Below are 114714 nucleotides of genomic sequence, written 5' to 3'. Positions count from 1 at the left end.
GCAAGGGTTGTGATAAGGGGTAGGATTGCCGATCGACTCTGGAACCCACGCAAGCATGACCAATGTCTGTATGAACCGCATAGGCGAAATCAATCGGTGTGGCGCCTGCTGGTAACTCAACAATACGCCCTTTTGGGGTAAATACATAAATTTCATTGGGAAAGAGATCAAACTTGACGCTTTCGATAAATTCAACGGAACTGCCGGTGCTTTGCTGTAACTCCAGCAAATTTTTCATCCAACGCTGCGCCCGTACTTGTGCCATGGTCCCTACACCACTGGGCTGTTTATAGGTCCAGTGCGCCGCCACGCCCATCTCGGCCATCTGTTCCATATCCTCTGTTCGTATCTGTATCTCTGCTGGTAAACCATGCGGGCCCATCATGGAGGTGTGCAGAGATTGATAGCCATTGGCCTTAGGGATCGCGATATAGTCTTTAAAACGACCAGCACGTGGCTTATAGAGGGCGTGCACTTGACCCAATACCCGATAACAGGTCTCTACTTCTTGGACAATCACCCGAAAAGCGTAGATATCCATGATAGAGTGAAAACGCTGCTCCTTTTGTTTCATTTTTTGGTAAATGGAAAAGAGATGTTTTTCACGCCCACTGACTCGGGCCTCGATACCTGCTGCTTGAAGGCACGTTTCAATCTCAGTCAAAATCTTACAGATGATCGCTTTGCGGTTGCCATGAGCCGCTTTAACAACACTTTTTAAAACCCGATAACGGTTGGGGAAAAACGCTTCAAAACCCAGTTCTTCCAATTCAATTTTTAAATGGTGGATCCCTAAACGATGCGCTAAGGGACTATAGATCTCCAACGTTTCACAAGCGATACGGCGTCGCTTGCTGGCACGTAACCCCTCTAAGGTGCGCATATTATGCAGCCGATCGGCCAATTTAATTAAGATCACGCGAATATCTTGCACCATCGCCATGATCATTTTGCAAAAATTTTCGGCTTTAGCCTCTTGCCGATTACGAAATTTTAATTTATCAAGCTTAGAGACCCCTTCAACTAACTGAGCAACCGTGCTACCAAATTGCTGCTCTACCCTTTGAAAGGTGGTTGCGGTATCTTCAATCACATCATGCAGTACAGCCGCTATGATCGTTTCTTGATCAAGGCGCATTTCAGCTAGAATAGTGGCGACTGCCAGTGGATGCGTCACATAAGGCTCCCCACTAGAGCGGTACTGGCCTTGATGTGCGTGTTGGGCAAACAGGTAAGCCTGTTTGATGACCGCTAGCTGCTCTGTCGGCAAGTAACTCTGAATGGCTGCTCGCAGTTTTTCAAATGACCCTACGTTCACACAGTATCCTTGTCCGATCTGCTTTTCGACCGACCGACCAACGCCATCCTCTTGGGTCATCAATCCGATCACCCGTTAACTTAAGGACGCCTGGTGATCATAAGTGATGGCACCGACAGTACTCAATCCCCCTGATCGCTGCGCTTGCCGCTCATATTCATCCAAAATAGCCGGGGTAATCAGCCGATTTTCTACTTCGTACAGTGCAATGACTGTGCATTTATGATTGGCTGCTGGAACTAAAGGTTCTCGACCATCCACCTGAAGCTGACGAGCACGGCGTGCTGCAATCAGTACCAAGTCAAAACGATTCCCAATTTTTTCAATAGCCTTTTCTACCGTTACTCGTGCCATTTAAAGCCCTCTTTGCTGGTCTATCACTGTAATCAAGTCAAACCCCAACGAGTGCTCTACACCCTCGCGGCCTGAGGTGATATTCAATCAGGATGATACTTAAATTAGCTTCCCGTCGCTAACAATTTACTCAGCAGTAATTGACAACGCGACTGCTGTTGACGATATTGCAAATGGGTGGCGTAGATAACTGCCTTGAGATCGGCCAAGGCTTGTTGAAAATCATCGTTAATAATTAAATAATCATACTCGTGACAGTGAGACATCTCACTGACGGCTGTGATCATCCGTCTAGCAACAACTCCCTCACTATCTTGTGCCCGTTGACGTAGTCGCTGTTCCAAAGCTTGACGTGACGGCGGCAAAATGAAAATCGTACAGATCTCCGCTATTTTTTCCCGCACTTGACGGGCCCCCTGCCAATCAATATCTAGAAACAGATCGCACCCCTGGGCCAAGATTGATTCAACGCTCTTTCGCGAAGTCCCGTAATCATGGTCAAATACCTTGGCATGCTCTATAAATTCACCCTGCGCGACCAGGGTGGTGAAGGTGCTGGCGTCTATAAAATGGTAGTGCTCGCCATCAATTTCTCCTGGTCGTTTGGCTCGGGTAGTATGCGAAATGGATCGCTGGCATTGACTCAGCGGCTCACTGTGTAAATAAGCGTCAATTAAACTGGATTTACCAGCCCCGCTAGGGGCTGAGATAACATACAGGGTTCCTGGTATCATGGTTATCCTTCATCACTGCTATTCGATATTTTGGATCTGCTCACGCATCTGCTCAATGAGCAATTTCATCTCTACCGTGGCTAGTGTCACTGCCGATAGTGTGGCTTTTGCGCCTAAGGTATTAGCCTCACGACCCAACTCTTGCATCATAAAATCCAGCCGACGGCCAACGGCACCAGGCTGCTGCAGGATAGCTCTGGTCTCCAGTACATGCAGCGCTAATCGCTCTAACTCTTCGGCAACATCCAGGCGTTGTATCAGCACCAGTAACGCGGAGGCTAAATGCTCCGGATCCGGCAGCAACTCCAACGGCAGTGAAGCTTGTAGTAGCTTATCCCGCAGCTTTTGGCGTTGCAGTTCTACCAGGTCCGGCAGTCGCTGTTGAATGTGATCAATCTGTTGCTCAAGAGCGGTTAAGCGTTGCTCCAGCAACGATTGTAATGCACAGCCCTCACCAGTGCGGACTGCCACTAGCTGCTGTAAGGCTTGATCATAGGCTGCCATCAAGCGCTGTTCATCCTTGATAGCGGCTCTGTCCACGATGATCACCCCTGGCCAACGTAGAACCTCTAGCAGATTGAGCGTGCCGGTTGCACTCTTGGAGTTAACCCACTGGGCCGCTTCCAACAGCTGCTGTACCAGCGGTTGATTGAGCTGCAGTGGCGCTTCAGCCGCTGGAGTCTCTAGCAAACGCAAGGTGCACTCTACTTTACCTCGGGTAATCATGGTAGCCAGCCTCTGGCGAATTAACGGCTCTAGGGCTCGCAACTCCTCTGGTAAGCGACAGCTGAACTCAAGATAGCGGTGGTTAACCGACCGCAATTCCCAAGTGGCTACGCCGGTTGGGTCAGTCACAGTATGGCATGCAAATGCGGTCATACTGCGCAACATGGAGAACCTTTTAGCGTGCTGAAACCATCCTTCATCATCGATACCTGTTGGTTGACTGTGGTTGCCTACTGAGAATCACTGGGCGCGGTGCTACCAATAGCATAGACGCTTATAGGCTAAAGCAGTATCCTTTCCGGAGCGTGTGACCCCTTACAGAGCGTGCGCGATACCGTTTACCGGTAAACGCTGCTCAATCAGCACACACTGTGCCCTAGGCCCTTCACTCGTGACGCTACCCGACAGGCCAAAGGCTCGGTCTGCGCTACAAGGGGCTGGTAACACCCATTTCTTTGGGAATTGCATAGGGATTGAGGCCAAAAAAACGCGTTTGCAGGCTGAACTTGATGCTATTATCCTCCGAAACCGGATCAGCTGAGCCAAGACGATCATGAAAAGCTACCAAGAACAATTAATCGAACGAGCAATCCAACGACAGGTGTTAGTTTTTGGCCAATTCACCCTAAAATCAGGACGCCAAAGTCCCTATTTTTTTAATAGCGGGCTATTTGATAGTGGTGCTGATTTAGCCTTATTAGGCCACTGCTACGCCACAGCGTTGATAGAATCGGGAATCGCCTTCGACCAACTATTTGGATCGGCTTATAAGGGGATTCCGTTGGTGAGTGCTACTGCCATCGCCTTGCAGCAGCAGTATCAACGTAGCGTTCCTTACAGTTTTAACCGTAAAGAGCCCAAAGATCATGGTGAAAAAGGCCAATTGGTAGGCCGGCCATTGGCTGGACAGGTGGTGTTCATCGATGATGTCATCTCAGCAGGTACTGCGGTCCATGAAGCCATGCCGCTGATTTCGGCAGAGGGTGCCACCGTATCAGCGATTATCATCGCCTTCGATCGCCAGGAGCGCGGGAGCGGCACGCAATCCGCACTACAGGAGATTGCAGAGCGGTATGGCTGTCCAGTGCTGTCGATTATTACCTTAACCGATCTGACCGATTATTTAGTGACCCAGCCTGCCTTGGCGCACAACTTGCCACTCATACACGACTATCAACAGCGTTATGGCGCGCCCCTGCTACCCTGCTGAGTCGCTATTTTTCAGAAGATGACTTGCAATGATAAGGTCTAGAACCAATAATAGCTTGATTGGTGCCCCTATTAGCGTGTACTGAATATTAATTGATGAAAAAAAAATGGGTTGTTTTTAGCAGTGTATTACTCACAGCCGCTTTAGCAGCCGTAGTGCTGTCAAAGGGTTGGAGTGCTGCTTTTCCCCTGGAGATCGCCAGGGTTTCAAGCTCATCCGACCGAACCCAAGAGCGGTTAGGGGCTCCCACAAACTCAGAGGAACCATCGCCCTCAAACCAGCCCTCACTGCCGAAAAACAGTTTTAAAGCGGGCAAGCACTATGAAATCCTACCAGTAGCCGCCACGCCTAAACCGCAAATCATAGAATTTTTCTCTTTCTATTGCGTTCAATGCTACCGTTTACAGCATGAATACCATTTATCGGAAGCGCTAGCGAGTAGCTTACCACCCGATGGACAACTTAAACAGTATCATATTTCGGCATTAGGACCGCTGGCTAAAGCGCTGACTCGCGCTTGGGCGGTGGCCATCACCCTGGGTGTTGAAAAAAAAATGAATCTTATTCTGTTTGAGGGGATCCAAAAACATAGGACCTTGAAGACGCCAGAGGATATTCGGCAGGCCTTTATCGATGCGGGTATCACCGCCACTGCCTATGATAACGCGTTGAATAGCTTCCTGGTGAACTCGCTGATCACGCAACAAGAGCAGGCGATCCAAGCAGCGAAAATTTGGGGGGTCCCGGCGCTACTGGTCAATAAAAAGTATCGGATTCATCCGGAGAATGTCTCGGCACGCAGCAGCTTTCCAGAGTTTATACGCCAATACCTGCAGCTCGTTAAACAGCTATTGGCTACGGTTGAATAGAGACTATCTAATAAAATAGCTCGCGGCTTTTTAACGGACGAGCTCCTAAATAGGGTTTGAACGCCAATCGCGAAAAAATTTTAGCGGCTCTTAAGGTGGCCGCATCAGACAATTGCCCGGCTGCTAATGCCCGGAGCTGCTGACCACTAAAGGAGTCCTGGCTTGCCACCGCAGCGGTCACAAAACCGTATTCTGCTTGATAACGATAATGAACCTGGTCTTGTACCAAAGTACCCGTAGCTGCACAGCGTTGGAAATCTACCCCGTAGCCCAGGGCCTGTAATAAAGCAAACTCAAAACAGCGTAAGATCGGTTCGTATTGACCGTCACTCGCGGCTAGTTGACAGAGTGTCTGGAGATACTGGCCAAATAGCGCCTCATAGGAGACGTCAGGGACTAACAAGCGACAGAGCAGCTCATTGATATAGAGGGCACTGTAAAGTGCCCGTCCGGTTAATGGCAAGCTTAATGAGAGCGCTTCCGCTTGCCGTAGCGTCTGCAATGTGCCCCCAGTACCACGCCATTGGATCTGCAAGGGGGTGAAAACCTGTAGACACCCCTGTAAAGTTGATCGCCGGCGCCGTGCCCCAAGCGCCACTAGCCTAATGCGGCCCTGCTGCTCGGTAAACAGATCTAATAGCAAGCTGGTTTCACGATAGGGTAAGCGATGCAGTACCAACGCCCGCTGCCTACTCTCCATAGCGGCTACTCTTCACGATATCCTAAGTTCGTTAAAGACCGTACATCATTGGCCCAACCAGATTTAACTTTCACCCAGAGTTCTAAACATATTTTATCGCCTAGTAACGTTTCAATCGCTTGCCGTGCCGCACAGCCAATGACTTTGAGTTGTTGGCCCTGGAAGCCGATCACTATTTTCTTCTGCCCAGCACGATCAACCCAAATCAACCCATTGATGTGATAGCCGCCTCCGGGACGTTGACGAAACGCTTCAATCTCTACGGTAGTAGCATAAGGGAGCTCATCACCTAAAAAACGGATCAGTTTCTCGCGGATGATTTCAGCCACCAAAAAACGCTGCGAGCGATCGGTGATATGATCGGCCGGAAAATGATGGGGGCCCATGGGCAAGTGAGACCGCACTAACCTAGCAATGGTATCCACCTGCTCTCCCTGCTCTGCTGAAATCGGGACCACGGTGAGGAAAGTATGCAGACGACTCAAGCGGCTAATGGTGTCCAAAAGCAGCGTTTTATGGGAGAGCAAATCAATCTTATTAATCACTAAGATCACTGGCACCGTGAGTTGTTTTAGCTGTGCCAGTACCTGATCATCATCAGGCGTCCACCGGGTCCCCTCCACCATCATGATGATCAGATCGACCCCGTGCATTGCACGGCTAGCAGTACGGTTCATCCAGCGATTCAATGCCTGGGTCTCAGCAGTATGCACTCCCGGCGTATCAATATAGATCGCTTGGTGAGCCCCTTCGGTCTGGATCCCCAGAATACGATGACGGGTCGTTTGAGGCTTACGTGAGGTAATGGTAATCTTTTGACCTACTAGGCGATTGAGCAGTGTGGACTTGCCAACATTGGGACGTCCGACAATCGCTACAAAGCCACAATAACTGACAATAGAATCACTCATAAGGCTTGTAACGCCTGCAAGGCAAGCCCTGCAGCCATCTGCTCAGCACGGCGACGGCTAGATCCCTGACCGACGGTAGGCGCTGCTAGCAGCGCCACTTGGCAATGAATGGTAAAGTGTTGTTGATGGGCTGCTCCCTCGATCTGAACCAGCTGATAGTGCGGCAACGGCTGCTGCTGTCCCTGCACTAGCTCTTGCAGTCGCGTTTTAGCGTCTTTCTGCTGCTCGCTAGGAACAATGTTCTCTAAGCGCTGTTGATACCGCTGGAGAATCAGTTGACGCACTGCGGCGATCCCACCATCTAGGTAGACAGCGCCAATCAGTGCCTCCAGGGTATCCGCTAAAATTGACTGGCGAGACTGGCCACCGCTTTTCACTTCACCTGGACCTAGACGCAGGTAATCCCCTAAGCCGAATTCATGGGCTAATAGTGCCAACGTCTGCCCACGCACCAATGTAGAGCGCATCCGGCTCAGATCTCCTTCGTTCGCCTTGGGAAAACGCTCGTACAGCAGTTCGGTGATGATAAAACTTAAAATGGCGTCGCCCAGAAACTCTAGGCGCTCATTATGTTGATCAGTGGCGCTGCAATGGGTTAGCGCTTGTAGCAATAACTTAGGGTGTTGAAACTTGTAGCCTAATTTATGCTGTAATTCAACAAGCCTTTGGCTCATGCTGCACTCTCTCTAGTGAATCGCTCCAAGGCGCTGCCAACGGATCCCAGTGGGCCACCCCCCTGGCTGTTTTTCAAAACTCATCCAGATCGCCACTGCCTGGCCTACTAAGTGGTTCTGCGAAACAAAGCCCCAAAAACGGCTATCCCGGCTGTTATCCCGATTATCCCCCAGGGTAAAATAGTGCCCTGGCGGCACCACCCATTCCGACAACGGTTCACCCGGTTGTTGGTAGTAGAAACTGAGATCGGTGGGCTGATCGCTAATCAAAATTTGATGGTTGACTGGGCCCAAACGCTCAACTAAAGTCGTTAATCCCTCTCCAGTGGCGTGGCTTAAATCAGAAGAGAGCGTTTGGTAGTCCACAGTGAGGGGTTGATCAACGGCAGCAGTGGCGTGGGCCGGCTGAATAAACAGCCGTTTCCCCCGGTAGATCACCCGATCACCCGGTAGACCAACAATCCGCTTAATAAAATAAATCGACGGATCCTCTGGATACTTAAACACTGCAACGTCCCCTCGCTGTGGCGCTCCGGTGGCTAGCAGCTGCTTTTGAAAAATCGGCTCTCTCAGACCATATGAAAACTTTTTAACGACAATAAAGTCACCCACCAACAGGGTTGGCATCATAGAACCTGAAGGGATCTGATAGGCTTCATAGAGAAACGAGCGCACCACAAAGACCAGCAGAATCATGGGAAAAAAGTCCCCGATCCAGGCCACCCAGGCAGGAAACCGACGTGACGTCGCTAACGCTGGGGAACTACCCGCCGCCGTGGGGGTTCGAGTAGACTGCGCGCCCACCGTGCGGGCCAGTAGCCAAAAAATTCCTGTCAATAGGGTCGCCAGGGTTAACCCCAAGGCAAAATAGTTAGCCATCGCCACCGTCACGCTTTCCCCACCTGTAGAATCGCTAAAAAAGCCTCTTGTGGGACATCAACGTTCCCGACTGCCTTCATACGTTTTTTACCCTCTTTTTGTTTCTGCAACAGCTTCTTCTTGCGACTGATATCGCCGCCATAACATTTTGCTAATACGTTTTTACGCAGCTGCCTAATGGTAGAACGGGCAATCACCTGATTCCCGATGGTAGCTTGGATAGCGATGTCAAACTGCTGTCGAGGAATCAACTCCTGCAGCTTTTCTACGAGTACTCGGCCGCGTGCCTGTGCGTTATCACGATGCGTGATCAGTGCCAAAGCATCCACGCGTTCGCCATTGATCAGGATATCCAAGCGTACCATATTGGCCGGTTGAAACTGTTTGAAACTGTAGTCCAGCGAGGCATAGCCACGGGAGACCGATTTGAGGCGATCGAAAAAATCTAAGACTACCTCGGCTAGTGGAATCGCATAAGTTAATGCTACCTGCTGACCATGGTAGACCAGATTGGTCTGCACCCCGCGTTTTTCCACACAGAGGGTCATCACACTGCCCAGATAGCTTTGAGGCAGTAGCATCTGGCACTCAGCAATAGGTTCCCGAATCTCTGCAATAGCATTCACCGCTGGCAGTTTTGCTGGACTATCAATGTGCAATAGTGCCTGTGTCGTGGTCAACACTTGATAGACCACCGTCGGCGCGGTAGTAATTAAATCTAGGTGATATTCCCGAGTCAAGCGCTCCTGCACAATCTCCATATGCAGTAACCCTAAAAAGCCGCAGCGAAAGCCGAATCCTAGAGCTGTTGAGCTCTCTGGTTCATAAAATAAAGAGGCATCATTAAGGCTTAATTTTCCCAAAGCATCGCGAAAAGCCTCATAATCTTCTGAGCTTATCGGGAACAGTCCCGCATAAACCTGCGGTTTAACCCGTTTAAATCCGGCTAAAGGCTGATCCGCCGGTTGATGCACTAAGGTCAAAGTACCGCCAACGGGGGCGCCAAGGATATCTTTCAGGCCACAGGCGACCCAACCGACCTCACCACACTGCAGCTGCTCCTGGTCTAGCCGTTTGGGGGTAAAGAGTCCCAATCGCTCCACCGTATGGCGTTGACCACTACTCATGACAATGATTTTATCACGTTTTCTTAACATGCCATTTTTAATGCACACCAGCGAAACGACACCCAAATAGTTATCAAACCAGGAGTCAATGATCAGCGCCTGTAACGGCGCTTCAGGATCGCCAGCTGGCGGGGGGATCTGCTGAATCAATTGCTCCAATACGGCTTGAATGCCCATACCCGATTTCGCTGAACAGCGGACTGCCTCCGTCGCCTCAATGCCGATAATATCTTCAATCTCCTGCGCCACCCGATCGGGATCGGCTGCCGGGAGATCAATTTTATTGAGGACCGGTAAGACCACCAAATTCATATCTAGGGCGGTATAGCAATTTGCCAGTGTTTGCGCCTCGACCCCTTGTGCCGCATCGACCACCAATAGTGCGCCTTCACAGGCCGCTAAGGAGCGCGAAACCTCGTAGGAGAAATCGACATGCCCCGGGGTATCGATGAAATTCAGCTGATAGGTTTGACCACTCAGTGCTTGATAGTGGAGCGTCACGCTCTGTGCTTTGATGGTGATGCCGCGCTCGCGCTCGATATCCATCGAATCGAGCACCTGGGCGCCCATTTCACGCTCAGATAGACCGCCACACCAGCGGATAAATTGGTCAGACAGGGTCGATTTGCCATGATCAATATGGGCAATAATGGAAAAATTTCGGATAAATTTCATGGAAATCGCATTGTTTTACCGCAGCCTACTACATGTCTGAGCCACTCACTGAGTGTCGATTCTACGGGAATTGAGCTCTGTTCGCTATCTCTTCTACTGTACAACCGGCGCTAGTCGGAGCGTAGCTCAGCCTAGTATCCCCTCGACAATAGACTAAATCTGCGATGGCTAGCGATCGATGACAATATGACCGATCACCGGCTGGACCCAGCCGGTGATGATGGCGCGCACCCCGAGCCAACTACTGCCTGCAACGATAAACGCTCCACTCACCACCCATCCCTCGCTCATGCCTAGCTGCTCTAATAGCAGCGCCCCTAATAACAACCCAACAACAGGAGATAAATAGACTAACAGCGCCAGACGCAGTATTTCAGTGCTCTGGATCCCTAATTCCAGTGGTTGACCCACCTGCAGGGAGAGGGTCCTGGGTAACGGCAGTGACCACTGCGCCAAAGGCAGGGTAAAATCTCTCTCCATCGTGCGGCTGGCACAGCAGCCCGTGGGCTTGGCAGGACAGCCGCTACAGCCAAGGAGATGCAGGCGCCGCACAGTGGCCATCCCCTGATCACAGCGTACGACTTCAATCCGGGCGGTCATCATGGTGTGTTGACTACCACTTGTTGTGCCATCCGGCGCGCGCTGCTTAAAGGGATCTCACCCACGACCGTGATTTCTCGCCCCAAGCGTACTTCGCTATAAACACTGTAATGCCGTTCTTGAAACGCCAATGGCTCTGATGGCATTTCAGATGCTGTCGCATGAACATAAAGTGCAACCGTCGCTAAACCATCGCTATAGAGCTGTGAGTCCACAGGTTCCGCAAAGCTTGGCAATGGACGCTGGCCACTCCATATCACTTCAAAACCAGGCGGTAACCAGCCCGGCTGCCAAGCCGTGATGGGGCTCTGTTGCGGGGTGGTGACTACTGGTAGCGATGAGCGATGATTGATTACAGCTCGTTGTAATGCCTGAGGGATAGAGGCCCTTTGAGAGAGCGCTACCACCCGAAATTGCTCCGCCTGTTGACCGCTTGGCGCTAGCAAGTCGGCACGTAACAGCAATTTGGACTGGCGATCTAACCACACAAGATAACCATAACGGTGGGTATCTTGTGGAATCAGGCGTATCACCTGGCAATCACGATCAGCCATACGGTCTGTGGACAGCAGGCTAAAATCATAATAGGCACGCAATCGTTTAAAGTCTGCTTGCATCACCCGGGGCAACACCTCCCCAATCGTATGCGCTTGACTACTCAAGGGAGCCTTCGCCTGCCGAAAATAACTGACAGTATTACCCTGCAATCGCAGCTCAGTAGGTGGGCCCTCTAAGATCAATAACTGGTGTCGGTTAATGACCGCATGGCGGTAACGCCAAGTCTCAAAGCTAGCCTGGTACGGTCGTAAGAAGATCAGCTCATAGTCACTCGATCGACTCGCCACGACCATCTGCTGTAACCACTGCTGGGCTGAAGCCGTCGGAGCAGCCTGAGCCGACGTCAGGTGAAGAGCGTGCGATAATAACAGCAACAGCTGGAGTAAACGGTAGCAAACGCTCACTGCCTTGATCCTAGGGATTAGCGCTGGCTAGATTCCTTAACGGCTTGGTTAGCCTCAAGGGGCTGCTGTCGGAGCCTAGCATAGTCCTTCATCTTACTGTTCAGCAGTTGCTGACGCAGTGCTTGCCGCTGCTGCTGTCTAGTGCGTGAATAACCCACCGACAAGGTCTCACCACCTAAGGGTAAGGGGTAAAGAGAGACCTGGTGGCGACTCGCTGTTGCCGAAGCGCCTTGATAACAGTGGGCACCATAGAGTAACAACAAGGCAACCCCTGCAGCCAGGCTAATGTCCCCTAGCTGGTTCATTGACGCAGCCCAGGCTGTCCACCAGCGCTTTCCAGTGGTGCGGTCAGCAGCCAGAGGCGCTCTGTTATAGAGCTTCTGCCTATCATTCTGCAAGGCATGAGCTACCCGAGCTGCAAAATCAACCGGCAGATCCTGAGAGAGGTTGCCTTGTAACGTATCGCGAATCAGATGATAACGTTGCCACTGTTGTTGCAAGCTGCGATCACGCAGTAGCTGATCGCAGAGCGTGTCATCAATCACCTGACCATCGGCGCACTCACCATCCATCAGAACCGATAATCTCTCTTGTTTTTGCATGCTTATCCCTACCTTCATCACTCACGATGAACTATGATGGCCTCTCACAGCAGCGGCCGAATCTTTTTATCAATAGCCTCACGCGCTCGAAAAATCCTGGAACGAACCGTACCAATTGGACAATCCATAATGACTGCTATTTCATCGTAACTCAACCCATCCATCTCCCTTAAAGTGATGGCCAGTTTCAGGTCCTCTGAAAGCGAGTCGATAGTCTGCACAATGATCTTCCCTAACTCCTCTGACAGCAATAACTGCTCAGGGTTCGCATTATCTTGCAGTCTAGCGAAACTTTCTTCATGATCGGTGACATCTAGTAAAGCATCATTCGCTGGACGGCGCCCTTGAGCAGCCCAGTGATTTTTAGCCGTATTAATAGCAATACGGTATAACCAGGTATAAAAGGTGCTATCTGCCCGGAAACTGGGCAGTGCCCGATAAGCCTTGATAAAAGTCTCTTGTGCGATATCAGCGACCTCACTGTGCGCCACATAACGGGACAGTAGCGTGGCTAGTTTATGCTGATAGCGGATCACCAACCAATTAAATGCCTGCTGGTCACCTTGCTGAGCACGGGCTACCAAAACCTGATCGGTGATTGGCTCACTCATCCACTGCGCTCTTGATGACACAACTGATACAACACAATGCTTGACTCAATAATGATAGGCCCCTATCGCCAGACCAGGGATGAGTGAATGAAATCGCCTTCAAAAAACGTAAAGCGCTGCAAATTTGACGATTTACTCTTCAGCGTTAATCTCATAGCATAACCTAATGCGACAACTACCTGAATATTTTTGCGATGTATTCATCGTTGGCAGCGGCGCGGCTGGCCTCTCCCTAGCGCTACGCCTAGCCTCACATTGCCAAGTGCTACTCGTGAGTCAAGGGCCGATCAGCCAAGGCGCCACCTATTACGCGCAAGGGGGTATCGCCACGGTATTCGATGAAACTGATACGCTAGAAGCACACTGCCAAGACACCGTCACCGCTGGGGCTGGTCTCTGTGATCCATTGGTGGTCCCATTTGTTGTTCACAATGCCCGCCACTGCATCAACTGGCTGATAGCGCAAGGGATGAGGTTTGATCAGGATAGAGAGGCTGCCTCTCAGGGCTTTCATCTGACGCGTGAGGGGGGACACAGTCACCGCCGTATTCTGCACGTGGCAGATACTACGGGCCAGCATCTGTCTGAAACCTTAATCACTCAAGCCCGCCAGCACCGATCGTTGCGCCTGCTAGAATCGTGCAGCGTGGTTGATCTGCTAACAACCCAGCCCTTAGATCTCATCCAGTCACCCCGGATCATTGGCGCGATGATCTGGCAGCCATCACAACAAAAACTCACCCGGGTCTCTGCCAAAGTCGTCGTCCTAGCAACCGGTGGGGCTTCAAGCCTCTACTGGCACAATACCAACGCTGATAGGGCTGCTGGAGAGGGCATTGCGCTCGCGTGGCGGGCTGGTTGTCGGGTAGCTAACTTGGAGTTTAATCAATTTCACCCTACCACGCTGTACCATCCTCAAGCGCCAAATTTATTATTAACCGAGGCGTTACGTGGGGAAGGGGCCGTGCTCTGCCGCCCGGATGGCAGTCGCTTTATGCCGGCTGTGGATGCGCGAGCTGAATTAGCACCGCGCGATATCGTAGCACGTGCCATGCAGCAGGAGATGGAACGTTTGTCCGTCCCCTGCCTCTATTTAGATATTCGCCACCAACCAGCAGCGTTGATTCTGCAGCACTTCCCCGCGCTCTACCGACAACTGCGCACGTTGGATCTAGACTTAACGCAACAACCCATCCCGGTCGTTCCAGCGGCCCATTACACCTGTGGTGGTGTGGTCGTCGACCAGCACGGTCGCAGCGACGTTACAGGTCTCTATGCGATTGGTGAAGTGAGTTATACGGGCCTCCATGGTGCTAATCGTCTGGCCTCCAATGCGCTGTTAGAGTGTTTGGTTTATGCCTGGTCCGCTGCAGAAGCTATCTTACAACAACTCCCCCAGTTAACCTGGACTAAACCAGTACCCCTGGAAACAGGCGTAGTGATTGCTGCAAGCACCCACACCTCAGCGATCCTCACTCAGGAACAGCAGCTACGCACTGTCATGTGGCAACAGGTGGGCTTAGTCCGTACGACCACTGGACTTACCCAAGCATTAGCACAGATCGACGCCCTGCAAACGGCCCTCGATCAGGAGTACCAGCACCCTCCGTTTCCTGAGCAGGTACTGGCACTGCGCAATAAACTACAAGTCGCTCAGTTGATAGTTCGCTGCGCGCTAGAACGTCGCGAAAGCCGTGGCGGGCACTACCTCCAAGACTATCCAGAACCGCTGCCACAATCAACCCCAACCATACTCTCCCCACAGATATTCAGCGAGAATTGATGACAAGCCCAATCTTCGATTAGCCGTTGAGGGGATGTTTTATCGAATGCGTGTAGGGTGCCCTTGGCGGGATTTGCCGAAGCCATTTGGCAAATGGAGCTCCCGCTACAAAAAATTTAATGACTGGTCGATGACTGGCAAGTGGTTAAGGGTTTTTAAAGCAGTAGTCCGAGACCCTGATATTGACAAATCCACTGACTACCACCATGACAACCTGCTGGCTATACCCATCTTCACAGTGGGCTTTCGGAAGAGAAGTGATCTAAATCACAGTTCATACGCTTGAAGGCCGGAAGCAGCTGCTTCTATTATCATTTATTGCTGTATAATGGCAGGTTTTAAACCCCTTAAGAAATAGGCACTGCAGTCACCGAACATCACCCCATCATTGACGACTGCTGTTCGCCCGTTTTTATAAAAATACGTCGTTCTCCTACGCCCTTACTCCGATCAACCCAATAACCGCAACCCAAGCCACTAGACTCTCCGCAATAGCTGGGATAGCCGCAGCAGGATTAACCACAAAGATGACCATTGAAGCAAACACGCCAGCACCCCTTGAGGAGAAGAACAGCCCGTTAGCCTGGAGTCAGTTTGATACCCACTGGACCTTGACGCTCTTTGGAACTGCTGTGGGTGCAGGGATCCTGTTTCTTCCCATTAATGCCGGTTTAGGGGGTTTTTGGCCACTGGTGTTGCTGACACTGCTGGTAGCCCCCATGACCTATCTATCCCACTTGGGTTTATGTCGTTTTATGCTAGCATCAACCAAGCCCGGCAGCACGATGACTGAGGTGGTCACAGAGCACTTTGGAGCTCAAGCGGGAAAGCTCATCACCCTACTCTATTTCTTGGCCATCTACCCGATCTTACTGATTTATGGCGTTGGCGTGACCAATACGCTAGATAGCTTTATCCAACATCAGCTGGGGGTAGTAGCCCCACCGCGTGCTTTATTAGCCTTGATGGCCATTAGCCTATTAATCCTGATGATGCAGATCAGTGAAGCCTGGATCTTAAAAATAACCACTTGGTTAGTCTACCCCCTGGTCATGATTCTAGCCGCACTGTCGTGCTATCTAATCCCCTATTGGCGTACTGAACTGCTCTATCAAATCCCCACGCTAGCTCATTTTAGCTCAACCGTGTGGCTTACCATGCCTTTATTAGTGTTTGCTTTCAACCACTCCCCAGCTATTTCCTATTTCGCTTCGGCACAGCAGCGCCGCTACGGCCAGCAGGCGGACTATCGGGCGCGGCAGATTTTAAAACGCACTGCGATCATTTTACTGCTGTTTGTGATGTTTTTTGTTTTTAGCACCGTGCTCACCTTAACGCCTGAGTCTCTTAAGTTGGCCAAACAGCAAAATCTCTCGATTCTGTCCTTTTTAGCCAACCAGCACAACGCGCCCGTCCTCTCCTACCTAGGCCCCATTGTTGCGTTGCTGGCGATCGTAAGCTCCTTCTTTGGGCACTATCAAGGTGCTCGTGAAGGGTTAAAGGGGTTGGTCGCATTAGGCCTGTCTGGGGGTATTCAACCGGCCCGGCAGTCACACTTTGATCGCGGGATCACGACCTTTTTCCTGCTATCACTCTGGGGTGTTGCCGTGCTCAACCCCAGCATTTTAGGGATGATTGAATCGCTGAGTGGCCCAGTTATCGCACTGATTTTGTTCATCATGCCGGTCTATGCGCGCTACCGGGTGCCGGCGCTGCAGCGTTATCTCGACAAACGATGGGATAGTTTTATCGTGATGATGGGCGGTATTGCAATCTCTGCCCTGCTCTATACCCTCATTCGATAACAACACGACAAACCAATCCCATCAAGGCTATTTTAAGGGCAGTTTAAAGGATTTAAACAGCTCATCCACCGCTTGGTTATCCGTGAGCGCTGCCGCTGCCTTGATGACGGATCTAGTGAGATGTGGGGCAAAATAAGTTATAAAATCAAGCATATAACCACGTAACAACTTGCCCCGTAAGTAGCCTATTTTAGTAGTACTTATCGGCAAAATGGAACTTGCATCCAGCGATACGAGATCACGGTCCAGTTGAGGATGAAGGACCATTTTCCCGACTATCCCAACCCCCAATCCCATTCGTACGTAGGATTTGAGCAGCTCTGAATCCGTTGCAGTAAAAACAATACGTGATGATAATTCGGCGCAGTTAAAGAGAGATTCTAATATCGTTAGACCCAAAAAACCCAAAGGATAGGTGGCCAAAGGATAGGTGGCAAGCTCTTCTGCCGAAACTTGCTTTTTGACAGCCAAAGGATGATCGGCACGTACAATAACGACAAATTCCCATTGATAACAGGGAAGCAGTAACAGATCATCGTAAATACTGCCTATTTCGGCACTCAAGGCGAAATCAACCTCTCCTTTAATCATCGCCTCGACAATTTGTGAAGGGCGGCTTTGATGTAGGCTTATGGTCACATGCGGATACTGCTTCACGAAGCCTTCGATCATCAAGGGCATCTGATAGCGAAGCTGGTTATTAGAAGCTGCAATAGTCAGTGTCCCCCGCTCTGGATGGGTCTGTTCAAAGGCAACTGATTCTATCTTATTGACCTTAGTCAAAATTTCGCGCGCTATTCGAATAAGCTCTTTACCAGCAGAGGTCACTTTAGTGAAATGCTTACCATGACGTTCAAAGATTTGCACACCCAGATTATCTTCTAATTGACGGATCTGTTTACTCATGCTGGGTTGTGAAGTACGCAACGTCTTTGCTGCCATGGAGACGTTAAGGGAATGATTGAAAACTTCGACAATACAACGAAGCTGCTGCAATTTCATCAAGTGACTAACCTTCCTGGTTTAACATTCCTCATTTGACAAGCGACCATCCCATCCAAGGCTATTTTAAGGGCAGTTTAAAAGCGTTAAACATCTCATCCACCGCTTGGTTATCCGTGAGCGCTGCCGCTGCATCGATGACACTTCTTGTGAGGTGTGGAGCAAAATAAGCTATAAAATCAAGCATATAATTACGTAAAAATTTTCCCCGTAAGAAGCCTATTTTAGTCGTGTTCATGGGTAAAAAGGCCGTCGCATCCAGCGATATCAGATCAGAATCCAGCTGGGGGTGAAGCGCCATTTTTGCGATAATGCCAACCCCTAAACCCAAGCGCACATAAACTTTAAGCAACTCCGAATCTGTGGCGGTCAAAATAACCTGGGAGGCCAATTCAGTGCGGCTAAAGAGTGGGCTGAGTATCGTTCTCCCCCAAAAACTTAAGGGGTAAGTGACCAAAGGGTAGTGAGTCAGTTCTGCTTCTGAAATCTGTTTTTTTAATGCTAAGGGATGCTCGCGGTGGACCACAACCACTAATTGCCAATGGTAGCAAGGCAGCATCAGTATATCATCATACAGACTCCCCATTTCAGCAGTGATAGTAAAATCGATTTTCCCTTTAGTCATTGCTTCTACAGTGTGTAAGGAGCTCCCTTCACCAGCCTGCACGACAACCTGCGGATATTGCCTCCGGAAACTAGAAATCATTAAGGGTAATTGGTAGCGTAATTGGTTATTAGTAGGTGATATAGTCAATATCCCCTGTTCTGGATGGGTCTGCTCACAAGCAACCGCTTCTGCATTATCAACCTCAGTCAAAATTTCACGAGCCATTCGGACTAGCTCTTTGCCCGCTGGGGTCACTCTGGTGAAATGCTTACCATGGCGTTCAAAGATTTGCACACCCAGACTATCTTCTAATTGACGGATCTGTTTACTCATGCTGGGTTGTGAAGTACACAACGTCTTTGCTGCCATGGAAACGTTAAGGGCATGGTTGGAAACTTCGACAATATAACGAAGCTGCTGTAATTTCATACAGTGACTTACCTCCCTGGTTTACAAATCCTTAATGAGCAGGTACTGCACGTTGCCTGCCAGCGAATCCCCCTGGTTTGGCTAATCAACTTCCCAGGGGGCTCCTCTTACTGCGTGTCCCGCTCCACTGACTAACAGGAGCCTCGGCTGCTATAGAGCCTGAGCGGCAGTCACGTCTAGAGGCCTGGGCTCTGCAGATTTTAACTGTTGACCTGCGGCGGTGTCAGTATACTGTTCGAAATTGTCGATAAAGCGTTGTGCCAAGTCATTGGCTTTTAATTGCCAGTGGGCATGATCACAGTAGCTATTACGGGGATCTAAAATCGCTGGGTCAATGCCGGGTAAGGCAGTAGGGATCGCCAGCTCAAAAATGGGTAATTGTTGGGTTTCCACCTGTTCAATCACCCCATTCAGAATGGCATCAATGATGGCACGGGTGGTTTGGATAGTGATCCGTTGACCCGTACCGTTCCAACCGGTGTTCACCAAATAGACGGTGGTCCCGGCAGCACGCATGCGCTGCAGCAAGACTTCAGCATAGCGGGTAGGGTGCAAGCTTAAAAAAGCCGCTCCAAAGCAGGCAGAGAAAGTGGGCTGAGGTGCAGTGATCCCCCGCTCGGTGCCAGCGAGCTTAGCGGTGAATCCAGAGAGAAAGTGATACTGGGTCTGCTCAGGGGTTAATAGGGCTACCGGTGGCAATACCCCAAACGCGTCGGCCGTTAAAAAAATGATACGGTTGGCATGCCCTGCTCGTGAGAAGGGTTTCACGATAGCATCAATATGGTACAACGGATAGGAGACCCGGGTATTTTCAGTTTTTGAAGCGTCATCGAAATCAACCGTGCCATCTAGACGAACGACTACATTCTCCAACAGGGCATCCCGTCGGATAGCGCGGTAGATCTCCGGCTCTGCGCTGGCAGAGAGGTGAATGGTTTTGGCATAACAGCCACCCTCAAAGTTAAATACCCCCTGATCATCCCAACCATGCTCATCGTCCCCGATCAGAGCCCGTTTTGGATCGGTTGACAGGGTGGTTTTCCCCGTCCCAGAAAGCCCAAAAAACAGCGCCACATCCCCCTGATCTCCGACATTCGCCGAGCAGTGCATCGAGGCAATCCCCCGCTGCGGCAATAAGTAGTTCATCACGGAAAACAGTCCCTTTTTCATCTCGCCACCATACCAGGTGCCACCAATCAACTGCATACGTTCACTGAGATTAAAGGCGATAAAATTCTCGGAGTGCAGCCCCATGCTCTGCCAATCGGGGTTAGTACACTGTGCCCCATTCAACACCACAAAATCAGGAATAAAATTGACCAACTCAGCACTAGTGGGACGGATAAACATATTTTTCACAAAGTGCGCTTGCCAGGCGACTTCGGTGATAAAGCGTACCTGTAAACGGCTCGCTGGATTCGCGCCACAGAAGGCATCAACCACAAATAACCGCTTATGCGACAACTGCTGGGTGACCAAACGTTTTAAAACCACCCACTGTTCTGGCAACAGCGGCTGGTTACCAGAGTTCCCACGACCCCGATCGGACCACCAGACCGTATCACGGGTGCTCTCATCACGCACCAGATACTTATCTTTTGGCGAGCGACCGGTAAAAATACCGGTATCCACCGCAACAGCACCTAAGCTCGTCACGGTTGCTCGCTGGTAGCCTGTTAACTCAGGCTGGGTCTCTTCGACGAAGAGTTGGTGATAACTGGGATTATAGATAATCTCGGTGCTAGCCTGAATGCCATAGCCGCTTAAATCGATCAGGGGAGTGATCGCGTCTAGCTTCATAGAAGGGATACTCAATTGGAGTGATGATAGTCACTGCCTAAAATAGCATACCCGGGTGGGTGTCAGAAACTACTATCCGGTTATTTGTGGTGCCACGTCGCATCTTCAAAGCTAGAATGCACACCGATATAGTAAAACTGTGCCACATTGAGATCTAACGCTGGCCTCTACTTTCCCACTCATCGTATCCACGCCCCCTAAAATTTAACAATGATCCATGAACCGAAGCAGTCTGCTGGACGTATCAACGGAGGGTGGTAATGAGCGAAAATTGATGCTAACTTACCTGATAACGTGATAAATTAAACATCAAAAATATATAGATAATAATTATACATGATAGGAGTGTCGTAGTGATGGAGTCGCAATCCAAACCCTGTGCTTTACCGCACCACGCGACCACACTGTTGAAAACCACACCAAACAAGCGATTAGCACCGCTCACTGCGATTGACTCGATGCTGCCACTGCAGCAGGCGACTCCTCTCAGAGGTGAACACCCTCAGAACCCGGTGTTGCAAAGCCTAGACTGGCCCCTCGCTTTGCAACGGGCGGCTAATCAAGCACCGTTAGCCCGTGAATTACTCCAATTGCTCCTTAATTTTCTACCGCAAGTAAGCCAACAAGTCCAACGGCTGCTCCGGGGCGTCGAGACGCCCGATATCCTGGATTGGGTTCATAAACTGCACGGCGGCACTCTCTATAGCGGCGTTCCTAGGTTAAGTGTGCTCTGCTACACCCTGGAATCGCAGCTACGACAAGGGAGTGATCCGCAGGCCTTGATCCCAGAGTGGTTGGCGCTATTAGATGAATTCACCGCGATTGAACAAGCCAGCGCTCTGCTAGTGACAGGGCTGTTCTGATCACCTAACACTCCAATAGTACTGTAGCAATGGCATAACGCCGCTCATCAGCAATAGAGACCCAATGCCGCGTCACCCCGTGCTGTCGAGCGACCTCTGCTGCCCGTCGGTGCAATACCAAACAGGGTTTACCCAACGCATTGTTCTGTATCTCAAAATCACAAAAAGCAATCCCCTGTCGAATGCCAATGCCTAAGGCCTTGGCAGCCGCTTCCTTCACGGCAAAGCGCCTGGCTAGAAAGCGGATCGGCTGACGGCACTGTTGGTAGTAGTTCCATTCGTGCGGACTTAACAGCCGCTGGGCTAAACGACTCCCGTAACGCAGGGAGAGTGCTTCAATACGAGCAATCTCTACAATATCAGTGCCCAATCCCATTACACTCATCGATCAGGGGCTTCGCATATCAGACGTTTCATCTCCGCAACAGCGCTGGCCAGTCCCTGCATCACGGCACGTGCCACAATGGCATGGCCAATATTCAGCTCCTGCAGCGTTGCTAGCGACGCAATGGGTTGTACATTGTGATAATGAAGTCCATGCCCAGCGTTCACCCGTAGGCCTCGGCCTACGGCATAGTCAGCCATTTGCGCTAACAAGGTCAACGCTAGCGGGCGCATTGCTAAGCTACTGCTGGCATAGGCACCGGTGTGCAGCTCAATGGCCGAAGCCCCCGTAGCCACTGCAGCTTCCACTTGACGCTGATCTGGATCAATAAAGAGTGCCACCTGAATGCCTGCCGCCGATAGCCGCTTGACTGCCGAGGTAATCGCTTCTTGATAGCGGATAACGTCTAAACCACACTCCGTGGTCTGCTCCTGGCGCCTTTCTGGGACCAAACAGCATTGATGCGGCTTGAGTGTGCAGGCGATGGCTATCATCTCTTCCGTGGCGGCCATCTCTAAATTCAGTCGTGTCTGCACGGCATCACGGAGGCGGATCAGATCCTGGTCGGTGATGTGACGACGATCCTCTCGGAGATGCACGGTGATGCTATCGGCACCCGCCTGCTCGGCGATGAACAGTGCCTGTAGTGGATCAGGGTAGCCCCCCCCCCGGAGATTGCGCAATGTCGCAATATGGTCAATATTGACCCCTAATAGTCGATGCACCTTCACGAATTCCTACCCCCCACTACTCATTCAAAGCGCTTGATGGATTGAGACGACAAGCCTTTACTCGACGGTGACTGATTTGGCTAAATGACGAGGTTGATCAATATCGGCACCCTTCATCAAGGCAATATAATAGGCTAGCAGCTGCAAAGGAACCGTATAGAGTATTGGCGACATCAGGGGCTCCATCGCTGGCAACGCTATCCAGGTGAGTGCCGGGTGTTCCATGATGGCAAGCCGCTCATCAGCTAACAGATAGAGCCGCCCCCCACGAGCGCAGAGCTCTTCAATATTGGATTGCAATTTTTCCGACAGTTCATCACAGGGTGCTAATACAATCACCGGCATCTGCGCATCAATCAGGGCGAGTGGCCCATGTTTTAATTCGCCGGCAGCATAAGCTTCGGCAGGCAGATAGGCCAGCTCCTTCAGCTTTAAAGCACCCTCCATGGCAACCGGATAGTGCACCCCACGCCCGACAAACATCATATGCCGATCAGGCACTAATTGGGTGGCTAACGCTTCCACCGCTTTATCTAACTGCAGCAGCTGTTCCATTCGCTCAGGCAAGGTGTGTAACGCCACGACCACTGCCTGCTCCTGCTGTAGCGTCATCCCGCGTAACCGACCCAACCGGGCGACCAGCAGCAGTAACAAAACCAATTGCGTGGTAAAGGCTTTGGTGGAAGCAACGCCTATTTCTCGCCCAGCATGTGTTATCAGGGAAAAATCACTCTCTCGTACCAAGGTGGAGCCGGCGTTATTACACAAAGCTAAGCTTCCCAAATAGCCCATACTTTGGCTCAATCGTAAGGCTGCCAGCGTATCGGCGGTCTCGCCAGATTGTGACAGCACGATGAGCAGACTATTTTGACGGACCATCGGCTGTCGATAACGAAACTCCGATGCTATCTCCACATCACAGGGTATTTTTGCCACCGCTTCAAACCAGTACCGAGCAACCAGTCCTGCATGATAAGCGGTGCCACAGGCAACAATCTGTACATGCTGCGCTTGCTGCAAACAGTGCTCTGCCCTCTCCCCCAGTTCACTTAAATCGATACGATCAGCGGTGAGGCGTCCAGCTAATGTGCGACGAATAGCCGACGGCTGCTCATACAGCTCTTTCTGCATGTAGTGTTGGTAAGCACCCTTACTGAGGTGCTCTTCCACGGCGGCCTCCACCCATGGACGCACCACTGGCTGCCCCCGGTGATCCCAGAGGGTGAGCTGCTGATCCGTGATCTCAGCCAGATCCCCCTCCTGCAGGAAAATAACTTGGCGCATCACAGCGGGTAAAGCGAATTGATCCGAGGCAATACAGTGAGCTGTTTCACTACACCCAATCACCAAAGGACTACCACAGCGTACAGCCACTAAGCACGTTGGATCCTGGCTATCTAGGACGACAATTCCATAACTGCCCTGTAATTGCGGGATCACCCGCTGAACGGCGGTACGCAACTTCAAAGGGGCGGTTGAACCCCCACCCTCGGCCTGCTGAGCCAGGTGCTGCTGTTGCTCCCAATGCACTAAATGGGCAATCACTTCGCTATCAGTAGCTGAAGTAAACCGGTAGCCCCGTTGTTGTAATTGCCCCCGCAATATCTGATGATTTTCAATAATGCCATTATGTACCACGGCAATCGACTGGCTCAGGTGGGGATGGGCATTCACTTCAGTCAAGGGTCCATGGGTAGCCCAACGGGTATGGGCCATCCCGCAGTGACCCTGCAGCCCAGCCTGCTGAACGGCAGCGGTCAAGGTTTGAACCTTGCCAACCCGCCGGATCCGTTGTAACTTGCCTTGTGAATCCACTATCGCAAGGCCTGCCGAATCATAACCACGATATTCTAGGCGTGCCAAGCCGGCCAATAACCAACCGACGACATCCCGTTGCGCCACGGCTGCAATAATTCCACACATAGCTTTTACACCTTTAATAGCGACAGAAGTGATGAGAACTGAGAAGGATTAGAGTGGCTGATCATCTTTTTTTAGCAGCGCGTCCTGGCCGCTGCCAGCCCTGTATATGCGTCTGAGGCGTTCGGCGAATGACCAGCTCCTCTTGGGCAACAGCTTGCGTCACCGTGGTCCCAGCGCCGATGGTGGCATTAGCGCCAATGCTGATAGGGGCCACCAGTTGGCTGCCGGCCCCAATAAATACCCCATCACCCAGCACCGTTGTCAATTTATCAGCGCCATTGTAGTTACAGGTGATGGTCCCAGCACCAATGTTCACGCCCGTGCCAATCTCAGCATTGCCTAGGTAGCCGAAATGACCCGCTTTGGAGCCCGATCCGATCCGACACTGCTTGAGCTCAATAAAATTACCAATGCTGGCGGAGGCCTGCAGTTCATTGCCTGGCCGTAAACGGGCAAAGGGTCCCACGGTGCAACCATTGCCAAGGCGACTCTCTTCAATCAGGGTATAGGGTTTGATTTGGCAATCATCACCAATCGTGCAGTTACTCAGGATAGATCCAACACCAATGGTGACTCTATCGCCTAAGACCACTTGGCCTTGTAAGAGGACATTGCTGTCAATGACGACATCCTGCCCATGGATCAACGCTCCTCGGAGATCAAATCGACTAGGATCAGACAGCGTCACCCCAGCCAGCAACAGTCGCTCAGCTTGTAACAACTGATAACGACGCTCTAACTGAGCTAGTTGCTGCCGATCATTGACCCCGCTAATTTCCCACTGTAAAGCTGGCTGAACTGTTTCAATGGGTCGCCCTTCTGCGTAGGCCAAGGCGATAATATCAGTAAGATAAAACTCTTGGGCAGCATTATGATTGGATAGCTGCCCTAACCATCGTTGTAAATCAGCGACGTCGGCGACCAGTATGCCGCTATTGATCTCCCGGATCTGCCGCTGTTGCAGATCCGCTTCCTGGTGTTCAACAATCCCCACCACCTGTTGATCAGCGCGGCAGATCCGACCATAACCCGTTGGATCCGCCACTTCAGCAGTCAGTAGGCTGATCCCCCCTGCTGGTTTAGCACGTAATAGCTGCTGTAAAGTCTCAGGGGTGATTAAAGGGACATCCCCATAGAGGACTAGTAGGGCCTGTTCTCCCTGCCAATAGGGGAGTACCTGGCGTACAGCATCGCCGGTACCCCGCGGTGAGGCTTGCTGCACCCACTGCAGTGGCTGTGTGCCTAAGTGTGCTTGTAGCTGCTCACCCGCCTGCCCATAGACCAGATAACACTGCTCAATCGGCAGTTGCCAAGCGGTATCAATGACGTGCTGAACCAACGCTTTGCCGGCTAGGGGATGTAGCACCTTAGGTTGTGCTGAGTGCATGCGACTGCCACGGCCAGCCGCTAAAATCACCGCACTCACCGTATAAGCAATCGCTGGCAGCATCAGGGGTTACTGCCGCGTTTTTTTGACCAGCTCAATCACTCTTAATTGAGCCAAAGCTTTCGCCAACTCAGCGGTCGCTTGTGCATAACTGCGATCGCCATGGAAATGATGGATCTGTTGTTCTGCCTGTTGCTTCGCCTGTAGCGCTCTCGCTTCATCTAACTCTTCCCCCCGAATGGCAGTGTCCGCCAGCACCGTAACCATCCACGGTTGGACCTCCAGCACGCCTCCAGAGAGATAGATAAAGCGCTCCTCTGGAGCGTGCGGGATCGATAGCGCCACCATCCCAGGCTTGATAGCCGTTAATAACGGGGCGTGATTCGGATAAATCCCCAACTCACCTTGAATCCCCGTGATGCGGATCTTATTCACGACGCCAGAAAACAGCTGCTGCTCTGCACTCACCACTGCTAATTGAAAGGTTGCCGCCACCATAGATCCTCTTCGCTTCAGCAATTACAGTCGCTGTGCCTTGGTAATGGCTTCATCTAGGTTGCCCACCATATAAAACGCCTGTTCGGGCAAATGGTCATACTCTCCTGATAAAATGGCATCAAAACCATAAATATTCTCTTTAAGCGAGACGTAGCGGCCGGGAACATTCGTAAAAATCTCTGCTACGAAAAAGGGTTGCGATAAGAATCGTTCAACTTTACGAGCACGGGATACGACTAATTTATCCTCTTCAGATAGCTCATCCATTCCCAAAATAGCAATCAGATCTTTCAACTCTTTATAACGCTGTAGCATCGCTTGTACCCGCCGTGCGACCTCATAGTGCTCAGAGCCCACGATGTGGGGATCAAGCTGTCGAGAGCGTGATTCTAGTGGATCAATCGCTGGATAGATCCCCGAGGAGGCGACTCGACGACTTAATACTACGGAGGCATCTAAATGGGAAAAGGTGGTGGCTGGTGACGGATCGGTCAAATCATCGGCCGGAACATAGACGGCTTGAATAGAGGTGATGGATCCCTGTTGGGTAGAGGCAATACGCTCCTGCAATACCCCCATCTCTTCCGCTAAGGTCGGTTGGTAGCCCACAGCTGAAGGCATCCGGCCTAATAGGGCTGAAACTTCCGTACCCGCTAAGGTATAACGGTAAATATTATCGATAAAGAGTAGGACATCCCGACCCTCATCGCGAAATTTTTCAGCCAGGGTCAACCCCGTCAAGGCAACCCGTAGCCGATTGCCCGGCGGCTCATTCATCTGCCCATACACTAAAGAGACTTTATCCAGTACCTTGGAAGCTTTCATCTCATGATAAAAGTCATTCCCTTCTCGTGTGCGCTCACCGACCCCAGTAAATACCGAATAACCGGCGCTTTCGATGGCAATATTACGGATTAACTCCATCATATTGATCGTCTTGCCCACTCCAGCACCGCCAAATAGCCCTATTTTGCTACCTTTGGCAAAAGGACAGAGCAGATCGATCACTTTGATCCCCGTGACCAACAGCTCTGTGGAGCCCTTCTGATCGGCATAACTGGGGGGCGACCGATGGATAGGCCACTCTGTTTCAGTGACCAGTTCGCCCTGCTGATCAATCGGCTCACCGAGCACATTCATGATACGCCCCAGGGTCCCTTTACCCACCGGGACGGTAATCGGCTGCCCACTATCACGGACCTCAACGCCCCGCTTTAGACCATCAGTAAACCCCATGGCAATACAGCGGGCCACCCCTCCTCCCAACTGCTGCTGAACCTCTAGCACTAACGGTGGATCAACAATCATCAAAGCATTGTAGATCTTCGGGACCGCACCCAGTGGATACTCAACATCCACAATGGCACCAATCACCTGGATAACCTTCCCCGTTGTCATTCTTAAACCTCTAAACGATTAACGATGTGACTAAATAGCCGAAGCCCCTGCGACAATTTCATTCAGCTCTTGGGTAATACTGGCCTGACGCTTTTCATTATAGAGGCGCTGTAGCTCCTCGATTAAATCGCCGGCGTTGTCCGTGGCCGTTTGCATGGCAACCATCCGAGCAGCCTGTTCACAAGCCAAATTTTCCACGACGGCTTGATACACTTGCGACTCGATAAAACGTGACAGTAAAGTCTCTAACAAGATCTGCGGTGAGGGTTCATACAGATAGTCCCAATTCCCTGGGTGTGCGACCCCTTCAGGGGCCTTCGGGAGTGGTAATAAGCACTCTATCTGGACACTCTGTCGCAAGCTGTTGACGAATTTATTGTAAACTAGGTAGAGGCGATCCCACTTTTGTTGGTGATAGGCAGCGAGCGCCGCCGTCACCACGCCAATCAAATCGGCCAACTGTGGATGGTCACCCAATCCCTCGATCTGGGCGACGACTGGGATCCCAGTCGTATTGAAAAAAGTGATCGCTTTGGCACCAATCAGCGCCAACTCTACGGCAACTTCCTGCTCAGTCCAGTGATGGATCTCCTCTAATAATTTTTTGAATACCTTGGTATTCAATCCACCACATAGGCCACGATCACTGGCTACCACCAAGAAGCCGACCCGGTTGACTGGTCGCACTTCTAAGTAAGGAGGTTGATAAGCTAGATCTGCCAAGGCAATATGGCCAATGACCGAACGAATGGCCTGGGCATAGGGACGACTGGTCGCCATCTGCACTTGGGTTTTTGCCATTTTAGATCTCGCCATGGTTTTCATTGCTTGAGTCATGGTTTGAGTATTGCGCACGCTGCCAATCTTACTATGGATCTCTTTTTTACTGGACATCGTGCCTCACTGCCTCACTGAAAAACCACCCTCGACTCCCTATGGCACCGCTACTCACCAGGTGTGTCCTGTCTTAAAAGCCTCGAGGATCTGCTTGAGGGTCTTTTCAACCAGCTTATCGTACACGCCAGTCACGCTAATTTGGTTATAAAACTGGGAGTATTCCCGCTGCGCATAACTGAGCAACGCCTTTTCAAAATTTTGGATCTCGGTAACCGGAACCTGCTCTAAATAGTGATGTTCTACCGCAAACAGCAGCAGGGCCTGGCCAGCAATCGACAGCGGTGCATAGCGTGACTGCTTTAACAGCTCTGTCACCTTCTGACCATGCGCTAACTGCTTACGGGTGATCTCATCCAAATCAGCAGCAAATTGTGAAAAAGCGGCCAGTTCCCGATACTGCGCCAATGCCGTGCGTACCCCACCAGACAGCCGGCGAATCAGTTTGCTTTGTGCCGCACCACCCACCCGAGAGACTGAAATCCCGGGATTAATCGCTGGACGGATTCCAGCATTGAATAGGGTATTTTCCAGAAAAATCTGCCCATCAGTAATCGAAATAACATTGGTCGGGACAAACGCTGAAACATCGCCCTCTTGGGTTTCAACAATGGGCAGTGCCGTTAATGAACCGCTACGTCCTTTGACTTTACCCTGAGTAAACGTCTCTACATAGGCTGGACTAACCCGAGCTGCCCGTTCTAGCAGACGTGAGTGAATATAAAAGATATCCCCAGGAAAGGCTTCACGCCCAGGTGGACGCCGTAATAGCAGAGAAATCTGCCGATAAGCCACCGCTTGTTTAGAGAGATCATCATAAACAATCAAGGCATCTCCACCCCGATCGCGAAAATATTCACCCATGGTACAGCCCGCATAAGGGGCCAAATATTGTAAAGCGGCAGATTCCGCAGCCGAAGCCACCACAACAATCGTATGGGCCAAAGCCCCATGCTCTTCCAATTGTCGCACTACATCAGCCACGGTAGAAGCTTTTTGACCAATCGCCACGTAGATACAGTGAATACCTGAATGACGTTGATTGATAATGGTATCGATGGCCAACGCGGTTTTTCCCGTTTGCCGATCGCCAATGATCAGCTCACGCTGTCCTCGGCCAATCGGTACCATGGAATCAATGGCTTTATAGCCAGTCTGTAGCGGCTGATCCACCGATTGACGCTCAATGACGCCAGGTGCTATCACCTCAACTGGGGCATAATGGTCATAGTCGAGGCTACCTTTTCCATCAATAGGTTGACCTAAAGTATTCAACACACGCCCGAGTAACCCGTGGCCCACTGGTACTTCCAACCCCCGACCAGTACTCCGAACCGTCATCCCCTCCACTAGATCGGCGTAGGGCCCCATGACCACAGCACCCACCGCATCTCGCTCTAAGTTAAGCGCCAGCGCATAGCGCTCTCCAGGCAGTTGTATCACCTCACCTTGCATCACTTCAGACAGGCCATGAATACGGATAATGCCATCATAAACGGCCACAATCGTGCCTTGATGGGTTAATTCACTACTAATATTGAACTGAGCAATCCGTTGTTGAATCAGTTCACTAATCTCGTTCGGATTCAGTGGCATGGTTTATTCTCTCTTTTAAGCCTGCAACTGCTGTGCTAATCGATTGAGCCGGCCCCGGACACTGCCATCAATGCTCCAATCTCCTAGACGAATCATTAGGCCAGCTAATAAGGTGGGATCGACGCGGCATTGTAAGGTGACACCGCAAGCTAACCGCCGAGTTAATGCGGTGCTCAGCCGTTGCAGCTGCTCGCTGGTTAAAGAAGCGGCTGCTATCACTTCAACCGTGACCTGTTGCTCATAAGCTTGCTGCAACGCCGTAAATTGTTTCCAAACCATGGGTAGCGCCATTAAGCGACCGTTTTGTGCCATCAGTCGCAGGAAATTTTTCGCGTAGGTATCCAGCGCTGTTTGACAAATTTCCTGTAAGAGATCAGCGCCTAGAGCAGCCGTTAACGGATTGGTCAATAGCCTGACCATCTGGGGATCGCTGCTCACCTGTGCCGCAAAACGGAGCAGGTGCTGCCAATGGTCAATGTCTTTCTGCAAGCGCGCAAATTCAAAGGCGGCGGTGGCGTAAGGGCGTGCAACACCGAGCAGTTCCATCATCAAAACCTCTTTCCCACGGATTTAGCCACCCTACAGTTCCGCCACCAGCTGTTCCACGATCTGCTGGCTGGTATCGCTATCTAGCGTACAATTGATTAATTTCTCGGTAGCCAGCACCACCAATTGCCCAAACTGTTGACGTAGCGCTTCATGCTCACGCTTACAGATCTGCTCCGCGTCAACCCGAGCTTGCGCTAAAATCTTGGTGCGCTCTCGCTGCGCTTTGATTTTCGCTTCCTCCAGGATCTGAGTCCGCTGTCTATTGGCCTGATCAATGATGACTTGCGCTTGATTTTTAGCTTTTAGCAGTTGAACCGCCCCTTCAGATTGCGCCAACTTCAAGGCTTTTTTTGCCTCCTCAGCGGCAGCTAATCCTTCGGCAATCAGCTGCTGACGTGCCTCAATGGCAGCTAACAATGGTGGCCAAACATATTTCATGCAAAACAAAACAAACAAAACAAAAGCGATCGCCTGACCGAGTAGCGTGGCATTCAAATTCATCGGCTAACCTCCTTCATTGGATCAAACTCTGCCGTTTGCTCAACGGTCAACGCGATTAATGAGGCAGCCCAAAAATAAAGTAGAGCGCAACCGCCACTGTTAACATTGGAATCACATCAATCATCCCCATCACGATGAGAAATTGCGTGCGTAACTTCGGCATTAAATCAGGCTGCCTAGCGGCGCCCTCTAGGAATTTACATCCCACCATACTAATGCCTATCGCTGCACTGATCGCAGCAATTCCCAACATGCCGGCAGCCAGCACATACAAATCAACACTAACAGATCCCATGACAAACTCCTGAGGTTAACAGACAATAATTTGGATGAGTACCGAGCCTTTAATCATGACCCTCGCCCGCCATAGCGAGGTAAACAATCGTCAGCACCATAAAAATAAACGCTTGTAAGGCAATCACGACAATGTGAAAAATAGCCCAAGGCACTGAAAAAGCCCACTGTGCCCACCAAGGCAGCAGCGCACTGATTAAAATAAAAATCAATTCACCGGCATACATATTACCAAATAGCCGCAACCCCAGCGATAGTGGCTTGGCTAGTAAAGAGAGCGTTTCCAATAACAGATTAATGGGTATAAACAGCCAATGGTTGAAAGGATGCAAGGCCAATGATCGAAAAGTCCCTCGCATTCCCTGCATCCGTATACTATAAAATAAGATCAAAAAGAACACACCCAGCGACAGCGACAAGGTGATATTAACGTCAGCAGAGGGCACCACCCGCAAGTGCTCCAGGCCCGCGCGTTGCGCTACTATCGGCAGCAGATCAACCGGCAGCAGATCCAGGCTGTTCATCAAGAATACCCAGACAAAAATAGTCAGCGACAGCGGCGCTATGAGGCGGTCTTTACTCTGAAAAACTTCTTGAACAGAGTCATTGACAAAATCAACCACCATTTCAACCGCACATTGCCACTTACTAGGCACTGCCGAAGTCGCTTTAATCGCCGTCTTGTACAGTAGCCATAAAAACAGCACACCCAATCCCACTGAAAAGAAGAGCGAATCGATGTGCAGCGACCAAAAACCTGAACCTAAGTGATAATGTTGTAGATGGTGTGCAATATACTGTTGTGCCGTAAGCGCTTTTGTCGTGGCAGTCATATGAGCTGCGTTTACCTTTATTCCTAGCGCCTATTGTGCGCCCCTGTGTTCTGTGGATCCCTGATATACGACCCGTGCTGTTTATGCTCCTTGTGCACGTCGAACAGCAGCCATAATCTCATCCTTGGCAGCCTGATGGTTTTGCCAACCTTGGATAGTCACCCATTTGCCTGGCTCCAGCGCTTTATAATGCTCGAAGAAATGCTGTATCTGCGCTTTTAAAAGCGCAGGCAACTCCTCAACATCGCGAATCATCTCATAAGCTGATGTGAGCTTATGGTGAGGGACCGCGATCACTTTGGCATCTTTCCCGCTATCATCCTGCATGCAGAACAGGGCGACTGGACGACAACGAATCACTGAACCAATCTGTAACGGATAGGGAGTCGGCACCAAAACATCTAGCGGATCACCATCTTCAGCCAAGGTCCCATTCATGTACCCATAGTTACAAGGATAGAACATTGGTGTTGCAATAAAGCGGTCCACAAACACAGCACCGCACTGTTTATCCACTTCATATTTAATGGGATCAGAGTGGGCTGGGATCTCAATGATGACATAAATATCTTCTGGGATATCTCTGCCTGAGGGCACGCACTGTAAACTCATCTTAATAGTCCTTGCAAGACCCCTAGTTCTTTAGGGGCATAGTATAGCCTGGTGCAGCGCAATAGTCAGAAGAAAAGTCCTTTTTTATTAGTCTATATCGGTCTATTCCTTCAAAAAAGATTCTAGCTGGTCCATCATCGTGATTGAACCAACAAACAGAGGAGAGCGTTGATGCAAGGTGGTTGGCTGGATATCCAGAATACGTTGGCCACCATTACTGGCGCGGCCGCCGGCTTGTTCGGCCAAAAAAGCGATAGGATTACACTCATACAGCAACCGTAATTTACCCTGAGGATAGGGGGGGGTACGCGGATAAAGGTAGATCCCCCCTTTTAATAAATTACGGTGAAAATCAGCCACTAGAGAGCCAATATAGCGGGCACTGTAGGGGCGACTGGTGGCTGGATCCGGGGTTTGGCAGTACTGAAGGTACCGCTTGACCCCCAGCGGAAAATAGTGCTGATTACCCTCATTAATCGAGTAAAGCGTGCCCTGAGTCGGTGCGCGGATGTTCTCGTGCGACAGACAAAACACCCCCAGAGTGGGATCATAAGTAAAGCCATGAGTCCCATGACCAGTGGTGTACACCAGCATGGTCGATGAACCATAGATCACGTAACCGGCTGCAATCTGCTGCTGACCCGGTTGTAAAAAATCGGCGAGTGTGACGGCGGTACCCAGAGGGGATACTCTCCGATAAATCGAGAAAATGGTCCCAACGGAGACATTGACATCACAATTAGATGATCCATCCAGGGGATCCAATAACACGACATACTTAGCAGCACGCGCTCGTTCACTGTTAAAAGCAATCAGGTGCTCTTCCTCTTCGGAGGCAATGCCCGCAACCTCACCCCGGGCTTCTAATGCCGCTTTGAAGGTCTCATTAGCGAAGGCATCTAGTTTGGTCTGTGCCTCACACTGCACGTTATGAACACCATTACCCCCTAAAATATCCACTAAACCTGCTTTATTGATATCCCGGTGTACGATTTTGGCCGCCAATTTAACCGAGGCTAACAGGGCGGTCAGCTCGCCGGTAGCCTGTGAAAAATCGTGTTGCTTCTCTACAATAAATTCGCCTAATGTCTTCATCTAGCTTACTTTTCCCGTATAAGAGCCTGCTAGCCACCACGTGATGGCCTGCCTGCAAAGCTTAGAGCCCCCAAGCACTATTCATCGTCTCGCCAGTAAACAAGGCACTGGTCGCACCATCATACGCAATTTTACCTTCAACAATCACTAGCGTCCGCGGCGCCAGGCTGGCGATCTCTAATAAATGATGTGAAACCAACAGAATGGTGCAGGGTTGTTCGTGCTGGAGCTCTTGTAATAACAGCAGTAACTCCCGGCGTAACTCAGAGTCCAGTGCTGAAAAAGGCTCATCCAATAACAGAATGGGCTGTTGGCGCAATAAGCAGCGGGCTAATGCCACGCGCTGTTGCTGACCACCCGAGAGCTGCTCGGGTAACCGCTGCAGGACCTCCTGTAGCTGCAGCCGGGTCGCTAGCGCATGCACCCGCTGCCTCTGTGTGGGTGTTAACCGTAATCCAGGATGCAGCCCTAGCCCGATATTTTGCACCACGGTCAAATGAGGAAACAGGTTATGCGTTTGAAACAGCATGGAGATCGGCCGTTGCGCCGGCACAGTGTGGGTATGGTTGTGACCTGCCAGATAAAGTTGCCCCTGCGAAGCAGTTGCAAACCCAGCGATGAGGTTCAACAGCGTACTCTTCCCGGCCCCACTCGGGCCCACCACTGCCAAGAGCTCTCCAATATTAGCCTGAAAATTAAAGCAAAAGGCGGTGGCGGTCTGGCCACACTGTAGGTTAGTTAACTGTAACATGGCGATGTGATAAAGCCTCCGATACCCTCAATAGGCCCCAGCAACAGAGTAGTAGCAGCAGGGCAGTCACTGCGGCCTCATCACCCCGATAGGCCCCCAGCTGTTGATAGAGGTAGAGTGCTAACGTAGTCCCCACTTCCTGCCCAAACAGGGCGATGATACCCACCTCCCCTAAGGAGAGAACGGTCGTCACTGCTAACGCTAACGCTAAGGGTCGGCAGAGGAGCGGGCCATCAATCAGCCGCCAACGGTTAAACCCTTGGATCCCTAGCCCCTGGCAGAGTTGATCACTCTGCCCTACTACATCGTACAGCGGTATTGTCAATATTTTCAAAGCGTAGGGTAGCGCGATCAGGCCATTGATCACACCGATCAACCCCCAGATCACGCCTGGAATATCGATAGCGTGAAACAGGTGCAACAGGGTGGTCGCCAAGACCAGCGGTGGCAGTAGCGAGATCAAGATGCCTGATAACAGCAACCCACGACTGTAGCGAAGAGCGTGTCGCTGCTGTAATCGACTACTACTCCATAACAGCGAGTAGGCTAACGTCACCGCAAGTAGCGCCGCACACCCGCCTAGCGACAGGGAGCAGCCCAGCGCACGCCATAAGTGCGGCTGCGCCAAGGCCTGGAAGAGCATCCTGTTGCAGCCCTGGATCACCACGGCCAATAGCGGCAGCAGCAGCAGCAGCAGACCTAGGATCCAGATCCCATCCCAACAGCGGCGATAGCCATTATCTTGCGGATCTCGAGCCCAATAGGGCTCGAGATCCGTCATCATGATAGCTGGATGGCTCTCGGCCAAGCGCTGACCCACAGCGTAGATCCCTAAACAGCAGCTGATCTGCAATAGGACCAAAGGCAACACCTGGCCGAAGCTCCCCTCCTCAGTGAATGATTGATAAATAGCCACGGCTAGCGGCGTGGCTTGGGGCCCCCCCCCCAGTATGAGCCCACTCGTAAAACTATTAAAACAGAGTGAGAAAATGAGTCCCGCCATTGAACAGAGCTGCCAGCGGAGCCGGGGCCACTCCAGCCAACGAAAGCGCTGATGAGCACTCATCCCTAATTGTTGCGCTAACCGATAGTGGGCTTGGGGTAAGGTGCTGAGGGTCTGTAGCAGCCAGCGGGTTGCTAACGGCAGGTTAAAAAAGACGTGTACCAGCACTAATCCATGGAGGCCATACAGGGAGCTTGAGTAGCTGATCCCGACCCAAGCACCTAATCGGGCTAACCACCCTTGTCGGCCATACAGCGTCATCAAACCAAAAATGACCACCACAGCGGGGAGTGCTGAGGAGAGGGAGAGTAGCTGCAGCAACCAACGCCGCCCCCAAAAGCGGCGGCGTGCTAAGGCTTGTGCTACCGGAATCGCCGGCAACAAGGAGAGTAGCGTCGATAATAGCGCTTGCTGTAGGGTAAAGCGAATCACCCCGCACCAGTAGGGATCATGCCACCAATGGGTCCAATCAAGCGAGGTGGCCTGGCGTCCCAAGACGCTGAGCAGCGTGATAAAGAGGATCAGCAGCAACACAGCGGTGAGCAGCCCTGGCCAGAGCCAGGGGGCGATTAGCCTTTGACGGCAGCCCGACGCCATGTTTGTATCCATTGCTGCCGCTGAAGTGCCGTGGCCTCACTAAACTTTAAGAGCACCGACGGTCGATCCAACTGCAAAAATTCTGGGGGAAGCGGCAGCTCAATCACGGGATAGACCCAATACAGCGAGGGAAGTAGGGTTTGCACGGTAGGCGTGATCATAAACTGCACAAATTGATTCGCCAAGTCGGCCTGCTGACTACTGGCCACGATGGCCGCCACCTCCACCTGTAGCGGATGGCCTTCAGCAAACCGGAGAGTGCGGTAGGGATGTTGTGGTTGCTGGCGTTGATGGTAAGCCAGCGAGGTGTTATAGCCTAAGACGAAATCGGCCTCCCCCTTCAAGAACAGTCCATGGGCCTCACTCCAATCTTTAGTAACGGTGACGGTCTTCCGGGCCAGCTGCTGCCAAGCGGTGTCCACCGCTGGACCCGTGCAGGTCATCATCCAGTGCAGAAAAAGAGAGCCTGGGCTGCTGGTTCGCGGATCGGCATAGATCACACGCCAGTGATCAGGACCTTCCAGGAGTTCCTGTAAACTGCGGGGGGGATTCATCACCCGTTGTTGATGATAGATAAACGTCAGATAACTGTAGCCATAGGGCACAAAGTAGCGATTCTGCCACCCGCCTGGCAGCGTCAGCTGCCGCTTCTCGAGCGGTTGCGGCGCAAACAAACCACTCTCTTGCGCCGCTCTCAGCACACTACTCTCTAATCCGAGGACCACATCAGCACGGCCATGACCGCCTTCCAACTTTAGACGGTTGAGAATCGCCCCGCTGCCGCTGAAAGTCACCCAGCGCACCCGGCAGTGATGTTGTGCTTCAAAGGCGCGCTTAACCCTGGGTCCAGGACCCCAGGGTGCTGAAAAAGCACTGGTGGCATAGATGGTCAGGGTTTCAATGGCCTGTACCGTGCAGATCCTGACAAAGCAAAACAAGATAAACAGCCACCACTTCAACACACACGCTCCTTTAAAACTGCTAACACAGCCAAGGAGCGATTGGATAACCCGATAGTGGGTCCTCAAATTCCTCCGCCGGCATGGTCCGGATCAGGTTCAACGGGTCTCTTCTCAGCCCCTGAGGGCACCCCGATGAGAACGGCATGGATCATACCATGGTGAAGCATCTGACAGCGAGCAGCTTATTCAGCCTCACCGGGAACCGCTTCAGCAGCTGATGTGCTGGGACTCTCCAGGATAAGATCCCTCTGTTTGGCTTTAATCATCTTGAGAATCGACTCCTGATCAGCTAACGGTAAGGATTCTAGTAGGGAGACGATTTTTGCTGATCGGCTATTATTGTCACGATTGATCAGTTGGTAGACACCATACTGAATGATATTGCTGATTAATAGGGTACGGTTTTTCTCAGTTAATTGATTAAAGACCGCCAACCATACGGCATGCAAATCTTGATCGCTCGTGAGCAACGGTGCGTGGTAAACCGCACTACTTTCCCTGATGTGTACACGCTCCTCCGAGATCACCATACAAAACTCTATAGCAGGACCCTGAACCCCCAATTTACGTCTAGAGTGCCAACCCTCACGCTTAGCTTTCTTATGAACCCCTTGGATGGTGGTTGGCATACCCGGCATGGTTGTGATCTCTTTGGGCGTAAACCATTCGCTTTTCATCACCTATTCCCCTCGATCATATTGGCTATAAATAGCCTAAAAACCGTTTTTATTGCGAGTTATTTTGCAAAATTAATCAACAAAAATTGATCTATAAACCTTTATAAATAACATTGTTAAACACTATCACTGGGTTTAATAATTTCGTTAAATGAGTAGGGTAATTCAGAAAGAGGCTTATGAACATGGATTACAGTAAAGATTGGCATTTTGGTGACAGGATGGCTGCTGAGCATCAACCGGGAAGCTCATGGGTAGTCGTTTTACAGCTTTCTCTTTTGACACGGTGTCCACTATGAAATTAATCAACACTTATACGCGCTTAGGATTACAGCTGCTAGGCTATCTGGCGACGGTGTCGCCAGAGCAGCGGGTGAACGTCCAGGAAATTGCCCTCTATTATCAGGTGTCACACTATCATCTAACCAAAGTAGTTGGGCATTTAAACCGTTTAGGCTATATCCAGTCACGGCGTGGGAGACACGGGGGCATTCTACTAAATCGATCGCCAGAAACCATTCAGCTGGGCTATTTAATCCAAGCCTTAGAACAGGGCTATCCCTTGCTGTGCCCTGATCATCATCGCCACACGGTCCGATTCTGTCACAGTGTGTTCCGTATTCTCACAATCGGTTTGGAAGCGCTGTTCATTCAGTTTAATGAATTTACCCTGATTGATTTAGTGGTGATGAATGACTAGCCGGCCATGGGAGATAAGGCGTTAGTATCAGCGCTGTGAACTGGTCGGTGAGAGAGGATTTGAACCTCCGACCTACACGTCCCGAACGTGTTGCGCTACCAGGCTGCGCTACTCACCGAATGGTGTGGTTGATAATACGGCGATCATCGGTGGAGAGCAACCGCTTTGGTGACCAAGTCATCAGTAGCTTTGGCGCACCATCACGGCTACCCACCTGCTCAAGGCGCTGATCCCTAGCGCATCAAGAGCCTAGAGGCTTACAATCTACTCCAGTTTAAAAATGAGAGGTATCTTGAAACAAGCCCACTTTTAAGTCGGTCGCGAGGTAGATCACTCGGCCATCGACCTCTATTTGTCCATCAGCCAGTCCCATCACTAACCGACGATTGACGACCCGTTTCATATGGATCTGGTAAGTCACTTTTTTAGCGGTCGGGAGAATTTGCCCGGTAAACTTCACTTCACCGACCCCTAATGCTCGCCCTTTACCTTGTGCACCGATCCACCCCAGGAAAAAACCCACCAGCTGCCACATGGCATCTAGCCCCAAACAGCCAGGCATCACCGGATCATTGGGGAAATGGCAGGCAAAAAACCATAAATCGGGGTGGATATCTAATTCCGCTTCGACATACCCTTTATGGTATTGCCCCCCTCGTTCACTCAGGTGCGTGATACGATCCATCATGAGCATCGTGGGGGCAGGTAAAGGAGGACCCAAAGGTCCGAAGAGCTCTCCCCGGCTAGAGGCCAGCAGATCGGGTAAAGTATAGGAGGATTGTCTGTTAATAGGATTGTTAGCCATGGTCACTCATCGTTTGTAGGCAGTAGTCATCAGCATCAGGGTTGTCACAGGCGGTTATCGTTCATCCGAACTGTTGCCACTAACGGTGGGTAAACCAAGTGAGCCACCGTAGCAAAAAGGGGATACGCTGTCTATCCTGCATCGCGGTCAATTGCGCAATGCGCTCATTAATTAAACCGATCAGCGAACAGCCCGACTCCTGTTTAAAAGGAATGCCGGTCAATAACGGCAGAGCATCCGCCACATGATCCACTACCCACAGATGAAAACGACTCTTCCGCACTGCCTGCACCACCGGATCAGATAAGCAGAGCTGCAACTTATTGGTAGCCGGAAGAATCACCCCCTGCTCGCCAGTTAAGCCCCGTTGCTCACAAATGGCAAAAAATCCTTCAATTTTTTCATTCAGGCCGCCCACCGCTTGGACACGGCCAAATTGATCGACCGCCCCGGTCACGGCAATCTGCTGGCTTAAGGGTTGTTGTGCCAAAGCGCTGACCAAAGTACAGAGACCGGCCAATGAAGCGCTATCACCATCGACTTCACCATAGGACTGCTCAAACACCAAGGAGGCAGCAAAAGGCAGTGGCTGCTCTAAGGCCAATTCAGAGACCAAATAGGCCTGCATGATCAGCATCCCTTTGGCATGGATATTACCGCCTAACTCCGTTTTCCGTTCCACATCGGTAATATCACCATCGCCAGAATGGACCACACAGCTGATCCGCGAGGGCTCGCCACAAGCGAGCGTATGGCCAGGGTAGACCACCACCGACAGTCCATTGAGTTGACCAATCGCTGATCCCTCGGTTTCGATACGGAGCTGCCCATGGTGGATATCCCGCTGCACGAGCTCTGGCAGATAGCTCTCCCGCCAACGACGGATCTGTAAGCTGTTCTGTAAGATCTCAGCGCCTAGGGAGGGATCTGGACTCATTAACATCGACTCCACCAAGAGGTTTTCTATCCAAAAAGGGCAGAGCGGCAGTCGTTGATGGTCCTCGGTCTTCCGAACAGCCGCCTGCAGCAAGCAGGGCCACGCTGAACTCTGTAACGGTGCCAGTTGATTTTTAGCCATAATCCCGTTGACATAGCCTATCCAGGGTTTCAGCTCTTCAGCGTTAGTCACCGACAGCTCTGGCTCGATCTCACTATAAATAGCAAACAGATCACTATGGGCCTCTAAATCACCGAAATCCAATAGGCTGAGATCATCACCGACCAAGATCAGCCGTAAATCCAGTGGCATCGGGGGGATCGCCAGCGGTAACGGTCGTGTTTCATCCGCTGGATACCACTGGAATTGGCCACTGAGTAAAATCTGCTTTAAGCGGGGCCAGAGCCACGGTTGATCGAATAATACCCGCAGGGATAAAATAAGGGTGCCACCATTGACCTGATGAACTAATCCCGGTTGTAGCTGATAGTGTCCTGGAGAGCCGCAGAGTGAACCGAAGAGGGTCGCCTGCTCGGCCCACTCCTCGGCGATACAGTGCGTCTTGGCAGCAAAGTTATCTTCCGCCTGGGTGGCGGCGTGACAAGTCACCTGACTTCCCTGGATCTCATAACGGCTGCCCAGAACGCCAGTGATGGGTGGTTGATAAGCGGTGACTGCTTCGGCAATCAGCGATAAGTAGCGTCGATCCTCTTGACCTTTGATCAGCAGCAGTTTAGCGGGGTGACGCGGCTGGCAAAACAGCTGTAGGGTGGTAGCCAGGCGTCGCTGTAGATCAATAAAATGGGTTGACTGAACGCTTTCGGCCTGTTTAAAGAGTAGGCTGTACTGTTTTGTGTGTGGCAGCAAACACTGCCAATCTAATCGATAGCTGCTCAAGGTCGCCTTTTACCAATAAAATAAATAAAAGGTTGATTATACAAGATCCTGTGCCTTGAACGCGAGTACTCTAAGATTTTGTTGGTAGCAATGTCCGTTATCGGGGTTGTCAGCCTAAGCCTGATGTCAGATTCCTATAGAGTTTTCCCTGACATTTCAGAACCAAGAAGGCAAGCGGATGATCGGTCTGCCGTTTCGGTCAGCGTGGCAGGAAACACACTTTGGCTGATCCAAAGGCAGCCCTCGGAGATTGTGGCGACCTCAACCGATAACAGTGGCTTGCACCTCAAAAACATTGATGCCAGCGGCGAATTGGTAGAAACAGGCACTACCGAGGATTTCTCGCTAGTTCAACAAGCGGGAGAGCGTTCGGCATTGGAAACGTTGCTAACTTGGGCGGCACTCTAAGGGTTTCGTACTGTTATCAGGGCACGTTAACGAGGTGGGGGTCCTGGCCTGGGTAGCTGGAAGGGCCTCTGGTGACAGCTTTAGCGGGGCCACTGTTGTCGGCGGCGGCGTTGAGACCATCTCCTGTGTCAGGTGAGAGAGGGAGGCTTGTGCGTCAGTTGCACACCAGTCCATCGCTGTGCTACTCCCTGCGGAGGAGATGCCACTGTCACTGTTGGCAGTGCCCGGTCTAGTCTCTTGGTCAGAGCGCTCTGAGGAGCTCACTGTGTGCCTTTTTGCACCACAGGGCCAGAACAAAGAAGATCTTTCCGGCGCTGGCGGCTGGGCGGGGGCGGCGACACCACACAGCGTCTGGAGGAATCGCGGTTTAATCACTAAAGCGGGCTTCGGTTGACTGTCATACTGGGCAAATCCCGTTGGGGCGCCAGCCAGGGCCAGAATGGCTATCGTCAGGGTTTCAGCACTATTGAGGGCCATCCAGTGATGTAAATTCTGTTTCCAACCAGAGTGAAAACCCTCTTCCAGTAATAGCCGAGCCTCAAATAATCTCCTTTGTTCTATTGAGAGCTCTCCAGCGGTACCTTTAGCCGCTAGTTGATAAGCATGGCCTAAATTCATGAGGAAACCTTCGATATCGTTGTAGTACGTTGCGGAGAAAAAATCGTAGCTATGAACAGCTAGATGGGTTATCTCATGAATTAAGGTTGCCACCACAGCAATCGCACCCGCTTTCATTCTGGGTTTTAGGAAGATTTTATCTGCATCAGGAATAAAGCAACCTCCACTGTGCGACAGCTCTGCTGAAAACTCAATAACCTGATTGGCTAGCTTATTTTCGATAAAACCACTTAAATGCCGCAAAACGCAAAAAAGCTTTTCCTTAAAAATTTGTTGGTCTCCATCCGTCCACTTACCGAATAACCATTTAAAAAACTTCTCTATTTTGAGCGCTGGTCTTCCGCTACTGCGTGAAATTACAGTGGGAGCGGACTCATGACAACGAAAACAGGCTTGACGGCAGAGGTTATAAGCTAGTTTAACAATAGTCGAACGCAGCGGATTTAGCTGCATAACATCAGGCGGTCCACAGCGGTTATTAAAGACATTTTCTAGAGCCTGTATTTCCCCCTCCTCTACATCAATCGGCTGATATAAAAACGCCAACTGCCACAGTGGTGGAAGTACCGATGCACTCCCTACTTCTACTACCACAGGGTGCTGTTTCGCTTGTAGATAGATCATTATCTCCTGAGCAACTGGACTGCCTAGCCGATAGTATTGCTGCGCCAGCACTAGCGGTGTCACACCCTGACTATCGCTGAGATGCAACAATCTCTCAACAGCTTTGCAAGCATGCCCTTCCAGAATCACTTTGACAATAGCCACTCGCTGATAATCAACGGCCCAATGCAGCATTGTCTTAGCTTGTGGAAAGCGTAATTCACGAGAAAAACCCAAACCTAAAAGATTTACTATAAACTGACTGTCACCGCATTCAATATTCCGTCTCACCATTTTTAAATTACGCAGTTCTATAGCATAGAGACTAGTAAAAAGTAGCTGAAACCAATCGGCAGCGGTTTCCCCTTGGTTATTTTTAGCATCGGCAGTAGTACAAGCACTCTGCTCAATCAACTGCTTGATTAACCCTAGATTGTGCTGCGCCACGGCATAGTGTAGCGGAGTATTACCTTGGTCATCCACTGTGTGAATGAGAGAGCTGTCCTTTTTCACCAAGTCCACAATAGCGTTTGTTGCAGTCTCTCCATTAATAGCGCTTATTAAATCTGCACGCTTATCTCTTTTTGCATTCCCTGAATCAGGGTTTACCAAATCCATTGGCAAGTCAACTACTAGGGAGTGGGTGGGGAGTGGGTGGGGGCATATAACGCGCTATATAGCTATCTATCCCCTGCATCCCTTCATATCCTGGCATTGTAACCCCTAACACCGCCTCTGCCTGGGCCAAAAAATAGCCTTTCGTCACTATGCAGTGGATAAGTTGGCGTAGTGTAACACAATCATTATAACAAGCATCTTCAGGTGTAGGAGCTAGAATACTAGACGGGACAGAATAAACAGGTGCAGCGGCAGCAGGAGAGAACGGCTGACGGTGACTGTCGGTACAGTTCGCCGTGGGGCTCTCGCTTAACCCGCACTGTCGTCCATCGCTGTATTCTATTACTTTTGAACCGCATTGCCGATAGTACACTTTACGACCTACTCCCTTTGGACGCCAATCAACTTTTTCTTTTAGTAGTGGGTTTTGCTTACCCAATAATTTAAGTGCTCTCCAGGATAAATCAGCGCTGGCCGGCAGCCAGCCATGGATTCGTAATCTATGTCCCGCAGAGCGAGCTAGGCAGGAGCGATTTTTTTGTACATTGCTGAAATTTTTCTGAAAGGAGAGCTTTTTAGCAGGATGAAAGGGTTTGCCGATAAAACCGCTGTTTTTACGCAAAGGTCGATTTTCCCGACGTGATTTATAGCTCTTCCATTTTTGATTTTGACGATATGCCCTAGAATAAACTTCACAACTTACCCACTCTGCTTCATCGTCAGAGGATGACCGCTCCGCTCCCGGCGGCTTATCAGCGACTGGGGTAGCGCTGGAGGGTTTTGGCTCAGCAGCCGGAGCCTGCTGATAAGCGGCTGTTTGGCGGGCTGCCGGAACACCGATGGCAAAGCTCGGGAGCGGCAACTCCTTCTGAATGCGTTTTTCTGCCGGTGGCTCTACAGCTACTAACCTTGAGTCGGTCGACGCTAACAACGAACTGGAATTAGCAACACTGAGGGTGAGCTCTCCAGAGTGGGTCAGCACAAGTGGCGTGCATTCAGGGAGCGACGGTCGGCAGCCCACAGTCAACAGCTGCCAGGTGCGCTGCGACACCACCCAGAGCAGCGCCGTTTCACGGCACAGTACGCTGGATTCAACCTGTAGTGTACTGGTAAGCCGTTGCGGGAGCGACAGGCTCTCCTGGAGTGACAGCGGCCGCTGAAGCACAGGAGAGTGCAGCCGAAATCCGTGGGGAGAGTTTTGACTTTCGGTGCTGATATTCAATGGTGATTTGCCCAGCCTAGGCAACTGACGAAGCTTCTCAGACTCTACCAAGGTGATAGCGCTGGCAGAGGCTTTTGCTAGCGCTGCGGCCAGGCTGTTGAAGGGTCGCTGGGCCTTGGCCAGTCGCGCTAGCCGCTGCTGCAAGGAGCGCTGTCGCTTCTTCAACCGCTGCTGTTTACGTCGCCGCACGGTGCGCTTTTTAGGGGTGACAGTCCTTTTTTTCATCCGCTTTCAGAGTTCCCCTACGTTGGTTGCTTAGGTTGCCTCATTAATCTTCACGCAGGGCAATCAATCCACGTTCCGACTCTAGATCAAGAATAGGAGGCACCGCTGCGCTTGAAAACCCACCATTAGTTACAAAAGTTTACTAAAACTGCGGAGTGATGGATGGATGGCTAGCAACCAACCGTGGTGGGGTGCGCTCACGCCCAGCGCTGCTGCCACTGGTAGTAGCGCCCGCGGGCCGCCAGTAACTCCGTCGGTGTGCCCTGCTCAACCACGCGACCAGCATCTAAGACCACAATGCGATCCAGCTGCTCTAACCCCTGCGGACGATGGGTGATCAAGATGAGTGCCCTGTTCTGTGCAGCGGCGAGCAGTAGCTGAAAAATGTGCTGCTCTGACTGCGGATCTAACCCTTCGGTCGGTTCATCAAGGAGCAGTAAGGGGGCGTCACGCAGCAGCGCCCGCGCCACCCCTAAGCGCCGCTGCTCGCCACCCGAAAGCGCTCTACCGCCATCCCCCAGCCAGAGCGCTAACCCCTGCTCCTCCAACAGAGGCGTCAGCCCGACCTGCTGCAGCACCGCAACCAACTGCTCCGGTGGGGCGTGGGGCGCGGCCAATAGCAGGTTATCCGCCAGCGTGGCACTCAACAGCGTCACCCGCTGGGTGATCACCGTCATCGCAGATCGCAGCTGGGCCTCCGAATAGTCACTCAGCGGCCGCTGATTCAACGTAATGGTCCCTTGAGTCGAAACCCAGCCAGCGGTGATCAACTGTAGTAATGTTGATTTACCACAACCGCTATGGCCTAGCAGTGCTAATTTTTCACCCGTCGCTACGGTGAGATCAAGCGCCTGCAGGGTTGGCTGCCAACGCCCGGGGTAGGTGAAACTCACCTGCTGGAAGGTGAGCGTCACTGGGGACGCTAGTAGCGGACCTTTGGAGGCAAACTGAACGACCGGCTGTTGTGACAGCAGCTGCTGCAGTCGCTGGGCGGCGCTGATCACCTGAGATAAGGGTTGAAAAGCGGTCGCTATTGGCAGGATCGCTTCGAACACCGCCAGCGTTAGAAAAGCGACTAATGCGATGATCGCCCCAGGGGGCTGGCCCTGGATCCGCAAATCGGCGACTAACCAGAGCATCAACAGCAGGGTCGCCCCGCCAAGGAGCACCACGAGCGCTTGTGCCAGACCCTGCAGAGAGGCCTGCTGCTGTTGACAGCACTGCCACCGCTGCAGGGCGCTCTCTACCTGTTGACGCCAGCGGGGGGAGGCACCACAGCTGATCAGCTCCGCTTGCCCCTGGAGCCACTCGACCAGCAGTAAGCGAGCCTGCCCCTGCCACTCGGTTAATGCTCGCCCAGTAGCACGACCGGTCCAAAAAAATAGCGGCGGCAGCAGGAGCACTACCCCGAGTAGCACCCCGCCTAAGGTTAATGCTAACCGGTGGTCGAGGGGCCAAAGCAGCAGCGTGACGCTTACGGTAACACTCCAAGCTGCCAATAACGGCGTCAGCAGCCGTAGATAGAGATGATCTAAGGTATCAACATCGGCCACGAGTCGGTTGAGCAGCTCGCCTTGCCGGTAGCGCTGGATCCCCCCTGGAGAGAGCGGCAGCAGCTTGCTAAACGTGTAGACGCGCAGATCGGTCAGCAGCCGTAACGTCGCCTCATGGGTGATCAGGCGCTCCCCATAACGTCCCACCGTGCGCAGCAGCGCCAACAACCGAATAGCGGCAGCTGGTAACAGATAGTTAAAGGTGGCGGCACTCCCGGATAGGCCCGCTAACGCCGCCGCCGCCAACAGCCAGCCGGCTAGGCTCAATAGCGCGATAGTCGCCAGTAGGCTGAGGATCGCCAACACGATACCCCCCACCAGCGGGTAGGGATGGCGGCGGTAGAGTGCCAAAAAAGATCGCAGCACCGACACTACTCAGCACCCTTAAGGTTTGGGGAATGAAGTTGCTGAGCCAGCAGATCCGCCAACGGCCCCGGCTGAGTGCTCAAGTCAGCATAGAGGCCCTGCTGCACAATGCACCCCTGCTGCATCACCCAGAGCTGATCGCTGGCTTGCAAGATCTCTAGTCGATGGGTGATGGTCAAGGTGGTCTGCTGTCGACTGGCCTGGGAGAGCGCTTGTTGCACCAGCTGCTCACTCTCTGAATCTAAGCTAGCCGTTGGCTCATCCAGCAGTAACAGATCGCAAGGGCAGAGCAGCGCGCGCGCCAGCGCGACGCGCTGTGCTTGACCCACCGATAGCTCACAGGCGTTATTACTTAAGCGGGTGAGCAGCCCATCGGGGAGATCGGGCAGAAAGCGATCCACCGCTGCCCGCTGTACGGCACGCGCCACCGTCTGCTCTGAGGCAGTCGGATCACGCAGTTGAATATTGTCCAATAGGGTTCCCGCCAGCAGTTGCGGGGTCTGGCCAACCCAAGCGATCTGCCGAGAGCACTGCTGGCGATCAAGCTCACGCAGCTCGATGCCATCGAGGGTGCAGGAGCCTTGGTAGGGGAGGAAGCCTAGTAGCAGATGCAGTACCGTGCTCTTGCCAGCGCCGCTAGCACCAACAATCACCTGATGCGAGCCAGGCGTCACTGCAAAATTCAGTGGACCGACCAGACGCTGGCCCCGGTGAGAATAGATCGTTAACTCCCGAGCGACCAGCTGAGCCGCTTGAGGCGACCGCAGCCTCGAGGCCTCGAGGGGGGGGGGTGGCTGGGCGTGCTGCAAGGCGGTGCGTAATCCTTGGGCGGCCGCTAGCGCTTGCGCCTTGGCATGGTAAAAGCTGCCGAGATCGCGGAGCGGTTGATAAAATTCCGGGGCCAGCATCAAGGTGAACAGACCGGCAAACAGCGTCACCTCAGTCGGCAGCTGGCTAAAACGCAAGGCCCCTAAATAGGTGAAGCCAAAATAGAGCGCCACTAAGGCTATCGATAGCGCCGTGAAAAATTCCAGCACCGCTGAAGAGATAAACGCTAAGCGGAGCACCGCCATGGTGCGCTGGCGTAAGCTGTGTGAGATCTCTGCTACCGCTTGTAGCGCGGGTTGTGCCCGATCAAACAGCCGCAGCGTCTCTAAAGCGCGCAGCCGATCCAGAAAGTGACCACTGAGACGTGTGAAGGCTTGCAGATTGCGGCGATTCGCTTCAGCGGCCCGGTGGCCGACCAAGATCATAAACAGTGGAATCAGGGGGGCGGTGATCACGAACAAGAGACCCGCCACCCAGTTGATCGGAAAAATCACGGCTAAAATAGTCACCGGCACCAGCAGCACCAGTGTGCGTTGCGGCAGATAGCGCGCATAGTAATCCTGCAGCTGCTCAACCTGCTCCAATAGCGTGCTGCTCCAGCTGCCGACCGGCTGATTGGCACGGCCCAGGGGCCCTAAGCGCTCTAGCTGATCCAGCAGCTGTTGTCGAATCGCGGTTCGAACCTGATGGCCTACCCGGAAATTAACCTGCTCTCGCCCCCATAAGATCCCGGCCCGTAACACCACCACCCCGAAAAAAGCTAGTGCCGCGCCTCCTAACCGCAGCGGTTGGTCTGGGTTGAGCATCCAGCGCTGTAAAAGATCAGCCAGCAGCCAGCACTGGGTCACTGTGGCCAGAAGAGCACCCAGCCCTAAGCAGTGTGCCGTGATCAACCCGCTGCGCGCCACACGCCCCTGCTGTTGTAACCAGGCAATCAGTTCGCGCTGTGGTAACGGCTGCATCGTCACGACGCTCGATCACTCTCGAGGAGTGCCCGTGACTAGCTCCCGAGTGCCTCTAAGTAGCGTTCAGCATCCAAAGCTGCCATACAGCCACTCCCGGCTGAGGTGATCGCTTGACGGTAAACACTATCGATCACATCGCCAGCAGCAAATACGCCAGGAATACTGGTCTGTGTGGCATTTCCTTGGCTGCCAGAGTGCACTTGAATATAGCCCTGCCGCAAAGCCAGTTGATCAGCCACTATCTGGGTGTTAGGGGTATGGCCGATAGCAATAAACAGCCCAGTGACCGGCAACGACTCGAGTGTGTGGTGCTGGGTATGACGTAACTGTACCGTAGTGACCCCCGTTTCATCACCGAGAATATCCTCCACCACTTGGTGTAACTGCAGGGTGATGTTGCCCTGCTCTACCTTGCGCATCAATCGATCCAATAGGATTTTCTCAGCCCGAAACTGGTCACGACGATGAATAAGATGCACTTCAGCGGCAATATTAGCCAGATAGAGCGCCTCTTCTACCGCGGTATTCCCGCCGCCGACAACAGCAACCACTTGATTCCGAAAAAAAAAGCCGTCACAAGTCGCGCAAGCCGAGACCCCTCGGCCCCGAAAAGTCGTTTCCGCTGGCAGTCCTAGATAGCGAGCGCTAGCGCCGGTGGCGATAATCAAGGCATCACAGCTGTAGCGGTGTTGTTCGCCCACCAGCTGCCAGGGACGCTGTTGTAGCACAACCTGCTCAATATGGTCCTCGATAATCTCCGTATCAAACTGTTTAACCTGCAGTAACATCCGTTCCACTAGCGCAGGACCGGTTAGCCCTGGGCCATCTCCAGGCCAATTTTCCACTTCAGTCGTGGTAGTCAGCTGACCACCGGGCTGGTGACCGCGGATCAACAGCGGTTGTAAATTAGCGCGTGCGGCGTACAGCGCTGCGGTGTAACCCGCTGGCCCTGATCCTAAAATGATCAGTTTCCGATGCTTTATTTCGTTCATCACGCTCCCCTAGCCTGGTCACCTTGAAAGTGTCATTGTAAAGAAATGAACGCCGCAAAAGAAGCGCTTTACTACTCGCCAGCCAACCAGCTCTACGGTAGGCAATACCCCTCTGCAACTATCCCATCACTGCACCAATAAGTTATCAAAAATGTTAACTATAAAAATAACATTAGAATTGTGTTATTCATCTGCTATATTCATTATGGTATCAGAGTAAATGTAACAGCGATCGTCGGACGCTGCTAAGTTCCCTGTAGGAATGGGCTGCGGGTCGCTGACCATAACCAGAGGTTCATCGGTGCAGGAGTAATCGCCCATTTGAAATCGCTAGAACATCAAAAAAGCCTATCAAAAACGCTGGATAGAATTGACCGCAACATCCTGAGTGAGTTGCAAAAAAATGGCCGGATTTCCAACGTTGAGCTCTCTAAACGTGTGGGGTTATCACCAACCCCCTGTTTGGAACGGGTCCGCCGTTTAGAAAAACAGACCTACATCCAAGGATATACAGCACAGCTCAATCCACAGCTGCTGCATTCTGCCCTGTTGGTTTTTGTTAAGATCACCTTAAATCGCAGTCTGGACAACATCTTTGAACAATTTAACCAGGCGGTACAGCGTTTAGAGGAGATCCAGGAGTGCCACTTGGTTTCGGGGGATTTCGATTACCTGCTAAAAACCCGAGTCTCCGATATGGCTGCCTACCGTAAATTGTTGGGTGAGATACTGCTGCGTCTTCCCGGTGTCCATGATTCACGGACCTACGTGGTGGTAGAAGAGGTCAAACAGAGTCAGCACCTGGTGATAAAAACAGGCTGAAGCCTGTTTTTATCACCCTTGATGGGGTGATTTCTCGCTGTGTTTGCGCCTAGGGTCTGTCAATTAGCTTGATTGCTTATCAGCAGGCGGGTTATAAGGGGTGTTTTACCAACAACTCTAGTGATTAATGCTTAGTTATCGTCATCAGTTTCACGCTGGAAACCCCGCGGATGTGTTAAAACACACGGTCCAAAGTCTCATCCTTGAAGCCCTGAAACAGAAAGAGAAAACGATATTTTATTTAGATACGCATGCTGGCGCGGGTTGTTATGCGCTCAATCACCCCTACAGTCAAAAAACAGCTGAATACCGTACCGGCATCGCCCGTTTATGGGGGCGTAGTGATATCCCGCCTAGCTTAAAACCCTACTTACAGGCGATCAATGCCGTCAATGGCAGTGATCAGCTGCGCCACTACCCAGGCTCTCCTGCTATTGCCGCCACCTTGCTCCGCCCACACGATCAACTTTACTTCAGCGAACGCCACCCAACCGATTTTTCTGCTTTACAACACCGTTTCAAGGGTGATCGCCGAGTGTACGTATCAGCCACCGATGGCTATCAACAACTCAGCGCACGACTCCCACCCCCTAGTCGTCGGGGGGTGATTTTTATCGATCCTGCTTATGAATTGAAAAGTGATTATCAAGCGGTCGTCACGGCATTACAAAGAGGTTATCGACGCTTCCCTACCGGCGTGTATGCCCTGTGGTATCCAGTCGTCCAGCGCTGGCGTACTGAGCAACTATTTCAAGCACTACGTTGCTGTGGCCTCGCGCCTATTTTGCACATTGAGCTGGCCTTACAAGCTGCTTGTGAGGCACCAGGAATGACAGCTTCAGGGATGCTAGTGCTCAATCCCCCCTGGAAACTAGAAGGACAGGTGGCTGAGCTGCTGCCTTGGTTGCAGCGGATCCTGTGTCAACCTGGGGAGGGTTATGGATCGTTACAGTGGCTTACCACTTCAGGGAGTGGGTGAGTTCCACCTTCTGACCTGTTTTTCTAAATTTGTAAAAAATTATGTCCTTTGTTGCTTGTAGGTTATCTATTAGTTAATATCCCCCCGCTATAAAGACTGTAGCCAGGATTCAAACCCTAAAATTTTCCGTCAGCGCCAAACACGTATTACAGCGTGTTTCTTAGTGTCACTCTGTCCATGGTGGCTCAGGCGAGGCACCGTTAGGTGACCGGAAACTGATGGATCCGGGGTTTGAACCTTGCTTGGGCTACCACCAATGAATTTCAAACCTCAGGTGGTAGCTGTTTCAATCCATCAGGAGATGGCTGCTATGAAAAAAGGGTCTTATTTTTCGTTTAAGGAAATTCTTTCTCAAAAGAGCGCTCCCTCATCTATTTTTTCCATGGGTTTTGATGTCAAGACACGAGACGCTTGCGGACAGACGCTACTGATAGCGGCTACCATAAGTAATAATATGGTGTTGGTGGACTCACTACTGGTTCAGCCTGATATCGATCCCAACGCAATAGACTACGAAGGTCGGACTGCATTAATGCATGCTATCATTAGTGGGCGTCAAACCCTGTTGAAGACACTAGTCAGACATAGCAAAATAGAGGTTAATCAGCAGGATTCCCAGGAAATGAGTGCCTTGATGTTAGCGGCAGGGCTTGGGGCAGACAATGCGGTCACTCAGCTGCTTCTGCATCCAGATATTGACGTTAATTTGATGGACTGCTGTGGAAGAACAGCATTGATGTTAGCCGTGCTGTATGGCGAGAACGACATCGTGGAACAGTTGTTGCGCTATCCGGGAATAGATGACACGCTCAAAGATCGTTTGGGAAGAACGGCATTCTTTTTTGCTAAGTATCTGAATAGACATGGGATAGTTGAGCAGCTGTTGCAACACCCGCAGTTTATCGCCACGCGTGATACTTCCTTCAGGAAAGTGGAAATCATGCACGGCGTTTAAACCTACTAAACCTACCAAGAGTGTTAATTGCCAGAGGATTTGGTGCAGACCAAATCCTCAACAGTCTGCCTGATCACCCCTAGGGGGTGGCCCCCTCATAAAACTCTACTGAGCCGATAAGCCGGTAGACTATCACTTAATAATGCGTAGTGTTGTCTGACGATCGGATGATGTGGTTGGCGAGATTTCTGTCCTATTCCGATGGCTTTGCCTGTCAAGCGCTGGATCACGCGCCGGTCCCTGTCCCATATGTCCCGTAGATAGCTTTGTCACCTGTTGATAGGCTGGCTCTTCCGCAAATAGTGTGCCTGCGCCATTTTCGCGCGCATAGATCCCGACTACCGCCGCTAGGGGTATCACCACCTCCTGGGGAACACCACTGAAACAGACACCAAAGCGGAGCGTATCCAGGCCCATCTCAAACGCTGTAACCGCCTGGGGTGCAATATTCAAAACCACTTTACCATCCTTGACACTCTCTAGGGGTACTTTGACACCGTGATGGGGAGCCTTCACAACGAGGCAAGGGGTCAACTGATTATCTAGCAACCAATGATAATAGGCCCGTAACAAATAGGGACGGCTGGGGGTCAATGCTTGCTTTTTCATCGTCTCCTCCTTACCGGAGATAGGTGGACATTGCTCGTTCAGCTTCCGTTAAAGAAGCCAAAAAAGCATCGCGTTCAAAAAGTCTCTTTGTGTAAGCATTTAATGCCTTAGCGCCACTACCAACCAAAGCAACGTTGTAGTGGGGGAGGCGCCATAACAACGGGGTCAAATAGCAGTCCACTAAGCTAAACTCTTCGCTCATAAAATAAGGAAATTCTGCAAACACGGGAGCCACCGACAATAACTCATCCCGCAGCTGCTGACGAGCAGTTTCCGCTTCACTGCCTGGGTTATCAGCTATTTTTTTCAGTAACGCATACCAATCCTGTTCAATACGATAAGCCATTAAACGACTATTGCCTCGAGCGACTGGGTAAACGGGCATTAGCGGAGGATGCGGAAAACGCTCATCTAGGTATTCCATAATAATTCTTGCACTATAAAGTACCAGTTCTCGATCCACCAACGTAGGAACCGTACGGTAGGGATTCAAATCAATGAGATCTTGAGGCAAGTTATCGCTATCGACCATCTCAATGTCGACGTTCACCCCTTTTTCAGCCAATACGATACGGACCTGGTGGCTAAAAATATCGGTTGGACTAGAAAAAAGCGTCATTACTGAACGTTTATTAGCGGCAACAGCCATGCATTTCCCTCCTATTAAAAACAATCAATATGATAAAAATTGTTTACAACAAATAAACAACGGCGGCGCCCTAAGGGGTCACAGCAAGAACTGCCCAGCTGCACTACCGGTATAGTTTAACACAAGCGCGCTGAGTCAACGTGCTTGTATTGCTTTGATGAACGTGACCCCAATCTTTTTAGACAGTACCCCTCAGCCGCAACGGCTGGAATGAGTGCTTGAAAATACGCCATGACCTAACCAGCATCAGCGCGTATACTACCTGCTATCCAGAAAAACAGGCTATTTTAGGTTCAAAAATTTTACCATTATGGCATGCTTTGAGCAAAGTAGCACCCTACTTCACAGTCATCGTGCAGCGCACACTATAGCGGGTCCATGATAACGATTATTCGAGTTGCACTGCCTGTTCCCCTTGCGCGGCTATTCGATTACCGACCGAAAGAGGGGCAGCTCCCTTTAAAGGGAGTGCGGGTTAAAGTTCCCTTTGGTCGACGCAAACTCATCGGGATTGTCGTCGACTATGCCAACAATAGCGACTTGCCAGTTGCGCAACTCAAACAGCTCCTCGCGATCCTAGACTCGCAACCGCTTTTTTCCAGTACTTTATGGCAACTCTTGCAGTGGGCCGCCGCCTATTATCACTATCCCCTAGGAGAAGTCCTGCAGAAAGCACTGCCCAAAGGACTCCGTCAGGGAAAACCTGCTGTTCAAGCAGAGACTATCCAGTGGCAATTAACGGCCCTTGGCCATACCACAGTGCTCCAGGCGGCTAGCAAGGCACCCAGGCAGCAGGCAGCACTACGTCAATTACAACAGGGCCTTTCCTCGCAAGCCACTCCCTTCCTGGCCATCAGCCCCCGGCTGCTCCGCACTTTACACACCAAGGGACTCGTGAAAACTGATCGACCAACGCCTGCGGCCGCCGGTTCGTGGTCGTTAACACGACCGTCTGATCAACAGGCCCCTATCCTGAATGCTGAACAACAGGTCGCTGTTAATCAGATCAGTCAACAGCTCCAAGGTTTTAACGTTTGGTTACTGCAAGGCGTTACCGGATCTGGCAAAACTGAAGTCTATCTGCGACTATTAGAGCAGGTATTAGCACAGGGCAAACAGGCCTTGCTATTGGTTCCAGAAATTAGTTTAACGCACCAAACCATTGAGCGGTTACGTCAACGCTTACCGGTGCCGATAGTTGTCCTACACTCCGCCTTGCGAGAGAGTGAACGGTTAGCCATCTGGTTAGCTGCACGCGATGGCGCCGTGGCATTGGTGGTCGGAACCCGCTCTGCGCTGTTTACACCGCTGCAGCGCTTAGGCTTGATTATTATTGATGAAGAACACGATCTCTCCTATAAGCAGCAGAGTGGTTGGCGTTACCATGCCCGTGATCTAGCGGTTTTACGCGCTCATTACGAGGGGATTCCTATTCTGTTGGGATCCGCTACGCCAGCGCTGGAAACGTTACATAATGTCCAGCAAGGAAAATATCGACAGCTGCTATTGACCCAACGGGCTGGGGGGGCTGCAGCTGTTCAACAACAGCTCTTAGATCTCAAAGGGCAACCGTTAACGGCCGGCATCGCGCCTGAGTTATTTGCACGCATCCAGCAGCATCTACAGGCCAATAATCAGGTTCTACTCTTCCTCAACCGTCGGGGTTACGCGCCAGCACTGCTGTGTCACGATTGTGGTTGGTTAGCAACCTGTCTACGCTGTGAACGCTATTACACCCTGCATCAAGCCTCACAGCGATTGTGCTGCCATCACTGTGGCAACCAACGGGCCGTAGCACACCAATGTACTGGCTGTGGCTCAACTCATTTGATAACGGCTGGAATCGGGACGGAACAGCTAGAGAGCAAGCTGCAGCAGTTGTTGCCACAGATCTCCATTCAGCGAATTGACCGCGATAGCACCCGCCAAAAAGGGGCTTTAGCGCAACAGCTCCATACCATTCATCAAGGGGGCGCCCAACTGCTGATTGGCACCCAGATGTTGGCTAAAGGACACCATTTCCCCGATGTGACCTTAGTGGCACTACTGGATATTGACGGTGCGCTATTTTCAGCAGACTACCGGGCAGCGGAGCGCTTGGCACAACTCTACACACAGGTCGCAGGACGCGCTGGACGCGCCAGCAAACAGGGTGAAGTAGTGTTGCAAACCCATCATCCTCAGCATCCCTTGTTACAAACGCTACTGCTCCAGGGGTATACAGCCTTCTCTGAGCAGCTATTAGAAGAGCGACAACTGGCCTCACTGCCTCCTTATGTCAGCCAGGTGCTGCTGTTAGCCGAGGACTTCGAGTCACCTCGCGCCTGTGATTTTCTCTCAGCGGTCCGCCAACTACTTGAACAGCCAGGACACCTAGACAGTGCGTTATGGCTATTAGGCCCTTCACCCGCCCTACAAGCCAAGCGGGCGGGCTACTTTCGCTGGCAATTGCTATTACAGCATCCTTCACGCGGGAGGCTACAACAGCTATTACAGAGCCATTACCCGCAGATCAGCGCCTTGCCCCTGGCCCGAAAAATAAAATGGAGCATCGATGTTGATCCGGTAGAAGGGTAAAAAAATTTATTTGAAAATTTACCCAATAAACCTGTACTCTATTCCGACTGTTTTAAATCCCTATAAACTCTTAATAATTATAAATAACACGGGCAAGAAAGCGTTCAAGGGAGTACTCATGTTTAAGCAGGGAGCTAAATCATCACAGAGTAGCTTACAGTTTGCATTACAGTGTTTAAAACCTTTTAGGGGTTGGATTGTTGGCGCTTTTTTAGTCGGTACCTTCTGGGCAATTGATCTCAGCCTAAGACCCTATCTGTTAAAAATAATATTGGATAAGATCCCCAGATTAACGCCAGAAGAGGTCATTCCTGAGCTAGCAGCACCCACTACTTTCTATATTATTATGACCCTGTTGACCACGCTTATTCTTAGATTTCATGATTTTATCTGGATAAAAATCAATTATCCATTACAGCGATCAATTGGTGATCGCTTAATGAATAATATGATGCAGCACTCACAGGAATTATTGCAAAATCAGTTTGTTGGCAACCTAGGTAATAAAATAAAAGAGGCCATGACTGGCATTCCTGAACTGTTAATTTTATTTATTCATAAATTTTTTAGCCATTTTTTGTCATTACTCATTGCTATTTTTACCCTGTGGCAGGTTAACGTTCAATGTGCTTTACTCCTGTCCGGTTGGATCACTATTTTTATGCTGATTGCCGGGTTACTGGCTAAACGTGCTGAACAGCTTATTAAAACTGCTGTCGAAGTTCGTTCTCAAGTGATTGGCTACCTGATTGACATTTTAAGCAACTTCATGACTATTCGTCTATTGGCTACACGCCACTATGAATCACAAAGATTGCTGCAGCAGCTTGATCGCAATAGTGTTGCTGGACAACAACGCGACTGGTATTTTTTACGGGTCATTTTATTTCAGACCTTTTCATTTGTTGTTTATCAAACACTGAGTTTATTGGCTTTAATTTACGGCTTTAAAGCAGGCCAAGTGACTGCTGGTGACTTTATATTAATTTTGACTGTTAATATTAGCATCATTCAGGTGCTACGATCACTTTCAGAAGATATTAGTCGTGCTGCTGAGTTGATTGGTAATATTAACCAAGGCGTTAGTATCGCGTTAATCCCTTTAACCCTCCAAGATGCACAGCCTGAACAATCACTACAAGTCCACCAAGGGACTATTGTCTTCGATCAGGTAACCTTTAATTACCAAGGTGCAGCGACACTGTTCTACAAGCAGTCAGTCACCATTGCAGCGGGTCAGAAAATAGGTTTGGTCGGTTATTCAGGGAGTGGCAAAACAACCTTTATCAATCTGATTCTCAGACTGTATGATGTGACTGCTGGTACTATTGTGATTGATGGTCAAGATATCCGTCAAGTCACCCAAGATTCTCTACACAAAGCGATTGGGTTAATCCCGCAAGATCCCTTACTCTTTCATCGCTCACTCTTAGAGAACATTCGCTATGGCCGGCTAGAGGCCAGCGATGCTGAAGTCATCACAGCGGCTAAACAGGCACAGGCCGATGACTTTATTGTTCAATTACCCCAAGGATACGCCTCCCTGGTGGGGGAACGCGGGGTTAAATTATCAGGAGGACAGCGACAACGTATCGCCATTGCTAGGGTACTGCTGAAAAACGCGCCAATTTTAATACTAGATGAAGCGACCTCACAACTTGATTCAGTGACGGAACAAGTTATCCAGCAATCACTGAAGCGCTTAATGCACGGTAAGACCAGTATTGTGATTGCGCACCGTCTCTCAACCCTACTGCAGATGGATCGAATTTTAGTGCTTAAAGCGGGAAAGATCATTGAAGATGGGCCACACCACGCGTTGCTGGCACAGGGTGGTTTATACAAAACCCTGTGGGAAGCACAGGTGGGTGGCCTATTAGATCTGGGGGCTCCTGCCAGAAGTTGAGATTTTGGAGCGAGATCTCAATGGATCTTCTGTAGTCTAACCCATAAACATGCTTGGCACCGCCTTAGTGCTCTAATAAGCCTGTGACTCACCACCATCAAGAGGAATATTAGCACCGTTTAAGTGTGTTGAGTGATCAGAAATCATAAACGATACTAATTTTGCCAAATCTTCTGGTTTTCCATAAGATTTTAAGGGTATCAATGCTGCATTTTTAGAGAGCTGCTCTTCAAAGGAAATATTTTTTGAAATTGCCTGTTCTTCTATTCTTTTGATGTGAAATTGAGTTAATAGAGGGCCAGGAGAAACAGCATTAACGCGAATTTTTCGTTCAGCAAAAAAGTGCACTAGATTTTTAACTTCACCAATCCAGGCAAGACGTATCACGTTAGTATTAGGATAATTTGGCATATAATTTCTCGAGGTATTGCCTGCAATAACCACAAGACTACCCTTAGGCTGAATATGTAAATTAAATAACTTTACAACTTCAAGAGGACCGATAAAACATTCCAAAAATGCTTTCGACCACGCTGGCTTATTAGGAATATTCTCCTTGCTTAAAAGTGGTCTAGGACCGATAAGGACCAGACCTTTAAGGGAGTTGACGGGGATTTTTTTGGCGGTATTTTCAATTGTTTTCGTATCTGTAAACTCTATTACTTCAGTTGTTATAGCTATATTTTTGTATTTTTTATTAATCTCATTTTTTAAATCGGATAATTTTTCCTGACTTCTACCAGTCAGTATTAAGTCATAGCCCTCTGAGGCGAGATGAAGAGAAATTTTTTGTCCTAATTCACCGGTACTGGCTGTGACCATCACAGTATTATTGGAATTAGCCTGAACCGTTAAATAAAATAAAGAAATACAGAGTGCCAGCAATACTCTACTATTAACAATATAGCGTATTCTGGATGTAAGAATGTATGATTTTGATCTATTAATACACATTGATAGGTTATCTATTTGTAAAATCAGGCGCATACAGTACTGCAAACAAAGGCCTAATACAACAAAAAAATTACTTCTTGATTTGAAGGGGTTTTGAAGGGGGTGTTGATCTAGTTTTGACTGAATGGCTGTGTTTATTTGCTCGGCGGTGACCTACTCTAACATGGGGAGACCCCACACGACCATCGGCGCTGCAACGTTTCACTTCTGAGTTCGGAATGGATTCAGGTGGGTCCATCGCGCTATTGCCACCAAGCAAATAAATACAAACACTCTAACCACCTCTGGATATTAGCGATAACTCCCTGCCCCTAAAGTCACTCTGGTGTTGTAGGGTTAAGCCTCTCGGGCTATTAGTACTGGTTAGCTCAATTCATTACCGAACTTACACACCCAGCCTATCAACGTCGTCGTCTTCAACAACCCTTCCAGAGCTTTTCGCTCAGGGATGACTCATCTTGGGGCAAGCTTCCCGCTTAGATGCTTTCAGCGGTTATCTCTTCCGCACTTGGCTACCAGGCGATGCCACTGGCGTGACAACCCGTACACCAGCGGTGCGTCCATTTCGGTCCTCTCGTACTAGAAATAGCTCCCCTCAATCATCCAACGCCCACGGCAGATAGGGACCGAACTGTCTCACGACGTTCTAAACCCAGCTCGCGTACCACTTTAAATGGCGAACAGCCATACCCTTGGGACCTACTTCAGCCCCAGGATGTGATGAGCCGACATCGAGGTGCCAAACACCGCCGTCGATATGAACTCTTGGGCGGTATCAGCCTGTTATCCCCGGAGTACCTTTTATCCGTTGAGCGATGGCCCTTCCATTCAGAACCACCGGATCACTAAGACCTGCTTTCGCATCTGCTCGACTCGTCCGTCTCGCAGTTAAGCGGGCTTTTGCCTTTGCACTAACCTCACGATGTCCGACCGTGATTAGCCCACCTTTGCACTCCTCCGTTACTCTTTGGGAGGAGACCGCCCCAGTCAAACTACCCACCAGACACTGTCCTTATCCCGGTTAACGGCAACAAGTTAGAACATCAAACTTCAAAGAGTGGTATTTCAACAACGGCTCCCCGCAGACTGGCGTCTACAGCTCTCAGCCTCCCACCTATCCTACACATCAAAGTTCAATGACCAATGTCAAGCTATAGTAAAGGTTCACGGGGTCTTTCCGTCTTGCCGCGGGTACACTGCATCTTCACAGCAATTTCAATTTCACTGAGTCTCGGGTGGAGACAGCGTGGCCATCATTACGCCATTCGTGCAGGTCGGAACTTACCCGACAAGGAATTTCGCTACCTTAGGACCGTTATAGTTACGGCCGCCGTTTACCGGGGCTTCAATCCAGAGCTTCTCTTCGCAGATAACCCCTTTTATTAACCTTCCGGCACCGGGCAGGCGTCACACCCTATACTTCCACTTACGTGTTTGCAGAGTGCTGTGTTTTTATTAAACAGTTGCAGCCACCTGGTCTCTGCGACCCGCCAAAGCTCAAAGCGTCTCAGCTCATCACCCCAGCAGGCGTGCCTTCTCCCGAAGTTACGGCACCATTTTGCCTAGTTCCTTCACCCGAGTTCTCTCATACGCCTTAGTATTCTCTACCTGACCACCTGTGTCGGTTTGCGGTACGATTCATCATAGCCTTTCGCTTAGAGGCTTTTCCTGGAAGTCCAGCATCAACTACTTCAGCTCCTAAAAGCCTCGTCTTAACGCCTCAGTGTTCACAAATGTGCGGATTTTCCTACACACTCCACCTATACGCTTGAACCAGGTTCCCCCTCGCGGGTTACCAACGCCTGGATAGCCTAGCTCCCTTCGTCCCCCCTTCGCAGCTACAACAAGTACGGGAATATTAACCCGTTGTCCATCAACTACGCCTTTCGGCCTCGCTTTAGGGGTCGACTCAACCTGCCTCGAAAATCGTTGGACAGGAACCCTCGGTCTTTCGGCGAGCGGGTCTTTCACCCGCTTTATCGTTACTCATGTCAGCATTCGCTCTTCTGATACCTCCAGCTCGCCTCACAGCTCACCTTCAACAGCCTACAGAACGCTCCCCTACCCATCAGGCAGTGTCAATCACTCAACACCACCCAATGCCGCAGCTTCGGTGGATGGCTTTAGCCCCGTTAAATCTTCCGCGCAGTCCGACTCGACCAGTGAGCTATTACGCTTTCTTTAAATGATGGCTGCTTCTAAGCCAACATCCTGGCTGTCTTCGCCTTACCACCTCGTTTCCCACTTAGCCATCACTTCGGGACCTTAGCTGGCGGTCTGGGTTGTTTCCCTCTCCACGACGAACGTTAGCACCCGCCGTGTGTCTCCTGCAGTAAAATTTGTCAGTATTCGTAGTTTGCATCAGCTCGGTAACCAAGGTTGGCCCCTCACAGAAACAGTGCTCTACCCCCAACAATTACCCGCAAGGCGCTACCTAAATAGCTTTCGGGGAGAACCAGCTATCTCCCGGTTTGATTGGTCTTTCACCCCTAGCCACACGTCATCCGCTACTTTTTCAACAGTAGTCGGTTCGGTCCTCCAATTGGCTTTACCCAACCTTCAACCTGCACATGGCTAGCTCACCGGGTTTCGGGTCTATATCAAGCGACTAATTCGCCCTGTTAAGACTCGGTTTCCCTACGGCTCCCCTAACGGTTAACCTCGCCACTCAACATAACTCGCTGACCCATTATACAAAAGGTACGCAGTCACCAAATTACTCCTCAGCTCCCACTGCTTGTACGTACACGGTTTCAGGTTCTATTTCACTCCCCTCCCGGGGTTCTTTTCGCCTTTCCCTCACGGTACTCGTTCACTATCGGTCAGTCAGGAGTATTTAGCCTTGGAGGATGGTCCCCCCTTCTTCAAACAGGATTTCTCGTGTCCCGCCCTACTCTTCGAGTCCAAATAGTCACGCCATTTCAGGTACGGGGCTATCACCCTCTATCGCCAGCCTTTCCAGACCATTCCCCTATAACATCACTACATACAGACTCCGGGCTCTCTCCCTTTCGCTCGCCACTACTCAGGAGATCTCAATTGATTTCTTTTCCTCTGGGTACTGAGATGTTTCAGTTCCCCAGGTTCGCCTCTACACCCTATCTATTCAAGTGCAGATACCGTCCAATAACGGTGGGTTTCCCCATTCGGACATCGTTAACTCAAACGCTTCTTCTCAGCTCGCCAACGCTTTTCGCAGAGTAGTACGTCCTTCTTCGCCTCTGACTGCCTAGGCATCCCCCGTGTACGCTTAGTCACTTAACCCTACAACCCACAATAACCTTCAGGGCTATATCGCTAATATCCAAATTGTTAAAGAACTCACAAAAATCACAGATCACAATACAGGCTCTCCCATACCCCAACCTCTGACTCCTGTTTTCTGCTTTCTGCTTTCTAAATACATGGTGGAGCTAAGCGGGATCGAACCGCTGACCTCCTGCGTGCAAGGCAGGCGCTCTCCCAGCTGAGCTATAGCCCCAAGTCAATGATGGTGGGTCTGGGTGGACTCGAACCACCGACCTCACCCTTATCAGGGGTGCACTCTAACCACCTGAGCTACAGACCCACTTCAGACATTAGAAATCAGGTTTTTATCTGACTTCTGGCATAACCCCTAACAAACAATCTCTGTGAGCACTCAACTTCTCATCACCCTACGTCGTAGCACCTGCTTTTAACTTCAGTAAGGAGGTGATCCAACCACAGGTTCCCCTACGGTTACCTTGTTACGACTTCACCCCAGTCATGAACCACACCGTGGTAAGCGCCCTCCCTTTCAGGTTAAGCAACCCACTTCTGGTACAGCCCACTCCCATGGTGTGACGGGCGGTGTGTACAAGGCCCGGGAACGTATTCACCGCGACATTCTGATTCGCGATTACTAGCGATTCCTACTTCATGGAGTCGAGTTGCAGACTCCAATCCGGACTATGACTAACTTTATGAGATTCGCTCACCATCGCTGGTTCGCAGCCCTTTGTATTAGCCATTGTAGCACGCGTGTAGCCCTACTCGTAAGGGCCATGATGACTTGACGTCATCCCCACCTTCCTCCGGTTTGTCACCGGCAGTCTCCTTTGAGTTCCCACCATAACGTGCTGGCAAAAAAGGATAGGGGTTGCGCTCGTTGCGGGACTTAACCCAACATTTCACAACACGAGCTGACGACAGCCATGCAGCACCTGTCTCAGAGCTCCCGAAGGCACAATCACATCTCTGCAATCTTCTCTGGATGTCAAGAGTAGGTAAGGTTCTTCGCGTTGCATCGAATTAAACCGCATGCTCCACCGCTTGTGCGGGCCCCCGTCAATTCATTTGAGTTTTAACCTTGCGGCCGTACTCCCCAGGCGGTCGACTTAACGCGTTAGCTCCGGAAGCCACAGAACAAAGTCCGCAACCTCCAAGTCGACATCGTTTACAGCGTGGACTACCAGGGTATCTAATCCTGTTTGCTCCCCACGCTTTCGCTCCTCAGCGTCAGTCACTGTCCAGGGGGCCGCCTTCGCCACCGGTATTCCTCCAGATCTCTACGCATTTCACCGCTACACCTGGAATTCTACCCCCCTCTACAGCACTCTAGCTCACCAGTCTTAAATGCCATTCCTAGGTTGAGCCCAGGGATTTCACACCTAACTTAATCAACCGCCTACAAGCCCTTTACGCCCAGTAATTCCGATTAACGCTCGCACCCTCCGTATTACCGCGGCTGCTGGCACGGAGTTAGCCGGTGCTTCTTCTGCGGGTAACGTCAATGAATCAGGCTATTAACCCCACCCACTTCCTCCCCGCTGAAAGTGCTTTACAACCCGAAGGCCTTCTTCACACACGCGGCATGGCTGCATCAGGCTTTCGCCCATTGTGCAATATTCCCCACTGCTGCCTCCCGTAGGAGTCTGGGCCGTATCTCAGTCCCAGTGTGGCTGGTCATCCTCTCAGACCAGCTAGAGATCGTCGCCTAGGTGAGCCGTTACCCCACCTACTAGCTAATCTCATCTGGGTTCCTCTAATGGCAAGTGGCCCGTAGGTCCCACCCTTTGCTCCTCAGAGTTCATGCGGTATTAGCCACCGTTTCCAGTGGTTATCCCCCTCCATTAGTCAGATCCCCAGACTTTACTCACCCGTCCGCCACTCGTCGGCAGAGAGCCTAAACTCCCCCCGCTACCGTTCGACTTGCATGTGTTAGGCCTGCCGCCAGCGTTCAATCTGAGCCATGATCAAACTCTTCAATTTAACTTCTATTCATCGTAAAACCCTTCAGTCCTACAACGCAGAAGTCACTCAAAATTAAGTGCCCACATAGATTGTTTGTCAATTTTTTAAAGAACTGTTAGCCATCTACTACCATCTCTCTTGCTAAAAAACGCTGCTCTTACCGAGCGGTTTCGCTTTCTAACGAAGAGGCTGCATTATAGAAGGTGAATGGAATAGTGCAAGCTTTTTGTTGAGATTATCTGCTGTCATTCGAAAAAACTAATGGTTATCCACCATCGGTTCAGCCGTTCCCGGACGATCCATCAGACCAATATAAGCCATTGGAGCATTATCCCCCTCCCGGAAGCCACACTTTAAAATATGCGTGTACCCACCAGGACGCGTGGCAAAACGAGGGGCTAACTCATCAAATAATTTAGTCATGGCTGCTCTATCCCGCAGCCGTGCAACAACTAAACGACGCTTAGCCAATCCACCCCGCTTAGCTAAGGTGATTAGCGGTTCAATCACTCGACGCAGCTCCTTGGCTTTCGGCAGTGTTGTCTTAATCAACTCATGGGACACTAAAGCACTGGCTAGGTTGCACAACATGGCTTGTCGATGACTGCTAGTACGATTTAATTTACGACCACTGTTACGATGGTTCATAGCGCTACCTTTCTTAAACCAGTGAATTCTACAACGTTTTTAATGTTCAACCATGCTGCTGGGTGGCCAATTTTCCAGACGCATTCCCAATGACAGGCCTCGTGAAGCTAAAACATCCTTGATCTCTGTCAACGATTTTTTCCCTAAATTAGGGGTTTTCAGCAGTTCCACTTCCGTGCGCTGGACGAGATCACCAATATAGTGAATCGCCTCTGCCTTCAGACAGTTAGCAGACCGTACGGTTAATTCAAGATCATCCACGGTTCTCAATAAAATGGGATCAAAGTCAAGCTTCTCTTTTTTAACCTCTGGTTGCCGAATATCCCGAAGATCAACAAAGGACTCCAACTGCTCAGCCAAAATAGTCGCTGCCTGACGAATGGCCTCCTCAGGATTGATCACCCCATTGGTTTCCATTTCAATGATCAGTTTGTCTAAATCCGTACGCCGCTCAACCCGGGCCGCTTCAACCGTATAAACAATCCGTTCAATAGGGCTATAACAAGCATCTACCAATAGACAACCCACTGGGCGTTCCATCACTTCAGCCTGCAACAGAGAAGCTGCGGGGACATAACCGCGTCCACGCTGAATCTTAATGCGCATATTCAGAACAGCTTGTTCATCGGTCAGATGACAGATAACCTGTTGAGGGTTAACAATCTCAACATCATTATTTGGCTTAATATCGGCCGCTGTGACTAACCCAATACCACTTTTTTTAAGGTATAGAAAAGCTTCATCACCACTCTTTAATTTAACTGCCAATCCTTTCAAATTGAGCAGTAGCTCTAAGATGTCCTCCTGGATCCCCTCTTTAGTGCTGTACTCATGCAGTATCCCCTCAATTTCTACTTCAGTGACTGCACAGCCCGGCATTGATGAGAGCAAAATACGACGTAGCGCATTACCAAGCGTATGACCAAAACCACGTTCCAATGGCTCAAGCGTCACCTTCGCATGGGTTGGGCTGATTTGCTCAATATCGACCAAACGTGGCTTAAGAAACTCGGTTGCAGACCCCTGCATTGTGTCCCCTCTAAATTTGGTACGCTGCTCTACTTGGAGTAGAGTTCAACTATCAAGTGCTCATTGATGTCTGCAGAGAGATCGGAGCGCTCAGGTAACCGTTTAAAAACCCCTTCCATTTTGCTGACATCGACTTCCAGCCAAACTGGTCTTTCCCGCTGCTCTCCTAACTCTAGAGCTGCTTTAATACGTAGCTGCTTCTTAGCTTTTTCTCGTACTTTAATGACATCATTAGAAGAGACTTGGAAAGAAGCGATATTAACAATCCGATCGTTGACCAACACTGATTTATGACTGACCATTTGACGCGCCTCTGCACGCGTTGCACCAAACCCCATCCGATAAACCACGTTATCCAACCGTCCCTCTAATAATAGCAATAATGTTTCACCTGTATTGCCCTTGAGGCTGGCAGCTTTCTTATAATAATTACGAAACTGCCGCTCTAACAGGCCGTACATTCGACGAACTTTCTGTTTTTCACGCAGCTGAACCCCGTAGTCAGACAGCCTTGGTTTACGGGCTCCATGTTGTCCCGGCGGCATATCCGCTTTACATTTGCTTTCTAATGCACGGACACCTGACAATAAAAACAGATCCGTGCCTTCACGGCGACTTAACTTGAGCTTTGGGCCCAAATATCTAGCCATCTTGCTTCTCCAACTTAATGCACAGCGACACTAAACACGGCGCTTTTTCGGCGGGCGACAGCCATTGTGAGGAATGGGCGTCACGTCAGTAATATTAGTGATTCGAAAACCCGCTGCATTCAATGCGCGAATGGTAGGCTCGCGGCCTGGACCAGGGCCTTTGACCATCACTTCTAAGTTTTTCATGCCAAACTCTTTAACCATTTCCGAGCAGCGCTCGGCAGCCACTTGTGCGGCAAATGGCGTCGACTTACGTGAACCACGGAAACCCGATCCACCAGCGGTTGCCCAGGCAAGTGTATTGCCCTGATGATCAGTGATGGTAACAATAGTATTGTTAAACGAGGCGTGGATATGCGCCATTCCATCAGCAACCTGCTTTTTGATTCGTTTACGGGTACGAACGGGGACTTTTGCCATTATTCAATCGCTCTTATCACTTTTTAATCGCTTTACGCGGCCCTTTACGAGTCCGTGCATTGGTCTTGGTCCGTTGTCCACGCACTGGTAGACCTCGACGATGCCGTAAACCACGATAACAGCCTAGGTCCATCAATCGTTTGATACTTAACGTAACCTGACGTCGCAGATCACCCTCTACGGTATAGTTAGCAACCGCATTACGCAATTTATCAATCTGCTCTTCAGATAACTCACTGATCTTAGCGTGCACTGCCACACCCGTCTCATCGAGGATCTTTTGAGAACGGCTGATGCCAATGCCATAAATAGCTGTTAAAGCGATTAAAGCATGCTTTTGATCAGGAATGTTAATGCCTGCTATACGGGCCACTAGGCACTCCTATAATTTTATTGAAGTAACACCGGTCTGGAAAGCCCGTTTTAAGATCCCGTACCTGTGCTACTAACCGTTAAAAATTGACCGCACAATCTAACCAATAAACGGTCAGTTTGCAAGAAAAAACATCCAAAACTACCCTTGGCGCTGCTTATGCTTGGGCTCTTCACAAATGATCCGCACAATACCATGCCGCTTAATCACTTTACAGTGACGGCACAATTTTTTTACAGAAGCACGTACTTTCATCACTCGACCTCTCAAAATTCTATAATAGAAACATTTTTAATCATGCTATCTTTTGATTACTGGACCGTACTGGTAATTCATGAGTTGTGTTTTAATTTGAGTCATAAACTCCATAATGACCACCACAACAATTAACAGGGAAGTTCCTCCAAAGTAAAACGGTACCTTTCGAGCAATCATCAAGAATTCAGGAATAAGACAAATAAAGCTAATATAAAAAGCACCAATCAATGTTAAACGCGTCATTATTTTATCAATATAGCGTGCGGTCTGTTCTCCAGGACGGATACCCATTATCAGCCCTCCCTGCTTTTTCAATTCATTGGCCATCTCTCGTGGATTAAATACCAAGGCTGTATAAAAAAAGCAGAAAAAAATAATCGCTGCAGCGTACAGCATGACATACAGTGGCTGACCCGGTTGTAACATCAGTGATAATTTAGATAACCACGTCAAGTGAGCACTGTTACTAAACCACTTCGCTAAAGTCCCAGGAAACAAAATAAGACTAGAGGCAAAAATTGCGGGGATAACCCCTGCCATGTTGACCTTAAGCGGCAATGGGGTGGTACGCGCTAATGATTCACGTCTTCCTTGCTGCTGCTTTGGATAATGGATGGTAATATTCCGTTGTCCCTGCTCAATAAAGACCACAAAATAGGTCACTAAAAACATCATGACAGCAATCAACAACAGCAGCAGAATGCCTATCTCACCTTGACGCGCCTGCTCTATCGTTTCGATAATAGTCGGTGGCAGGTTGGCAACAATCCCAGTAAAGATAATGAGTGAAACACCATTACCGACTTCACGCTCAGTGATCTGCTCGCCCAACCACATCAGGAACATCGTCCCGGTGATTAAACTCACCGTGGCTACAAAGTAAAAACTAAAACTAGGATCAAGCACGAGGCCAGGAACCATTTTGGGCAGTCCAACGGTAATTCCAACCGCATTAAAGATAGCCAAAATAAAAGCACCATACCGGGTATATTGGCTTATTTTTCGCCGGCCAGACTCTCCCTCTTTTTTCAATTCAATAAAGGCTGGATGCACCACCGTTAGTAGCTGTACGATGATAGAGGCTGAGATATAAGGCATGATACCTAAGGAGAAAATCGATGCCCGCCTGAGTGCGCCGCCAGAAAACATATTAAACATTTCAACGATCGTGCCGCGCTGCTGCTCAAACAATGACGTCAACACGGCCACATTAACGCCAGGGATTGGAATAAAAGAACCTGCACGGAATACAATGATCATGCCAAAAACAAACAATAAGCGAAACGCTAGTTCGCTGACATGATTTTGAGTGTGCTGGTGCTTAATCACTGGCTTTTTCATACTATTTAAACCTACCCTTCGACGCTGCCGCCTAACGCTTCGATAGCTGCTTTAGCCCCTTTGGTTGAACGCAAGCCACGTACTGTGATGGCACGCTCGATCGCTCCTGAGGCGATAATTTTAACAAACTTGATATTGCGGTCGATCAGGTTAGCCGTTTTCAGACACTCTAAGTCAATGACAGTATCTGCTAATCGGTTTAAGCTGGATAGCCGGACTTCCGCAGTGAGGAGTGCTTTTTGAGACGTAAAACCAAATTTCGGTAAGCGACGATGCAGAGGCGTCTGCCCCCCTTCGAAGCCACGTCTCACTTTGCCGCCCGCACGAGCCTTCTGGCCTTTATGCCCCTTTCCAGAGGTCTTGCCCAGTCCTGATCCTATCCCACGACCTAAGCGCTTTGCAGCTTGCTTAGCCCCTGGTGCTGGCGAGAGACTATTTAAGTGCATCAGCTTGCTCCTCTACTTTAACCATATAGGACACTTGATTGACCATTCCCCGTATCTCAGGCGTGTCTAAACGGACCACCGTGTGATTAATCCGTCGCAACCCTAACCCCTGTAAAGTCGCTTTGTGTTTTGGTAGGCGCCCAATGGCACTTTTAGTTTGGGTGATTGCCAGGAGATTTTTCATGGTGGTTATCCTAAAATTTCCTCAACGGTTTTACCCCGTTTAGCCGCCACTAATTCAGGAGTCTTCATCTTCCTTAAGGCATCCACTGTGGCACGGACGACATTGACAGCATTGGTAGAGCCATAGGTTTTAGCCAATACATTATGCACGCCGGCCACTTCTAGCAGTGCCCGCATAGCGCCACCAGCGATGATCCCGGTCCCTTCAGAGGCAGGCTGCATAAATACTTGCGAGCCTGTATGACTTCCCTTGATAGTATGTTGTAAAGTGCCGTTGTTCAGTACGATACTCAACATATTCCTGCGGGCTTTCTCCATGGCTTTTTGAATAGCAGCAGGCACTTCACGCGCTTTGCCATAACCAAAACCAACGCGACCATTGCCGTCACCCACTACTGTTAACGCGGTAAAACTAAAAATTCGACCGCCTTTTACTGTCTTAGAAACCCGATTTACCGTAATCAGCTTCTCTTGTAGATCACCTACTTGCTTTTCGATACGTGCCATGTTTATTCTCTACTTTAAAACTGGAGGCCTGCTTCTCTAGCCGCGTCGGCTAACGATTGAACACGCCCATGATACTGAAAACCAGAACGATCAAAAGCCACCTGCTGAACACCCTTTGCTAACGCACGCTCAGCAATCGAACGACCAACTATGACTGCCGCCGCTTTGTTTCCAGTATACTTCAACTGCTCTTTAATGCCTTTCTCGGCGGTAGAAGCAGACGCTAGAACCTCTGAGCCGTTAGCAGCAATCACTTGTGCATAAATATGACGAGGGGTACGATGCACCAGTAACCGGATCGCAACCAGCCTTTTTATAGTACAACGCGTCCGCATTGCACGACGAATACGAGCAGCTTTTTTATTCATAGCATCACCTTACTTCTTCTTAGCCTCTTTAAGCCGTACAGTTTCATCGGCATAACGAACTCCCTTGCCTTTGTAAGGCTCTGGAGGGCGATAGCCCCGCAAATCTGCAGCAACCTGGCCAACCAGCTGCTTATCAATACCCTTGACGACAATTTCAGTCGGCGTTGCGCATTCAGCCGTAATACCCTTAGGCAATACGTGCTCAATAGGATGTGAATAACCTAAACTCAAGTGAACCATTCCCTCTTTCACTTGAGCACGATAGCCAACGCCGACCAATTGCAATTTTTTACTAAACCCATCAGTAACCCCGACCACCATGGCATTCACCAAAGAGCGAGCCGTACCCGCTTGAGCCTTAGCTTGGCTAGCCTCACCAGCCTGTAATGAAAAATGGAGGCTGGCATCCTTCTGCTCAATCATTACCGCAGAATGCAGCGTACGCATGAGCGTCCCCCGCTGACCCGTTACAGTGATCTGTTGACCATTTAGCGTGACCTCTACAGCGGCTGAAAGGGTCACCGGTACCTTAGCAATTCGAGACATGCTTTAATCTCCACATTAGGCGACGTAACAGATAATTTCGCCACCTAAACAGGCTTGGCGTGCTGCACGATCAGTCATGATCCCTTTGGAGGTTGAAACAACAGCAATCCCTAACCCCCCCATCACTTTGGGCAGCTCATCTCTCTTTTTGTAGATGCGTAACCCGGGTCGGCTGACCCGTTGAATGGTTTCTAGTACCGGTTGCCCTTCGAAATACTTCAAAGTAATTTCTAGAGACGGCTTAACGGTGTCTGTTGTTACAAAATCTTTAATGTAACCCTCTGCTTTTAAAACCTGAGCAATCGCCAGTTTTAACTTAGAAGCGGGCATAGTGACTACGCTCTTATTCGCTGATTGACCATTACGGAGGCGGGTCAGCATATCCGCAATCGGATCTTGCATGCTCATCTATATTTAACTCCCATGATTGAAGCGGTGGCCTTACCAGCTTGATTTTCTTAAGCCAGGTATCTCACCGCGCATGGCGGCTTCACGCACCTTGATTCGTGATAGACCGAACTGTCGCAAAAAAGCATGGGGCCGGCCAGTCTGACGACAACGATGCCGCTGACGGCTAGGACTGGAGTCACGCGGCAACAGCTGTAATTTTAAAACAGCACTCCAGCGACTCTCTTCGCTAATAGCCTTATCAGAGATAATAGCCTTAAGCTCGGCACGTTTCGTAGCAAACTTTTTAACCAATTGAGTACGCTTCACTTCACGTGCTTTCATTGACTGCTTAGCCATGAGTTACTCTACCTTCTTTTCTTCTTTACGGAACGGAAAATTAAAGGCAGCTAATAATGCATGGCCTTCTTTATCAGAGCGCGCGATGATCGAAATCGTGACATCTAAACCTCGTTGCTTATCCACGCCATCATAATCTATTTCGGGAAAAATGGTCTGATCACGGATACCCATACTGTAGTTACCCCGGCCATCAAATGCCTTTGGGCTTAAACCACGAAAGTCACGTATCCGTGGGATTGCAATGGTATTTAAACGTTCAAGAAAATCCCACATTAGCTTTTTCCGCAAGGTGACCTTACAACCAATCGGGTACCCTTGGCGAATTTTAAAGCCTGCAACCGATTTACGGGCTTTGGTCACCACTGGTTTTTGCCCTGAAATAGCTGCTAGACTAGCCACTGCACTCTCTAATATTTTCTTATCCGCAACTGCTGCGCCGACACCCATGTTCAAAGTGATTTTATCAATCCTCGGGACTTGCATGACAGAGGCATAGCCAAACTGTTCTTTTAACTGTTGGACTACCTGTTCTTTGTAATAATCATGCAGTTTCGCCATTACTTACCCCACCGTTAACCATTATTTGATCGTTTCGCCACTAGATTTAAAAAAACGCACTTTTTTGTCGTTTTCAAAACGAAAACCAACCCGGTCCGCTTTACCAGTCGCTGCATTAAATAGCGCAACATTAGAGGCCTGCAAAGCAGCCTCTTTCTCAACAATACCGGCTGAAATTCCTAGCGCTGGTACTGGTTTTTGATGTTTTTTAACTAAATTAACATTCTCGACAATGACCTTGCCTGTCGGCAGTACCTGGGTCACTCGTCCCCGCTTACCACGGTCTTTGCCTGCTAATACGATGACTTCATCATTACTGCGAATTTTGGTTGCCATGCATCGCCTCTTTATAGTACTTCCGGGGCCAAAGAGATTACTTTCATAAATTTCTCAGAGCGCAGTTCACGCGTGACCGGTCCGAAAATACGGGTTCCAATGGGCTGCTCATTATTGTTACTTAACAAAACGCACGCATTGGAATCGAAACGCAGCACCGAGCCATCTGGGCGACGTATTCCCTTGCGAGTGCGCACGACCACCGCTTTGAGAACGTCCCCTTTTTTAACTTTTCCGCGTGGGATAGCCTCTTTTATGGTGATCTTAATAACATCACCGACAGCGGCATAACGACGGCGTGAACCACCCAGAACCTTAATACACATGACGCGACGTGCACCAGAGTTGTCCGCTACTGTCAACATCGTCTGTTCTTGGATCATGTTAAAACTCCACGCTTGTCCATGAGTAAAACTACTTGCTTTTCACAGCGCTGCTTAAACTGCAATGATCACAGTACTGTTTTGCTGCTGTTTCCGTTACAGTCTGACTATAACGGCGCTTTTTCCACAATACTCACCAAGGCCCAGGACTTATTTTTAGACAATGGCCGGCATTGGCGAATTTCAACAACGTCCCCAATACTACAGGCGTTATCTTCATCATGCGCCTGCAGTTTGGTGGTACGTTGAATAAACTTGCCATATAAGGGGTGTTTCACTTTACGCTGAATGGCGACCACAATAGATTTCTGCATTTTATTGCTGACCACTGCGCCCTGTAGCGTACGAATTTTATCGCTCATCCTGCACCTTTTTTTGCGTCAGAATTGTCTTAATACGGGCCACATCACGCCGTGCCTCTCTTAACCGGTTGAGCTGTTTCATTTGGCCTGAAGCTTTTTGCATTCTCAGATTAAACTGCTCACGCAGTAGTTCCAATAATTGCGCTTGCAAGGCTTCAGCACTCTGTTCTCGTAATACAGAGGCTTTCATGACATCACCGCCTTGGAGACAAACGTGGTTTTGATCGGTAATTTTGCAGCCGCTAGCCTAAAGGCCTCACGTACCAACTCTTCAGAAACACCGCCGACTTCATACAGCATCTTGCCAGGTTGCACTAAAGCGACCCAATACTCAACACTTCCTTTCCCTTTTCCCATCCGAACCTCTAAAGGCTTCTTGGTGATGGGCTTGTCAGGAAAGACTCTAATCCAGATTTTTCCTTGACGTTTAATGCCCCGAACCATGGCACGACGGGCCGCTTCAATTTGCCTAGCAGTCAAACGTCCTCGATCCACTGCTTTTAAACCGAAGGTGCCGAAACTGACCTCGACACCTTTTCCCAAGCCGCGATTGCGACCTTTTTGCATTTTACGAAATTTGGTGCGTTTTGGTTGCAACATCCTAGAATCCCCTTACTTACGGCCTTTACGATGTTGTCTCTTCGGCTGCACCGCAGGCTTTTCAGTCTGCTGAGAAGCTACCATGCCGCCTAAGATTTCACCCTTAAAGATCCACACTTTGACCCCGATGATTCCATAGGTGGTATGCGCCTCACTGAGGCTATAATCAATATCGGCACGGAGTGTATGTAAAGGAACACGCCCTTCTCGATACCACTCTGTACGTGCAATTTCTGCACCGCCTAGACGGCCACTCACCTGCACCCTGATCCCTTTAGCACCAACCCGCATAGCATTTTGTACTGCACGCTTCATGGCACGACGAAACATAATCCGCCGCTCTAATTGCGATGCGATGCTATCAGCGACTAACTTGGCATCTAGTTCCGGTTTACGGACTTCAGCAATATTGACTTGCGCTGGAACCTGCGCAATATCGCCAATAGCTTGCCTGAGTTTCTCAATATCCTCGCCTTTCTTACCAATGACGATACCAGGACGAGCCGTGTGAATGGTCACGCGGATTGTTTTCGCTGGACGTTCGATGGTAATCCGCGAGATTGACGCTTTGGCTAATTTTTTATTTAAAAATTGACGCAATTTAAAATCGCTGTCCAAGTTGTCAGCAAAGTCTTTACTATTAGCATACCAGGTAGAGTTCCAGGGTTTTACAATACCCAGTCGCATACCAATTGGATGGACTTTCTGGCCCATGATGATTCTCCAGAGTTTCAGCGATCAGACACAACCACAGTGATGTGGCTTGTGCGCTTTAAGATGCGATCAGCGCGCCCTTTAGCCCTTGGCAGGGTGCGTTTCATACTGGGGCCTTCATCAACATAAATTTTAGTGATTGTCAGCTCGTCGATATCTGCGCCAGCATTGTGTTCAGCATTGGCAATGGCAGATTCCACCACTTTTTTGGTGAGATCAGCCGCCTTTTTATTGGTATAGGTCAAAATATCTAGGGCTTGTGCAACCCGCTTGCCACGAACCAAATCAGCAACTAACCGCGCTTTCTGAGCAGAGGTGCGCGCGTAACGATGTTTAGCGATAGTTTCCATCTCAGGTCCTTATTAGCGCTTCTTAACCTTTTTGTCAGCTGCATGACCACGATACGTACGGGTCGGTGCAAACTCACCCAGCTTGTGCCCTACCATCTCTTCAGAGACGAAGACCGGCACATGCTGGCGACCGTTGTGGGTAGCTATCGTTAAACCAATCATTTGTGGAATGACCATCGAACGACGAGACCAGGTTTTAATCGGCTTTTTATCTCCGCTTTCCACCGCTTTCTCTACCTTCTTCAGCAAGTGCAGGTCAATGTAGGGACCTTTCTTGAGAGAACGTGGCATGCGTTATCCTCTAAAATTAAACAATTATTGACTACGGCGGCGTAGGATATAGCTATCAGTACGCTTGTTATGGCGGGTCTTTTTACCTTTAGTCTGCACACCCCAGGGAGTGACGGGGTGTTTACCAAAGTTACGACCTTCCCCCCCACCGTGCGGGTGATCCACCGGATTCATTGCCGTACCGCGAACGGTCGGACGAATACCACGCCAACGACTAGCCCCTGCTTTACCCAGCTCACGCAACATATGCTCTGCATTGCCGACTTCACCAATCGTGGCTCGGCAATCTGCCAACACCTTGCGCATCTCACCTGAGCGCAAACGCAACGTGACGTAAGCGTTTTCACGCGCGACCAGCTGTACATAAGCACCGGCTGATCGGGCTAACTGCCCGCCTCTCCCTGGCTTCATTTCCACATTGTGGACCACGCTGCCAACTGGGATATTGCGCATCGGCAAGGCATTACCAATTTTGATAGGGGCATCATTGCCGGATTGAATGAGTGATCCAGCCTTTAAATTTTTAGGGGCCAAGACATAACGACGTTCACCATCTTTGTAGAGCACTAGCGCAATATTGGCCGAGCGATTGGGATCATACTCCAGACGTTCAACGACCGCCGAAATGCCATCTTTATTTCTTTTAAAATCGATCAGACGATAATGCTTTTTATGTCCCCCACCGATATGGCGTGTGGTGATCCGTCCATGGTTGTTACGGCCGCCGGTATTACTCTTTTTTTGCAGTAACGGCGCATGCGGCTTTCCCTTATGCAGTTCAGGGTTGACGACCTTAACCATATGACGGCGGCCTGGGGAGGTCGGCTTACATTTAATAACAGCCATCTTGTTCTATTCCTTCGACTTACTGCGTACCGTCGGGCAACGCTATGGACTGACCGGCTTTTAAGGTCACGTAGGCTTTTTTCCAATCACTACAACGTCCTACTCGACCACCACGCCGTTTGACTTTTCCTTTGACGATTAAAGTCTGAACAGACTGCACGTCAGTACTAAACAGCTTTTTAATCGCTGCTTTGATCTGCGCTTTAGTGGCCTCTTTAGCAACTTTAAAAATAACGGTGTTGTTTTTCTCATGAACCCTAGTCGCTTTTTCAGAGATATGCGGACTACGTAACACCCTCAGTAAACGCTCTTCGGAGATCATGCTAATAGTTCCTCAAGTTGACTGACGGCTTCGGTGGTCATGAGCACTTTATCAAAGGTGATTAAGCTCAATGGATTGAGCGCTGCCACCTCCAAAACATCTACTGTCGTTAAATTACGAGTGGCTAACAGCAAATTTTTATCCAACACGTTGGTGACGATGAGCACGTTGTCTAAGGCCATTGCTTTGAGTTTCTGCACCAATAGCTTGGTTTTTGGTGCTTCTACCGTGAAGGCCTCCACAACCACTAGGCGCCCTTGACGCACTAACTCCGAGAGGATACTCCGCAAGGCGCCGCGGTACATCTTTTTATTGACTTTCTGCTCATAATTTTGAGGCTTGGCGGCAAAAGTGACCCCACCAGAACGCCATAAAGGGCTTTTAACTGAACCGGCCCGGGCGCGACCACTGCCTTTTTGTTTCCAGGGTTTCCTAGTGGATCCAGTCACTTCAGACCGGCTTTTCTGAGCTCGGCTTCCTTGGCGTCCACCCGCCTGATAGGCAACGAAGACTTGGTGTATGAGCGCTTCATTAAAATCACGCGCAAAAATTGTTTCAGCGACCTTTAGAGTATTAGGCGCATCTTGTATTGCTAATTCCATTCCTATCTCCTCGGAGGTTACGCCTTGACAGCCGGTTTCACAATCAAGTCTCCTCCAGTTGCACCGGGGACCGCGCCCTTGACCAACAATAGGTTTTTCTCAGCATCCACACGTACTATTTCCAAGCTCTGCACCGTGACTCGCTCCGCACCCAAATGACCTGCCATTTTTTTACCTTTAAAGACACGACCTGGCGTTTGGTTTTGACCAATGGATCCCGGTGCTCGATGTGACAAAGAGTTCCCGTGCGACATATCTTGGGTACGAAAATTCCAACGCTTAACAGCGCCGGCGAACCCTTTTCCTTTAGAGGTGCCCGTGACATCCACTTTCTTGACGTTAGCAAACTGTTCAACACTGATCGCTTGACCAACGACAAAGCTCGCTTCAGGGGTCATGGTGAATTCCCACAGGCCACGGCCTGCCGGTACGCTGACTTTGGCAAAATGACCCGCCTCTGGCTTATTGAGTCGGCTAGCTTTTTTACTACCAGTGGTCACTTGGATAGCGCAGTACCCATCATTTTTTACTGTTTTAACCTGAGTAACCCGGTTGGCTTCGATTTCAATCACCGTCACCGGGATGGAAACACCTTCTTCGGTGAAGATACGGGTCATGCCAACTTTACGGCCGATCAAACCAATCATTTTTTTTAACCTTTTTAAGCTTTATCGTACGGAAGGCCCCGACTGACGTAAGCTGATCTGCACATCCACGCCTGCAGCTAAATCTAAGCGCATCAGGGCATCCACAGTTTTTTCAGTCGGTTCAACGATATCAATGAGGCGTTTGTGGGTACGGGTTTCATACTGATCACGGGCATCTTTATTCGCATGGGGCGAAATCAATATGGTAAAACGGTCGATACACGTGGGCAGAGGAATGGGGCCACGCACCTGTGCTCCGGTACTTTTAGCCGTTCTAACGATCTGTGCAGTGGACTGATCGATGAGGCGGTGATCGAATGCCTTTAAGCGAATACGTATACGGGTCCTTTGGTTCTGCATGAGACCAACGCTCCAATCATTTAAAGCAAAAAAAAAAACCTCCATCCTGCTAGACAACACACAACGGAGAGAAATCAAACAGTGTTCTCCTATCGAGAACTTTCGGTACATTTACGATCGCTGCTGGTTAGCGGCTTCGCTAAATCTGAAGGCTAATGGGTGCTTTTCGCCACCCAACCTGGCAGAGCGGCAAATTATACCCTTAACTTCAAGCAACGCAAGCGAATTTACAATAAAAAATGCGGTTCCCTTGAACGCCTCACTGCGTGCTACTGGTTTAATAACCAGCGATCCAGCTGCTGTTGAAGCCACTCAACCCCCCAGCCTTTTAAAGCCGAAAAACCCATGATCTCAATATCCCCTTTGAAGGCTAGCAGTGCCTGACGAACGCTATACTCCTGTTTCTGGTAAGCACTTTGAGTGAGCTTATCTTTTTTGGTTAATACAATCAGCAGCGGCAGGGGCCGACTAACTGCCCACTGAATCATCTGCTGATCCAGTGGTTTTAGGGGGTGACGGCAGTCCATTAATAACACCACACCCTGTAACTGCCGGCGCTGATGCAGATAGCTCATCAGGGTCTGTTGCCAAATTTTTTTAACGCTATCGGGGACTTCAGCATAGCCATAACCTGGTAAATCCACTAAATAGGCCTGCTCCGCCACCTGAAACAGGTTGATCAAGCGGGTTCTACCAGGCAGTTTGCTGGTTCGCGCCAATTTTTTTTGCCCGGTAAGACGATTCAGGGCACTCGACTTACCGGCATTTGAGCGTCCCACTAAGGCGACTTCACGCCCCGACTGCTGGGGTAATTGATGGACCTCAGCAGCACTCGTGATAAAGCGCGCGTTGTGGTAATTGATTGTGGTCATCAACGGTATTCATCCTTATCTAAAAAAAGTAATCTCTGGGTGTGATCTAGGGAGTGATTGGCACTGCCAAGTTAGCTTACCCTACCTAGGGGTAGTTGAGGTTTTGGGTAGTGGTTTATCATGATTGGGGGGCGAATTTTATCGAGAAAATTCCCTATTGTGGTGAAAATCCTAACATAACCATCCATGAGGAAGAGTACCAAGATTTCAGATCAACAATTAGGTTAGCATTCAGCAGATAACCCTTGTAAAACTATCTATATGGAAGCTAAACAGAACGACGAACTCTCCTAGGTAAAGGGCACTGGATGGATCATACTCTATCCCTAGGAGGTTCGTTCTCCCTAGCGTCATCGGTATGCTCTTGCGTATAATCTGGTGAAGTGATGAATGGAGTGCCTATGTCTCAATCAACCGTGCGCTGGGAGACCGCGTTAATCCAGAAGTACGATCGCCATTCAGCACCACGCTATACCTCTTATCCTACGGCAATAGAATTTACTGAGGCGTACCACCATCAGGCCTTTTGCCAGGCAGCCGGTCGCTACCCCGAACGGCCGCTATCGCTCTATGTGCATCTGCCTTTTTGCCATCAACTCTGCTACTTCTGTGCTTGTAATAAGATTATCACTCGCCAAGCCTCCAAAGTAACCCAGTATTTAGCCACGTTAGAACAAGAGATCCAACACACAGCCCCACTGTTTAGTGGGCGACGGGTGACTCAACTGCACTGGGGCGGCGGCACCCCGACTGTGCTGAATTCAGAACAGATCAGTCGATTAGTCTATTGCCTGCGTCAAGCATTCCACTTTACTGAGGAGGCAGAGTGCTCAATTGAATTAGATCCGCGCCGTATCACCTTGGATCTCCTAGACCACCTGGTTGCTAACGGGTTTAATCGGCTCAGTATCGGTGTACAAGATTTAGATCCCCTGGTGCAGCGCCTAATTAATCGCGAACAAGATGAAGCTTTCATCGCGGCGCTCATCCAGCGCGCCCGTGCTGTTGGGTTTCGTTCCATCCACCTGGATCTGATCTATGGCCTGCCTCAACAGACCCCCGCCAGCTTTTTCCACACCCTGCAACGAATTATTGCCTGGGATCCCGACCGTCTCAGTCTATTTAATTATGCCCATCTGCCCGATCGCTTCCCAGGACAGCATAAAATAAAAGAGAGCGATCTCCCGAGTGCCCAGGAGAAATGGCTGATTCTACAACAAAGTATTGCGCAGTTGCTGGGAGCAGGTTATCAATTAATTGGCATGGACCATTTTGCAAAACCGGACGATGAACTCTTCAAGGCACAACAGATAGGGCAATTGCAGCGCAATTTTCAAGGCTATACTACTCATAAGGATTGCGAACTTTTGGGACTGGGCGTCTCCGCGATCAGTGCGCTGGGGGACACCTATGCGCAAAATCAAAAGGGTTTAGCCACCTATGAAACCCAAGTGAACACAGAGGGCCATGCCCTATGGCGCGGCTTTACCCTGTCTGCTGATGACTGTTTACGTCGAGCGATCATTCAAACATTGATTTGCCACTTTATACTGGATATAGCCAGTATCGAACAGGAGTATGGGCTCTGTTTTGCAGACTATTTTGCGACTGAGCTGGCCCTATTAGCCGCGCTGGCGGCAGATGGGTTAGTCGATCTGCAACCCCACACCCTGACGGTGACCCCCGAAGGTCGGCTACTGATCCGTCAGATCTGCCTCTGTTTCGATCGCTACTCACGCCCACAAGCCAAGCAGCTGCAGTTCTCGCGGCTGATCTAGCGGCTGTTGACGGCTTGCCTATTGCTTTTGAAATGACTGGGGGTGAAATCAATGCTGTGTCGGCTGCGCCAGCTCTGATTGAACAGTGACCAGTATCAGGTGTTTTAGTCGCTGATAAAGGCTATGACAGTCATCAGCTCCCGGAACAGATTATGGAATCGCTTGAGCGTGTTACACTGACTTTAATGTCCTAACAGAGAACTTTCTTATGTTTGTTAAGTTTCTAGACCCGAAAAATGACGTTGCCTTCAAAAAAATCTTTGGTAGTGAGAAACACAAAAACATTTTGATTCATTTTATCAATGATATCCTTGATTTTAAAGGGGAGAAAAAAATTGAGGCAGTGGAGTTTTTAAAAACCGTTCAAGATCCTGAAATAGCGGTGAAGAAACAGAGTATCGTCGATGTACTCTGTCGAGATAAACAGGGAATTCAGTACATTATAGAAATGCAAGTGGCCAAAACCAAAGGATTTGAGCAACGAGCCCAGTACTACGCTGCAAAAGCTTATGGGCATCAGGCGAATGTCGGTGATGAATACCATAATTTAAAAGAAATTATTTTTATCGCCATCGCTGACTGCATTATATTCCCAGAAAAGAGAGCGTATAAATCAGATCATATCCTCTTAGATAAAGAGAGCTATGAGCATGATTTGAAGGATTTTTCGTTTACTTTTATCGAGCTACCCAAATTCAAAAAAGGTCCTGAGGATAAGCTAGAGGGGATGTTAGAGCGCTGGTGCTACTTTTTTAAGTACGCACCACAGACCCATGAGTCTGATTTAAAGCGAATTATCGGTCACCATCCGATTTTGGAAGAGGCCTATCAGGCGCTGGATCAGCACTATTGGAGTGAACCGGAGTATCTAGCTTACGAGCAGGAGCTCAAGCGTGTTCGTGATCACAAGGCTATGTTAGCTGCGGCTGAGGATAAAGGACTCATGAGAGGGAGGCAGGAAGGTAGGCAGGAAGGCAGGCAGGACAAAACCCTTGAGATTGCTAAGAACCTATTGGCTGCGGGTATTGATCTTGAGGTTATTAAAAAAACCACCCAACTTTCAGATGAAGCATTAGCGTGTCTGCAGTGAGAGGTGTTGAGGTGGCATTGGCAAACCAAAGCCTACGAAGCGGCTCTACAGGATAAAAAACTGATCTTGCTCTTAGATTTCAATCAATGACAGTGAACCCTCAACCTATCCTAGGTCCAGTTTGCCGATTAAAACCCCGATCCCTGTCTAGATTTTTACTGCCAGCTGCGCTATCGTGCCCCTTTCATTCACTCTGAGGAGATGGGCGTGAGCGAGTGGATAGAAGCGTCAGTGATCACGGTCAAGCACTGGCACGACACCCTATTTAGTATTCGTCTAGCCGCTGAAGTAGCCCCCTTTGCCGCCGGGCAATTTGTTAAACTCGGGATAGAAGCCGATGGGGTACGCCACCAACGGGCCTACTCCTATGTCAATGCGCCTCAAGATCCCAGACTTGAGTTCTATCTGGTCCGGGTGTCACCAGGCAAGTTGAGCACGCTACTCCAGGCGCTTAAACCACACGATAAACTGCTCATCACCCCTAAAGCGTCAGGCCATTTTGTACTCGATGAGGTTCCCTCATGCGCGACCCTCTGGCTGTTGGCAACCGGTACCGCGATTGGCCCCTACCTCTCTATCTTGCAGGCAGGGGAGGGCTTGACCCGCTTTCAGAAAATTATCTTAGTCCATGGGGTGCGCTATGCACGTGATCTCAGTTACTGGCCGCTGATGCAGCAGTTACAGCAGCACTATGGGGCGCAATTACGTTGTCAAGCGGTAGTGAGTCGTGAAGCACACCCGGGGGCACTACAGGGTCGTCTCCCTAAGCTGATCGCCAATGGCAGTTTGGAAGCTGCGGTTGACGCTCGCTTACAGGCTGGAGAGAGCCATGTCATGCTGTGTGGTAACCCTGATATGGTCCGTGATACTCAGCAGCTGCTACAAATCAGTCGAGGAATGCATAAACATCTGCGCCGTCAGCCAGGCCATATTACCAGCGAGCGCTATTGGTAAACCGAGCCTCGTCCCTGCCTGACTATCAACCCTTATTATTGGAGCACCGCTATGCGATCCCCTCTGGTCATCGGCAATTGGAAATTGAATGGGAGTAAACAGCTGGTTGCAGCGTTGCTGGGTGAACTGCAAAGGAGCCTAGTGCCCTACCATCACCAGTGTGACGTGGCGGTTGCACCGCCATGCCTCTATTTGGACCAAGCGGCTGCCTTATTGGGCCAAGAGGGGTTGATCGCTTTAGCGGCTCAAAATGTTGACAACCATGCTCAGGGCGCCTTTACAGGTGAAATTTCGGCTAGCATGTTGCAAGAGTTCCAAGTGACCTATGTGATCATTGGCCATTCGGAGCGGCGTGCCTACCATCAGGAGAGTAACGCGCTGATCGCGGAAAAGTTTGCCTGTGTCAAGCGGGCTGGCTTAACCCCAGTGCTCTGTATTGGAGAAACGGCCGCTCAACGCACTGAGGGAGCCACACAAGCGGTCTGCACTGCCCAATTAGATGCCATACTGCAACAATCCGGGATCTCTGCTTTTCAAGGGTGCGTGATCGCCTATGAACCCCTCTGGGCGATTGGCAGCGGTCAATCAGCAACCCCAGAGCAGGCACAAGCCGTGCACCAGTTTATTCGTGAATCGATTGCTCAGCAGGATGCCAACATCGCGGCCAGTGTGCGACTGCTGTATGGTGGATCAGTCACCGCACACAACGCCCAGGCACTCTACGCTATGCCGGATATTGATGGACTGTTGGTGGGGGGCGCTGCATTACAAGCCGATACCTTTAGCAGTATTGTGAAACAGACCGTATCATAGGGCAGCGCCGCAAGCTCTCTGACCAACCTGGTTAACACCCTGACTGTGGAGTTCAGCCAGGGCACTTGTGGGGTGTTCCTGTTGACGAATGGTGCAAAATGTTCGTTCGTCTGACGATGCACCGTCAGTGAGGATGAGCCATTACCAATTGGTTTTAGGAGCAGCTTCATTCTGATTAATGATAATATAGGAATGATACTTGTTACTCGGCCTCCAAACACATATGCACACATATTTAGCATAAGATCTACCATCACCAACAACAAATAAACGACCAATCAAATCTGTTGTTGTACCATCACATCCTACTTGATATTATACAACCGCTTGTATGTCATATGGATTTCTAACATCATTAATAGCATAAAAAGGTATTTTAATAAAACTTCTGTCTACCATTATTTGATTGTTTAATGATAAATTACTCGCATCTAACATGGTATTATTATTGTATTTATTACTTAATACTATTTTATCATTGCCCACATAAGATTTATTACCGCTAGCCTGACTCTCTAGTCTAATCTCGGAAGGCTTGATTCCACTTGACCATGTTTTCGTTTTATCTTCCAGGATTATCTCTGGTCTAGCGCCTTCTATATAAATATTTTTATCTTTATTTTTAATTCTTATTGAAGTATCTCTATTGTCTAATTTGATCTCATTTCCGTCACTATCACGAATAAATTCCAGCCGGTCACTACTCAGTGCGCCATTAATTCCACCGAATGGATTATAAGTATCTTTTAGGGTCAGCACAGGACTCCCTTCAACATTTAAAGTAATCAATTTAGTACTATCGCTTTCAATAGGATTCTGTAAAGTGATCTTTCTGGAAGATAGTGTAACGTGAGCGCTGCTATCTGTTATCTTCAGCAGATGATTGTCTATTTCTAAATCGGCCTGCATCGTATTATAGTCTGGATGACCTGCTACTGGCGTACGGCGAAGAAAGGTGGCGGCATCCATCACCTCTTGTTCATTCACGATGGTTAAGCTCGCCAAATGGCCTGGTGGCAGGGAGGTTCCCGCAAGGACCCAACTCTGTTGATTTCCAATAATTTTACCTGGATCAAGCCCGGAGACATAACCAGCCGAGCTCCCCGCAAGGGCGGCAATCTGGCGCAGTGACTGCTCGTTAATAGGGTGGCCGCCTTGGGTGGTCAGGAGCAACTGCAATAGCCCCTGCTGCTGGGTGATGGTAAAATCATAGGCTTGGCCATAGTGATTCTTGCTTAGTTGGTGATTGGATAGATAACCATCATCCACCAACTGTTGCCAATCTAGTTTTAAGTTCGGATCGTTTTTAAACGCTAGGTAGTGGTCCTGTATATAGTACTGTGCAGCTTGTGTGATCTGCTGCAGCTGCTGCGCGGTTACTTGGTTCACCGTGCGTTCAGCATTTTTCGTGATAGATTTCGCTCCTAAGCTCATGAGGCTTACCAAAACGCAGATAACCACTAGCGCCTCGATGATCATAACGCCTTGCTGTAAACGGTAAGAAGATTGCCTATGATTAATCACCATCAGTCAGTTCTCCTGAAATGGTTACTGAATGCCTTATTAAAGTCACCCCATTAGCTTGAACCCTGCTCAAACGCCTAACCCATCCTACTAGAACGCTAGCTGTCCTGAATTTTGATGGGTGTAAAAAATCAATACCTATTGTTATATGGTCAACTATCGATAGAAGTCAAAATTATAAAAATTATCACCAATAGCGTCATTATTAATGGTGATCACTCTATAGCCTGTCGTTTATTTTAGTTTTTCTCTACCGTTTTTTATAATAACCAATCAGGTCATTCAAAAAAATATTTTTTATAAAAGCTATCAGTGAATGACGCTTTTTTTTGACTCCCAGTGGTTCCCCTAACGCTGATCATCCAGTGCCACACCGGGCGGGCGCTTAAAAGAGAATTGCTGAGGTGGGATGAGTCGGCGCTGCATTTTTTGCAAAATGAATTGACTACAGAGCCCCTCAGGTTCCAGCAATGAAAACTGTTGAATGATCCCTTGGCGCGTCACCGTGATAGTAAAACGCTGCACTGCCGCACTTTTCTGGCGTGGTATGAGGGTAAACAGATCTCCCTGCTGTTGGATCTGGTAGCGTTGCCAATCAGCCGGTTGATTGCTGCTAATCAGTAAAAATGGGGTGTTTTCCAAGGCGGCACTGAGCTGAGTGGCGGTCACTTGTTGCACCAATGGTGTATAAAACCAGAGGGTTTGACCATCACTGACAACCACCGTCTCTTCTGGGGAAGAGATCTCCCAACGAAAGCGGTCTGGTCGCTGCAACCACACGCTACCTTGACTCTCTTGTACTGCTTGGCCCTCTTTGTCTGTCACCGTCTGCACAAACTGCGCCGAAAACTGATTAACCCGACTGAGCCGCTGCTGCAGCTCGTGGGCGCTATCCGCTAGCGCCGGTAGCCAGTGCAGCCAGAGCGCTATCGCCCATAGCAGATAAATTCGCTTGGCCATCTATATTACTCCCGAATTGAGGCCGGTAACAGCACTTCACGGTTACCGTTATGTCCTGGAGCAGTGACAATCCCTTCGGCTTCCATCTGTTCGATCAGGCGTGCTGCTCGATTATAGCCAATTTTAAATTTACGCTGCACCCCGGAGATGGAGCCTCGACGACTCTCTGCCACAAAGGCCACCGCTTGATCAAACAGCGGATCTAGGGCTTGATCGCTGGCCTCGAAGCTATTGCTGCTGCCTTCACTGCTTTCTAGATCTGTCAGGATAGTCGCTATATACTGCGGTCGCCCTCGCGCTTTCCAATCCCGCACCACCGCATGCACCTCCTGATCATGCACAAAGGCACCATGGGCACGTAATGGCAACGAAGCATTCGGCGGTAAATAGAGCATATCCCCCATCCCTAACAGCGATTCCGCGCCGGTTTGATCTAAAATAGTCCTAGAGTCAATTTTACTCGATACCGTGAAGGCAATCCGCGTTGGAATATTAGCTTTAATTAAGCCAGTAATCACATCTACTGAGGGACGCTGGGTGGCCAACACTAGATGAATCCCGGCAGCACGCGCTTTTTGCGCCAGACGGGCAATCAGCTCCTCCACCTTTTTACCCACCGTCATCATCAGATCAGCAAACTCATCGACCAACACCACAATATAGGGGAGCTTCCCTAAGTAAGGGACCTCACCATCCCCTGACTCTGCTCGGCGCCACAAGGGATCGATAATCGGCTCTGCTCGTTGCTCCGCCTGCTGAATCCGTTCATTATAACCGCCAATATGGCGTACCCCCAGGAGCGACATTAACTTATAGCGGCGCTCCATTTCATTCACACACCAGCGTAATGCATTCGCCGCATCCTTCATATCAGTGACCACTTCGGTCAGCAGATGCGGGATCCCCTCATAGACCGACAGCTCCAACATTTTGGGATCAATCATAATAAAGCGCACCTCATCCGGTGTCGCTTTATATAGCATACTGAGGATCATCGCATTGACCCCCACCGATTTACCCGATCCCGTGGTCCCTGCCACCAACAGATGAGGCATCTTGGCTAAATCCGCTACTAGTGGAAGGCCTGAGATATCTTTACCTAAGACAATGCTGAGAGGAGAGCTGGCTTTCTTAAAGACATCGCTATCCAGCACTTCCCGTAGATAAACCGTTTGTCGCTGTTTATTCGGCAGCTCTAAACCCACATAGGGTTTCCCTGGGATCACCTCTACAACCCGCACGGCCACCACCGATAGGGAGCGTGCCAAATCACGCGCAAGCGTGGAGATACGTGCCGCCTTAATCCCCGGGGCTAAACGCAATTCGTAGCGGGTGATCACCGGTCCCGGAGAGATCCCCACCACCTCGGCGGATACTCGATAATCGGCTAAACGGGCCTCGATCGCTTGAGCAATCTGTTGTAGATCGGCCTGCTGTAATTCGGTCGGCGGTGCTTTCTGGGTCGGTAAGGTCAGTAGATCCAAGGCCGGCAGTCGCGATAGCGTAGAATGATCGCTGTCTGCTATTGGCGGGTGAGTGCCAGCTGGCTGGGTTGGTGTGCTTGATAACCGACTAGCGATGATCTCTTTAGCCATCGGAGCCTCAACACGATCCAGGGGCCTGACAGGCTCGAAAACCTCTGGCACCCATTCCGGAACCTTTCGGCAGCGGGCTCCTCTATCCTGGTGTGGATCGAGCATTACCGGTAATAGGATTGACGCTTCTGAAAGCTGTGGCTCAGTCAGTGCCGGCGGCTGTGCTACAGCCCAGGGCGCTTTTAGTAATGAATAACCAACCCCTAGCCAACCGCTACACCCTCGGATGAGGCGACGTACACGCTCCCAAATCCACTGTATCAGTGACAGCCAAGAGCAACCAGTCAATAGCGTAAAACCGATAGCCCAACAGCACAACAAAATTAACAGGGTCCCTAAACGACTACACCATGGCAACATCCCTTGTATCAATAGTGACCCTATGAGACCGCCTGCTCCGGCGGGAAAATGAGCAATGCCAGCGACCATCATCGCCGCCAAACCACAGGTGGTTAACAGCAGCACTACTGCCCCGGATAGTCGTAATACCAACAATAAATGGGAACTAGGTAATCCTTCACGTTGCCGATACAAGCTAATAGTCGTAAAACTAAGCACCATGAGCGGGATAACATAGGCTAGTAGCCCAAAGATAAAAAACAACGTATCCGCTAACCAAGCCCCCACAGGCCCAGCAAAATTATAAGCAGCAGTGGCCTGCACAGCATGCAGCCAGCTAGGATCTCTAGCATCAAAACTAAATAGCGCGAGGGCGGTATAGAGGCTAAACAGCGTCGCTGCTATGAGCAGTGTTTCCTGAAGCCGAGCGGCGGCACTTAGCTTTTTCGTGACCATGCCCCTCCCCTCCTGTTGATCGGTGGTTGCCTCTGCTGAACGCTTGGTCCAATCATTATCGTCCAATAGTCTCTATAATGGGTAGGCTGCTTGCGAACTGATCACCGACTGCCATGCTGAACGTTCCAGGTTTGAAAATAGTTGATCAAACCCTGTGTTGAACTGTCTATCGAAGCGCTGACAGCTTGTTTGCGCAACAGTGGTTGCAAGCACTGAGCGAGCTGTTTGCCTAATTCTACACCCCATTGATCAAAACTAAACAGATTCAATATAGCGCCTTGAGCAAAAATTTTATGCTCATACAGAGAGATTAATAAACCCAAGTTGTTTGGAGTCAGTTGGCGCAGTAGTAAGGTATTACTCGGGTTGTTACCCCGAAATACTTTAAAGGGTAACCGATCCCGCTCGGTGATCTGTATCTCCTCTGGGGCCGCCGCTAACGCTATTGTGATCTCCTCTGCGGTTTTACCGAAAGCTAAGGCCTGGGTCTGAGCAAAGCAGTTTGCCAACAGCTGCTCATGATGATTCACCAGGGGATGGTGTGGCTCGGCAATCGCGATAAAGTCACATGGGATCAGATGGGTTCCTTGGTGAAGCAGCTGGTAGAAGGCGTGCTGACCATTGGTTCCTGTTTCTCCCCAGATGATCGGCGCCGTTTGATAGTTGACCGGAAGCCCTTGACGATCGACCGATTTACCATTGGATTCCATGTTAGCTTGTTGCAGGTAGGCACTCAGCCCCTGTAAACGGTAATCATAGGGTAAAACCGCTTCAGTTTCAGCACCCCAAAAATTACCATACCAGATACTCAGTAGCGCTAGAATAACGGGTAGATTCTCTCTAAAGGGGGCGGTTACAAAATGACGATCCATGCTCTGTGCGCCACTGAGCAGCTGTTCAAACGCTTTAAAGCCAATAGAGAGGGCTATCGGTAGCCCTATCGCAGACCACAGTGAAAAACGCCCACCGACCCAATCCCAAATTTCAAAAAGCTGCTCCCGATCAATCCCAAAGGCGGCGACAGCCGCAGCATTGGCCGAGAGCGCCACAAAATGTGGTCGTAATTGTGCTGGATCACGGAGACTCGTTAAAAACCACCGCCGGACCGTCAACGCATTGGTCATGGTCTCCGATGTCGTGAAACTTTTTGAGGAGATCAGCACGAGTGTGGTGGCTGGATTAAGGCTTTTTAAGATCTCACTCACCTCCCCACCATCTACATTAGCGATAAAGTGGCACTTGAGGTGATTTCTATAGGGTGCTAGCGCTTGGAGTACCATCCAGGCCCCTAAATGGGAGCCTCCGATGCCTATTGTCACTACATCAGTGATAGCTAAACCACTATACCCTCGCCAATCGCCTTCGATCACTTGATTACAAAAGCGCTCCATTTTTGCTAAAACCGCATTAACTTGAGGCATCACTGCCTGGCCACCCACTAACATCGGCAGGTTATCGCGGTTACGTAGCGCCAGATGTAAGGCAGCTCGATCTTCGGTACGATTGATTTTTTCACCCTTCAACAACGCTTGAATGGCTACCGTCAACTGAGTCTCTTCCGCCAACTGCAATAATGTGGCTAACGTCTCTTCAGTGATTAGGTTTTTAGAGTAATCCAACAATAGCTGATCAGACAATCGACAAGAGAAACGGTTAAAACGCTGGCCATCGGCAGCAAACAGTTCACGTAAATGAACGCGCTTGATGGCCTGATAATGCTGCTGCAAGGCCTGCCAGGCGGCGGTTTGGGTTGGATTAATCGCCTTCACTAATACTCCACCTTGAGCCTTAGCCCTCTCTTTATACTTTACACTGAGCAGCGTAAAAAATTATCCAGTAGCTGGTGACCCTGTTCAGTCAAAATACTTTCAGGATGAAACTGTACGCCAAATAACGGTAACGTCCGATGGGCGATCCCCATAATTTCATCAGCCTCACCAGGCCGTTCATGCCAGGCAGTTATCTTCAAACAGGCCGGCAACCTCGGTGGGTGCAAGATCAACGAATGATAACGGGTCACTCTTAAGGGATTGTTTAATCCCCGGAATAAACCGCTGTTATGGTGATTAATGAGAGAGGTTTTCCCGTGCATCACCTGCCGAGCAGGCCTAACCTCTGCCCCGAAGGCCTCTCCCAGCGCCTGATGGCCTAAGCAGACCCCCAATATCGGCAGCCGACCACTAAAGTGGCTGATAGCCGCCAGCGAAATTCCTGCTGTTTGCGGCGCACCTGGACCGGGAGAGATCACGAGATGGGTCGGGGCTAAACGCTCGATATCCTTTAACGTTACAGCATCGTTGCGATAGACGACTACCTCACAGGCTAATTCACGCAAATACTGATAGAGATTGTAAGTAAAGGAGTCATAATTATCAATCAACAAGAGCATGAGCTGTACATTGTCTGCCGCACAGACCTCCTTAAAGCTGTTAACCAGCGATGGTTTATAGCTATCCTGTGATTCAGCGCCAATGTTATCATTCAAAGCACGGTAGTAGCCAGTTAAACGCCAACAAAACCTAATGGGCTTCGCGCTACCTAGCGCTGAGGCAGCGCAGCATGACCCTGACAATAAATCTAGTGAAAAGCACCTGGATCACGCTATTCTAGAGAGAAAGCCTGTTATTAACCAGAGGCCAGAACACTTTTATGTTGGGAAAAACTAAGCTATCCCTGATGGGACCAGCGTTTATTGCCGCTATTGGCTACATTGATCCGGGCAATTTCGTCACCAATATCCAAGCGGGATCACTCTTTGGCTACCAACTGCTGTGGGTTGTGGTGTGGGCTAACGTGATGGCGATGCTGATCCAGTTACTATCAGCCAAACTGGGGATTGCGACTGGGAAGAATCTGGCTGAACATATTCGTGACCGCTTTCCGAAGCCGCTGGTGTGGTTCTACTGGGTTCAGGCGGAGATCATTGCCATGGCCACCGACTTAGCAGAGTTTATTGGGGCGGCCATCGGCTTCAAGCTGCTGTTGAATGTCACTCTACTCCAAGGCGCCCTGCTGACCGGAGTTGCCACCTATTTGATTTTAACGCTGCAAAAATATGGCCAGAAACCGTTAGAGATCATTATTGGCAGCTTGCTGCTGTTTGTTGCAGCGGCCTATCTGATAGAGCTATTGTTCTCGCAACCTGAGCTGAGGGCCTTCGCTGAGGGGGCACTGTTTCCCAGCTTGCCTGATAAGGAAGCTATCTATCTGGCGACTGCTATCTTGGGGGCTACGGTCATGCCGCATGTGATCTACCTACACTCCTCATTGACGCAGCAAGCGAGCCTAGACAGCAAACTGATCCGTTACCATACGACCCGGGTTGATGTCGCGGTAGCCATGACGATTGCCGGCTTTGTGAATCTAGCGATTATCACCATGGCCGCAGCGGTCTTTCACTTCTCTGGGCATACCGAGGTGGTGGAGATTGAGGAGGCTTATGTGACGCTACAACCGCTGCTAGGACAAGCAGCTGCCACCATCTTCGGTCTCAGTCTCATTGCAGCTGGTCTCTCTTCGACCATTGTAGGCACCTTAGCCGGGCAGGTGGTGATGCAGGGATTTGTGCATTTCTATATTCCACTCTGGGTACGTCGCTTAGTCACGATGCTACCCTCTTTTATTGTTATCCTAGTGGGCATGAATACCACGCAGATCTTACTATTCAGTCAAGTGCTGCTTAGCTTTGGGATCCCCTTAGCGCTGTTTCCACTACTGCTATTTACCGAAGATGCCTCGCTGATGGGCGAATTAGTCAATGGCACGATTACCCGAATGATGGGCCGCTTGATTGTTATCATCGTGGTCGCCTTGAACAGTTATTTGCTGTGGGTCATGCTGTAATGGATCACACCAACCACCCATCAAACCTTGACTGAATGACCGCAGACAAACTTAACGCCTATCGACGCCTGATGCGGCTTGATCGCCCCATCGGCTTCTGGCTGCTATTGTGGCCAACGCTCTGGGCACTCTGGCTAGCGGCGGGTGGAGTGCCACCCGTGCGCTGGTTGGCCCTGTTTACCGTTGGAGTCTTCCTGATGCGCGCCGCTGGCTGTGTAATCAATGATTATGCCGATCGCGCTATTGATGGGTTAGTGCAGCGTACTCGTGGGCGCCCGTTGCCACAGGGTGACGTGAGTGAACGGGAGTGTCTGCTACTTTTTTTAGGGTTGCTGATCGTTGCCGGGTTACTGCTGCTGGCTTTTAACCGAAAAACAATTCTACTTTCGGGTATAGCCCTATTGCTCACTGGACTGTATCCCTGGGCCAAGCGGTTTACGGCACTGCCGCAACTACTCCTTGGCCTAGCGTTTGCTTGGTCAGTGCCTATGGTCTTTTCTGCAGTGACTCATCAGCTACCACCGACCTGTTGGCTATTGCTGCTAGCGACCCTCTGCTGGGTGACGGCCTATGATACCCAGTATGCACTGGTTGATCGTGATGATGATCTAAAAATCGGCGTCAAATCGACGGCGATCCTCTGGGGAGGCACGAGCCCCTTGATGATAGCGCTTTTACAAATGACCATGCTCGGGTTACTGGGAGTCGTCGGTTGGCTTAACCACTGTGGCAGCGCTTTTTATATGGGGCTATTGGTGACTATAGGTTTATTTGTGTACCAATACACTTTGCTAAGGCAGCAGCAACGAGATCACGATTTTAAGGCATTTATGAACAATCGTTACGTAGGATTGATTATTTTTATGGGATTGGCCATTACCCTGTATTAAGCCAGCTCTCCTCGGTTAACGCTTGATCTAACTTAACAATAAATAACAAAAAACGACTCACCGCCGTGTCCCCCCTTGTTTTCAGTCGTTACCTTTGAAAACAAGGGGGACACTCATGCAGTGGCAGATCCCTTTTCTAGCACAGTGCCTGTAAAATGTCTTTTGATCTATTTTTAACCAGATCATCGCAGGCATCTTGATAATTTTTCATCAGCTCATCACTCTTTTTTAGATACTCCTGGCTACTGATTTCACCCGTTTCTGATTTTGCATCCAGCTGCCCCTGAAGAAGTAAATTATTTTCTAAAAAATCCGCAAATTCACCACAGCATTTTTTCTTTACGTATTCCTGCCAATAACGATTATTGGCAATGTAATCTCTCAATTTAGAGGGTTCAGTCTGCTCATTCTCAAATATACTCTCAGCCACTTGTTCTAAAAATTGATCACGGACTTTGCCAATTTCTGTAAAACGCATATGTATATCTTCTCCAGGCAATCCAAGCTGATCTTTCAATCTGGTTGCAAAGTACAATTGCACTTCTATTTCATCAATATGTTTTACAGTCTGTCGATTGACAGAGAATAATCTGCTCCCTTCCTGTGCAATGAGTTGGGTAACCCTTTCCTGCAGTTTTTCTCGTCGATAGAGCGATCGCATGACCTCAAACATCTTTTTATCCTCTACCGGTTGCCCATTGAGCAAGCGATAGATCAAGCAGCGATTCTCTATAGAATGAAAGTAGTGTAATGCACGATCTTCGCAGGTTGAAGAACCCTCTTCTGCTTCCATAAGAACTTCATCCCATAATTTTTGATCTTTTTTTACAGTTTTGTAGACTATCTCTAATCGATCCACTAATTTTTCTTGAGGATAGAGTCTATGATGTAGGGCTAATTGTTGTAGAAATTCCAAAAAATTTTGAGTCATACTCGAATTTTTGTCGAGTAACAGTCTACCCCACTGACTATTCGTAAATATTTTTTCTAAAATTCTATTTGGAGCAAATATACAAGTCTGTTCATAAGGAATCATTAGTGTCGTGACCGGTGAACACAATATATTATCGCCATTGTTCAATAAGGTTTCTCCATAGGTCTGACTATGCGGATACCCATTAACTGAATTAGGTAAGCGTTCGCTGACTATAAAACTGCGGTAACTTTCTGGCATCTCATGGGGTATAGTCGTGTTGGAGAGCTGTGCAGGTAATCGGTTTCTATCCTGCAAGCTGTCGTCTTGAACAGCGCTCATAGACCCTCTATCGGAATTTTCATTCTGTGGTAAAAGAGTACGAGCAGGACGACTGTGTTGTTGTGGACCACGATTCAAAGTTTCTGTCCCATCTCTATTGAAGAGGGGTAGCGACAGTACTCTAGAGGTAATCCACTGCGTCAATGAACAGTACTGCCTCCTCACTGCGCTGACTGCTTGAATCCAGTGACAGGGATAGGCTTCCTCCTCCAGCTCAGGAGCGATCGTTGGTATTGTCAGTGTCGGTTGATTGTGTTGCCTTGTTGCCCTGATTGCTTGAATACAGTGGCAGGTGCAGGCTTCCTCTACGTCATAAGGCGTCAGGCTGTTTATGCTTCTTTCGAATCCAGTATCCGGGTCCATCGGCGACTGTCTAGGTGTTGGATAGATAGAATGATATTGATGTGATCCAGTCATATCTGGCACTGTAAGGACTCCCAGTAGAGAAACTACTGGATATTTTAACATCTATAGTTATTAAATTAACATTAATATATTAATATATACGATATTATTTGATCATTCAGTAAAGTTATTGAGTTAAAACAGCTCTTGCGCTTCATCTCCTTCCAGCACTAGGGTGCCTCTTTCCGGTTCTGTTTTAGGCGTCGGCTCGCTGCCGGGAATAAAATACTCTAGCCGGATGCCAGGGCCGGGTTCCTCTACTCGTTGGCCGCTTTTCATATCGATCAAGGCACTACTAATACCATCAGGAATTTCATGAGGCTGTTCAGGTTGAGCCGCCAACGCTTGCTTCATAAACTCATTCCAAGCAGGCTGCACGCTGCGGGATCCCCCTTCCAAGATGGGTGGTGATTTTGATTCAGAGGAGAGCTCTGGCTGGACCTTCCCTAAATCACGCTGATAATCATCAAAACCCATCCAAACACCGGTAACTAATTCAGGACCAAAGCCGGTGAACCAAGCATCCTTAGCATCATTAGTCGTTCCGGTTTTGCCGCCAATATCCCGCCGTTTAAGTACCGAGCGGGCACGCCAACCAGTACCCAGCCAGTGACCCTGCGGTTCGCCCCAAATAGCACTGATTAAAGCATCTTTGATCAGAAAAGCTATCGGGGTACTGATAATATGCGGGGCGTAGCAAGGCACTGGGCTTTCCGCTGCTATCTCCTCGCTGAACGGGGTAGAAAGCCAGTCAATCTGTGGTAGGGGCAGCACGCTACTCAGGGTCTCATCATGACTAGGCAGCGCCTCCGGTCCCGCTTGGGGCACTTCCAGCTCTGCCTGCAGCAGCACCTCAGCCTTGGTGGGCGAATCATACATCACCGGTTGCTCTCCGCTTTTGCAGGCAACTTTAGGATTGGCCTGATACCTGAGATGACCTTGGGCATCCTCTATTCTATCAATAAAATAGGGATCAACCAGATAACCACCATTGGCGAACACCGCATAACTGCGCACGACTTGCAGCGGTGTCGCCACCATGGCACCTAAGGCTAACGACTCCATCCGGGTAATCGTCGCTTTCGGAAACCCAAAGCGCTCAATATAGTCAGCTGCAAAGCCAACACCAATCGCCCGTAAGGCCCGGACTACCATCACATTTTTCGAGCGCGCTAAACCGACCCGCAACCGTAGAGGGCCATCATATACCGGCGTGACATTCTTAGGTCGCCACTCTTTACCAGCGTTGACATTCCAACGAGTAATCGGTAGATCGTTCAGTAGCGTGGCTAAAGTCAGTCCCTTTTCTAAAGCGGCAGCATAAATAAATGGCTTGATCGTCGACCCCATTTGTCGAATGGATTGCGTCGCTCGATTAAACGCACTTTTGGAAAAATTAAACCCACCGACCAACGCTTGAATAGCACCCGTATCCGGATGCATCGCGACCAAAGCCGACTCCACTTCAGGGATCTGAGCCAACCACCACTGCCCCGCTTGCAGTAAAACCCACACCTGTTGGCCAACAGCCACCACCGCACTGGCCTCTTGTGGTCTGTCGCCCTGTTCAATAAAGGGGTGCGCCCAGCGCAGGACGCTCCAGGGCAGGGTGATGTGAGAACCATCGGCAAGGCAAGCTTCAGCGCTGAGAGCATGAACGTTCACAATCACTGCCGCTAGCAGGGGACCATAAGTGGGTTGCGTCTGCAAATACGCTTGAATAGTGCGGAGATCCCAGGCGGGAGCCAGGGGATCCCAGAGCACGGCAGTGGGACCACGGTAACCATGGCGCCGGTCATAAGCGAATAGGTTATTCCGCAGCGCCTGCTGAGCCTGAGTTTGCCGCTCAGCGGTCAAAGTGGTATACACCCGATAACCATCCGTATAGGCCGCTTCCCCAAAGCGGCTGACCATCTCTTGGCGAACCATTTCCGCTAAATGCGGTGCATCAACGAGGTTATTCACCCGATGATAGCGAGCAACCAGGGGCTGTTGGCTACTCTGTTGATACTCCTCGGTATTGATATAACCCCGCTCTAACATACGCGCTAGCACCAAGTTCCGCCGTTGAGTAGCGCGCGTTAGCGAATGCAGTGGGTTCAGGGTTGAAGGCGCTTTAGGTAACCCGGCAATCAACGCCATCTCACCTAAATCCAGTTGATCGACCTGTTTACCAAAATAGACTTGCGCGGCGGCCCCAACCCCGTAAGCCCGGTAACCCAAATAAATTTTATTCAAATAGAGTTCAAAAATTTTCTCTTTGGATAAGGTCCTCTCTAGCTGCACTGCCAAGATCACCTCTTTAATTTTGCGCAGCAGACGACGTTCTGAATCGAGGAAAAAGTTACGAGCCAACTGTTGGGTGATGGTACTCCCCCCCTGTTTAGTGCTGCCTGAGGTGATATCTACCCAGAGTGCTCGCAAAATCCCTAAGGGATCAACCCCGTAGTGACTATAGAAACGGTTATCCTCAATCGCAATAAATGCCTGGGTTAAGCGCTCTGGGATCTGCTCTAGAGACAAGGGAATGCGCTGCTTTTCTCCAAATTGCGCAATTTGTTGGCCATCCAGCGTATAAATATGCAATGGCGTCTGCAACTGTACCTCTTTGAGCGAGGCAACATCGGGCAGTTCTCGGATAATAAACCCATAGAGAGCTCCCAGCACACTAGCACCCACTAGCAAGCCTATGAAGAGGATCAGGCCCCCAATTTTTAGGAAACGCACCGCAAAATACTCACACCGAGTGGCCTAGCCACTGTTCTTGTAGAAAAATCGTAGTATAAAGAGAAAACTCGTTAGAACGCAGCGCTATTTTTGTGGGACCTTACAATGTGGCGATCAGAGTGGCAAGTGGGCTTAGAGATCCAACCGCAGCAGCTGCTCGCGGTGGCAGCACGGCGTCATCCCACCGGCTGGCAATTGATGCACTGGTGGCAGCAGCCTTTGCCACTCGGCACCTTCTGCGAGGCGCAGCTGCTGCAACCTGAAGCCCTGAGCACCACCTTAGCGGCCTGGCAACAGCAGTTACCATCCCGTTATCGGTTGCAGTGTGCACTGCCGCCAGCGCTGGTGTTGCAAGCCCAGCTAACCCTCCCCACCGCCATCGCCCCAGCACAGACTGCCTGGGCAGTTCAGCTATCGCTGCCCAAGCTATTTCCATTGCCAGCGGACGATCTGGCCTATGACTTCTGTCACCCTGAAGGAGTAGCCCAGCCACTGCTCATTACCGTCGCACGGCGCTCGATCGTAGCAGAGTGGTTAGCAGCACTACGGGCGGCTCGCCTATCCCCTAGCATTATTGAGATCACCCCCTGCGTATTACGTGCCCTGGCACGTCAACAACAGCACTCCCCGCAAGCACTATTACTACATCTACAGGCTGACAGTAGCCTCGTGGTAAGTCCTCCGGGGACACCCTGTCGGTTTAGCAGCCTGCCAACAGATGCTGCACTATTTACCGCAGCACTCCAGTGGTGTGTCACCCAGTGTGGGGTGACCCCTTCTGCCTTACTACTCAGTGGTGAGGTGGAGGGGCTAATGCAAGCGTCAGCAGATCCTCCAAGCGCCCTCTGGAGGCCCTTCGCCCATTTTAGAGCCCCCCTACCTGCGCTGCCTGACCGGCAAGAGCTGTTTGCTGTGGCCTGTGGTTTAGCCACCCGTCATCACGAGGACGCTCTCTAAGTGGAGCGGGTTAACTTACTCCCCTGGCGCCAAGCGAGCACCCGGCGCCGATACCGGGCTTGGAATGTTCGGGCTGGAACCCTATTGATCAGCCTCCTAAGCCTCAGTATCGGGGCTGACTGGCTGCTGCATCATCTGATCCAGCAGCAGCAACAGCGTTGGCAGTTGGCTCATCAGCAATCCCAGCAGCAGCAAGCCCAACAGGCTGCCATCCAGGCACTACGATTAGAGAGCGACCAACAGTGGCAACGCTATCAACAACCCCTACAACTGTTAGAACAGCTGTCCAGACTGATCCCAGCTGGCATCTACTTACAGCGATGGCACTGGCAGCCTCCACGGCTGACACTACAAGGAAGTGCGCTGAGCTACTCCGTATTAGCAGAGTTCATCGAAACGCTACACCATGACCCGCTGATCCCACCGTTACAGCTCTCTCAGGCAACAACCGAAGAGAGTCAGCAGGCGATGATACAGTTCTGCTTACAGGGCTCTTGGTTGGAGGATCGATGATGACGCAGCTGTTCTCTAGCTGGTATCAGCCAGCTCACTGGCCGGTAGTCCAACAGTGGTTTTTGCTGCTGCTCAGTAGTAGCCTACTTATCAGTGGAGTGGTGCTCGGGTTATCCCCCCGATGGCAGCAGTATCAACAGCTCATTGGCGATACCCAGCTGCTCTTACAGCAGCTAGCAGAGCTACCGCCCTGCTCCTTATCACCACCAGCCCTGCCACCAGTCACGATAATGCCCACAGCCCCTAAGGCAGCCTTGGCAGTGCTACTACAGCAGATCAGCGAATTGACCGAGCAGCAGGATCTCACCTTGCTAGCGCTGCAACAACCTGCTGTCTCCCATCAGGGGGAACCTCCATTCACACGGCTCATCATAGAAATAGTAGGAAGCTATCCGGACCTTCTGCATCTCCTAATCGCCTTGGGAACGACCCAGCACCCCTTGGCAATGGATACTTTGATTCTGCAGCGGGAAGAACAACCCGGTGACGTTAAATTGACGCTGGGTTTATCGCTCACTGAGCAAACGGAGGCCCCTTGATGAACTATTTAGCATTGAGCTGGTTATGGCTCCCTTCGCTGCTGGCACTGGCTGCCTCTGAGCACACCACCAGTGCCCAAGCACCCCAAGATCCCTTTAGAACACTACAGCAGGAACAAGCGATTGATCCCCAACTACTCATTCATCGGAGATCACCTCGATCGGCCCAACAGCTTCGCCAGTGGCGGCTGCATGGGGTGTTGGGAAACCGGCACCGGGGGTTATGGGGGCTAGTCCGTACGACAACAGGAGAGTGGCACTGTTTACGGGTGGGAGAACGCCTCCTCGGCTATCGAGTCGTTGATATTGATCCCAAACGGGTGCTGTTGCAAAGGCTTCAGTCACCGTCAGCCACGGCCGCACCACTGTTGATACTCCCCTGGGTAGATCATGAAGCACCTGACGTAGCGGTAGCACAGCGATGAACCGCTGGCAATGCTGCTGGCTCCTGCTGGGATGGCCCTGGGGATTCGCGGTCCATGCTGGGACTCCCGCCACTCAAGTGCCGATCACTCTGACGCTACAACAAGTGCCTTTACAGCTGGCCCTACAGACGCTGGCGGACTACCAACAGCTTAACGTGGTAGTCTCGGCATCCGTCAGTGGATTGGTCACCTTACGGCTGGTGGAGGTTCCTTGGCAACAAGCCCTAGAGACCTTACTGCAGGCCCATGGGTTGCAAACCGTGATCCAGGGTAATTTACTACTGGTGACTCAAAGCACCGCCGACTCAACGACTCCTCCACCAGTGCCTCTTGAGCCTATCGTGTCGGCCTACTTTGCCATTCAGCACGCCAAAGCAGCTGATCTCGCTACCTTATTACAAGGAGCCCGCCCGGAAGGACTATTATCCCCCCGCGGCACCGTGTATGTTGACCAACGGACCAATCAGTTGCTGGTGCGAGAAGTGCGCACTCGGCTGGCGGCTATCAAACAGTTCATCACCCGGTTTGACCAGGCAGCGGCACAGGTGCAAATTGAAGCTCGGATTGTCACCATGAGTCATGATGATTTAAGCCAATTAGGGGTGCATTGGCGTCTTGCGGCCTCTCCGGCAGAGTTGCTAAGCTCAACCAAGCTACCATTGTCCCTCCAGCTACCCATTAGCGATGCCGGAAGCCAAGGGAGTTTACAAGTCGCTAAAATTAATGGTCGGCTCCTGGATTTAGAGTTATCCGCTTTGGCACAGGAAAATCGGGTGGAAATTATTGCCACACCCAAACTGTTAACGCTCGATCGCCATACCGCCAGTATCAAGCAGGGATCGGAAATCCCCTATGCGGTTGCCAAATCCAAAGGTGCAACGGCGATCGAGTTCCGAGAAGCGGTTTTAGGATTAGAGGTGGTCCCCACCATTACCGCCAGTGGTACTATCGTCCTGGAGTTAAAAATCAGTCAAAATACGCCGGGAAAGTCTGTTAAGGTAGCGCAAGGTGAAGCTATTTCTATTGATAAACAGGAAATTCGTACTCAAGTTAGGCTGGCAGATGGGGAAACCGTCGTACTGGGTGGCGTTTTTCAACGCTTTGGTCAGCAGACCCAGGAGCGTGTGCCACTGTTGGGGCAACTCCCGCTGATTGGTGGGCTATTTCAACGGAAGACCCAACAGTTCACCAAACGGGAGTTGGTTATTTTTGTGACCCCAAGACTGCTATCGCTACACCCCGATTGCCTGTAGCGTGATTCTGTCCATCGGTCGATTTTATTTGGTTGCCAAAGGGCTGGTACTCTTGAGATAATTTTGCTGATTGATCTTGCTACCCTTTAACGGACACAACGAAGAGGAACAAAGCGTATAATTTTTTGTTACTTTTTGAGGTGAAGTTATGAATCAAGGGGAATCAAGGAGCTATGATAAGGAATTCAAGCTGAATGCGGTAAAGCTGTATCACAGCACTGGTAAAACGCTCTGTCAATTGAGCGAGGAATTGGGAGTTCCCAAGAGTACATTGGCAGGGTGGGTCCATCAGCATAACAAGGATGGTGCAGAGGCTTTCCCGGGCAAAGGATACCTGAAAGCGTCTGATGCTGAGCTCAGTCAATTGCGGAAAGAATTGGCGATAGCACGCGAAGAGAGGGATATCCTAAAAAAAGCCTTGGGCATCTTCTCAGTGGCCCGCAAGTAAAATACCAGTTTATGCAAAAGCATGCTGGGGAATTCAGCGTAGAGAGGATGTCCAACGTGTTAGGTGTATCCCGCAGTGGCTATTATCAGTTTATCAAGGCTGAGCCATCCAAGCGCTATTGTGAGGATGAGCGTTTAATATCTGAAATTAAAGAGGTTTATACCATAAGCAACCAAATTTACGGTAGCCCACGTATCCATGCTGAGTTACGAGCTAGAGGTGAGCGCTGTTCACGCAAACGGGTTTGTCGGCTAATGAAAGCAGCCCATATTGCGGCTAAGATGAAAAAACGATTTAAGGTAACCACAATAGTCGATCCAAAGGCCGCAGTGGCGCCTAATTTACTCAAGCAGAAGTTCACAGCCACTCGCCCTGATCAATACTGGGCAGCAGATATTACCTATATTCCGACCCAAGAGGGATGGTTGTATGTTGCTATCGTACTGGACCTGTTCTCTCGTAGTATCGTGGGGATGGATATGCAAGCTCACATGACCACCGAGTTAGTAGCCGCAGCATTACGCCAGGCAATAACACGGAGGAAGCCTGCTGCAGGTCTCATCCACCACTCCGACCGAGGCAGCCAGTATACCAGCAAAGGATTCAAGGCTGTATCGGCGCATCACCAGATAACGCTTAGCATGAGTAGTACGGGCAATTGTTATGACAATGCAGTAGCAGAGAGTTTTTTCCATACCTTAAAAACAGAGCACACCCACTTTGAACGTTTTGAGAGCAGAGAACAAGCCAAATTGAGCATTTTTGAATACGTAGAAGTGTTTTATAACCGACAGAGACGGCACTCAACGCTAGGCTATCTGTCTCCTGTAAATTTTGAAAAAAATTGGTTATCCCAGGTCGCTTAAGGTTTCTCTTCTCTGTGTCTAAAAAAAGGTGGCAAGATCAGATCGCTTTTTTCAAGTGAGAGGATCCGCAGCGAATTCATTCAGCACGACGTCATTCACGATAAATTATCGGGTGAGTAAGACAGAACAATATGGCAGAAAAACGTAATATCTTCTTAATAGGACCTATGGGTGCTGGCAAAAGTACTATCGGTAGACAACTCGCGCAGCAGCTCAATATGATCTTCTACGATACTGACCAAGAGATTGAACGGAGTACCGGAGCAGATATCAGCTGGGTCTTCGATGTAGAGGGTGAAGAGGGTTTTCGTCAACGGGAAGAGAAAATTGTTAACCTGTTAACAGAAAAGCAGGGCATCGTATTAGCTACTGGTGGCGGTGCTATTAACTCACGAGAAACGCGTAATCGGCTCTCAGCGCGGGGCGTAGTGATTTACTTAGAAACCACCATTGAGAAGCAATTAGCACGTACGCAACGGGATAAGAAGCGCCCTCTGCTGCGCAGTGGCGGCGGATCACGTCGCTCACTAGAAAAATTGGCTATGGAGCGTAATCCACTCTACGAGGAAATTGCTGATTTTACTGTTCAGACTGATCAACAAAGCGCCAAAGTGGTTGCTAGTCAGATTATCGAGCAGCTGAAATAGCTACCGTTGATCGACCAGCATGCAGCAACTTGACGTGGTGACCAGTAACCACCGCTACACCATTACGATTGCGGCCGGGTTATTTCATCGTCTCCTGCCGCTCACGCAGTTACAGCGTCATCAAACTTGTTTAGTGGTCACCGATAAAACGGTGGCTCCGCTGTATCTCGATTCAATAGCCATTCCCCTCACTGCCGCTGGGATACAAGTTGATCGACTGATCCTTCCAGAGGGGGAAGCCTACAAAGCATGGCCAGCTGTCGAACAAGTTTTTGATAGGTTGCTGGAGCGCCAGCATGGTCGAGATACGACGCTGCTGGCGCTGGGTGGGGGCGTCATCGGCGATGTTACAGGCTTTGCTGCCGCTTGTTACCAACGAGGGGTTCGTTACTTACAGCTACCGACCACCTTACTAGCGCAGGTCGATGCTGCCGTTGGCGGCAAAACGGCGATTAACCACCCGCTCGGTAAAAATATGATTGGTGCTTTTCATCATCCGGCAGCCGTATTGATAGATATTGACCCGTTGCAGTCGTTGCCAAGCCGTCAATTAGCGGCCGGGTTGGCTGAAATCATCAAATATGGCATGATTTTGGATGCCTCCCTATTTGATTGGCTAGAACAGCATATAGAGGCATTACTACACCGACACCCGCCTGCTTTGCTGGAAATAATCGGGCGTTGCTGTGCCTTAAAAGCAGCGCTGGTTGCACAAGATGAACGGGACCACGGGCAACGCCGGCTGCTTAATTTTGGCCATACGTTGGCGCACGCCATGGAGGCCTATCTGGGTTACGATGGCTGGCTACATGGTGAAGCCGTCGCCGCCGGCATGGTGTTAGAGACTAGCCTGGCTGAACGCCTCGGTTTAGTTGGATCTGCTGTGGTCAACCGCTTAAAGAATCTGCTGTCACGCGCTCGCTTACCGATCACTGGCCCTGCAGAAATGTCGCCTGAAGCCTACTGGCCTTATCTTCAGCGTGATAAGAAAGCAGTGGCCAGTCAAGTGCAGTGGGCATTGCCAACCGGCATCGGACAGGGGACTGTAGTACAGGGAATCGATCAAAGCCTGCTGGCAGCGATCCTAGAAACCTGCTGTGGTTGAAAGGGTTGCGCGCTTGTACTGCACCCCTTTCTAGCGTGGCATCTCAGCAGGGAAACCGGTGAACACCATGAAGAAACAGCGGGCTTTTTTAAAATGGGCGGGCGGTAAATATCGGTTACTGGAGGAGATCAGGCGGCATCTGTCACCCGGTTCACTGTTGATTGAACCCTTTGTCGGTGCTGGTTCGGTGTTTTTGAATACCGACTATCCGGAGTACTGGCTGGCAGATATTAATCATGATCTCATTAATTTGTATAATACTGTGAAGCGCTCCCCCCAACAATTTATCAGCGACGCCCGCCACTGGTTTCAAGGAAAACATAACTCACCCGTGGCTTACTATCAATTGCGGGAAATTTTTAATCAGAGTGTCGATCCCTATCAACGCTCGCTGCTATTTTTATATCTTAACCGCCATGGTTATAATGGGCTATGCCGCTATAATGCACGCGGGGGGTTCAATGTGCCCTTTGGCACCTATAAAAAACCCTATTTTCCAGAAGAGGAGCTGTACTGGTTTGCTGAGAAGGCACAACGCGCTACCTTTGTTTGCGAAAATTATACGCAATCACTGCGCCGTGCTTCGCAACACGCCGTTGTGTATTGTGATCCCCCCTATGCCCCGCTATCAGCCACTGCCAATTTTACCGCTTACCACACGCAGGGCTTTACCCTCATCGATCAGCAACAGTTAGCGCTGCTAGCACACCGTGCCGTGTTAGACACCGGGGCCACCATTGTGATCTCTAACCATGATACGATTCAAACACGCCATTGGTATCGGCACGCCCAATTGACGGCCGTGACCGTTCGTCGCTTCATCAGCCGGCAGGGGCAAGGTCGGGGACTGGTGCCCGAATTATTAGCACGGTATCAGCCAGGTCAATCTTTATCTGAAGCTTCGGCCTTCCCCAGGACTGAGGCGCTCACCCTGGGATCAGAACCCTGATGAAGGAGTCAGTGATGCACCATTTCTGGATAGCCGCCTCTATTTTGGCGGCAGATTTTGCCCGCTTAGGTGAAGAGGCGGTGGCCGCACTACAGAGTGGAGCCGATAGGATCCATTTTGACGTGATGGATCACCACTATGTGCCTAACCTGACGGTAGGGGCCATGGGTTGCCAAGCATTGCGACACTACGGCATCACAGCCCCTATCGATGTTCATCTGATGGTGAAGCCCGTTGATCCGCTGGTGGTGAAATTTGCGCAAGCTGGCGCCACCCATATCTCGTTTCATCCAGAGGCCTCAGAGCATATCGACCGAACCCTACAGCTGATCAGAGAGCAGGGATGCCAGGCAGGGCTTGCCTTAAATCCTGCCACACCGCTCCACTGTCTCGACTACCTGCTCAACCGACTCGACTTTGTGCTATTAATGGCAGTGAACCCTGGCTTTGGGGGACAAACCTTTCTCCCGAATACCTTGCACAAGATCTCCCAACTGCGTCAACGTATTGATGAGAGCGGTTTTCAGGTTCAGCTCAGTGTTGACGGTGGGATCACTGCGGACAATATCTACAGCGTTGCTCTGGCAGGCTGCGAAGGATTTATTGCCGGTTCAGCTATCTTTGGTCAGCCAGACTATCGCGTGGCAATCGATCGGTTGCGTGATCAATTGGCCCCCTCTAACCTAGTCGATGGGCAAGAACACTGGAGCAATCTTGATGAGTAAGGCAGTGATTTTTAGCGGTATCCAACCCTCTGGAGCCTTAACCTTAGGGAACTACCTAGGAGCGCTCCGTCACTGGGTTAACCTGCAAGCACAGTATGAGTGCCTATTCTGTATCGTCGATCTCCATGCCTTGACGGTTCGACAAGATCCGCTGCAGTTACCAGCCAGTATTTTGGATACGCTAGCACTCTACTTAGCCTGTGGCATTGATCCCAACCAGAGTACGCTATTTGTACAGTCACAAGTTCCGGCACATACCCAGCTCGCTTGGCTGCTGAACTGCAGCGCTTATTTTGGAGAGCTGCAACGGATGACGCAGTTTAAAGACAAATCACGCCTTCACGCTGAGAACATTAATGCGGGCCTATTGACCTATCCGGTCTTGATGGCAGCCGATATCCTCCTATACCAAGCAAATTATGTCCCGGTTGGAGATGATCAGAAACAGCATTTGGAGTTTAGCCGTGATCTAGCTCAGCGTTGTAATGCACGGTATGGTCCCCTCTTTCAGATCCCTGAGCCGATGATCCCCTCCGTAGGGGCGCGGATCATGTCCTTGCTTGAGCCCCATAAAAAAATGTCTAAATCGGACAGTAATCCCCATAATAGGATCGGTTTATTGGAAGATCTCTCAACCATCACTACCAAAATTAAGCGAGCGGTCACCGATTCAGATGATCCGCCACGCATCTATTACAACACAGCAGAGAAAGCGGGCGTCTCCAATTTGTTGGGGATGCTGTCGTCCCTGACTCAGCAAAGCCTACCGCAGTTAGAGCAGCAGTTTCACGGACAGGGCTATGGCGCCTTAAAACAGGCGGTTGCAGAAGCAGTAACTGCTCAGTTGAGCGAATTACAGAGCAGTTTCAGGCAGTGGCGTCGTGATGAAGCGCAATTACTGGCCATCTTGCAGCAGGGGGCTGCTAAAGCCACCACACGGGCGCATCAAACTTTGCAGCGGGTACACCAAGCTTTAGGTCTATTCCCACCAGCAACAGCCTCATGAACCATGGACCCTAACGCATCAATGCAAAACAGTCCAACTCCTGAGGGTGAGGAGCCCGCCTGGAGACCCAGTGCGTCGATAGCCCTCTTGCGCCGTCGAGCCACCCTGATCGCGCACATTCGCCACTTTTTTGCCGAGCGCAATATTCTGGAGGTAGAAACCCCAGCGATGAGTCAAGCGAGTGTCACTGATCGTCACCTGCGTAGCTTTAAGACGCACTTAACACGCCCGGGTAGTCTAGAGAGCGTACCACTCTATTTAACCACCAGTCCGGAATATCACATGAAACGGCTGTTAGCGGCTGGTAGTGGCCCTATTTTTCAGCTCAGCCGGAGTTTCCGTGACGAAGAGTGGGGGGATTGGCATAACCCGGAATTTACGTTGTTAGAGTGGTATCAATTCGGTGATCTGTCGCAGCTCATGGCGAGTGTAGAGCAGCTACTGGTGTTGCTATTAGCCTGTCCAAGCGCTGAGCGCCTCTCCTACCAACAGCTGTTTCAGCGCACTGTTGGGTTAGATCCCCTGATCGCCAATCGCCAGCAACTACAGGCCGCCGCGGCGCACTATCCTCTCTCACAGGAACTTCAGCAGGAGCAGGATTGCGATACGCTACTGCAGCTGCTGTTTAGTGTGGCGATTGAACCGCAGCTCGGGCGGGATCGCCCGCTGTTTATCACCGATTTTCCCGCGAGCCAAGCGGCTTTAGCCCAGATCAATTCTCAGGATCCTCGGGTGGCTGAACGCTTTGAACTCTATTATCAGGGGGTTGAACTGGCTAACGGTTTTCATGAATTGCGGGATGCTGAAGAGCAGCGGCAGCGCTTTCAGCAGGATAATCAGCAGCGTCAACGGGAGGGATTGCCGCTGCAACCGATTGATCATCGGCTGTTGGCCGCCTTGCAGGCGGGTTTGCCCGACTGCTCTGGGGTTGCCCTCGGGGTCGATCGGCTGCTGATGTTGGCACTCGGTGTACCGCGGATCCAATCGGTGATCGCCTTTGCGACGCCCATTGCTTAATGGACCCAGCTGACCACTCAGGAATGCCCCCTGAACCTATCGCGGCCTCTCTCAAGAGTTCACCCATCATTCTATTGAATCACTAACTCGCTACTAAAAAGTCGACCGCTAGTATGCAAAAAGAGTCATACAACCGCCTCAATAATCGTCGCTATTTTTTGGTAGGCAGCGGAGAGATCCTCTGAGGTTGTAGAGTAGGGAGGGAGCAGATAAATCGTAGCACCCAGAGGTCTGATCAGTAATCCTGCCTGTAAACATTTAGCTTTAATTTGATCACTGACAGAAGAACCATTTTTAATATCAAAAGCACTGATAGTCCCTATCATACGAAACTTTTCAATCTGTTTGCATCGTGACTTTAAAAAAGAGAGACCCTGTTGATGGGCTTTATGAATAGTAGTGATAGCCTGTTGACACTCTTTTCTCATCAGTAATTTTAGAGAAGTCCTCGCCGCTGCGCAAGCCAGTGGGTTAGCCGTGTAGGAGTGACCATGCGCGAAAGCGGCTTTCCACTCATCACTTAAAAATGCACTGTATATCTCATGATGGGTGATGGTCATCGCTAATGGTAAAAAACCACCGGTAATTCCTTTTGAAAGACAAAGAAAATCGGGAGTCACCCCGGTTTGCGAGTGCGCGAAATGGGTTCCCGTACGGCCAAATCCAGTCATTATTTCATCAAAAATCACTAAGATCCCAAACGCCCGAACCCGTTCTACCACTGGCCCCCTGAACCAAGGGCTCTAAAATAATGGCCGCCACTTGTTTTCCATGGTTTTTTAACATCTCATCCAGAGCGATTAACGCCTTTTCCTCCTTTAATGCCACGTGCTTATCATCCTCCCAGGTTGCAGGATAAGGAAGCGTTAGCACTTTAAAAAACAGATCAGAAAAAACAGAATGAAATCCTGATGTACAGCCAACGGACATAGCACCGAAAGTATCACCGTGATAACCACCCTCAAAACTCAAAAATAGAGTTCTCTCTTTTTTTTCTTTATTAACCCAGTACTGGTATGACATTTTCAAGGCGACTTCAACAGCCGTAGAACCATTATCTGAAAAGAAAAAACGACTCAAGGGATCAGGTAATATTTTTTGTAGTTCCTCACATAACTCAACAGCCAGGGCATGAGTAAACCCTGAAAAAATAACATGCTCTAGCTGATTCGCCTGCTTATAAATAGCTGTTGCAATCTCTGGATGAGCATGACCATGCAGATTAACCCACCAGCTGGAGATGAGATCAAGATAAGCTTTATCCTGTTCATCATAAAGATAAGAGCCTTTAGCACTCTTAATAGGAATCACTGCACTCGCTGTTTTTTCTTGTGTGAAAGGATGCCACAGTATCCGACGATCTCTTTGCGAAAGGGTCATGGTGATCTCGATAATAGTGCTTGTAATGCGGTTGTTAGCGGAATTTTTTTTAAATTCTCTTGAGTCATCGGTGCTATGACTGGAACTTGTGCGAGCACGGTTGTCTTCCCATAAAACGTAATGGCATGACAATTATCTGGGTTCACCGGTCCGTTCATAATCACCCCCAAGGTGGGTATCGAGCGATTTTTTAAAGCCTCTAAGCTTAACAGGGTGTGATTAATGGTTCCCAGCTGTGAGGAGGCGACAAGAATCACTGGGATTTTAAGATATTGAATAAAATCAATCAGACAATCGGATTGATTCAGTGGCACTAACAAGCCACCAGCGCCCTCTACGATCAGATCCGGACTGTCAGGTAATTGGATGGTGGTCATCTCAATCACCTGATTCTCAAGAGCAGAGGCCAGATGAGGCGATAGGGGCGCCTTAAAAGAGTACTGCTCTGGATAGACCGTAGATCCTGATAAGATCACGACTGTAGCAGCATCCTGCTCGCTGTCCGTGCCAGTTTGGATAGGTTTACAATAGCTGTAGCCTGTCTGTAAACATAACCAACTACAAATCAGTGTTTTTCCTATATTGGTATCTGTTCCTGTAATAAACAGTTGCATGATTTATCTCTTTAAAATCACAAAAAAAACTTGATAAGTTATCTCTAGCTCTTGGGAATTATCTGCTATCAGATCTTTTATAGCCCTGAAGGATAATCTTCTATTGCCGATTCCAGCGCCTAACGCTTTTAAATATTGAATAAAGCAGTAAGCACTCTTAAAGGTAAGCCTAAATTCTTGAGTGGAAAAGTATAAAACTTGAGCGCCCAACTGACTCAAAAAACTTAACAGCTCTTCTTTTGTGGGGTATTTTTTCATCACCGCCGTGTGGCCACGGCCCTGCAAAATGCTTGACCATTCGTGAAAGGTCCCCTCTAGCAAGCTAGAAAAAGCAAAAATAGTCGATTGTTGATAAAATTTACGCAGGGTTTCCCAGAGATCACCCACCCACTGCAGGGCAAGATTGCTGATAATCAAAGCATACTCTTCACACGCTATGGTTTCCATATTCCCTATACAAAATTTGAAGTTATCCTGTTTTCCAAATTTAACCTGGGTGGCTTCAATCATTTTTGGAGAAATATCATTCAGCGTGTATAGTGATTTTTGGTAATGTATTACCAGATATTCTGGAATATAACCGGTACCCGATCCAAGATCTAAAATAGTTTTAGGAACAACCCCTTTGCTAACTTCCAGTAATTTCTGAACCAGAAACAGAGCACTTTTCTTTTGTATACCAGCCACTGTTTCATAGGAAACACTGGATCGATTAAAATGAGTGATAATTTTATTACTCACTGTCATTGATAAAACTCATTATCTTTTCACTCACCCATTGATCCTTAAAAAAACCAAGACCATGCTGGCCCTGTTCAACTATCTCTACTCTGGTATTCAAAGCATTCTTAAAGTTATCCTGTAAAATTGCAGGCGGGACGATAATATCATCTCTGGCTCCAATAATCAGTGCTTTACTAGACGTGGGGATAGCCCCGTTTTCTTTTAAAGCATCCAAATCTCTCAAGATGCTAGGGAGATCTATTTTTTCTACTGTAGGCGGATCGACAGCGACACCACATCGGTGATAAAAACGCTTCAGTGTGCGGATAGGCGATTGAATAAACTGCTTCTTTAACTGCTCCAGTTCGGTTACTCTTTGCTTTCGAAGGGCTGGAGTACCCCCTAAAAAATTCGTAAACGCGTTCAGTCCTATCAGATGATCAAAACTTTTTTTAAGGGTCAGTAACTTTAACAATCCCAGAGAGTGGCCAATCCCTATCAACTGACTACAGGGAGTCTCCACATAAAATTCTGCGGGGTCGTCGAAATAGCCTAAATCTAAATAGGTACAGTGCTCTTGTGAAAAATAATCAGATAAATTGTTCCAAAAGCTTCTATCAAAAGCAAATCCATGGCAGAACACAAAGTGTTTCATGATCGCTTGCTTAATATTGTTAGCAATCGATCAATATCTTTTTCTCGATGAGCACTGGTCAGAGAAACTCTAAGACGTGATGAATTTGGCGGCACGGTCGGAGGGCGAATGGCTGACACTATAACTCCACTGTTTAACAGCTCCTCTTTGAGTTGCATGACTAAACGCTCTTCTTTAAGAAGAATGGGTAAGATATGCGTATTAGCCTGGCCTATACTCAATCCTGCATCGAGCAGCTTGTTTTTTAATTTTTCACTTAAAGAGCATAATTGTTTGCGTTCATTGTGTAACGTTCTCACCAGCTCCCACGCTTTATAGGCTGCCCCAATCACGAATGGCGATGGCGCAGTAGAATAGATAAAACCTGCCGCTTTATTAATCAAATAGTCCCGAAGTACTCGATTGCAAGCGACGTAACCGCCACTACACCCCAGGGCTTTACTGAAGGTTCCTACCACAACATAATGGACCTCAGTGAACGCTACAGTGGTTGACAACCCGTAGCCTGACGGCCCCAAAACCCCCACAGCATGAGCTTCATCTAAATATAAGAAAGCCCCATATTTTTTTGCCAACAAGACGATTTCTTGAAGGGGTAAAATATCCCCATCCATACCAAATAGTGTTTCTGCAACAATAAACTTCGGCCTGCGATCAGCGTGATATTTTTGTAAAAGAATTTCCAGCTGCTGAAGGTTATTATGCGGATATCTGATAAGCGCGTCATCGCTTAAAAAAACCGCTTGATACAGGCTTGCATGGTTACATTTATCGAAAAAAACAAGGGGTCTGTCTCCTAAGACGTTTGCATCTAATAAAGCTGATAGCACACTGATATTGGCTTGAAATCCTGTATTAAAAATCAATGCAGCCTCTGTTTTTTTATCTTGAGAAATCTGTGCTTCAAATCTTTTAAACAGCTCATTGTTCCCAGAGAGTAACCGAGAACCGGTAGCGCCTACCCCATACTGCTTGGCAGCCGCCATCCCCGCTTGTAACAGCGCTGGATGTCGGCTCAAATTTAAGTAATCATTGCTAGAGAAGTCTAACCAACTGGCTTGATTCGCTTGACCTATCTCGGGTAATCTGCGATATTTTTCTTTATCTCGCAAAACGCGTAAGTGGCGTCTATATGGCTCATACATACCCAAAAAAACAGACCCTTGAGAAGGCGAAAGAGACCTTTAATCTACCATTACTACAGCTTGTCTATCAATCCCAAACAGTACACAGAAAATATTTTAAGCCAAACACTGTGCAAATTAGCACCCTTTTGAGCATAAAAACAGGGGGCTGTCCAGAAAATTGTTCCTATTGTCCTCAATCAGCCCACTATCAAACTGGCCTGCAAAGTGAGCCGTTGATCACGGTCCAAGCGGTTGTCGAAGCAGCCAGCAGAGCAAAAAGTGCCGGGGCGACCCGTTTTTGTATGGGTGCCGCATGGCGTGGCCCGCGGGATAAAGCGTTGACCCAAGTCTGTAGCATGATTGGTGAAGTCAAAAAGCTCGGTTTAGAGACCTGTGTAACCCTGGGTTTATTAAATGATTCACAAGCAGAAAAACTGAAACAAGCAGGGTTAGATTTTTATAATCATAATATTGATACTGCTCCTGAATTTTATAATAAAATTATTACGACTCGCACCTTTGAAGATAGAGTAAACACACTAGAATCCGTTAGAAAATCAGGGATTAAAGTGTGTTGTGGTGGCATTATCGGCCTTGGAGAAACTAATGATGATCGAATTAAGATGCTGGTTTTTCTGGCCAATCTTGAAGAACCACCAGAATCTGTTCCTATCAATAGGCTTATAAAAATTCCAGGGACCCCGCTTGAAAACCAGGATCCCGTTGATCCGTTTGATTTTGTGCGGACTATTGCCTTGGCAAGAATTATCATGCCAAACTCTTACGTAAGACTTTCGGCAGGACGAGAGAGCATGTCTGATGAACTGCAAGCCTTATGTTTTATGGCAGGCGCCAACTCAATTTTTTACGGCGAAAAACTACTGACCACCGAGAACCCTATCCCCGAAAAAGATAATCGTTTATTTAAGCGTCTAGGACTCGAGAAATTATAGCAACCTTCATCCTAGGCTAACTGTGAACTATTAGTATTGAACATGAGTAGCGTCATGGGTAGTCTCTTATGAAGCAATCACTCTACTCATTCAGCAGGTTAACGATACAATGGGTTGGAGAGCGGTGCCGAGGGTGCTCTGATTGGACCCCAGTTTTTTAATGGATGAAGTGCCTCATGGTCTCTCGATGGGTTGCCTTTGCTGCACCCTTGGATACATGAGGCATGTTTACTCTTTTATAACAATGAATGGTCCTTATGGGGCTGTTACTTATCCTAAACTCAGTTTAAGTAACCGACCCAAGCACTACGCTTGTTTAATTAAAAGCGTAGCGCAAGCCAACTGTACCCATATGGCTGTCTTTGGGTTTCATCGAACCAAATTTAGGAAGTTTAGTAAAAGTGTAACCAACCTCAGCCGCAAGTTGGGGGGTAAAATGATAGTGTGCTCCGGCAGAGAGCTCATGGCTAAGTCCCTTACTTTTCTCAGATTTTAAACCTTTTAAACTGTTCATCTCTATTTTATCTTTTGTGAGGCGATAAGCGAGACGTACTCCCATTTCATCGCAGAGATTAGCACGATAGCCTACCTCTAGACTCGGGGCTAGCTTACTTTTAAAGCTAACGATAGTCTTGTTGGGATCATTTTCTTCGGCATGCTGTTTTTTTGGAGCAGGAGCGCTAAGTTTAGCCTTTTCTTCTGCTGTAAGTTCCTTGTCTCCTACTGTTATCTTAGCACCGCTGATCGTAGAATTTGCATCTATATATATTCCATCTCTGTCCACCTTAGGGCTACGATCCGAAGTAGTGCCCTGACGAACCTTTTGGTTGAAGTGAATATTGGATGGCAAAACAGGCTGGCTAACACCAGCCAACAGGTAGATATCAGAGCGATCATCGACTGGAAAATGATATCCCGCCCCTGCAAAGAAGCTAGTTTTCCGATTGGAGATCGTACGTAAACGTCCCTCTAGAAAAACATTGTTATCAAAACCATAGCTACCAGTTAAATAACCACCCACACTTGAGGGCTTAATTTTAAAAACATCTTTGGCTGGCTGTGGGGAGCCACTTGACTCTAAGAATTTTTCCA

116 protein-coding genes, 3 tRNA genes, 3 rRNA genes, 4 pseudogenes and 1 riboswitch (2 of these 127 only partly in view) are annotated in these 114714 nt (G+C 49.8%); of the genes and pseudogenes, 32 read left to right on the top strand and 94 right to left on the bottom strand.

Annotated features, from left to right (window positions below; genetic code table 11):
* The 4 genes from spoT to NL324_RS02645 all read right to left on the bottom strand — a co-directional run.
* Nucleotides 1-1318: the 5' portion of a bifunctional GTP diphosphokinase/guanosine-3',5'-bis pyrophosphate 3'-pyrophosphohydrolase gene (gene spoT / locus NL324_RS02660; RefSeq protein WP_436298236.1), read on the bottom strand. 791 nt of this gene lie to the left of the window's left edge; 1318 of the gene's 2109 nt are visible here — the first part of the coding sequence; its start codon is at nucleotides 1316-1318; its stop codon lies beyond the left edge, outside the window.
* Nucleotides 1319-1393: 75 nt separating this feature from the next.
* Nucleotides 1394-1672: a DNA-directed RNA polymerase subunit omega gene (gene rpoZ / locus NL324_RS02655; protein ID WP_253306226.1), complete on the bottom strand. Its 279-nt coding sequence runs from the start codon at nucleotides 1670-1672 to the stop codon at nucleotides 1394-1396.
* Nucleotides 1673-1776: 104 nt separating this feature from the next.
* Nucleotides 1777-2406 carry a guanylate kinase gene (gene gmk, locus NL324_RS02650; RefSeq protein ID WP_253306225.1) on the bottom strand — a complete coding sequence of 210 codons (630 nt, stop codon included), beginning with the start codon at nucleotides 2404-2406 and terminating at the stop codon, nucleotides 1777-1779.
* An 18-nt stretch (nucleotides 2407-2424) separates the two neighbouring features.
* Complete coding sequence (locus tag NL324_RS02645) at nucleotides 2425-3285, bottom strand: YicC/YloC family endoribonuclease (protein WP_253306224.1); 861 nt, start codon at nucleotides 3283-3285, stop codon at nucleotides 2425-2427.
* 400 nt (nucleotides 3286-3685) lie between these two features.
* On the opposite strand from NL324_RS02645, the gene pyrE reads away from it, so the two are divergent.
* Entirely contained in the window at nucleotides 3686-4342 is a 657-nt protein-coding gene (gene pyrE / locus NL324_RS02640; RefSeq protein WP_253306223.1) for an orotate phosphoribosyltransferase, read from the top strand.
* A 95-nt stretch (nucleotides 4343-4437) separates the two neighbouring features.
* Entirely contained in the window at nucleotides 4438-5211 is a 774-nt protein-coding gene (locus tag NL324_RS02635) for a DsbA family protein (protein WP_253306222.1), read from the top strand.
* A 7-nt stretch (nucleotides 5212-5218) separates the two neighbouring features.
* Here NL324_RS02635 and recO read toward each other — a convergent pair whose 3' ends face one another.
* From recO to rpoE, 9 genes are all read right to left on the bottom strand, one after another.
* Entirely contained in the window at nucleotides 5219-5911 is a 693-nt protein-coding gene (gene recO, locus NL324_RS02630; RefSeq protein WP_253306221.1) for a DNA repair protein RecO, read from the bottom strand.
* 5 nt (nucleotides 5912-5916) lie between these two features.
* On the bottom strand, nucleotides 5917-6822 hold the full coding sequence (era, locus tag NL324_RS02625; RefSeq protein WP_253306220.1) for a GTPase Era: 906 nt from the start codon (nucleotides 6820-6822) through the stop codon (nucleotides 5917-5919).
* Nucleotides 6819-7496: a ribonuclease III gene (gene rnc / locus NL324_RS02620; protein ID WP_253306219.1), complete on the bottom strand. Its 678-nt coding sequence runs from the start codon at nucleotides 7494-7496 to the stop codon at nucleotides 6819-6821. Before rnc ends, era begins: the two co-directional genes overlap by 4 nt.
* A 12-nt stretch (nucleotides 7497-7508) precedes the next feature.
* The gene (gene lepB / locus NL324_RS02615; protein ID WP_253306218.1) at nucleotides 7509-8375 is read right to left on the bottom strand and encodes a signal peptidase I; all 867 of its coding nucleotides are present in this window, start codon (nucleotides 8373-8375) and stop codon (nucleotides 7509-7511) included.
* Between the two features lie 8 nt (nucleotides 8376-8383).
* Nucleotides 8384-10177: a translation elongation factor 4 gene (gene lepA, locus NL324_RS02610; protein WP_253306217.1), complete on the bottom strand. Its 1794-nt coding sequence runs from the start codon at nucleotides 10175-10177 to the stop codon at nucleotides 8384-8386.
* A 168-nt stretch (nucleotides 10178-10345) separates the two neighbouring features.
* Complete coding sequence (locus NL324_RS02605) at nucleotides 10346-10780, bottom strand: SoxR reducing system RseC family protein (RefSeq protein WP_253306216.1); 435 nt, start codon at nucleotides 10778-10780, stop codon at nucleotides 10346-10348.
* Nucleotides 10777-11739, bottom strand: a complete 963-nt coding sequence (locus NL324_RS02600; protein ID WP_253306215.1) for a MucB/RseB C-terminal domain-containing protein — start codon at nucleotides 11737-11739, stop codon at nucleotides 10777-10779. Before NL324_RS02600 ends, NL324_RS02605 begins: the two co-directional genes overlap by 4 nt.
* A gap of 17 nt (nucleotides 11740-11756) precedes the next feature.
* A complete protein-coding gene (locus tag NL324_RS02595; RefSeq protein ID WP_253306214.1) occupies nucleotides 11757-12341 on the bottom strand; it encodes a sigma-E factor negative regulatory protein in 585 nt (194 codons plus the stop codon).
* Nucleotides 12342-12385: 44 nt separating this feature from the next.
* The gene (rpoE, locus tag NL324_RS02590; protein ID WP_253306213.1) at nucleotides 12386-12952 is read right to left on the bottom strand and encodes an RNA polymerase sigma factor RpoE; all 567 of its coding nucleotides are present in this window, start codon (nucleotides 12950-12952) and stop codon (nucleotides 12386-12388) included.
* Nucleotides 12953-13118: 166 nt separating this feature from the next.
* On the opposite strand from rpoE, the gene nadB reads away from it, so the two are divergent.
* The 3 genes and pseudogenes from nadB (at nucleotide 13119) to NL324_RS02575 (ending at nucleotide 16540) form a co-directional block, all read left to right on the top strand.
* Nucleotides 13119-14735: an L-aspartate oxidase gene (nadB, locus tag NL324_RS02585; protein WP_253306212.1), complete on the top strand. Its 1617-nt coding sequence runs from the start codon at nucleotides 13119-13121 to the stop codon at nucleotides 14733-14735.
* Nucleotides 14671-14922 (top strand): annotated as a pseudogene (locus tag NL324_RS02580) (transposase); the annotation flags it as partial. The gene nadB and the pseudogene NL324_RS02580, both read left to right, overlap by 65 nt.
* Nucleotides 14923-15262: 340 nt before the next feature.
* Complete coding sequence (locus NL324_RS02575) at nucleotides 15263-16540, top strand: SLC5/6 family protein (protein ID WP_253306211.1); 1278 nt, start codon at nucleotides 15263-15265, stop codon at nucleotides 16538-16540.
* A 27-nt stretch (nucleotides 16541-16567) separates the two neighbouring features.
* On the opposite strand, the gene NL324_RS02570 is transcribed toward NL324_RS02575, so the two are convergent.
* The 3 genes from NL324_RS02570 to pckA all read right to left on the bottom strand — a co-directional run bounded on the left by NL324_RS02570 (nucleotide 16568) and on the right by pckA (nucleotide 20378).
* Nucleotides 16568-17542 carry a LysR substrate-binding domain-containing protein gene (locus NL324_RS02570; RefSeq protein ID WP_253306210.1) on the bottom strand — a complete coding sequence of 325 codons (975 nt, stop codon included), beginning with the start codon at nucleotides 17540-17542 and terminating at the stop codon, nucleotides 16568-16570.
* 61 nt (nucleotides 17543-17603) lie between these two features.
* The gene (locus tag NL324_RS02565; protein WP_253306209.1) at nucleotides 17604-18578 is read right to left on the bottom strand and encodes a LysR substrate-binding domain-containing protein; all 975 of its coding nucleotides are present in this window, start codon (nucleotides 18576-18578) and stop codon (nucleotides 17604-17606) included.
* Between the two features lie 150 nt (nucleotides 18579-18728).
* Nucleotides 18729-20378 (bottom strand): phosphoenolpyruvate carboxykinase (ATP), encoded by a 1650-nt coding sequence (gene pckA / locus NL324_RS02560; RefSeq protein ID WP_253306208.1) that lies wholly within the window; start codon nucleotides 20376-20378, stop codon nucleotides 18729-18731.
* Nucleotides 20379-20734: 356 nt separating this feature from the next.
* Here pckA and NL324_RS02555 point away from each other — a divergent pair, with 356 nt between their 5' ends.
* Nucleotides 20735-21241 carry an Hpt domain-containing protein gene (locus NL324_RS02555; RefSeq protein ID WP_253306207.1) on the top strand — a complete coding sequence of 169 codons (507 nt, stop codon included), beginning with the start codon at nucleotides 20735-20737 and terminating at the stop codon, nucleotides 21239-21241.
* 4 nt (nucleotides 21242-21245) lie between these two features.
* Here the strand turns inward: NL324_RS02555 and acpS are convergent, their stop codons facing one another.
* From acpS to NL324_RS02465, 18 genes are all read right to left on the bottom strand, one after another.
* Nucleotides 21246-21626: a holo-ACP synthase gene (acpS, locus tag NL324_RS02550; RefSeq protein WP_253306206.1), complete on the bottom strand. Its 381-nt coding sequence runs from the start codon at nucleotides 21624-21626 to the stop codon at nucleotides 21246-21248.
* The gene (gene pdxJ / locus NL324_RS02545; protein ID WP_253307105.1) at nucleotides 21623-22351 is read right to left on the bottom strand and encodes a pyridoxine 5'-phosphate synthase; all 729 of its coding nucleotides are present in this window, start codon (nucleotides 22349-22351) and stop codon (nucleotides 21623-21625) included. The genes acpS and pdxJ overlap by 4 nt, the downstream gene beginning before the upstream one ends.
* Before the next feature lie 63 nt (nucleotides 22352-22414).
* The gene (gene glmS / locus NL324_RS02540) at nucleotides 22415-24280 is read right to left on the bottom strand and encodes a glutamine--fructose-6-phosphate transaminase (isomerizing) (RefSeq protein WP_253306205.1); all 1866 of its coding nucleotides are present in this window, start codon (nucleotides 24278-24280) and stop codon (nucleotides 22415-22417) included.
* Between the two features lie 61 nt (nucleotides 24281-24341).
* Entirely contained in the window at nucleotides 24342-25730 is a 1389-nt protein-coding gene (gene glmU, locus NL324_RS02535) for a bifunctional UDP-N-acetylglucosamine diphosphorylase/glucosamine-1-phosphate N-acetyltransferase GlmU (RefSeq protein WP_253306204.1), read from the bottom strand.
* 6 nt (nucleotides 25731-25736) lie between these two features.
* Complete coding sequence (locus NL324_RS02530) at nucleotides 25737-26162, bottom strand: F0F1 ATP synthase subunit epsilon (protein WP_253307104.1); 426 nt, start codon at nucleotides 26160-26162, stop codon at nucleotides 25737-25739.
* A 24-nt stretch (nucleotides 26163-26186) separates the two neighbouring features.
* Nucleotides 26187-27563, bottom strand: coding sequence for a F0F1 ATP synthase subunit beta (gene atpD / locus NL324_RS02525; RefSeq protein WP_253306203.1), 1377 nt, complete (start codon nucleotides 27561-27563; stop codon nucleotides 26187-26189).
* Nucleotides 27564-27593: 30 nt separating this feature from the next.
* A complete protein-coding gene (gene atpG / locus NL324_RS02520) occupies nucleotides 27594-28457 on the bottom strand; it encodes a F0F1 ATP synthase subunit gamma (protein WP_253306202.1) in 864 nt (287 codons plus the stop codon).
* 54 nt (nucleotides 28458-28511) lie between these two features.
* Complete coding sequence (gene atpA / locus NL324_RS02515; RefSeq protein ID WP_253306201.1) at nucleotides 28512-30053, bottom strand: F0F1 ATP synthase subunit alpha; 1542 nt, start codon at nucleotides 30051-30053, stop codon at nucleotides 28512-28514.
* A gap of 15 nt (nucleotides 30054-30068) precedes the next feature.
* The gene (locus NL324_RS02510) at nucleotides 30069-30602 is read right to left on the bottom strand and encodes a F0F1 ATP synthase subunit delta (RefSeq protein ID WP_253306200.1); all 534 of its coding nucleotides are present in this window, start codon (nucleotides 30600-30602) and stop codon (nucleotides 30069-30071) included.
* Between the two features lie 30 nt (nucleotides 30603-30632).
* Nucleotides 30633-31103: a F0F1 ATP synthase subunit B gene (locus NL324_RS02505; protein ID WP_253306199.1), complete on the bottom strand. Its 471-nt coding sequence runs from the start codon at nucleotides 31101-31103 to the stop codon at nucleotides 30633-30635.
* A 55-nt stretch (nucleotides 31104-31158) separates the two neighbouring features.
* Nucleotides 31159-31398 carry a F0F1 ATP synthase subunit C gene (gene atpE / locus NL324_RS02500; RefSeq protein ID WP_253306198.1) on the bottom strand — a complete coding sequence of 80 codons (240 nt, stop codon included), beginning with the start codon at nucleotides 31396-31398 and terminating at the stop codon, nucleotides 31159-31161.
* 49 nt (nucleotides 31399-31447) lie between these two features.
* Nucleotides 31448-32230: a F0F1 ATP synthase subunit A gene (atpB, locus tag NL324_RS02495; RefSeq protein WP_253306197.1), complete on the bottom strand. Its 783-nt coding sequence runs from the start codon at nucleotides 32228-32230 to the stop codon at nucleotides 31448-31450.
* Between the two features lie 81 nt (nucleotides 32231-32311).
* Complete coding sequence (gene ppa / locus NL324_RS02490; protein ID WP_253306196.1) at nucleotides 32312-32842, bottom strand: inorganic diphosphatase; 531 nt, start codon at nucleotides 32840-32842, stop codon at nucleotides 32312-32314.
* 102 nt (nucleotides 32843-32944) lie between these two features.
* The gene (gene fbp / locus NL324_RS02485; protein WP_253306195.1) at nucleotides 32945-33937 is read right to left on the bottom strand and encodes a class 1 fructose-bisphosphatase; all 993 of its coding nucleotides are present in this window, start codon (nucleotides 33935-33937) and stop codon (nucleotides 32945-32947) included.
* Nucleotides 33938-33998: 61 nt separating this feature from the next.
* Nucleotides 33999-34688 (bottom strand): thiamine ABC transporter ATP-binding protein ThiQ, encoded by a 690-nt coding sequence (gene thiQ / locus NL324_RS02480; protein ID WP_253306194.1) that lies wholly within the window; start codon nucleotides 34686-34688, stop codon nucleotides 33999-34001.
* Complete coding sequence (gene thiP, locus NL324_RS02475) at nucleotides 34672-36288, bottom strand: thiamine/thiamine pyrophosphate ABC transporter permease (RefSeq protein WP_253306193.1); 1617 nt, start codon at nucleotides 36286-36288, stop codon at nucleotides 34672-34674. Before thiP ends, thiQ begins: the two co-directional genes overlap by 17 nt.
* Nucleotides 36261-37250 carry a thiamine ABC transporter substrate binding subunit gene (gene thiB, locus NL324_RS02470; RefSeq protein ID WP_253306192.1) on the bottom strand — a complete coding sequence of 330 codons (990 nt, stop codon included), beginning with the start codon at nucleotides 37248-37250 and terminating at the stop codon, nucleotides 36261-36263. Before thiB ends, thiP begins: the two co-directional genes overlap by 28 nt.
* A gap of 49 nt (nucleotides 37251-37299) precedes the next feature.
* Nucleotides 37300-37392, bottom strand: a riboswitch (TPP riboswitch).
* 40 nt (nucleotides 37393-37432) lie between these two features.
* Nucleotides 37433-37927: a DNA-binding protein gene (locus NL324_RS02465; protein ID WP_253306191.1), complete on the bottom strand. Its 495-nt coding sequence runs from the start codon at nucleotides 37925-37927 to the stop codon at nucleotides 37433-37435.
* 295 nt (nucleotides 37928-38222) lie between these two features.
* On the opposite strand from NL324_RS02465, the gene NL324_RS02460 reads away from it, so the two are divergent.
* Nucleotides 38223-38627, top strand: a complete 405-nt coding sequence (locus tag NL324_RS02460) for an RrF2 family transcriptional regulator (protein ID WP_253306190.1) — start codon at nucleotides 38223-38225, stop codon at nucleotides 38625-38627.
* A 41-nt stretch (nucleotides 38628-38668) separates the two neighbouring features.
* Here the strand turns inward: NL324_RS02460 and NL324_RS02455 are convergent.
* The 3 genes from NL324_RS02455 to NL324_RS02445 all read right to left on the bottom strand — a co-directional run bounded on the left by NL324_RS02455 (nucleotide 38669) and on the right by NL324_RS02445 (nucleotide 41266).
* Nucleotides 38669-38745, bottom strand: a tRNA-Pro gene (locus tag NL324_RS02455).
* Between the two features lie 156 nt (nucleotides 38746-38901).
* On the bottom strand, nucleotides 38902-39432 hold the full coding sequence (gene fabA, locus NL324_RS02450) for a 3-hydroxyacyl-[acyl-carrier-protein] dehydratase FabA (RefSeq protein ID WP_253306189.1): 531 nt from the start codon (nucleotides 39430-39432) through the stop codon (nucleotides 38902-38904).
* 79 nt (nucleotides 39433-39511) lie between these two features.
* Nucleotides 39512-41266 (bottom strand): AAA family ATPase, encoded by a 1755-nt coding sequence (locus NL324_RS02445; protein ID WP_253306188.1) that lies wholly within the window; start codon nucleotides 41264-41266, stop codon nucleotides 39512-39514.
* Nucleotides 41267-41518: 252 nt separating this feature from the next.
* Here NL324_RS02445 and NL324_RS02440 point away from each other — a divergent pair, with 252 nt between their 5' ends.
* Complete coding sequence (locus NL324_RS02440) at nucleotides 41519-41674, top strand: virulence RhuM family protein (RefSeq protein WP_253306187.1); 156 nt, start codon at nucleotides 41519-41521, stop codon at nucleotides 41672-41674.
* On the opposite strand, the gene NL324_RS02435 is transcribed toward NL324_RS02440, so the two are convergent.
* From NL324_RS02435 to trxB, 5 genes are all read right to left on the bottom strand, one after another.
* The gene (locus NL324_RS02435; protein WP_253306186.1) at nucleotides 41654-43408 is read right to left on the bottom strand and encodes a hypothetical protein; all 1755 of its coding nucleotides are present in this window, start codon (nucleotides 43406-43408) and stop codon (nucleotides 41654-41656) included. The genes NL324_RS02440 and NL324_RS02435 overlap by 21 nt on opposite strands.
* Nucleotides 43409-43520: 112 nt before the next feature.
* The gene (locus NL324_RS02430) at nucleotides 43521-44960 is read right to left on the bottom strand and encodes a hypothetical protein (protein ID WP_253306185.1); all 1440 of its coding nucleotides are present in this window, start codon (nucleotides 44958-44960) and stop codon (nucleotides 43521-43523) included.
* 197 nt (nucleotides 44961-45157) lie between these two features.
* On the bottom strand, nucleotides 45158-46885 hold the full coding sequence (gene cydC / locus NL324_RS02425) for a heme ABC transporter ATP-binding protein/permease CydC (RefSeq protein ID WP_253306184.1): 1728 nt from the start codon (nucleotides 46883-46885) through the stop codon (nucleotides 45158-45160).
* Nucleotides 46885-48669, bottom strand: coding sequence for a heme ABC transporter permease/ATP-binding protein CydD (gene cydD, locus NL324_RS02420; RefSeq protein ID WP_253306183.1), 1785 nt, complete (start codon nucleotides 48667-48669; stop codon nucleotides 46885-46887). Before cydD ends, cydC begins: the two co-directional genes overlap by 1 nt.
* Nucleotides 48670-48707: 38 nt before the next feature.
* Complete coding sequence (gene trxB / locus NL324_RS02415) at nucleotides 48708-49664, bottom strand: thioredoxin-disulfide reductase (RefSeq protein ID WP_253306182.1); 957 nt, start codon at nucleotides 49662-49664, stop codon at nucleotides 48708-48710.
* Nucleotides 49665-49985: 321 nt separating this feature from the next.
* Between trxB and lrp the strand changes: the two genes are divergently transcribed.
* The 3 genes from lrp (at nucleotide 49986) to NL324_RS02400 (ending at nucleotide 52420) form a co-directional block, all read left to right on the top strand.
* Nucleotides 49986-50486, top strand: coding sequence for a leucine-responsive transcriptional regulator Lrp (gene lrp, locus NL324_RS02410; RefSeq protein WP_253306181.1), 501 nt, complete (start codon nucleotides 49986-49988; stop codon nucleotides 50484-50486).
* A gap of 127 nt (nucleotides 50487-50613) precedes the next feature.
* Complete coding sequence (locus tag NL324_RS02405) at nucleotides 50614-51465, top strand: 23S rRNA (adenine(2030)-N(6))-methyltransferase RlmJ (protein ID WP_253306180.1); 852 nt, start codon at nucleotides 50614-50616, stop codon at nucleotides 51463-51465.
* A 310-nt stretch (nucleotides 51466-51775) separates the two neighbouring features.
* Entirely contained in the window at nucleotides 51776-52420 is a 645-nt protein-coding gene (locus NL324_RS02400; RefSeq protein WP_253306179.1) for an ankyrin repeat domain-containing protein, read from the top strand.
* 132 nt (nucleotides 52421-52552) lie between these two features.
* On the opposite strand, the gene NL324_RS02395 is transcribed toward NL324_RS02400, so the two are convergent.
* Together NL324_RS02395 and sspA are read right to left on the bottom strand one after the other, a co-directional pair.
* Complete coding sequence (locus NL324_RS02395) at nucleotides 52553-53029, bottom strand: ClpXP protease specificity-enhancing factor (RefSeq protein ID WP_253306178.1); 477 nt, start codon at nucleotides 53027-53029, stop codon at nucleotides 52553-52555.
* Nucleotides 53030-53039: 10 nt separating this feature from the next.
* Complete coding sequence (gene sspA / locus NL324_RS02390) at nucleotides 53040-53678, bottom strand: stringent starvation protein SspA (protein WP_253306177.1); 639 nt, start codon at nucleotides 53676-53678, stop codon at nucleotides 53040-53042.
* Between the two features lie 381 nt (nucleotides 53679-54059).
* Between sspA and priA the strand changes: the two genes are divergently transcribed.
* Together priA and NL324_RS02380 are read left to right on the top strand one after the other, a co-directional pair.
* Nucleotides 54060-56255, top strand: a complete 2196-nt coding sequence (priA, locus tag NL324_RS02385) for a primosomal protein N' (RefSeq protein WP_253307103.1) — start codon at nucleotides 54060-54062, stop codon at nucleotides 56253-56255.
* 118 nt (nucleotides 56256-56373) lie between these two features.
* On the top strand, nucleotides 56374-58161 hold the full coding sequence (locus NL324_RS02380; protein ID WP_253306176.1) for an ABC transporter ATP-binding protein: 1788 nt from the start codon (nucleotides 56374-56376) through the stop codon (nucleotides 58159-58161).
* 72 nt (nucleotides 58162-58233) lie between these two features.
* Here the strand turns inward: NL324_RS02380 and NL324_RS02375 are convergent, their stop codons facing one another.
* The 35 genes from NL324_RS02375 to yihA all read right to left on the bottom strand — a co-directional run bounded on the left by NL324_RS02375 (nucleotide 58234) and on the right by yihA (nucleotide 79091).
* Nucleotides 58234-59148 carry an SDR family oxidoreductase gene (locus NL324_RS02375; RefSeq protein ID WP_253306175.1) on the bottom strand — a complete coding sequence of 305 codons (915 nt, stop codon included), beginning with the start codon at nucleotides 59146-59148 and terminating at the stop codon, nucleotides 58234-58236.
* A 107-nt stretch (nucleotides 59149-59255) separates the two neighbouring features.
* A 5S ribosomal RNA gene (rrf, locus tag NL324_RS02370) occupies nucleotides 59256-59371 on the bottom strand.
* A 76-nt stretch (nucleotides 59372-59447) separates the two neighbouring features.
* Nucleotides 59448-62379, bottom strand: a 23S ribosomal RNA gene (locus NL324_RS02365).
* Nucleotides 62380-62520: 141 nt separating this feature from the next.
* Nucleotides 62521-62596 (bottom strand) — tRNA-Ala (locus tag NL324_RS02360).
* Between the two features lie 10 nt (nucleotides 62597-62606).
* Nucleotides 62607-62683, bottom strand: a tRNA-Ile gene (locus NL324_RS02355).
* Between the two features lie 118 nt (nucleotides 62684-62801).
* A 16S ribosomal RNA gene (locus tag NL324_RS02350) occupies nucleotides 62802-64347 on the bottom strand.
* Together the 16S, 23S and 5S rRNA genes with 2 tRNA genes alongside form the textbook arrangement of a ribosomal RNA operon.
* A 240-nt stretch (nucleotides 64348-64587) precedes the next feature.
* On the bottom strand, nucleotides 64588-64977 hold the full coding sequence (rplQ, locus tag NL324_RS02345) for a 50S ribosomal protein L17 (RefSeq protein WP_253306174.1): 390 nt from the start codon (nucleotides 64975-64977) through the stop codon (nucleotides 64588-64590).
* Between the two features lie 39 nt (nucleotides 64978-65016).
* A complete protein-coding gene (locus NL324_RS02340; RefSeq protein WP_253306173.1) occupies nucleotides 65017-66006 on the bottom strand; it encodes a DNA-directed RNA polymerase subunit alpha in 990 nt (329 codons plus the stop codon).
* A 29-nt stretch (nucleotides 66007-66035) separates the two neighbouring features.
* Complete coding sequence (rpsD, locus tag NL324_RS02335; protein ID WP_253306172.1) at nucleotides 66036-66656, bottom strand: 30S ribosomal protein S4; 621 nt, start codon at nucleotides 66654-66656, stop codon at nucleotides 66036-66038.
* A gap of 30 nt (nucleotides 66657-66686) precedes the next feature.
* Nucleotides 66687-67076, bottom strand: coding sequence for a 30S ribosomal protein S11 (gene rpsK, locus NL324_RS02330; protein ID WP_253306171.1), 390 nt, complete (start codon nucleotides 67074-67076; stop codon nucleotides 66687-66689).
* Between the two features lie 16 nt (nucleotides 67077-67092).
* Nucleotides 67093-67449, bottom strand: a complete 357-nt coding sequence (rpsM, locus tag NL324_RS02325; protein ID WP_253306170.1) for a 30S ribosomal protein S13 — start codon at nucleotides 67447-67449, stop codon at nucleotides 67093-67095.
* A 141-nt stretch (nucleotides 67450-67590) separates the two neighbouring features.
* Entirely contained in the window at nucleotides 67591-67704 is a 114-nt protein-coding gene (gene rpmJ / locus NL324_RS02320) for a 50S ribosomal protein L36 (RefSeq protein WP_253306169.1), read from the bottom strand.
* 45 nt (nucleotides 67705-67749) lie between these two features.
* Entirely contained in the window at nucleotides 67750-69048 is a 1299-nt protein-coding gene (gene secY / locus NL324_RS02315) for a preprotein translocase subunit SecY (protein WP_253306168.1), read from the bottom strand.
* Between the two features lie 11 nt (nucleotides 69049-69059).
* Nucleotides 69060-69494, bottom strand: a complete 435-nt coding sequence (gene rplO / locus NL324_RS02310) for a 50S ribosomal protein L15 (RefSeq protein WP_253306167.1) — start codon at nucleotides 69492-69494, stop codon at nucleotides 69060-69062.
* Nucleotides 69481-69678 (bottom strand): 50S ribosomal protein L30, encoded by a 198-nt coding sequence (rpmD, locus tag NL324_RS02305; protein ID WP_253306166.1) that lies wholly within the window; start codon nucleotides 69676-69678, stop codon nucleotides 69481-69483. Before rpmD ends, rplO begins: the two co-directional genes overlap by 14 nt.
* 5 nt (nucleotides 69679-69683) lie before the next feature.
* Entirely contained in the window at nucleotides 69684-70184 is a 501-nt protein-coding gene (rpsE, locus tag NL324_RS02300; RefSeq protein ID WP_253306165.1) for a 30S ribosomal protein S5, read from the bottom strand.
* Nucleotides 70185-70198: 14 nt separating this feature from the next.
* Nucleotides 70199-70552, bottom strand: coding sequence for a 50S ribosomal protein L18 (rplR, locus tag NL324_RS02295; protein WP_253306164.1), 354 nt, complete (start codon nucleotides 70550-70552; stop codon nucleotides 70199-70201).
* Nucleotides 70553-70561: 9 nt separating this feature from the next.
* The gene (gene rplF, locus NL324_RS02290) at nucleotides 70562-71098 is read right to left on the bottom strand and encodes a 50S ribosomal protein L6 (RefSeq protein ID WP_253306163.1); all 537 of its coding nucleotides are present in this window, start codon (nucleotides 71096-71098) and stop codon (nucleotides 70562-70564) included.
* 15 nt (nucleotides 71099-71113) lie between these two features.
* Entirely contained in the window at nucleotides 71114-71506 is a 393-nt protein-coding gene (gene rpsH, locus NL324_RS02285) for a 30S ribosomal protein S8 (protein ID WP_253306162.1), read from the bottom strand.
* Nucleotides 71507-71539: 33 nt separating this feature from the next.
* A complete protein-coding gene (rpsN, locus tag NL324_RS02280) occupies nucleotides 71540-71845 on the bottom strand; it encodes a 30S ribosomal protein S14 (RefSeq protein WP_253306161.1) in 306 nt (101 codons plus the stop codon).
* 3 nt (nucleotides 71846-71848) lie between these two features.
* On the bottom strand, nucleotides 71849-72406 hold the full coding sequence (rplE, locus tag NL324_RS02275) for a 50S ribosomal protein L5 (RefSeq protein ID WP_253306160.1): 558 nt from the start codon (nucleotides 72404-72406) through the stop codon (nucleotides 71849-71851).
* Nucleotides 72407-72427: 21 nt separating this feature from the next.
* The gene (gene rplX, locus NL324_RS02270) at nucleotides 72428-72742 is read right to left on the bottom strand and encodes a 50S ribosomal protein L24 (protein WP_253306159.1); all 315 of its coding nucleotides are present in this window, start codon (nucleotides 72740-72742) and stop codon (nucleotides 72428-72430) included.
* Nucleotides 72743-72753: 11 nt separating this feature from the next.
* Complete coding sequence (gene rplN, locus NL324_RS02265; protein WP_253306158.1) at nucleotides 72754-73125, bottom strand: 50S ribosomal protein L14; 372 nt, start codon at nucleotides 73123-73125, stop codon at nucleotides 72754-72756.
* A 107-nt stretch (nucleotides 73126-73232) separates the two neighbouring features.
* The gene (gene rpsQ / locus NL324_RS02260; RefSeq protein WP_253306157.1) at nucleotides 73233-73487 is read right to left on the bottom strand and encodes a 30S ribosomal protein S17; all 255 of its coding nucleotides are present in this window, start codon (nucleotides 73485-73487) and stop codon (nucleotides 73233-73235) included.
* The gene (gene rpmC, locus NL324_RS02255) at nucleotides 73477-73677 is read right to left on the bottom strand and encodes a 50S ribosomal protein L29 (protein ID WP_253306156.1); all 201 of its coding nucleotides are present in this window, start codon (nucleotides 73675-73677) and stop codon (nucleotides 73477-73479) included. The genes rpsQ and rpmC overlap by 11 nt, the downstream gene beginning before the upstream one ends.
* Nucleotides 73674-74087: a 50S ribosomal protein L16 gene (gene rplP, locus NL324_RS02250; RefSeq protein WP_253306155.1), complete on the bottom strand. Its 414-nt coding sequence runs from the start codon at nucleotides 74085-74087 to the stop codon at nucleotides 73674-73676. Before rplP ends, rpmC begins: the two co-directional genes overlap by 4 nt.
* Before the next feature lie 12 nt (nucleotides 74088-74099).
* Nucleotides 74100-74801: a 30S ribosomal protein S3 gene (gene rpsC, locus NL324_RS02245; protein ID WP_253306154.1), complete on the bottom strand. Its 702-nt coding sequence runs from the start codon at nucleotides 74799-74801 to the stop codon at nucleotides 74100-74102.
* A gap of 17 nt (nucleotides 74802-74818) precedes the next feature.
* Nucleotides 74819-75151, bottom strand: a complete 333-nt coding sequence (gene rplV / locus NL324_RS02240; RefSeq protein WP_253306153.1) for a 50S ribosomal protein L22 — start codon at nucleotides 75149-75151, stop codon at nucleotides 74819-74821.
* Between the two features lie 12 nt (nucleotides 75152-75163).
* Complete coding sequence (gene rpsS, locus NL324_RS02235) at nucleotides 75164-75442, bottom strand: 30S ribosomal protein S19 (protein WP_253306152.1); 279 nt, start codon at nucleotides 75440-75442, stop codon at nucleotides 75164-75166.
* A gap of 24 nt (nucleotides 75443-75466) precedes the next feature.
* The gene (gene rplB / locus NL324_RS02230) at nucleotides 75467-76288 is read right to left on the bottom strand and encodes a 50S ribosomal protein L2 (protein ID WP_253306151.1); all 822 of its coding nucleotides are present in this window, start codon (nucleotides 76286-76288) and stop codon (nucleotides 75467-75469) included.
* A 19-nt stretch (nucleotides 76289-76307) separates the two neighbouring features.
* On the bottom strand, nucleotides 76308-76610 hold the full coding sequence (rplW, locus tag NL324_RS02225; RefSeq protein ID WP_253306150.1) for a 50S ribosomal protein L23: 303 nt from the start codon (nucleotides 76608-76610) through the stop codon (nucleotides 76308-76310).
* Nucleotides 76607-77212 carry a 50S ribosomal protein L4 gene (gene rplD, locus NL324_RS02220; RefSeq protein ID WP_253306149.1) on the bottom strand — a complete coding sequence of 202 codons (606 nt, stop codon included), beginning with the start codon at nucleotides 77210-77212 and terminating at the stop codon, nucleotides 76607-76609. Before rplD ends, rplW begins: the two co-directional genes overlap by 4 nt.
* Before the next feature lie 17 nt (nucleotides 77213-77229).
* Nucleotides 77230-77859, bottom strand: coding sequence for a 50S ribosomal protein L3 (gene rplC, locus NL324_RS02215; RefSeq protein WP_253306148.1), 630 nt, complete (start codon nucleotides 77857-77859; stop codon nucleotides 77230-77232).
* A 21-nt stretch (nucleotides 77860-77880) separates the two neighbouring features.
* Nucleotides 77881-78219: a 30S ribosomal protein S10 gene (gene rpsJ / locus NL324_RS02210; RefSeq protein WP_253306147.1), complete on the bottom strand. Its 339-nt coding sequence runs from the start codon at nucleotides 78217-78219 to the stop codon at nucleotides 77881-77883.
* Nucleotides 78220-78488: 269 nt separating this feature from the next.
* Complete coding sequence (yihA, locus tag NL324_RS02205; protein ID WP_253306146.1) at nucleotides 78489-79091, bottom strand: ribosome biogenesis GTP-binding protein YihA/YsxC; 603 nt, start codon at nucleotides 79089-79091, stop codon at nucleotides 78489-78491.
* Between the two features lie 401 nt (nucleotides 79092-79492).
* Here yihA and hemN point away from each other — a divergent pair, with 401 nt between their 5' ends.
* The 4 genes from hemN (at nucleotide 79493) to tpiA (ending at nucleotide 83726) form a co-directional block, all read left to right on the top strand.
* Complete coding sequence (gene hemN, locus NL324_RS02200; RefSeq protein WP_253306145.1) at nucleotides 79493-80869, top strand: oxygen-independent coproporphyrinogen III oxidase; 1377 nt, start codon at nucleotides 79493-79495, stop codon at nucleotides 80867-80869.
* A gap of 208 nt (nucleotides 80870-81077) precedes the next feature.
* Nucleotides 81078-81959 carry an Rpn family recombination-promoting nuclease/putative transposase gene (locus NL324_RS02190; RefSeq protein ID WP_253306144.1) on the top strand — a complete coding sequence of 294 codons (882 nt, stop codon included), beginning with the start codon at nucleotides 81078-81080 and terminating at the stop codon, nucleotides 81957-81959.
* A 207-nt stretch (nucleotides 81960-82166) separates the two neighbouring features.
* Nucleotides 82167-82913 carry a ferredoxin--NADP(+) reductase gene (fpr, locus tag NL324_RS02185; protein WP_253306143.1) on the top strand — a complete coding sequence of 249 codons (747 nt, stop codon included), beginning with the start codon at nucleotides 82167-82169 and terminating at the stop codon, nucleotides 82911-82913.
* 51 nt (nucleotides 82914-82964) lie between these two features.
* Complete coding sequence (gene tpiA / locus NL324_RS02180; protein WP_253306142.1) at nucleotides 82965-83726, top strand: triose-phosphate isomerase; 762 nt, start codon at nucleotides 82965-82967, stop codon at nucleotides 83724-83726.
* Nucleotides 83727-84041: 315 nt separating this feature from the next.
* Here tpiA and pilV read toward each other — a convergent pair whose 3' ends face one another.
* From pilV to NL324_RS02155, 6 genes and pseudogenes are all read right to left on the bottom strand, one after another.
* A complete protein-coding gene (pilV, locus tag NL324_RS02175) occupies nucleotides 84042-85253 on the bottom strand; it encodes a shufflon system plasmid conjugative transfer pilus tip adhesin PilV (protein ID WP_253306141.1) in 1212 nt (403 codons plus the stop codon).
* 345 nt (nucleotides 85254-85598) lie between these two features.
* Nucleotides 85599-86210: an outer membrane lipoprotein periplasmic chaperone LolA gene (gene lolA / locus NL324_RS02170; protein ID WP_253306140.1), complete on the bottom strand. Its 612-nt coding sequence runs from the start codon at nucleotides 86208-86210 to the stop codon at nucleotides 85599-85601.
* Nucleotides 86211-86215: 5 nt separating this feature from the next.
* A pseudogene (locus NL324_RS08255) lies at nucleotides 86216-87703 on the bottom strand (DNA translocase FtsK); the annotation flags it as partial.
* Between the two features lie 363 nt (nucleotides 87704-88066).
* Nucleotides 88067-88600 (bottom strand): annotated as a pseudogene (locus tag NL324_RS08250) (DNA translocase FtsK 4TM domain-containing protein); the annotation flags it as partial.
* Nucleotides 88601-88701: 101 nt separating this feature from the next.
* Nucleotides 88702-90369, bottom strand: a complete 1668-nt coding sequence (pgi, locus tag NL324_RS02160; protein ID WP_253306138.1) for a glucose-6-phosphate isomerase — start codon at nucleotides 90367-90369, stop codon at nucleotides 88702-88704.
* A 38-nt stretch (nucleotides 90370-90407) separates the two neighbouring features.
* Nucleotides 90408-90989 carry an anthranilate synthase component II gene (locus tag NL324_RS02155; RefSeq protein WP_253307102.1) on the bottom strand — a complete coding sequence of 194 codons (582 nt, stop codon included), beginning with the start codon at nucleotides 90987-90989 and terminating at the stop codon, nucleotides 90408-90410.
* A gap of 260 nt (nucleotides 90990-91249) precedes the next feature.
* On the opposite strand from NL324_RS02155, the gene NL324_RS02150 reads away from it, so the two are divergent.
* Nucleotides 91250-92443 carry an Nramp family divalent metal transporter gene (locus tag NL324_RS02150; protein WP_253306137.1) on the top strand — a complete coding sequence of 398 codons (1194 nt, stop codon included), beginning with the start codon at nucleotides 91250-91252 and terminating at the stop codon, nucleotides 92441-92443.
* Nucleotides 92444-92478: 35 nt separating this feature from the next.
* A complete protein-coding gene (ubiA, locus tag NL324_RS02145; protein WP_253306136.1) occupies nucleotides 92479-93333 on the top strand; it encodes a 4-hydroxybenzoate octaprenyltransferase in 855 nt (284 codons plus the stop codon).
* A 136-nt stretch (nucleotides 93334-93469) separates the two neighbouring features.
* Here ubiA and NL324_RS02140 read toward each other — a convergent pair whose 3' ends face one another.
* On the bottom strand, nucleotides 93470-95005 hold the full coding sequence (locus NL324_RS02140; protein ID WP_253307101.1) for an NEL domain-containing protein: 1536 nt from the start codon (nucleotides 95003-95005) through the stop codon (nucleotides 93470-93472).
* 123 nt (nucleotides 95006-95128) lie between these two features.
* A complete protein-coding gene (locus tag NL324_RS02135; RefSeq protein ID WP_253306135.1) occupies nucleotides 95129-97720 on the bottom strand; it encodes a transglycosylase domain-containing protein in 2592 nt (863 codons plus the stop codon).
* Nucleotides 97721-97825: 105 nt separating this feature from the next.
* Here NL324_RS02135 and pilM point away from each other — a divergent pair, with 105 nt between their 5' ends.
* From pilM to epmA, 12 genes and pseudogenes are all read left to right on the top strand, one after another.
* Complete coding sequence (gene pilM / locus NL324_RS02130) at nucleotides 97826-98677, top strand: type IV pilus biogenesis protein PilM (protein WP_253306134.1); 852 nt, start codon at nucleotides 97826-97828, stop codon at nucleotides 98675-98677.
* The gene (locus NL324_RS02125; protein ID WP_253306133.1) at nucleotides 98678-99190 is read left to right on the top strand and encodes a PilN domain-containing protein; all 513 of its coding nucleotides are present in this window, start codon (nucleotides 98678-98680) and stop codon (nucleotides 99188-99190) included.
* The gene (locus NL324_RS02120) at nucleotides 99187-99729 is read left to right on the top strand and encodes a GspMb/PilO family protein (protein ID WP_253306132.1); all 543 of its coding nucleotides are present in this window, start codon (nucleotides 99187-99189) and stop codon (nucleotides 99727-99729) included. Before NL324_RS02125 ends, NL324_RS02120 begins: the two co-directional genes overlap by 4 nt.
* Nucleotides 99729-100154: a hypothetical protein gene (locus tag NL324_RS02115; protein WP_253306131.1), complete on the top strand. Its 426-nt coding sequence runs from the start codon at nucleotides 99729-99731 to the stop codon at nucleotides 100152-100154. Before NL324_RS02120 ends, NL324_RS02115 begins: the two co-directional genes overlap by 1 nt.
* On the top strand, nucleotides 100151-101407 hold the full coding sequence (locus tag NL324_RS02110; RefSeq protein WP_253306130.1) for a type IV pilus secretin PilQ: 1257 nt from the start codon (nucleotides 100151-100153) through the stop codon (nucleotides 101405-101407). The genes NL324_RS02115 and NL324_RS02110 overlap by 4 nt, the downstream gene beginning before the upstream one ends.
* Nucleotides 101408-101555: 148 nt before the next feature.
* Nucleotides 101556-102721 (top strand): annotated as a pseudogene (locus NL324_RS02100) (IS3 family transposase).
* A 131-nt stretch (nucleotides 102722-102852) separates the two neighbouring features.
* On the top strand, nucleotides 102853-103368 hold the full coding sequence (gene aroK / locus NL324_RS02095; RefSeq protein WP_253306129.1) for a shikimate kinase AroK: 516 nt from the start codon (nucleotides 102853-102855) through the stop codon (nucleotides 103366-103368).
* A gap of 19 nt (nucleotides 103369-103387) precedes the next feature.
* Nucleotides 103388-104473 carry a 3-dehydroquinate synthase gene (aroB, locus tag NL324_RS02090; protein WP_253306128.1) on the top strand — a complete coding sequence of 362 codons (1086 nt, stop codon included), beginning with the start codon at nucleotides 103388-103390 and terminating at the stop codon, nucleotides 104471-104473.
* 67 nt (nucleotides 104474-104540) lie between these two features.
* Nucleotides 104541-105422 (top strand): Dam family site-specific DNA-(adenine-N6)-methyltransferase, encoded by an 882-nt coding sequence (locus NL324_RS02085; protein ID WP_253306127.1) that lies wholly within the window; start codon nucleotides 104541-104543, stop codon nucleotides 105420-105422.
* A gap of 14 nt (nucleotides 105423-105436) precedes the next feature.
* Nucleotides 105437-106147 carry a ribulose-phosphate 3-epimerase gene (gene rpe, locus NL324_RS02080; RefSeq protein ID WP_253306126.1) on the top strand — a complete coding sequence of 237 codons (711 nt, stop codon included), beginning with the start codon at nucleotides 105437-105439 and terminating at the stop codon, nucleotides 106145-106147.
* Complete coding sequence (trpS, locus tag NL324_RS02075) at nucleotides 106140-107153, top strand: tryptophan--tRNA ligase (RefSeq protein ID WP_253306125.1); 1014 nt, start codon at nucleotides 106140-106142, stop codon at nucleotides 107151-107153. Before rpe ends, trpS begins: the two co-directional genes overlap by 8 nt.
* 21 nt (nucleotides 107154-107174) lie before the next feature.
* The gene (gene epmA / locus NL324_RS02070; RefSeq protein ID WP_253306124.1) at nucleotides 107175-108170 is read left to right on the top strand and encodes an elongation factor P--(R)-beta-lysine ligase; all 996 of its coding nucleotides are present in this window, start codon (nucleotides 107175-107177) and stop codon (nucleotides 108168-108170) included.
* Between the two features lie 125 nt (nucleotides 108171-108295).
* On the opposite strand, the gene NL324_RS08340 is transcribed toward epmA, so the two are convergent.
* From NL324_RS08340 to NL324_RS02045, 6 genes are read right to left on the bottom strand one after another with little or no spacing between them, the layout of a single operon-like run.
* The gene (locus NL324_RS08340) at nucleotides 108296-108892 is read right to left on the bottom strand and encodes an aminotransferase class III-fold pyridoxal phosphate-dependent enzyme (protein ID WP_366516334.1); all 597 of its coding nucleotides are present in this window, start codon (nucleotides 108890-108892) and stop codon (nucleotides 108296-108298) included.
* The gene (locus NL324_RS08335; RefSeq protein WP_366516333.1) at nucleotides 108849-109550 is read right to left on the bottom strand and encodes an aminotransferase class III-fold pyridoxal phosphate-dependent enzyme; all 702 of its coding nucleotides are present in this window, start codon (nucleotides 109548-109550) and stop codon (nucleotides 108849-108851) included. Before NL324_RS08335 ends, NL324_RS08340 begins: the two co-directional genes overlap by 44 nt.
* Nucleotides 109547-110164: a dethiobiotin synthase gene (gene bioD, locus NL324_RS02060; protein ID WP_253306123.1), complete on the bottom strand. Its 618-nt coding sequence runs from the start codon at nucleotides 110162-110164 to the stop codon at nucleotides 109547-109549. The genes NL324_RS08335 and bioD overlap by 4 nt, the downstream gene beginning before the upstream one ends.
* A gap of 3 nt (nucleotides 110165-110167) precedes the next feature.
* Nucleotides 110168-110911 carry a methyltransferase domain-containing protein gene (locus NL324_RS02055; protein WP_253306122.1) on the bottom strand — a complete coding sequence of 248 codons (744 nt, stop codon included), beginning with the start codon at nucleotides 110909-110911 and terminating at the stop codon, nucleotides 110168-110170.
* Nucleotides 110898-111542, bottom strand: a complete 645-nt coding sequence (locus tag NL324_RS02050) for a hypothetical protein (RefSeq protein ID WP_253306121.1) — start codon at nucleotides 111540-111542, stop codon at nucleotides 110898-110900. Before NL324_RS02050 ends, NL324_RS02055 begins: the two co-directional genes overlap by 14 nt.
* Nucleotides 111539-112687, bottom strand: a complete 1149-nt coding sequence (locus tag NL324_RS02045; protein ID WP_253307100.1) for an aminotransferase class I/II-fold pyridoxal phosphate-dependent enzyme — start codon at nucleotides 112685-112687, stop codon at nucleotides 111539-111541. The genes NL324_RS02050 and NL324_RS02045 overlap by 4 nt, the downstream gene beginning before the upstream one ends.
* On the opposite strand from NL324_RS02045, the gene bioB reads away from it, so the two are divergent.
* Nucleotides 112675-113622, top strand: a complete 948-nt coding sequence (gene bioB, locus NL324_RS02040) for a biotin synthase BioB (RefSeq protein ID WP_253306120.1) — start codon at nucleotides 112675-112677, stop codon at nucleotides 113620-113622. The two genes, NL324_RS02045 and bioB, sit on opposite strands and share 13 nt — an antisense overlap.
* A gap of 316 nt (nucleotides 113623-113938) precedes the next feature.
* Here the strand turns inward: bioB and NL324_RS02035 are convergent, their stop codons facing one another.
* Nucleotides 113939-114714, bottom strand: partial view of an outer membrane beta-barrel protein gene (locus tag NL324_RS02035; RefSeq protein WP_253306119.1) — the 3' portion only. Its footprint extends 154 nt past the window's final position; 776 of the gene's 930 nt are visible here — the last part of the coding sequence; its start codon lies beyond the right edge, outside the window; the stop codon is at nucleotides 113939-113941.

The organism is unidentified bacterial endosymbiont, from assembly GCF_918320885.1.
In the GTDB taxonomy this organism is placed as follows: Bacteria; Pseudomonadota; Gammaproteobacteria; order Enterobacterales.
Note: the sequence above shows the minus strand (reverse complement) of the source record. Positions and strands in the feature narration are given on the sequence as shown.

Bases quoted from the DNA above. Each gene is read 5' to 3' on its own strand.
- NL324_RS02645 (WP_253306224.1), bottom strand. From the start codon at position 3,285: ATGACCGCATTTGCATGCCATACTGTGACTGACCCAACCGGCGTAGCC.
- rpsD (WP_253306172.1), bottom strand. From the start codon at position 66,656: ATGGCTAGATATTTGGGCCCAAAGCTCAAGTTAAGTCGCCGTGAAGGC.
- pckA (WP_253306208.1), bottom strand. From the start codon at position 20,378: ATGAAGCTAGACGCGATCACTCCCCTGATCGATTTAAGCGGCTATGGC.
- atpB (WP_253306197.1), bottom strand. From the start codon at position 32,230: ATGACTGCCACGACAAAAGCGCTTACGGCACAACAGTATATTGCACAC.
- lolA (WP_253306140.1), bottom strand. From the start codon at position 86,210: ATGGCCAAGCGAATTTATCTGCTATGGGCGATAGCGCTCTGGCTGCAC.
- NL324_RS02595 (WP_253306214.1), bottom strand. From the start codon at position 12,341: ATGCAAAAACAAGAGAGATTATCGGTTCTGATGGATGGTGAGTGCGCC.
- rpsS (WP_253306152.1), bottom strand. From the start codon at position 75,442: ATGCCACGTTCTCTCAAGAAAGGTCCCTACATTGACCTGCACTTGCTG.
- NL324_RS02375 (WP_253306175.1), bottom strand. From the start codon at position 59,148: ATGCGCCTGATTTTACAAATAGATAACCTATCAATGTGTATTAATAGA.
- pilM (WP_253306134.1), top strand. From the start codon at position 97,826: ATGTGGCGATCAGAGTGGCAAGTGGGCTTAGAGATCCAACCGCAGCAG.
- rpsE (WP_253306165.1), bottom strand. From the start codon at position 70,184: ATGGCACGTATCGAAAAGCAAGTAGGTGATCTACAAGAGAAGCTGATT.
- rpoZ (WP_253306226.1), bottom strand. From the start codon at position 1,672: ATGGCACGAGTAACGGTAGAAAAGGCTATTGAAAAAATTGGGAATCGT.
- NL324_RS02380 (WP_253306176.1), top strand. From the start codon at position 56,374: ATGTTTAAGCAGGGAGCTAAATCATCACAGAGTAGCTTACAGTTTGCA.
- rpmJ (WP_253306169.1), bottom strand. From the start codon at position 67,704: ATGAAAGTACGTGCTTCTGTAAAAAAATTGTGCCGTCACTGTAAAGTG.
- NL324_RS02460 (WP_253306190.1), top strand. From the start codon at position 38,223: ATGAAATTAATCAACACTTATACGCGCTTAGGATTACAGCTGCTAGGC.
- recO (WP_253306221.1), bottom strand. From the start codon at position 5,911: ATGGAGAGTAGGCAGCGGGCGTTGGTACTGCATCGCTTACCCTATCGT.
- rpsN (WP_253306161.1), bottom strand. From the start codon at position 71,845: ATGGCTAAGCAGTCAATGAAAGCACGTGAAGTGAAGCGTACTCAATTG.
- atpG (WP_253306202.1), bottom strand. From the start codon at position 28,457: ATGTCCAGTAAAAAAGAGATCCATAGTAAGATTGGCAGCGTGCGCAAT.
- NL324_RS02045 (WP_253307100.1), bottom strand. From the start codon at position 112,687: ATGTATGAGCCATATAGACGCCACTTACGCGTTTTGCGAGATAAAGAA.
- aroB (WP_253306128.1), top strand. From the start codon at position 103,388: ATGCAGCAACTTGACGTGGTGACCAGTAACCACCGCTACACCATTACG.
- epmA (WP_253306124.1), top strand. From the start codon at position 107,175: ATGCAAAACAGTCCAACTCCTGAGGGTGAGGAGCCCGCCTGGAGACCC.
- NL324_RS02120 (WP_253306132.1), top strand. From the start codon at position 99,187: ATGATGACGCAGCTGTTCTCTAGCTGGTATCAGCCAGCTCACTGGCCG.
- rpmD (WP_253306166.1), bottom strand. From the start codon at position 69,678: ATGAAAAATCTCCTGGCAATCACCCAAACTAAAAGTGCCATTGGGCGC.
- rplP (WP_253306155.1), bottom strand. From the start codon at position 74,087: ATGTTGCAACCAAAACGCACCAAATTTCGTAAAATGCAAAAAGGTCGC.
- acpS (WP_253306206.1), bottom strand. From the start codon at position 21,626: ATGAGTGTAATGGGATTGGGCACTGATATTGTAGAGATTGCTCGTATT.
- cydD (WP_253306183.1), bottom strand. From the start codon at position 48,669: ATGCAGCCGTTACCACAGCGCGAACTGATTGCCTGGTTACAACAGCAG.
- NL324_RS02555 (WP_253306207.1), top strand. From the start codon at position 20,735: ATGGAGTCGCAATCCAAACCCTGTGCTTTACCGCACCACGCGACCACA.
- atpE (WP_253306198.1), bottom strand. From the start codon at position 31,398: ATGGGATCTGTTAGTGTTGATTTGTATGTGCTGGCTGCCGGCATGTTG.
- NL324_RS02115 (WP_253306131.1), top strand. From the start codon at position 99,729: ATGAACTATTTAGCATTGAGCTGGTTATGGCTCCCTTCGCTGCTGGCA.
- rpsJ (WP_253306147.1), bottom strand. From the start codon at position 78,219: ATGCAGAACCAAAGGACCCGTATACGTATTCGCTTAAAGGCATTCGAT.
- fbp (WP_253306195.1), bottom strand. From the start codon at position 33,937: ATGAAGACATTAGGCGAATTTATTGTAGAGAAGCAACACGATTTTTCA.
- NL324_RS02155 (WP_253307102.1), bottom strand. From the start codon at position 90,989: ATGCTCTTGTTGATTGATAATTATGACTCCTTTACTTACAATCTCTAT.
- rnc (WP_253306219.1), bottom strand. From the start codon at position 7,496: ATGAGCCAAAGGCTTGTTGAATTACAGCATAAATTAGGCTACAAGTTT.
- bioD (WP_253306123.1), bottom strand. From the start codon at position 110,164: ATGCAACTGTTTATTACAGGAACAGATACCAATATAGGAAAAACACTG.
- NL324_RS02565 (WP_253306209.1), bottom strand. From the start codon at position 18,578: ATGAAATTACAGCAGCTTCGTTATATTGTCGAAGTTTCCAACCATGCC.
- rpe (WP_253306126.1), top strand. From the start codon at position 105,437: ATGCACCATTTCTGGATAGCCGCCTCTATTTTGGCGGCAGATTTTGCC.
- secY (WP_253306168.1), bottom strand. From the start codon at position 69,048: ATGAAAAAGCCAGTGATTAAGCACCAGCACACTCAAAATCATGTCAGC.
- tpiA (WP_253306142.1), top strand. From the start codon at position 82,965: ATGCGATCCCCTCTGGTCATCGGCAATTGGAAATTGAATGGGAGTAAA.
- thiQ (WP_253306194.1), bottom strand. From the start codon at position 34,688: ATGTTACAGTTAACTAACCTACAGTGTGGCCAGACCGCCACCGCCTTT.
- NL324_RS02430 (WP_253306185.1), bottom strand. From the start codon at position 44,960: ATGAAAAAAAGGACTGTCACCCCTAAAAAGCGCACCGTGCGGCGACGT.
- NL324_RS02400 (WP_253306179.1), top strand. From the start codon at position 51,776: ATGAAAAAAGGGTCTTATTTTTCGTTTAAGGAAATTCTTTCTCAAAAG.
- NL324_RS02050 (WP_253306121.1), bottom strand. From the start codon at position 111,542: ATGAAACACTTTGTGTTCTGCCATGGATTTGCTTTTGATAGAAGCTTT.
- NL324_RS02635 (WP_253306222.1), top strand. From the start codon at position 4,438: ATGAAAAAAAAATGGGTTGTTTTTAGCAGTGTATTACTCACAGCCGCT.
- yihA (WP_253306146.1), bottom strand. From the start codon at position 79,091: ATGACCACAATCAATTACCACAACGCGCGCTTTATCACGAGTGCTGCT.
- era (WP_253306220.1), bottom strand. From the start codon at position 6,822: ATGAGTGATTCTATTGTCAGTTATTGTGGCTTTGTAGCGATTGTCGGA.
- ubiA (WP_253306136.1), top strand. From the start codon at position 92,479: ATGACCGCAGACAAACTTAACGCCTATCGACGCCTGATGCGGCTTGAT.
- aroK (WP_253306129.1), top strand. From the start codon at position 102,853: ATGGCAGAAAAACGTAATATCTTCTTAATAGGACCTATGGGTGCTGGC.
- ppa (WP_253306196.1), bottom strand. From the start codon at position 32,842: ATGAGTTTACAGTGCGTGCCCTCAGGCAGAGATATCCCAGAAGATATT.
- NL324_RS02150 (WP_253306137.1), top strand. From the start codon at position 91,250: ATGTTGGGAAAAACTAAGCTATCCCTGATGGGACCAGCGTTTATTGCC.
- rplR (WP_253306164.1), bottom strand. From the start codon at position 70,552: ATGAATAAAAAAGCTGCTCGTATTCGTCGTGCAATGCGGACGCGTTGT.
- NL324_RS02055 (WP_253306122.1), bottom strand. From the start codon at position 110,911: ATGACAGTGAGTAATAAAATTATCACTCATTTTAATCGATCCAGTGTT.
- NL324_RS02575 (WP_253306211.1), top strand. From the start codon at position 15,263: ATGACCATTGAAGCAAACACGCCAGCACCCCTTGAGGAGAAGAACAGC.
- NL324_RS02405 (WP_253306180.1), top strand. From the start codon at position 50,614: ATGCTTAGTTATCGTCATCAGTTTCACGCTGGAAACCCCGCGGATGTG.
- NL324_RS02505 (WP_253306199.1), bottom strand. From the start codon at position 31,103: ATGAATTTGAATGCCACGCTACTCGGTCAGGCGATCGCTTTTGTTTTG.
- rplB (WP_253306151.1), bottom strand. From the start codon at position 76,288: ATGGCTGTTATTAAATGTAAGCCGACCTCCCCAGGCCGCCGTCATATG.
- NL324_RS02510 (WP_253306200.1), bottom strand. From the start codon at position 30,602: ATGATGGAACTGCTCGGTGTTGCACGCCCTTACGCCACCGCCGCCTTT.
- rpmC (WP_253306156.1), bottom strand. From the start codon at position 73,677: ATGAAAGCCTCTGTATTACGAGAACAGAGTGCTGAAGCCTTGCAAGCG.
- NL324_RS02605 (WP_253306216.1), bottom strand. From the start codon at position 10,780: ATGATGACCGCCCGGATTGAAGTCGTACGCTGTGATCAGGGGATGGCC.
- rplO (WP_253306167.1), bottom strand. From the start codon at position 69,494: ATGCACTTAAATAGTCTCTCGCCAGCACCAGGGGCTAAGCAAGCTGCA.
- glmU (WP_253306204.1), bottom strand. From the start codon at position 25,730: ATGCTGCCAGCGATTGCTTATACGGTGAGTGCGGTGATTTTAGCGGCT.
- atpA (WP_253306201.1), bottom strand. From the start codon at position 30,053: ATGCCACTGAATCCGAACGAGATTAGTGAACTGATTCAACAACGGATT.
- NL324_RS02395 (WP_253306178.1), bottom strand. From the start codon at position 53,029: ATGAAAAAGCAAGCATTGACCCCCAGCCGTCCCTATTTGTTACGGGCC.
- trpS (WP_253306125.1), top strand. From the start codon at position 106,140: ATGAGTAAGGCAGTGATTTTTAGCGGTATCCAACCCTCTGGAGCCTTA.
- thiP (WP_253306193.1), bottom strand. From the start codon at position 36,288: ATGGCGTCGGGCTGCCGTCAAAGGCTAATCGCCCCCTGGCTCTGGCCA.
- rplW (WP_253306150.1), bottom strand. From the start codon at position 76,610: ATGATCTCCGAAGAGCGTTTACTGAGGGTGTTACGTAGTCCGCATATC.
- hemN (WP_253306145.1), top strand. From the start codon at position 79,493: ATGTCTCAATCAACCGTGCGCTGGGAGACCGCGTTAATCCAGAAGTAC.
- rpsH (WP_253306162.1), bottom strand. From the start codon at position 71,506: ATGAGCATGCAAGATCCGATTGCGGATATGCTGACCCGCCTCCGTAAT.
- rpsK (WP_253306171.1), bottom strand. From the start codon at position 67,076: ATGGCAAAAGTCCCCGTTCGTACCCGTAAACGAATCAAAAAGCAGGTT.
- bioB (WP_253306120.1), top strand. From the start codon at position 112,675: ATGGCTCATACATACCCAAAAAAACAGACCCTTGAGAAGGCGAAAGAG.
- pyrE (WP_253306223.1), top strand. From the start codon at position 3,686: ATGAAAAGCTACCAAGAACAATTAATCGAACGAGCAATCCAACGACAG.
- fabA (WP_253306189.1), bottom strand. From the start codon at position 39,432: ATGGCTAACAATCCTATTAACAGACAATCCTCCTATACTTTACCCGAT.
- NL324_RS08335 (WP_366516333.1), bottom strand. From the start codon at position 109,550: ATGACCCTTTCGCAAAGAGATCGTCGGATACTGTGGCATCCTTTCACA.
- NL324_RS02140 (WP_253307101.1), bottom strand. From the start codon at position 95,005: ATGACTGGATCACATCAATATCATTCTATCTATCCAACACCTAGACAG.
- NL324_RS02085 (WP_253306127.1), top strand. From the start codon at position 104,541: ATGAAGAAACAGCGGGCTTTTTTAAAATGGGCGGGCGGTAAATATCGG.
- rpsQ (WP_253306157.1), bottom strand. From the start codon at position 73,487: ATGAGCGATAAAATTCGTACGCTACAGGGCGCAGTGGTCAGCAATAAA.
- trxB (WP_253306182.1), bottom strand. From the start codon at position 49,664: ATGAACGAAATAAAGCATCGGAAACTGATCATTTTAGGATCAGGGCCA.
- NL324_RS02340 (WP_253306173.1), bottom strand. From the start codon at position 66,006: ATGCAGGGGTCTGCAACCGAGTTTCTTAAGCCACGTTTGGTCGATATT.
- rplN (WP_253306158.1), bottom strand. From the start codon at position 73,125: ATGATCCAAGAACAGACGATGTTGACAGTAGCGGACAACTCTGGTGCA.
- rpsC (WP_253306154.1), bottom strand. From the start codon at position 74,801: ATGGGCCAGAAAGTCCATCCAATTGGTATGCGACTGGGTATTGTAAAA.
- rplF (WP_253306163.1), bottom strand. From the start codon at position 71,098: ATGTCTCGAATTGCTAAGGTACCGGTGACCCTTTCAGCCGCTGTAGAG.
- rplE (WP_253306160.1), bottom strand. From the start codon at position 72,406: ATGGCGAAACTGCATGATTATTACAAAGAACAGGTAGTCCAACAGTTA.
- nadB (WP_253306212.1), top strand. From the start codon at position 13,119: ATGCGACAACTACCTGAATATTTTTGCGATGTATTCATCGTTGGCAGC.
- gmk (WP_253306225.1), bottom strand. From the start codon at position 2,406: ATGATACCAGGAACCCTGTATGTTATCTCAGCCCCTAGCGGGGCTGGT.
- lepA (WP_253306217.1), bottom strand. From the start codon at position 10,177: ATGAAATTTATCCGAAATTTTTCCATTATTGCCCATATTGATCATGGC.
- NL324_RS02190 (WP_253306144.1), top strand. From the start codon at position 81,078: ATGTTTGTTAAGTTTCTAGACCCGAAAAATGACGTTGCCTTCAAAAAA.
- lepB (WP_253306218.1), bottom strand. From the start codon at position 8,375: ATGGCTAACTATTTTGCCTTGGGGTTAACCCTGGCGACCCTATTGACA.
- sspA (WP_253306177.1), bottom strand. From the start codon at position 53,678: ATGGCTGTTGCCGCTAATAAACGTTCAGTAATGACGCTTTTTTCTAGT.
- rplD (WP_253306149.1), bottom strand. From the start codon at position 77,212: ATGGAATTAGCAATACAAGATGCGCCTAATACTCTAAAGGTCGCTGAA.
- NL324_RS02465 (WP_253306191.1), bottom strand. From the start codon at position 37,927: ATGAAAAGCGAATGGTTTACGCCCAAAGAGATCACAACCATGCCGGGT.
- rplC (WP_253306148.1), bottom strand. From the start codon at position 77,859: ATGATTGGTTTGATCGGCCGTAAAGTTGGCATGACCCGTATCTTCACC.
- atpD (WP_253306203.1), bottom strand. From the start codon at position 27,563: ATGACAACGGGGAAGGTTATCCAGGTGATTGGTGCCATTGTGGATGTT.
- NL324_RS02110 (WP_253306130.1), top strand. From the start codon at position 100,151: ATGAACCGCTGGCAATGCTGCTGGCTCCTGCTGGGATGGCCCTGGGGA.
- glmS (WP_253306205.1), bottom strand. From the start codon at position 24,280: ATGTGTGGAATTATTGCAGCCGTGGCGCAACGGGATGTCGTCGGTTGG.
- rplX (WP_253306159.1), bottom strand. From the start codon at position 72,742: ATGGCAACCAAAATTCGCAGTAATGATGAAGTCATCGTATTAGCAGGC.
- rplV (WP_253306153.1), bottom strand. From the start codon at position 75,151: ATGGAAACTATCGCTAAACATCGTTACGCGCGCACCTCTGCTCAGAAA.
- pilV (WP_253306141.1), bottom strand. From the start codon at position 85,253: ATGGTGATTAATCATAGGCAATCTTCTTACCGTTTACAGCAAGGCGTT.
- rpoE (WP_253306213.1), bottom strand. From the start codon at position 12,952: ATGAGTGAGCCAATCACCGATCAGGTTTTGGTAGCCCGTGCTCAGCAA.
- NL324_RS02570 (WP_253306210.1), bottom strand. From the start codon at position 17,542: ATGAAATTGCAGCAGCTTCGTTGTATTGTCGAAGTTTTCAATCATTCC.
- rplQ (WP_253306174.1), bottom strand. From the start codon at position 64,977: ATGAACCATCGTAACAGTGGTCGTAAATTAAATCGTACTAGCAGTCAT.